Genomic DNA, 115,343 nt, shown 5'->3' on the forward strand with positions numbered 1-115,343 from the left:
AGGCTTTTTGCTGTTCCGTTGCAGCGGAAGTGGGCGCATTATAGGCCCCTCCGCTCACAGGTCAAGCTTTATTTGAATAGGATTCGATAAAATCCTATATATAGCTTCCAGACTGCCTCAAGGTGTTACTACTCGCGTTTCTTATGGATGTACCGAGCTTCTCTTTCAGGACGTCTGATTCATACCACTTTAATAGTATCCCTATTGTGTATCACCAGATCCTTTGGAAAAGCAGCACGCCAACAAGCGAGGAATACATGAGGTTCTACCTATTTGCTTTTGGACTTACCGCTCTTGTTGCCTTTCAACCGGCATTTGCAATGGATGAAGAGGATTACTCGGCTACCTTTAATACGTGCCTTGATGAGTCCAAAGGCACTACCAGAGACATGCTGAGCTGTATATCTGCCGAAACAAAGCTTCAGGATACTCGGCTGAATGAAGCCTATCAGAACACGATGGCTACCTTTAGCGATCCACAGAAAGCCAAGCTCAAAGAGACTCAACGGTTGTGGATCAAATATCGAGACGCCAACTGTAGCCTTTATACCAATGCAACAGGCGGTACGATTGATGCGCTGAATACGGCATCCTGCCTATTGGATATGACCAAAGCTCGTGCTGATGAGCTGAGCCGTTTTACAGAGCAGGACCCCTCTCTTTAAGTTGGCCGCACGTGGTCTCTTGTGTTTGCTTTTATAAAGAGTAAGCACGCTCCACTTTTACGATCTGCACACTGTACCCTTCGTACCACTTGGTGCGTCCCTGCCAGCGCGCCTGCTGGTGCTCAGGCTGATCTTTCCATGCCTTTATGGCCTTTTCATCGGTCCAATAAGAAATGGTGATTCCAGTACCGTTCTCGCCTCTTACGGAAACGACGCCTAGAAACCCTGGCTGCCTTTTGGCCAATTCGAGCATGTGCTCGGCTGTTTCCTCATAGGCATCTTTTTGAGCACTTTGCTTGGAAACAAAAATGACTGCGTAGCATGGCGGAGAGGGAAGGCTCATTATTTGTTCCTCCCTGACGAAACGGCATGAGTGGCAGAGGCTTTTATAAAGGCTTTAACAAGGGGAGGCAGACGTCCCTTCAAGGCCTGACGCTCGGATTGAAAGAGTGTTGCAATAAAGAAGGGATGATCATGCAGTTCGACCGCCCTCACCTCTCCAGCAGCATTGTGTCCGACGGCCTTAAGCTTGCCCGACAAGATCTCTAGCCCGACCGCTGTATTAAGACCATATGCACAGCGGTATTCCTCGTAGCTTTCTATAGCACCATACGCTTCGGATATACGTGAGCTGGAGGTGAACCTTACCTGCTCACCTCTTTCTATCAGTGCACAGGCTAGCGGAGAGACTATCGGGTCATCGCGTTCCGGTGCTGTTTCAGCATGCGTTGCGTTGGCCCGGTTCAGCTCATTGCGTGCATATTCGATCAATGCATACTGAAATCCTGCGCAGCTGCCTAAAAACGGAAGTGCGTAATTTCTGGCGTAGCGAATAGCAGATAGCGCACCTTCTTCATTGTCATACGGGCTTCCAGGCGTGCACCAAACGCCATTAGCTTCTTCGAAAGTCGTTTCTTCTATATTAGCTGTAGCGATCCACTCGAATACCAAGGGAATATTCAGAGCGGCTTGAGCCAAGTGCAACGCCTGGATGATGGCTTGGTGCGCCTTGATCTCAGGGTTGTAGTCACCTACCAGCGCAATCCGAACGCTTTGCCTACCTGGTATAAGGTTTTTCACCGGTGCGCTCATAGACTTCTCCTCTATAGTTTTGCTTCTTGGGCAGGCACTATAAAAAGAGACCCTGTTGACCACTATTGGCGCCTCGGCAGACTGTCCTTGCACATATGCACAATCGACTCGACTATTCTGATCTTGCGCTGATTCTTGCCTTGGTAAGGGGGGGCTCGCTTTCACGTGCTGCCGAGCGGCTTCGCGTAGACGTGTCTACCGTATTTCGCTCTATCAGGCGTCTTGAGGCATCGTTAGGGCTTGAGTTATTTGAGAAGAAACGGACCGGCTACTTACCTACGCCCACCGCCTTGCTGTTAGCGGATCAAGCCGAACGGGCTGAGCATGCCCTGGACAATGCGCGGGCCAGTCTTTTGGAAGCCGACTCCATTGCGGGCACCGTACAACTGACCTGTACCGAATCCGTACTGGCAAATCTTGTGGCCCCGGCGCTTGGAGATGTCTTACCAGACTATCCGCAGCTGATGCTGGAAATATCGACATCCGACGGCTTCGCTGACTTGAGCCGGCGGGATGCCGACATCGCTATACGGCTGACGAAGACACCGCCGGAACACCTAGTAGGTCGCTGCCTGGGAAAAGTGCCGTATGCCTTGTATGGACATACATCTTATCTAAGTCAGATTCAGAATAAGCCGTGGGATGCGCTGACCTGGGTATCACTCGATGACTCTTTCAGCGATCACCCCACCGTCACGTGGCGCACGCTTAACTATCCAACCCTCGTCCCAAGGTATCGCTGCCAGAGCATACATGCCGTTACGCAGCTGGTGCGCTCAGGATTAGGCGTGGCCATCTTGCCCTGCTTTGTATTGCAAACAGCTCCCGAACTCTGCCCGTTAAGCGCTCCCTTGATCAACTGCGAAAGTGAGCTCTGGATTCTCATACGGGCAGGCGGTCGTGTATTGCAGCCAGTGCATACCCTTTACAGGGCCTTAAGCGAGACTATCTCTCTGAATCAGAACGGCAAGCGACCGACTCACTTATGAAGGCCTAGCATCCTTTAACCGGATCACTGTAGCCAAGGTTCCGCGACATAAATGTGAGACGAAACGCTGCGCAAAAGAGGCCTTTAAATGCCATTGGTCGCCGAGGCACACCAAGAGTCAGTCTATATGCTCGCCGCATCAGATTTTATAGTTTGATTAATGTAGGCTGTGCGCCTCTTGGTTAATGGTGCGCTGTAACCCTGCTCGACACCAAGCCAACATACTTTGCTCATTTATGGAAAGCTTGCCGCTATGGCTCAATCAAATTCCTGCTTATCCGCACAGCAAGAAATTGACTCTCTGCTGGATCATTTACAGGCCGCCAATGATTTGATCGAGCACGCACTCGCCATGATTGCTCAGGTTCATCGTGGCGAAAAAAGCCCTGAAGAACTCAAGCCACTGCGCGATGCATTCAGCTCGGTAATCAGTCTGCAAACGCCTGAACGCTTCGCCATTCGGCATTAAAGAGTTGCGGTCAATCTGCTTTATTGAAAGGCGCCTCTGGCGCCTTTCTCTTGCCTGACCATTAAGGTTGCGCCACCAGCCAGGGCAGCACCTCCTGACAGGGTTGCTCAATCTTCAATGTGCATATCGTATCGGCGCGCGTCTTGCCGATATTGATCAGAATAAGAGGCCTGCCAAGCTCTACGATCAACTTGCATAGCCGAAAGCTCGAATAGGCCATCAGGGACGTACCGATTGCAACCAGCGCATCGGCATGCCGAACACCCTCCCATGCTGCCTCCGCCTCATGTGCAGGCACGCCTTCACCAAAGAACACGACATCCGGCTTGAGCCATTCACTGCCGCAACAGGGACAACCCGCCAGGCGAAAGCCTTCAAGATAGGACGCTGCGAGATGGGCATCGCCATCAGGTGCCAAGACAGCATCGATACCCTGTACATTCGGATTAAGCGCCCTCAGCTCGTTCTGGACGTCCTCGCGCCACATGCGGTTGCCGCAATCCATGCACACGACTCGGTGCAGGTTGCCATGCAGCTCCGTAACATGGTGACTGCCAGCCTTCCCGTGCAGCGCATCTACATTCTGCGTAACGATGCCCGAAATTCGCCGCCCCGCCTCCAATTCAGCCAGTGCCTTGTGCGTGGCATTGGGCATGGCATCACGCACGGCGGGCCAACCTACCATGCTACGGGCCCAATATCGTTTTCGAGCCTCAGGGGAATTCATGAACTCCTGAAACATCATGGGTGCCCTGCCCCGGCGCACGCCATTGACGTCGCGGTAATCCGGGATACCCGATGCGGTGCTGATACCCGCGCCTGTCAGTATCAGCGGTTGATAGCGGTAGATAAGCGCTTTCAGATCAGACAGCTCGGTTTCAAAATCAGGCATGACGGCATCTATATCGTCTAGTAATGGATTAGCTTAGGCGATAACTCTGAACGCCAGCCTTGATAGACAGGAGCCGGCCAGCTTCAGTGCGCCTTTAACAAGAATGCCGTTGTCTCGCTGTAAAAGATGACCATTGGTCGCCCTTTGGTTCAAAAAACGTCGATCTCGTATCGTTCAGCTCTTGTTCAGCACGGATTCAGAAAGTATTCAGCCACCCTGGCGTAGTCTGAAACTGTCAGAAGATGCTCCAGTGAGGAGGCCCGATCATGATGTATCCCCAGCTGGCTGTTGCGCTCCCCGCTCCGATCGACGCAGCCAGTTCACATGCATCGGTAACCTTCTCATGTTCTTCGGCGATGTTCCTTGCAGCTCCATTGTGCACAGGCCAGTTCATCCCTGGTGGTGCATAGCCACTTTCCCCAGTGGCAGTTTCTCGATCCCCATGAAGTGCTCCTGACCTCTCCCCATCGGAGAGGTTTTTTTTGCCTGATACAAATGACGCATATCCAGAAACCTTTCCTTTATCCTCCTTTATTGAGTACTTGCCCTGATAGAGGGGCACATCACTCACCGTATTGGTCAGAAGTCGAGGATAATGCCCTATCGATTCGAGTTGACCTTTGTTTGCCGAACATTCAGGAACACCCATGAAAATTCTCGTCGTCGAAGACGAAAACCTGCTCCGTCACCACCTCAAGGTGCGCCTTAGCGAAGCTGGGCATGTGGTCAATGCCGTAGGCAATGCCGAGGAAGCCCTTTATAACGCACGCGAATTCCACCATGACCTGGCGATTGTGGACCTGGGTCTGCCCGGCATGAGCGGTCTTGATCTGATCCGTCAGCTTCGCACTCAGGGCATGGCCCTGCCGATTCTGATCCTTACTGCTCGCGGTAGCTGGCAGGACAAGGTGGAAGGCTTGGGCGCTGGTGCCGACGACTATGTCGTCAAGCCGTTTCAGTTCGAAGAGCTGGAAGCGCGCCTGAATGTATTGCTGCGCCGCTCGGCCGGTTTCATCCAACCCAGCATCAAGGCCGGTAATCTGCGTCTGGACCTTGGTCGCCAGCAGGCCTTCAATGAAGAGCAGCCTTTGCAGCTGACCGCTTATGAATATCGTCTGCTTGAATACCTCATGCGCAACCATCAGCAGGTCATCACGAAAGAGCGCCTCATGGAGCAGCTCTACGACGATGACGGCGAGCATGATAGCAATGTCATCGAGGTACTGGTTGGCCGTCTGCGACGCAAGCTGGAAGCGTCATGCGGTATGCAGCCCATCGAGACCGTCCGCGGACGTGGATATCTGTTTACCGAGCGCTGCCAATGATTCGATCGTTCCGCCTGCGCCTGCTATTGAGTGCGGCGCTTCTGGTCATCATTTGCCTGGGCTTGATGATCCCAGCCATTGGCAAGGCGTTTGACGGGACGGTAGAAAACTTTGTGGCGGCGCGCCTTGAGGCTAACGCCAACACGTTGATTGGTGCGGCCCGGGCCATTGATGGGCGTCTGGCCATGCCGGAAATGATCGCGGAGGAGGTCTTTGACCGCCCGCAATCGCCGATCCTGGGTTATGTATACGACCAGAACGGTCGTCTGCTATGGCGCTCCCGCTCTGCCGTACGCGAGCGTCCCAACTACCGGCCCACCTTCGACGGAACCGGTGTTAAATTGGTCAAGACTACGGATGACGAGGGGCGCGGCTTTTTCGTCTTTGACCGAGAGGTCTTGCTGGGCAACCCGCCCGTAGCAGGCTTCAGTATCGTCACCATGCAGCCGGCCGAGGAATACGATCGCCTGCGCAGCGGCTTTATGCATCAGGTTACGCTCTGGTTAAGCGGCGTCTTGTTTGCCCTGCTGATTCTTCTGGCGGTAGGACTGCACTGGAGCCTACGTCCGCTGCATCGCTTGAGCCGCCAGCTGGATGCCATCGAGACTGACCAGCGTGATCTGCTCGACGAGAAGAATGTACCTAGCGAGATTAGCCGCCTGATCCGCTCCCTCAATCGCCTTCTCGATTTCGAGCGACTGCAACGGGAGCGCTATCGCGACACGCTGGGTGATCTGGCCCATAGCCTAAAGACCCCGCTGGCCGTTCTGCAGGGCGTGACAGAAGACCTGCGCCGAAAACCCAGCCTGGAGCATGAGGTGTCTGCGCTTCAGGTTCAGATTGAGCGCATGAATCAACAGGTTGTTTTCCAGCTGCAACGTGCCACACGGCGCGGTGCGGTATTGAGCCGGCCACTGGAACTGCAGCCGCTCGTGGAGTCCTTGTTCAGTACGTTGGACAAGGTGTACGCCGAGAAGAAAGTCCAGGCGTCACTGCATTTCCCGCCGGGTATGAAAGTTCAGGCGGAGGAAGCCGCCATGCTGGAAGTCTTTGGCAACCTGCTGGAGAACGGTTATCGCCTGTGCCTGACTCAAGTACAGGTCAGCGCTGAGTTCATCGACGACAGCTGGATCATCGATATCGAGGATGATGGCCCCGGTATTCCAGCCGAGCGACGCGAGACCGTCCTGCGGCGAGGCGTACGCATCGACAGCCGCCACCCTGGTCAAGGCATCGGGCTGGCCGTCGTGCAGGATATCCTTGAAGGCTACCGCAGCGCCCTGACAATTGATGATTCTTCGTTAGGTGGTGCTCGTTTTCGCTTCCGTCTGCCGAGTGTCTCCCCTGAACGTCCTCGATTAGGGCACAATGAAGTCCGGACGTGACTTGCAAGTCAATGTTTGCGTCTGCCCTGTTACCCCCGCCATTTGCTCTATAGGACCCCGGCATGGAACGCGATTGCCGCCACCTGGAATCACTGCTGTACCGCGATATCCCGATCACTCAGGCCCTTGGCCTACAGGTGAAGAGTTGGGAAGCGCATTCCCTGCGTCTGCATGCGCCGCTCGATGCTAACGTCAATCACGCCCACACGATGTTTGGTGGAAGCCTCTATTGCATCGCCGTACTGGCGGGCTGGGGCTGGCTCTACCTGCGCCTGCGCGAAGCAGGCCTGGAAGAGGAAGGCCATATCGTGATTCAGGAAGGTCAGATTACCTATCCGCTGCCTGTGACCACAGACGCCATTGCGCTGTGCGATGCGCCGGACGAGCGTGACTGGCAGCGTTTCGAGACCATGTTCCGCCGTCGCGGTCGTGGCCGCTTGACGTTGCACTCACGTATTCTGGCCGCCAACGGTGAAGACGGAGTGCGCTTCACCGGGCAGTACGTGCTGCACAAGTAATATCAGGCCTGGCGGGATGCCAGCTCAACGAGCGTGTCCCGCCAATGTGCCTCGGCCGGCAAGGCCAGGAAGTAGGGATTGAGAAAATCCTCCCTCGCCTCGTATGTCAGTGGCTCACCGTTCAGGTTGAGTACGACGCCACCCGCCCCTTCCAGGACGCCCTGAGCCGCTGCCGTGTCCCATTGAGAAGTTGGCGCTAGTCGGGGATAGCAGTCCGCCGCACCTTCAGCCAGCAGACAGAACTTCAGCGAGCTGCCGACATTGGCCAGCTTGATCTCGCCCATATGCTCACCCAGCCCAGCCAGAAGTCGCTCCTGAGTAGGGCTGCTGTGTCGGCGGCTGGCAACGACGGTGAAGCCCTGTACAGGTGTAGGCCGGACATTGATCTCTTCGCCGTCCTCTCCCCGTATACGCCAGGCGCCCATTTCTGTTCCGCCACAGTAATACAGGTCACGGGTGGGCACACCGACCACACCAAACACAACGCGCCCCTCTTCCACCAAGGCGATGTTGACGGTGAACTCTTCGCTGCCGGAGATGAACTCCTTAGTGCCATCCAGCGGATCGACGACCCACCAGCAGCGCCAGCGGGCACGCTCCTCCAGCGAAATATCACACGCTTCTTCCGAGAGTACCGGAATGTCCGGGGTCAGCGCGGCCAAGCCTTCGCTGATGATGCGGTGGGCAGCTAGATCAGCGGCGGTAACCGGCGAGGCGTCGGCCTTTTCCGTCACGGCCACGTCATTGCGCCAGAAAGGAAGGATCGCGGCACCGGCCTGGCGGACCAGGTCGACAACGTTGAGCACCAGCGGTGCGGTAATGGAGACGGGTACCATCATAAAAACCTCCACAGGCAGATGAGGCCGCCTCAATAACGACCGCACAGTAAATGTCAGGCGACGAACTCGCCACGCTGGATCAACAGATCCCGCACTAAATAGAGCGCAGCCAGTGCGCGTCCTTCGGTAAACCGGGGATTATCCATCAGACTGAATAGCTCGCGTAGGCTGATCTTGTCTACCTCGATCGGTTCGGGCTCATCGCCCTGCAAACGCTCGGGATAAAGATCGCGCGCCAACACGACATGAATTTTCTGATTCATGTAGCCGGGCGACAGAGAGAGCTGCGTCAGATATTCGAGCTGGCGGGCACCGTAACCGGCTTCTTCCTTGAGCTCACGGTTGGCGCCCTCCAGTACGGTCTCGTCCATCTCGACAAGCCCCTTGGGCAGGGACAGCTGATAATCTTCGGTGCCGCCACAGTATTCTTCAATCAACAGGGCATGCTCGTTGTCCAGCATGGCCACGACCATGACCGCGCCCGGGCCGGTCCCCTTGTTGGCCAGTCGTTCATAGGTTCGCTCTTCACCATTGGAAAAACGCAGCTCGACTTCTTCAACCGTGAAAAGACGACTCTTGGCAACGATCTGCCGGGCAAGCACAGCGGGTTTCTGGCGCATAAACGGCTCCTGAGCGAATCGGGTCGGCTATCATAACGCGCCTTGTTTAATAATCCGTGGCCGGGACGATCTGTCTTGGCGTAATCACGAAGAGATGGCTCACCGCGGTTACGGTGGAGTCCAAAAGAGGAAGCCATGCCTACCCTTGCCTGGAATCAGATCGACACCGTCTTGCTGGATATGGACGGCACGCTGCTCGATTTACACTTCGACAATCATTTCTGGCTGGAATATCTCCCGCAGTGCTACGCCAAGCATCATGGCCAGTCCTTTGAGTGGGCCATGGCCGAACTGGAGCCACTGTTCGAGGAGAATGCCGGCAAACTGACCTGGTATTGCCTGGACTACTGGAGCGCTCAACTGGGGCTTTCGATCGCCGCGCTAAAGCGGGATATTGCCCATCTCATTGCCTTGCGCCCCGATGCCGATACGTTTCTGTCTGCCATTCAGGCAGCAGGCAAGCGGGTCGCCCTGATCACTAATGCCCATCGGGACTCGCTCTCCCTGAAGCTTGAACGTATCGAGCTTGCGCCTTATTTTGACCGGATGATCAGTTCCCATGACTATGGTTTCCCCAAGGAAGACCAGCAGTTCTGGTTTGCACTGCAGCAGGACTTCGGCTTTGACCCGGCCCGTACACTGTTCATCGACGACAGCCTACCCGTTCTACGCAGCGCCCAGCGGTATGGCATCGCTCACCTTCTGGCGGTACGTAATCCCGATAGTCGCCAGGGCCCGCGGGACACCGCTGAATTCGAGGCGGTAGACGATTATCGAGAGCTGCTACCACCCCAGGAGACGGTGGCTACGTCACACTCCTGAGCGTGACCTGCGCACAGACGCCTCATGCCTGGGTTGACCCTGCCGGCGAAGCGGCGCAACGTTTCAGCGCGACCCAGTGTGAAGTGATGATGCACTGGGCCGGCGTTTAGTCCCCTGGTTAACCTTTTCAGGACTGCCTCTATGAACGCTTTTCGACGCACCCTGCCGCTTCGCGGCGCTGTCTGGTTGTCTGCCCTTACGCTTGTGTTCTGTGCTTCGGCCGATGCTGCCCAGAACACGAGTGGCTTTACGCCTTTGCTTGATAAGATCAACGCTCGCACCTCAACGGCCGATCAGGTTGCGCTGAGCAAATGGGACAGCGGCAAGCCGGTCCTCGACACCCAACGAGAGGCGGATGTCCTGGCCCGGGTTCGTAATGAAGCCGCCGCTCACGGTTTGCAGCCCGATGATGCGCAGCGCTTCTTTTCCGATCAGATCGAGGCTAACAAGTGGGTCCAGTATGGACTGCTGGATCGCTGGCATGCCATCGATAAGGCACCCAACAAGACGCGCCCGGACCTTGCCGTGGTTCGTAAGCAGCTCGATCAGCTGCAGAGCGAGCTGCTCGATGCACTCCAGGCTGCCGAGCCGCTACGCAAGGCGCCGGACTGCCCACATGTCGCAGCCCGTGCGGTGAGCACCTATGCCACGGCACATGCACTTGATTCTCTGCATCGGCTGGCGTTAGTCCGCGGTATGGCCAATGTCTGCCAGGGGTCGCAGCAGCAGGTGGCTGCCACTGATTAACGTACGGCCTGACGTGCCTGCCATGGGGAACCCGGCAGGCACCCTTCGTCATTCAATTCTGTTCCTTACTCTATCTACAGCGCTATGCTGATAGATTCTGCCTTCATGCTGCCGGAAGCCTGTCCGCCTGATCATGGACATCAAACAGCTTAAATTCCTGATTGCCCTGGATGAAACGCGCCACTTCGGCCAAGCGGCCGAACGGTGCTACGTCACTCAGCCAACCCTTTCCATGCGCCTGCGTAGCCTTGAAGAAGAGCTGGGACTTGAGCTGGTACGTCGGGGTCAGCGCTTCGAAGGCTTTACCGAGGCGGGCCAGCGTATTCTGGCCTGGGCCCGGACCCTTATGGCGGCACATGAGGGGCTCTATGCGGAAGCCGCCGCCTATAAAGGGCAGCTGGTTGGCACCCTGCGCCTGGGGATCGTCCCCCTGGCCAGCTATGACCCTATGCCTCTGCTGCATCACCTGCGCCAGTTGCACAGCAATCTGCGCTTTCAGTTATCAGTGTTGAGTACCGAGCATATTCTCGAACAGCTGGCGAGCAACCAGCTCGACCTGGGAATCTCCTATCTCAGCCATCTCAACGATCAGATGTTTGAAAGCCAGTCACTGACCGAAACCCGAATGGGCTTGTTGTTCGACCAGCGTCATTTTCAGTTCGACGAGCAGGAGCTGAGCTGGGAACGGGTAGCCGATTTGCCCCTGGGTCTGCTCACGGGAGGAATGCACTTTCGCCAATCGGTCGATCACGGTTTTCGCAGTCGTGGCCTCACACCCCGGCCTGTACTGGAAAGCGATGCCGTGCATCTACTCCTGCAAGCAGTCAATGCGGGACTATGTTGCGCCGTGATGCCACTCAAGGGTGGGTTCGACGCGCTGACCGAGCACTCCTGCCTGCTTCCGATTCAGGGTGGGCGAGCCCTGGCACCGCTTGGGCTGATCATCCGACGTACCGCGCCGCGCCTGCCAGTGGCCGAAGCCTGTTTTGCTGAAGCGCGCCTGCTGTACTCAGGTAAATGAAAACGGTCGCTTGATAAGCCCCATCTATCGCCATATCGGTACCAGCGATTAGACGTCGCACCTTAATAGGCTTAGGCTTTGATCTGTGTCAAACAGCCGCAGGCCAATTGCTGCTATGTCCCGCTCGAATCCGCATGCTGATACACCCTCGGAACAGCCCGCCAGTCAAGCGCTGCACGGGTATACCTATGCCGAGCTGAAGAACCCGGAAGTCACTGGCCAGACGCCATTGGCTGAAGAGTGTGCCGTTGCCATTTCCTACAATGGCATCAGCCACACCGTCATGATGGCTACACCTGCCGACATCGAGGATTTCGTTGCGGGCCTGAGTTTAAGCGCTGGAATCATTCATTCCATCGACGACATCTATGGCATGCAGGTACGCCGCGTCGGTGAAGCCCTGAATGTTGAGGTCGAAATTTCCAGCCGGACGTTCTGGGCCTTGAAAAGCCAGCGTCGCCAGATGGCCGGAACCAGCGGATGCGGCCTGTGTGGCGTCGAGGCGCTTGAGCAGGCACTGCCGCAACTGGATCGGCTGCGTAAGGTGCAGCTGCCACCTGCCGAGCATCTGGCCAATCTGCGCCAGCGTATCAACGAGGCTCAGCAGTTGGGTCAGCGTAGTGGCGCCGTCCATGCGGCACTGTTTGCCAATGCCGAAGGTGAGCTAGGCCTTTGCCGTGAAGATATCGGCCGCCATAACGCGTTGGACAAGCTGATCGGCGCCTTGATGCGCCAGAAGATCAATACCCGTGCCGGCTTTGTCGTGGTGACCAGCCGCTGCAGCCTGGAGCTGATCCACAAAGCGGTTCGCGCCAACCTGGCAACGCTTGTCACTCTGTCCGCGCCCACTGGCCTCGCCGTGGAATGGGCCCGTCGGCATCGTCTCAACCTTATTCATTTACCTCATCAGTCTCCGCCTCGCGTGTACAGCCCGGCGCCGCTCATTCCAGAACATCGGGAGTAGTCATGAGCAAGCAAAAATCTTCTTATAAACCCTATCAAGGCCCTGCCGCGGGCTGGGGTGCGCTGAAAAGTGTCGTGCACTTCTGGCTCGACAGCGGCAAGGCCGTCAAGAATATCCGGACCCTGCTCAAGACCAATCAGGACCACGGCTTCGACTGCCCTGGCTGCGCCTGGGGTGAAGCACCGGAAAACGGCCTGGTGAAGTTCTGCGAGAACGGCGCCAAGGCGGTGAACTGGGAAGCGACCAGCCGCCGTGTAGATGCTGCGTTCTTTGCCAAGCACAGCGTCAGCAGCCTGAGCACGCAAAGCGATTACTGGCTCGAATACCAGGGCCGCTTGACCGAGCCGATGCGCTACAACCCGGCGACTGATCACTATGTGCCGATCAGCTGGGATGATGCCTTCCAGACCATCGCCAAACACCTGAAGGCGCTGGAAAACCCTAACCAGGCCGAGTTTTACACTTCCGGTCGTGCCAGCAACGAGGCTGCCTTCCTGTATCAGCTGTTCGTGCGGGCCTATGGCACCAACAATTTCCCGGACTGCTCCAACATGTGCCACGAGGCCAGTGGTGTAGGCCTGGGCCGCAGCATAGGCGTTGGCAAGGGTACAGTGACCTATGAGGACATGGAGCATGCCGATGCGATCTTCGTGGTGGGCCAGAACCCTGGTACTAACCATCCACGGATGATTGAGGTGTTGCGCAACGCTGTGAAGCGCGGTGCTCAGGTAGTCAGTTTCAATCCGCTCAAGGAGCGTGGTCTGGAGCGCTTCCAGCATCCCCAGAGCCCGGTCGAGATGCTGACCAACAACTCGCGCCCGACCAATACGGCCTATTTCCGCCCAGCCCTGGGTGGCGACATGGCGGCCATGCGTGGGATAGCCAAGTTCCTGCTGCAATGGGAGCGTGAGGCGCAGCTGAACGGCACGTCACCGGTGTTCGACCATGACTTCATCCAGAACCATACCTTGGGTGTCGATAGTTACCTGGCCGTGCTGGATACTACGTCCTGGGAACAGATTGTGGAGCAGTCAGGCCTGACCCTGGCGGAGATCGAGCAGGCCGCACGCATGTATGCCAGGGCTGAGCGAGTGATCATCTGCTGGGCCATGGGTGTGACCCAGCATCGCCACTCTGTGCCTACCGTTCAAGAAATCGCCAACCTGCAACTGCTGCGCGGCAATGTGGGCAAGCCGGGCGCTGGCCTGTGCCCGGTTCGCGGTCACAGCAATGTGCAGGGCGACCGTACCATGGGGATCGATGAGAAGGCTCCGGCCTGGCTTAGCGATGCCCTGGAAAAGCGCTTCGACTTCAAGGTACCCCGTGAGCGCGGCCATAACACGGTGGAGGCCATCGCTGCCATGTTGGCGGGCGATGCCAAGGTCTTTATCGGACTGGGCGGCAACTTTGCCCAGGCGACACCGGATACACCGCGGACTCATCAGGCACTGCGCAATTGCGACCTGACCGTACACATCGCGACCAAGCTCAACCGTAGCCATCTGGTGACAGGCAAGCAAGCGCTGATCCTGCCATGCCTTGGCCGTACCGAGCTGGATCTGCAAGCCAGCGGTAAGCAGGCCATTACGGTAGAAGACAGCTTCAGCATGGTCCATGCCTCGGCAGGGGTGCTCAAGCCACTGTCTCGCCAGATGCGCTCCGAGCCGGCCATTGTTGCAGGGATTGCCAAGGCAACACTGGGCAACCACCCTGTGGATTGGGAGTGGTTGATTGAAGACTACGACCGCATCCGCGACCTGATCGCCGATGTGATCCCGGGCTTCAAGAACTTCAACGTGCGCCTGGACAATCCTGGCGGTTTCTACCTGGGCAACAAGGCACGTGATCGCGTCTGGAACACGATGACTGGCAAGGCCAACTTTGCGCCCAGCCAGTTGCCAGAGAATCTGATCCCGGAAGCGGCTCGCCAGAATGGCCAGAAGCCTGACCTGATCCTGCAGACCATGCGTTCGCACGATCAATACAACACAACGGTGTACAGCCTGGATGACCGTTACCGGGGTGTGAAAGGTCAGCGTGACGTGGTCTTTGTCAACGAAGCGGACATCCGCCGCCTGGGTTATGAGCCAGGCCAGAAGGTGGACATGGTCTCGCTGTGGGACGATGGGATCGAGCGTCGTGTCAGTGGCTTTACGCTGCTGCCGTTCGATATTCCTGAAGGTCAGGCGGCGGCCTACTATCCTGAGACCAATCCGCTGGTGCCATTGGAAAGCTACGGTAAGGACAGCTTTACGCCTACCTCCAAATTCGTAGCCATTCGCGTGGAGCCAGCGCAAAGCAACACCATCGCTTCGGTCGCCTGATACCGAGCGAATAGCTTGCCGTCGATACAGGCGGCAGGCTGCTTTTTATGGCCGGGCTCTATACTAAAGGGCCCAAGGCCATCCTCTCTTTCCCATGCATCGCCTCCCTGACTGGATAGCTGAAGACCCGCTGCGCTGCCAAGTGCTGGCCTGTGTTGCCCAGTTGCACTTGCCGGATGCCTGGTAGCCGCCGGATTCGTGCGCAATCTGGTCTGGGATCACCTGCACGGTTACACGGTTCCTACCCCGCTGACGGACATCGACGTCATCTATTTTGACCCTGCCTGCCGTGACCCTGAGAGAGATACTGAGCTTGAGAATCGGCTCAGGGCCTGTGCGGCCCTGCCCTGGTCCGTCAAGAATCAGGCCCGTATGCATAAGCGTAACGGGGATGCGCCCTATCACAGCAGCCTGGATGCCATGAGCTATTGGGTGGAGATGGAAACGGCCTTAGCGGCCCGCCTCCTAACTAGCGGACAGATCGAAATCGCCAGCCCGTTTGTTCAGCATGGTCTCTTCAAGCTGCACGTAACGCCTAACCTAAAGCGTTACAAACCGGAGGTTTTCAGGCAACGACAGCACGAGAAAGGCTGGGCGCGCCGGTGGCCGAAACTTCGGTTTCTACCTGCAGCACCTATACCGCCCCACCTGCCAGACTGATTGCCATACAGGAAAAATTGTTTTTCGAACTCGAACAACCCATGAGACTCCATTGCCTACCGATTACACTCATGGAAGACCGGTCATCATGGATATCAGGCTCAGGGACCCAGGAACCTTATGAACGCTGCATCGCTCCCCCTCGATCATCCCTTCGCTCACCACAATGGGTTTAACCGGGTCTTCGCGCCGGACAGGCTTACCCTGGGCTTTATTCTGCCGGTGGCAAGCTACCCGAACGAGCCGGGACCTTCGCTTGAGCATCACGCCGAGCTGACGCAGCTGGCCGATCAGTTAGGCTTCGCTGCGCTCTGGGCCAGGGACGTACCGTTTTACGATCCAGGTTTTGGCGACATGGGGCAGGTCTTCGAGGCGTTTACCTACCTGGGCTTTCTGGCCGGCACCACCAAACGAATTACGCTGGCGACCGGCAGTGCCGTGATCACCCTGCGCCACCCGCTGCACCTGGCCAAAATGGCCGCCTCGGTTGACCAGCTCTCCAGCGGGCGGCTCGTGCTGGGTATCGCCTCGGGAGATCGACCTGTCGAGTATCCCGCCTTTGGCCTGGAAGATGAGTACGAGCAGCGCGGCGACCGCTTCCGCGAAGCGTTCGAGATGTTCCGCCTGGCCAGCGAAACGCCTTTCCCTAACGGTGACTTCGACCGCTTTGGCGATCTGCAGGGGCTGGCCGATCTGGTCCCCAAACCATTCAACGGCCGCATCCCTGCCTTCGTTACAGGTCGTAGCCGTCAGGCAATGGACTGGATTGCCGCCAATGCCGACGGCTGGTTCTACTATTTCATTGGCGTCGAGCATGTCTCGGCCATTACCACATTGTGGCGCGAAACCATCAAGCGCGTCACGGGCGAAGAGACGTTCAAGCCTTTTGCCCAGGGCATGTTCTTCGATCTGGCTGAAGATCCGGACCAGGCCCCCATGCCTATTCATGCCGGACTCAGGATTGGTCGTCGCTACCTGGTGGATTATCTTGAGCATATGCAACGCCGAGGGGTGAACCACGCCGCTTTGAATCTGAAGTCGTCCCGCCGCCCGGCCAAGGAAGTGGTTCAGGAACTGGCTGAATATGTCTTGCCGCACTTCCCTTCCCATGAACCTCTTGAGCCGTGAGGACTCAAGAGAACTCAGACTTAACAAGGGAGAGTGCTCCATGCCCCGTACCGTACGCTTTCATGAAACCGGTGGCCCAGATGTACTCAAGATTGAAGACGTAGACGTCCGCCCACCTCAGCCAGGTGAAGTACAGATTCGCACCAAAGCGCTGGGCCTGAACCGTGCTGAAGCTATGTATCGCGCTGGCCAATACACGCATCAGCCAGTCTTCCCCGCCATTCTTGGCTACGAGGCCGCGGGTGTTGTCGAGGCAGTCGGCGACCGCGTAACTGAGTTTACCGTGGGCGACACCGTCAGCGTCATACCGGCATTCTCGTTCGAACAGTATGGCTTGTACGGAGAGTTGGTAAATGCGCCTGCCCATGCCGTCGTCAAGCACCCCGACACGCTTTCATTCGAAGAGGCTGCCGCTACCTGGATGATGTTTACCACGGCCTATGGCGCGCTGGTCGATATTGCCGGACTGAAGGCGGGCGATACCGTTCTGGTTCGTGCGGCCTCCAGCAGTGTTGGCCTCGCTGCAATCCAGATCGCCAATTTTGTCGGCGCAACGCCGATTGCCCTCACCCGGACGAGTAACAAGCGACAGGCATTGCTCAAGGCAGGCGCGAAACATGTCATCGCAACGGAAGAACAGGATCTGACGGATGAAGTGCTAAAGCTCACCGATGGCAAGGGCGCGCGTATCGCCTTTGATCCAGTGGGTGGACCAGACGTGCCCAAGATTCTGAAAGCGCTCTCGTTCCTGGGCATTTTCTTCCAATACGGCGCCTTGAGCACTGAAAACCTGTCATTGCCAGTGATGGATGTGCTGGGCAAGGACCTGACCATTCGCGGCTATCAGCTGTTCGAAATCACTCAGGATGCTGATCGATTGGCCAAGGCCAAACACTTCATTCTGGACGGCCTGACCCAGGGCAAGCTGAAGCCACAGATTGCCAAGACATTCCCGCTGGACCAGATCGTTGAGGCGCACCGGTACATGGAGTCCAATCAGCAGGTTGGCAAGATCGTCGTAACGGTTTAACCCAGCGACGAGCCGTCCCGATCATTCGCGCCGGGACGGCTTTCCAGCTCCGGTTTCAGATGCATGACCTTTTCCCACTGGCCCGTCATGTCATCGAAGCGCTCGTCCATAGTCCTGAAACCATGCCGCTCGTAAAAGGCTACCGCACGACTGTTCATGCTATAGACAGACAGTTCGAGGCGCGACTCAAGGGACTTGGCGTGCTCCAGCAGCGCGCTGCCAATGCCTTCGCCCTGGTGGTCCGGGTCGACAAATAAGGCTGCCAGCACATTCTGTTGCAGCGAGAAGAACCCGAGAACCGTATCGTCCCGCACATATACCCAGTTCTCGGCGCTGGGCAGGTACTTTTTCTTCATATCCTGCCGCTGGCTGCACCAGAAGTCGGGCGCGACACCATCATGGGCCAGGATGGAGGCGGCCAGCCAAATCGAAACCATGTGCTCATATTCATCGTCTTTTGCTTTTCGAAGCATGTGTATCCCTACCTTCAGCCAGGCTGAAACAGTACCTTCATGAATGATCTTGATAGTGACCATGAAGCATAGACGCTAGAAATGTTTAGTCTACTGAATGATCATGAGACATATTCATTTAGCTAGTCGCAAGGTAAGTCTATGTCCAGCCACTTCCCTCGTTTTCGTGCCGACTCTGTAGGCAGCCTGTTACGCAGCCCGATTCTGAAGGAGGCCCGTCGCCGCTATCAGACCGGAGAAATGGAGCGAGACGTACTGCGTGCGGTTGAGAATGATGAGATCCGCAAGATTGTCGCCAAGCAGGAAGCCCTCGGGCTTCCTGCAGTGACGGATGGCGAGTTCCGCCGCGCCTGGTGGCATTTCGACTTTCTTGAGCAGCTCGGCGGCGTAGAAGGCTACGAGGCAGACCAGGGTATTCAGTTCCACGGTCAACAGACCAAATCCCGAGGGATCAAGGTCACGGGTAAATTAGACTTTACCCGGCATCCGATGCTGGAAGACTTCAAGTTCCTGGCCAGCGCTACCACTCGCAGTGTGGCCAAGATGACTATTCCAAGCCCTAGCGTGCTGCACTTCCGGGGCGGACGGAAGAACATCAGTGAGAGCGTTTATCCGGATATGGAGGAGTTTTTTGCTGACCTTGCCAACACCTACAAGAAAGCTGTGAATGCTTTTTACGAGGCGGGATGCCGTTATCTCCAACTCGATGACACCGTCTGGGCTTACCTTTGCTCAGAAAAGGAAAAGGCCGCCGCCCGCGAGCGCGGTGATGATCCGGAACGTCTGGCCGAGATCTATTCAAGCGTGCTCAATCAGGCGCTGGCTGGTCGCCCGGATGACTTGCGCATCGGCCTGCATGTCTGCCGGGGCAACTTCCGCTCGACCTGGATCAGCGAAGGTGGCTACGAGCCGGTGGCGGAAGTGCTGTTTGGCAACACGGATATCGATGCTTTCTTCCTGGAATACGATACCGAGCGCGCCGGTGGTTTCGAACCCCTACGCTACCTGCCCAAGGGCAAGCGTCAGGCTGTATTGGGACTGGTCACGACAAAAAGCGGCGAACTGGAAAGTCCGGATGCTCTCAAGCGCCGTATCGAGGAAGCCTCGCGGTATGCCAACCTGGACCAGCTCTGCCTGAGTCCGCAGTGCGGATTTGCCTCGACAGAGGAAGGCAACCTGCTCTCGGAAGGGGAACAGTGGGCCAAGCTGCAACGCGTAGTAGACGTGGCCCGAGAGGTCTGGGGAGGGGCCTGATCAGCGCATGACTGGCTGACTGGAAAGGGGCGCTTTAGAGCGTAAACCTGCCCTTTTCCGCTACATTTCGATCAAGATAAAAAGGTGCAGACTACCGTTCCGTAATAAAGTTTCTGTAATAAATTCATACATTTGCCTTTTGTGGAAGTTATCGCACCCTTAAGCAGATTCCACTTGCCAAGCGAAGCGGTAATCACGAGGATCGGCGCCATCATCCTCACAGTGAGTTTTGATTATGAAGTACTCCTCGATCCTTCTGTTGTCCCTGAGCCTGGTAGGTACTAGCGCGATGGCGGGCGACGATATGCGGGCCGGTATCGGTGGTGCGCTAGGCGGGGTGTTAGGCTCGGTTGTAGGAAATGCCGTAGGCGGAAGCACGGGCTCCACGATCGGTGCAGGTCTGGGTGGTGCTGCGGGCGGTGCGGTAGGCGCCAAGCGTGGCGATAAAACAGAAGCAGCCATTGGCGGCGGTCTTGGCGCCGCGGGTGGCAACGTATTGGGCAAGGCCGTAGGCGGCAGCACAGGCGCTATGGTGGGTGCCGCCCTGGGCGGCGGCGGCGGTGCAGCCCTCGGCAGCAGCATGGGCGATTCGGGCGACCGTCACCACAGTGGCCGTCGCTACGATGACCGCCGTTATGCCCATGACAACGGCTGGCACCGTGGTCACCACAAGAAACACTGGAAGCGCCACGGTCGTTGGGACGATTGATCCCTACCCTAGCGCTAAAAGAAAGGGCCACGTCTGTGGCCCTTTTTCATTTACCGCCACTATTTCTCTTTGCTCAGGTCCACCAGCGGTGTTTCACGTACATCGGTCTGGCGGCCTTGCTGGATCGTATCGACACGCTTGAGTGCCTCGTTTACCGCACCCGCATCACTGAGCAGGCTGTAGGTGATCTCAAAGTCACGAGTCTCTTTTGGCCCGATCTTGGGTACTAGCTTCAAGTCACGCTGGAAGCGTCGGTTATAGGAAAAACTGGTGCCTGGCTCCAGACCGGTCACATAACCCTGCCCCTGGGTGTCCGTGTTTTTCCACAGGGAAAAGGCAGGTAACTGGTTAACGTTGAAGGCGAGGCTGACGCCCTGCTTGCCGGCTTTATCATGTAATACCGCCAAGCTGTTGCCCTGGGCATCTCCATAAGGAAACAGGTTGTACACCATCTCGTCGAAGCCTTTGGTAGGGCCCCGGTAGGTTTGCCACTCTTTCAGGTCACGCTTGGCGTACTCGTTGAATGGCGAGACCTCACGCACTGGCGCGGCGAACTTGGCATCCTCCTCCAGTAGTGGCTTACCGAAATTGCTATGGTAGAGCGCTTGATACTCTTTCTCGTAGTCGCCCTGGTTGGTCAGACGATCATGAAGGGTGAACTGGGTAGCGCCCGGTTGCGTGGTCAGCTGAGTATCGACCAGAAAATCCACCTTCTTGAATGCCTGCTCGCGCAGCTCGCCTTTCAGGTGAATGGCATATGGCGGCTTTTCATCGATGGTCAGCACGACCTTGGACGCTGGAATATTGGCCGCACGACCATGCAGGGTTAGCAGCTCTCCATTATCCATGCCCGGATGGCCAACCCACTCGTAGCCACAACGGGTTACCATCTCGTTGAAACCTTCCAGCCAGCCCAGCCCGCCCCGGCCGTTGAGTTCGATGAAGGCCGGATTAACAACCTCATGCACAGGCGAGTCCCACCCCAGTCGTACTGTACCGGCGGTGGCGTAAAGCACGTTCATGCCGCGGTTTGGTACAACGGTCATTTTCATTGCGCCGGTATCGATTTCGATCAGGCTTACCCCTTCCTGACGACCGCCATGCAACGTCTTGAGAGTAATTGAAAAAGGCTTGTCCGTTTTGACGCCAAGCTGCTCGCTGGTGATGCTCCAGTTTTCAGCAGGCTTGTTCGAGTCGATCAGCGTGTAATCCCAGGCAAACGCTGGAGAGGCAGCTGCCAGCAATCCGAAGCTGGCAAGCAGAGCAGATGCGTTCATGTCCGATTTCCTTTTTGTTTGTTGTTATACCTCGCTGCCCTTTGGCTGAAACGATTTAGCAGCGTGAGAAAAGTGTAGAACAACCCTGCACATTTGCATGTGTCGGATTTCGGATTTACGGGGTTGGAGACAGGAAACGAGAGGTAGGTCAAGGTGCCTGCCCGGCACCCTGACTTGAGGGTTATTACTCTTCGAGGCGCTCGACCTTGCCGACGACGAGCCCGTAACTCAGCGCGCCGACCAATGCCGTGATGCCGATATAGGTGATAGCCGGGGCAAAGTTGTTGCCATCCACCAGCAGGCCAACCACGATCGGCACACTGATGGATGCCAGGTTGCCGATGAAGTTGAACATGCCTCCCGTCAACCCTAACAGGCGTGCAGGTGCCAGGGCCGACACCATTGACCAAGTGATCGAGGCCAGACCGTTACCAAAGAAGGCGATTGCCATACAGGCAATGATCAGCGCCGGCGTATCAACAAAGTTCGCGCCGATGATGCAGGTGGAAATCAAGAGGCCGCTGATGATGGGCAGCTTGCGTGCCATGCCCAGCGAAACACCACGGCGCACCAGCCAGTCGGATAGCAGACCCGAGCAAATAACGCCCAGAAACGCCGCCAGGAACGGCACCGAAGCCAGAAAGCCCGCCTTGATAAAATCCATGCCCCGGTATTTAACGAGGTAGGTCGGGAACCAGGTCAGGAAGAACCACAGCGTAGAGTTCAGGCAGAACTGACCAATGTAGATGCCCCACAGCTTGCGCTTGTTGAGCACGGCCCACAGATCCGCCCAGCGAAACGCAGCGCGGGACTGATTCTTTTTCTCCAGATCTACAAGGCCGCCGCCCTGCTCGATCAGCGCCACTTCGGCATCATTGGCACCTTTGAAGTCTTTTGGCTCACGGTAGATCAGATACCAGATCGCCGCCCAGACGATACCGATCCCGCCTGTTACCACAAAGACCATGTGCCAGCCGAACGTCTGTTGCAGGTAGATGAGTACTGGGGTCAGGAACGCCAGCCCGACGAACTGTCCGGACGTATAAAACCCGATGGCGGTGGCGCGCTCCCCTTCCGGGAACCACGTCGTTACCACCCGGTTGTTGATGGGATACGCCGGCGCTTCCAGCGCACCGACTGCAAGACGCAGGATTACCAGGCCGATAAAACTGCCGACAAAGCCTAGGCCGATGGTTGCCAGGGACCAGAGCGCAATGGCAATCGGGTACAGCACTCGCGGAGACACCTTGTCCACCAGCCAGCCGCCCGGGATCTGCATGGCGGCATAGGTCCAGCCGAACGCCGACAAGATCAGCCCCATGTGCACGGGATCGATGTTCAAGTCCTGAGCCAGGTGGGGGGCGGCGATGGAAAGATTACTGCGGTCCAGGTAGTTGATCACTACCGTGACGAACAGCAAGACCATGATGAAGTAGCGCGAGCGTGACGCAGGCTGGGCTTGCACCTGGGCCTGGGTCTGGCTGTACGCCGTGCGGGTTGAAGAATGTTGCATCACCGTTACACCTGTCTTGGACTTGTTATACACAACGGGGATGACTCACCGGCGACAGCCGCCGGTGGTCTCCTGCAAACGTTACTGCCCGATATCGCGCAGTGGTTTACCGCTCATGAGGTTACGTTCGATCTGCTCCAGCGTTGCACCCTTGGTTTCCGGAACCAGCCAGAACACCAACAGGATGAAGAAGGCATTCAGTGCGCCATACAGCCAGAAAGTTGCGGCGTTGCCGATGACGTTAAGCAGTGTCAGGAAGGTAGCGCCGACGATCATGTTGGCGATCCAGTTGGTGAACGTGGAGCAGCCGATACCGAAATCGCGGCCCTTGAGTGGCTGTACTTCGGAGCACAGTGTCCAGATCAGCGGACCGGCCGACATGGCAAAACCCACGATAAAGATCAGTAGCATGGCAACGGTGAAGATCTGCTGGCCGTGACTCAGCGTACCCATGTTCATCATGGTGCCCACGATGCCCATACCGACCGCCATGACGATGAAACCGGTATAAAGAATCGGCTTGCGGCCCCAACGGTCCACCAGGAAGATAGCAATGAAAGTTGCCAGTACGTTGGTCAGGCCCACCGCAGCGGTAAACCACATCTGCGCATGCGTGTCGTAACCCATGCCTTCGAAAATACGCGGTGCGTAGTACATCACTACGTTCATGCCGGTGAACTGCTGGACGATCTGCAGGAGTACGCCCAAACCAACGGAGCGGCGGAAGTTGGCGTTTTCCTTGAACAGCTGCCAGCCACGCTGCGGGATGCGCAGCTGCTCTTCGATATCACGCACTTCCTGCTGGATCACCTCTTCATTGCCGCGCAGCTTGTGCAGCACATCCAGCGCCTCTTTCTTGCGACCCTTCATGATCAGCCAGCGCGGGCTATCGGGCAGTGCCAGAACACCCAGCAGGAACAGCACACCGGGGATAGCGATGATACCCAGCATCCAGCGCCAGGCACCGCTGTAGCTGAAGGCAGTATCCGACAGGAACGCAGCCAGGATACCGACCGTGATCATCAGCTGATACAACGAGATCATTGAGCCGCGGATCTGCTCAGGCGCCACTTCAGCCAGGTACAGCGGAGCAGTAAAGGAGGCGATGCCGATAGCCAAGCCCAGAATGAAGCGGCCGGCGATCAGTGAGTTCGGCGACCAGGCGAAACCGCACAGTACCGATCCCAACACGAACAGAATGGCACCCAGGATCAGCGAACGCTTGCGACCCAGGGCAGCGGACATCCAGCCGGCACCGAGTGCACCCAGGGCAGCGCCAAGCATCATGCTGCTGACGATCCACTCGATCACGCGGTCGGAAACTTGAAATTCTTGCTGAATGAATTGCGTGGCGCCTGAAATCACGCCAATGTCCAGGCCAAACATCAGCCCGGCCAAAGCCGCCAGAATACAGGTGAACACCGCGGTTCCCTTGGTCTTCTCGGCGGTATGAGTACTACTCGTCATAAACTGGACTCCTGCCTTTTGGGCGTTGTTTTTGTAATGCCGGTCCCTCAGCAAATGCAGGCATGTGAATTTGCTATCAACCTGGCTTTCCAGTGACTCGTCAGGCTCTGCTCAGGTTCGTTACAAGATGTGAAAAATGCCGAGCCAGACGCATTTCTTGCGTCCGGCTCGTCTTCACGACCTGAAGGCCAGGGCTTACCACTCGGCGAAGCTGCCGTCCTTGTGGCGCCAGATCGGATTACGCCAGCGGTGGCCGATGGCGGCACGCTCGATCACGTACTCTTCATTGACTTCGATACCCAGCCCCGGGCCTTGCGGGATCTTCACGTGGCCATCGCCATAGTCGAAGACTTCCGGGTTCTTGATGTAGTCGAGCAGGTCATTGCCCTGGTTATAGTGAATGCCCAGGCTCTGCTCCTGGATGAACGCGTTGTAGCAGTTGGCGTCCAGTTGCAGGTTGACCGCCAGGGCGATCGGGCCGAGCGGGCAATGCAGCGCGATGGCGACATCGTAGGCCTCGGCCATGTTGGCGATCTTCCGCGTTTCGGTGATGCCACCGGCATGGGACGGGTCAGGCTGAAGGATATCCACATAGCCGTCCTGCAGGATGCGTTTGAAGTCCCAACGGGAATACAACCGCTCACCCAGCGCAATGGGCGTATTGCTCATCAGAGCGATTTCCTTGAGCGCCTCATAGTTCTCGCTGAGCACCGGCTCCTCGATAAACATCAGACGGTAGGGCTCAAGCTCCTTGATGAGGACCTTGGCCATCGGCTTGTGAACACGACCGTGGAAGTCTACACCGATGCCAAAATGCGGACCGCAGGCGTCACGGATGGCCGCCACGTTGGCAATGACCTGATCAACCTTGTCGAAGGTATCGACGAACTGCATCTCTTCCGAGGCATTCATCTTGATAGCAGTAAAGCCCTTTTCCTTGCGCTCCAGGGCATGGGCCGCTGTCTCGGCTGGACGGTCGCCGCCGATCCAGGAGTAGACGCGGATGCTTTCGCGAACCTGGCCGCCCAGCAGATCATGCACTGGTACACCCAAGGCCTTGCCTTTGATGTCCCAGAGGGCCTGATCGATGCCAGCCAGGGCGCTCATATGGATACCGCCGCCCCGGTAGAAACCACCGCGATAGAGTACGGTCCAGTGATCCTCGATATTGCGCGGGTCCTTGCCGATCAGGTAGTCGGCCAGCTCTTCCACAGCCGCCGCCACACTATGGGCGCGGCCTTCAAGGACTGGCTCGCCCCAGCCGGTGATGCCTTCATCGGTTTCAATCTTCAGAAAGCACCAGCGCGGAGGAACGATATAGGTAGTCAGTTTGGTGATTTTCATTGTTATGCCTCGATGCGTTCAGGGCCGGCGGACCGACCCAGGTCAAATCCGATGGTTACTGGCCAGTCAGCGCTTTCCAGCCATTGGCAAACGCGTGCGCGCTGCGGCTGACGTCGTCAGGAGTCATGCCCGGCTTGTAAATGGCCGACCCCAGGCCAAAGCCATTGGCGCCCGCCTTGACGTATACGTCCATGTTGTCGGGCGTAATCCCACCGACCGGCAGCAGAGCCGTTTCCTTCGGGAAGACCGCACGCCATGCCTTGACCACCGCCGGACCCAGCTGCTCAGCCGGGAACAGCTTGAGCGAGTCGGCTCCCGCCTCCAGTGCAGCAAAGCCTTCGGATGGCGTTGCCACGCCCGGTGCACTGATCAGCCCGGCCGCCTTGGTCGCGCGGATCACCGCCAGGTTGGCATTGGGCGACACAATCAGTTTGCCACCGGCAAAGGCTACGTCCGCCACCTGGCGCTCGGTCAGTACGGTTCCGGCACCGATCAGGCAGTCGTTGCCCAACTCGGCAGACAGCAGACGGATGCTTTCCAGAGGCTCAGGCGAGTTCAATGGAATCTCGATCAGACGAAAACCGGCCTCGTACAGGGCCTTGCCGACCGGCACGATCTCCGCAGGCGTAATGCCGCGCAGAATGGCAATCAGGGGCAGTTGTTTCATGCAGGCGTCAAACATGGCGGGTATCCTCCTGAGAAGGGGTGGCGGCAGTCACCAGACCGGCTGCACAGGCGATGCGCCATAAGCCGGTACGGGTGGCCTGCTCAAGCAGACGTACATCGGTAATTTCGAAAAAGGCCAGGGCGTCCTGATAGCGGCGACACAGCGCCGGATCGCCAATCAATACCAGCGGTGGGCAGACGGCGCCCTTCAGGCTGGCCACAACACTGCGCAGCTCTTCACCGATCAGCAAGCCCGAGAGGTAGTCCAGGCTGTGGCGCGCGGGCAGATCACCGGCCAGGAATAGGCTGCGGGTGGTGAACAGACGGCCAATAACGCCTTCCGCCCCGCTCTCACGGGCATTGGTGAGGCCACGCATAAAGGCGTCGTTGGACGGCTCGCTGCCCTCTTCCCGCGCAGGACGACCCAGAATCGAATGCTCACGCAGGACGGCAAACAGCTCGCCGGTCATATAGGTGGAAAAATGATCGAGCCGGCTACTGCGGATCGTTGCCCACTTGCTGTGCGTGCCGGGCAGCACCAGCAAGGCATGATCTGCCAGGGCGGGCTCCAGTTCGAGCGCGCCAAAGATCTGGGTCTCCTCGCCTCTCAATACGTTTGGCAATGCGCCGCGCTGCATCACGCCAGGGATCAGGCTCAGCTCACCGCAACCGCTGTCGAACGTCAGCAGGCCTTTTGCCAAGCTATCCACATCGGCCGGGCAGTCCACATAAGGAACCTCACGCCAGCCCTGCCGGCTGCCGATCATGCCGGCGGCAATGGCGGGTACGGATGGCCATTGTGCGCGCCAATCACCGACCAGCTCACGAAAGGCCTTGGCGAAATCACCTTCAGGCGTATGCAGAATGCCCCAAGGCTGCGAGCGGGTATCCACTATCTGGCCGTTATCTCCCAGCAGATACGCGCGTAGTGATGAGGTGCCCCAATCGAGGCCGATCAGACGTGGCGTTGCCGTTTCATTCATGACTGACTCCACCCGAGGTTGTCCATCCAAGGTCAAAGGAAATGGCCCGTGCGCAAGCGATGACATCCGGGCAAAGATCCCGCAGGCGTGCTTCAGGCATATAGGGAATCGCGCTGGCGACACTCAAGGCCGCCACGATGGCGCCGCTGGCATCGCGGATAGGCGCGGCCACGCAGCGAATACCCAACTCGTTTTCTTCCAGATCAAAAGTGTAGCCACCTGCGGCATAGGCCTGCTGCTGGGCCAGATAGTCCGGCCAGGGCGTAAAGTCCTCGCGCAGGCCCGGTTGCCCGGCGCGCCGCCTGAGGCCTTCCTCGTAGAGCAGGTGCCATTCGGATTCGGGCAGATCAAGCATGAGGGCCTTGCCTACCCCGGTCAGGGCCAACGGCATGCGCAGCCCGACGCGCGAGCGCATTTCAAGGCCGCGAGCTCCGGGAAGCTTGTCCAGGTAGAGCACGTCGCCGCCCTCCCGCACGCCCAGATGAACGGTGTCCTGGGTCAACGCCGCGAGCCGCTGCAGGTGGGGCCGCGCCAGGTTGGTCAGCGGCAGCTGGTCACGGGCCTTGAAGCCCAGTTCGATAAGCTTGGCTCCCAATTGATACTGACCGGCAACGCTACGCAGATAGCCAGCCTGTACCAGTGCATTGACCAACCGATGGGTGGTGCTGCGCGTACAGCCGATCACCTCGCCGATGGCAGCCAGCGTACGGGCGCCCTGAGCGATGGCATCGATAACGGCCAGGCCTCGAAACAGTGCCTGAGCGCCAGCAGGCGCGTTGTTGTTTTGATCAGACATGGCGCTCACTCTATTCCTTTAAAACTGCAATCTCAATATGTGAATACTAATCCCATATTATGGGATAAAGAAGTGTTCGACGACTTGTCACATGACTGCAACAATTTGGTTATCTAATGCGCGAGCATCGTGCAGAACAGTGAGGAGAACCATGGCGGGCAAGTCGATTCTTATCGTCGATGACGAGGCGCCCATTCGCGAGATGATCGCGGTTGCGCTCGAAATGGCGGGTTATGAATGCCTGGAAGCAGATAATGCGCAGCAGGCTCATGCCCTAATCGTCGACCGCAAGCCCGATCTGGTCCTGCTCGACTGGATGCTGCCGGGTACGTCCGGCCTTGAGCTGGCGCGCCGCCTGAAGCGTGACGAGCTGACGGATGCGATCCCGATCATCATGCTCACCGCCAAGGACGACGAGGACAACAAGGTCCAGGGTCTGGAAGTAGGAGCCGATGACTACATCACCAAGCCCTTCTCGCCTCGCGAGCTGGTCGCCCGGTTGAAAGCGGTACTGCGCCGTACAGGCACATACGACAGCGAAACGCCGATTGAAGTGAATGGCCTGATTCTCGATCCCATCAGCCACCGCGTGACCATTGATGGCTCACCGGCTGAAATGGGACCGACCGAATACCGTCTGCTGCAGTTCTTCATGACGCACCAGGAACGTGCCTACACCCGCGGTCAGCTGCTGGATCAAGTATGGGGCGGCAACGTCTATGTCGAGGAGCGTACGGTAGACGTGCACATTCGCCGTCTGCGTAAGGCCTTGGGTGAAACCTACGAAAATCTTGTGCAGACCGTACGGGGAACGGGCTATCGTTTCTCGACCAAACTTTAAAAACGGGATGTGCTGCCTTGAACATGGATTGGCGTTCACTGCTGGCCCGCCATATCTGTCTGCTCCTGGCTATTTGCCTTCCCCTGGGCTGGCTGACAGACGCTTATGGCGCCATGCTGGCTGTCGGCCTGTTCATCTATCTGATATGGATGTCTTACCACATCGTCCGTCTTCAGAAGTGGCTGGCCACGGCCGAAGAAGGGGTGGAACCCCCGGAGGCCAATGGCTTCTGGGGCGAGATCTTTGACAGTCTCTATTATGCCCAGCGCCGCGAACGTGAAAAGCGCCACGCCCTGGAAGCCGTGATCGAACGTGCCCAGGCCTCTACTGCGGCGCTGCGAGATGCCATTATCCTCATCGACCGCAACGGCAACCTGGAATGGTGGAACCGTGCCGCCGAACAGCTCCTGGGGCTGCGTCAGCCGCAGGATTATGGTCAGCCCATCGCCAACCTGGTCCGCCATCCCAAATTTTATGAATACTTCAACAAGGGTGACTATCAGGAGCCGCTGGAACTGGCCTCGCCCGTGAATGCTAATCAGCACCTTCACATCCTGATTACGCGCTTCGGTGAAGGTGATCGTCTCCTGCTCGTCCGGGACGTGAGCCGCCTTCATCAACTGGAACAGATGCGCAAGGATTTCGTTGCGAACGTCTCCCACGAGCTGCGTACGCCTTTGACCGTGATCGCCGGCTATCTGGAGACCTTGGTCGATAACGCCGCCGAAGATACTAATCCGCGCTGGCTGCGGGCCCTTGGCCAGATGCAGCAACAGGCCAGCCGCATGCAGCACCTGATTGATGACCTGCTGCTATTGGCCAAACTGGAAGCGACCGACTACCCTGCCGAAAACAAACCCGTCGCCGTAACGCCACTTCTGCAAATCATCCAGCAGGATGCACGTGCGCTCTCAGGCCAGCGCGGCCACAAGATCACCCTGGATGCCGACGCGAGTCTGGCCCTGAAAGGCAGCGAAGCCGAGCTGCGCAGTGCCTTTTCGAATCTCGTTTTCAACGCTGTGAAGTACACGCCGGACGGTGGTCAGATCAGGATTCGCTGGTGGCAGGACGCCCATGGTGCCCAGATGTCGGTTTCCGATAGCGGGCCGGGCATCGAAGCGCGTCACCTACCCCGCCTGACAGAGCGCTTTTATCGGGTGGATGCCAGCAGAGCCTCCAGCACCGGCGGTACCGGCCTGGGGCTGGCCATCGTGAAACATGTCCTGATTCGCCATCATGGACACCTTGAAATCGAGAGCACTCCCGGCAAGGGCAGTGTTTTCACCTGTGTTTTCGAACCCTCCCAGACGGCCTCCATGACGGCCTCTGCAATAGCCGTACACCAACACTGATGAGCGAGACTTGAAAGTCGCTCGTCAGACCCCCATGCTAGGGCCAACTTTTATCACTTTGAACCCCTAATGGACCCTTCCCCTAGTTTCGATACCTCAGTACTTTTCGCTGACTTCGGTCTTGTTCTTTTTGCGCTGCTGCTGGTGCTGCTCAACGGCTTTTTCGTAGCCGCCGAGTTCGCCATGGTCAAGCTGCGCGCCACACGTGTAGAAGGTCTGGCTGAAAGCCATGGCTGGCGCGGCCGTATCCTGCGTACCGTGCATAGCCAGCTCGATGCCTATCTGTCCGCCTGCCAGTTGGGTATTACCCTGGCCTCCCTGGGTCTGGGCTGGGTGGGCGAGCCTGCCTTTGCCGAGCTGCTGGAGCCTCTGCTCCGCATGGCTGGAGTAGATACGCCTGAGCTTGTACATGGCATCGCGTTCTTTACAGCCTTCTTTATCATCTCTTATCTACACATCGTGGTCGGCGAGCTGGCGCCCAAGTCCTGGGCTATCCGCAAGCCGGATCTGCTATCGCTGTGGACAGCCGTCCCGCTATACCTGTTCTACTGGCTGATGTATCCCGCCATCTGGCTGCTCAACGCCAGCGCAAACGCCATTCTGCGTATCGCCGGCCAGGGCTCGTCCAATGGCGATCACGAGCACCATTACAGCCGTGATGAGCTCAAGCTGATCCTGCACTCCAGCCGCGCGCTGGATCCTACTGACCAAGGCATGCGTGTGCTGGCGTCGGCGGTCGAGCTGGAAGAGCTGGAAGTAGTGGACTGGGCGAACTCACGTGAGGACCTCATCTACCTGGACCACACGGCCTCGCTGGAAGAGATCCTGACCATCATCCGTCGTCACAAGTACAGCCGCTACCCGGTTTACAACGAGGAAGAGAACGTATTCATCGGTGTCTTGCATATCAAGGACCTGTTGCTGGCAATCGCCGGACTGGATTCCCAGGCCGAGTCGTTCGAGTTGGACGAGTTGATCCACCCGCTTGAGCGTGTCTCCAAGCACATGCCGCTCAGCCGCCTGCTCGAGCAATTCCGCCAGGGCGGCGCGCATTTCGTGCTGGTCGAAGAGGCTGACCACAAGGTTGTAGGCTTCCTCACCATGGAAGACGTCTTGGAAGTGCTGGTCGGCGATATTCAGGACGAGCACCGCAAAGCCGAGCGTGGCGTATTGGCCTATCAGCCCGGCAAGCTGCTCGTACGTGGCGATACCCCGCTGTTTAAGATCGAGCGCCTGTTGCACATCGACCTGGATCATGTCGAAGCGGACACCATGGCCGGCCTCGTCTATGACAGCTTGAAGCGCGTACCTGAAGAGGACGAGGTTCTGGAAGCCGAAGGCCTGCGCATCATCATCAAGAAGATGAAAGGTCCGAAGATCATTCTGGCCAAAGTCATCAAGCTGGGCGGCGAAGAAGATGCCCCACGGCATCATTGATCGATGCCTATAAAAAAAGGCCGGCATTGATGCCGGCCTTTTTCTTTTCATGCACGCTTAGACTTCGCCAAAGTAGGCGCGGTTGCGGCCTTCCTGTTTAGCATGGCTCAACGCCTTGAGCGCCGTGTTGATCAGACTCTTGTCACTGTCGTCCAGGGTCGGCACGATACTGGCGATGCCGGCGCTAACGCTGAAGCTGACGGTTGCACTGCCGTACTCCAGGCGCAGCATACTTGTTTCGGCGCAGATCCGATTGGCCAGCGCCACTGCATCAGCCTCGCCAGTGGCCGGCAGGACAAGCACGAACGTGTCATCCCGGAAGCGCGCGGCCATGTCGCCTGCGCGCTTAGTGTAGTTCTTCAGCAGACCGGCCAGCGCCCGCAGGCATTCATCGCCGAGCGGGCTGCCAAAGGCATCGTTGATTTCCTTGAAATGGTCGATGTCGATCACGACCAGCGACACAACCACCTGATTGCGCTTGGCGCGGTTGACCTCTTCGGTGAAGTGGCGATCGAAGCATGGACGGCTCAAGGCTCCGGTCAGGGTATCGATCGTACTCAGACGAATGACCTCGTCATTGGCTGCTCGTAATGCCTCATTGGCCCGCTCGAGCACATCCACCTGCGCCTCGATATGCTGTTGCAGCTCCTCGTTACGCTTGTGCTGCCGCTCCAGTGTCTGCTGCTGAGCCTGCAAAGCCTGCTTATGCCGCTGCACCTGCTGATTGCTGGCCAAAAGGGCTTTCTTCTGTATGCTCAAACGCTCGGCGCCCTCATGGTCATGGCGGATATCCAGCGCAACGGACAGCAGCATGAACTCGAAGGCAAAGCCGATGATTTGCGCATCCAGAATAAACGGTGATAGCGTGATCCAGTCCAGGATGGCCATGAGCATCAGTATCGTGCTCACCGCCAGTACGGACCAGGCAATGGCCAGGTACTTGGCCGACGGATTGCCCTTTCGCCACAACGACAGGGTCATGGCAATCCCCAGCAGGCAGCTCACAAGACCTGCCGGCTCGATCATCAGGAAGCGGACCAGCATCGGCTCGATAGCAATCAATGCTGCTGCCAAGGCCCAATAACCGATCAATCCCAGGACGATCAGCCGCCATCCCCGGTAGCGATCCACATTGAGGAAGCGCCGGGCAAACACGATGGCCGTAAGAAAGCTCAAGCAGCCAAAGCCTACATAAGTTCGGATGGAAAACGCAGGCCACTCCGGCCACAGATAGCGCTGGCCGATGCCGGTCAGACTGAGTTCATAGCCCAGGATGCTGACCAGGTAGAGGCAATACCATAAGTGATTGGGGTCGCGCTGCCGCCAGTACCGGCTGCCGTTATAAACCAGCAGGGCCAGCATGAAGCCAAAGAAGAGCGTCAGCAGGGCGAGCGAGGTCTTCTCCTGCGCCTGGTAATGCTCCGGTGTCATCAGCCACATCGGAACCAGCATCGGCTCATAGGAACGCAGGCGCAGGTAGACGAACGCCTTGTCACCTGCCGAAAGGGTTAGATGAAAGACAAACGCCCGCTCCTTGAGGGAGCGTATGCTCATGGGCAAGCCATCCCCAGCGGTTTCGACCGGCCCCCATGACTCGCTGGACTGGGAGCGAACCCGCACATCGACCTGATTAAGAATGGGTGGCTGAATCACCAGGTAGCGCTGCTGAGCTCGATCGGTGGGGTTGTGCACTTCGAAGCGTAGCCAGGCACCGATCTGTTGCCGACCCAGATTGACCGTCTCATCCCCCAGTGACTGCCAGCGGTCCTCGAGTCCTGGCGCCGCTGCCTGCTCGAAGGTCAGGGTAGCGGAAGCCTGCAGGTAGCTCACCGAGTGCAGCGAGACCTTCTCCTGCGCATCGTTCAGGATCACCGCCCGGGGCAATGGATCGAACAAGGTCTCAGCCTGCAGCGACGCGCTGAAGAACACGATCCAGAACAGCATTACCCCATACAGACGCATCAGTCATTCCTCGACCAGACCTGAGAATGCTCGGTTCATACGTTAAGAAATCAAGGCTTTCTATGCAGCATTCCATCACTGCAAACAACCGAAAGCTTGCAATTACTGGGCGTTCCCAACAACCCGCCGCTCTCTAATGAGACAAGTATGGCGAGTCAGAACGACGCTAGAAAGAAATTTGAGAGGTAAACCGCAAAACAATCAAGCGTTACGGCCCACCCACAGCAAAATTAGGCAGGCTGTCGACCGGCTGGGCAAACCGGAATGGAATCGACTCCAACGCCAATCCCGTGTTGCGCTGTACCACAAAATGCAGGTGCGGACCGGTGCTGTGACCCGTGTTGCCGGACAGCGCCAGCGGCGTACCGGTCATCACACGCTGTCCCTCCCGCACCTTGACCGAGCCCTGCATCAGGTGCAGGTACACACTCATGGTGCCGTCATCGTGCAGGACACGCACGAAATTGCCCGAAGGGTTGGCGCTACGGCCCTGTTGCTGATCGTTTTCAACCTTGACCACAGTACCTGGACGCGACGCAATGATAGGCGTGCCCTCTGGCATCGCAATATCGATGGCGTAACGTCCTCTGGGCGTGTTGTGGCTAAATGCACCGTTTGCCCCCTGACTGATCCGGAACGGCCCGCCCACCCATGGCAGCGGATAGGCATAATCCCGCGCGCCCTGCCCTGGGTCGCCCATCGCATAGTTGAAGGTCGGCTTGTAATGAATCGCCACACCCTGCACCTCTTTTTTCAAGCGCATCAGGGTGGTGGTGCTGTTGGGTGGTAGAACGCGGCGGACCGAAGCCGACTCGTTGATACCAGCCACGTTCTTGAGCTGATCCAGACGAAGCTCGACCTGAACCGGCATCAGCAGGTCGTTACGGGCCTCAAAAACGGTCTCGTTGCCTAATTTTTTTGTATTCAGCCGAACCTGACGCTCGATACGCTCGTTGGTATCGTCCTCAAAGACAAGTACCTTGGCGCCCTTGGTAACCTTGTCCGTATAGGTCACCACACCGTTGGCATCCGTGTATTTGTAGATGGGCGAAGCCCACGTCGCTGCCGCCAGCGTGAACGAGCCACATAGCAAAAAGAGACGTTTCAACATGCAGGTGCAGAACCAGGCGCTTTTCAGGGGGCGCAAGCCTATCAGTGGAACACGCTCCCGACGAGGCTTCACTCGTCGGGATGTGATGATCGGCACCGGCATGATGGAAACTTACGCGCCGGGAACGTAATGCTTTTGCGCCGTACCGCGGGCGATCAGGCGGGACAGGTAATCCAGCTTGGCCGGATCATGGTCTACAAAGCGGAAGAATAATTGTAGCCACTCGCTGGAGGGCTTGGGTTCCAGCGCTGCAACGGAATGCAGGTAACCGTTGAGGCGGGCAATTTCCTGCACCTCCTCACCTTGCTCCAGATCCAGCACAGCGTTATCCAGCACCTGAGGGAGGACATCGCCCCGCTTGACGATCAGAACGGCTTCCTTGAGGCTCAGGGCCTTGATTACGCAAGCCATGCTGGTATTGGCCAAGCGCAGTTGCCCTTGCCCAAAATTGACTTTTCCACCCCCGGAAGAAGCACGCGTTGCAGCCTGCCCGGGCTGGCTACCGGTTAATGCGCTCAGCGAGTCGTTGGCAAAAGCCGAGGCTGCACGCTGAGGACCGCGAGCCACGAGTGCTTCCAGCTTGCCGACACGGCTCAGGGCCTTCTTGACCTTGGTGATCAGTTGTTCGTTGGTGAACGGCTTGCCAACAAAGTCGGAAACACCCGCCTGAATGGCCTGCATGACGTTGTCCTTGTCGCCACGGCTAGTCACCATAATGAAAGGTGTTTTCTGATGAGCCAGTTCGCTTCTGCACCACGTCAGCAGCTCAAGACCGGACATCTCCGGCATCTCCCAATCGCACAGGATCAGATCGAAAGACTGCTTGCTCAACATTGCCTGAGCCTTGCGTCCGTCCGCTGCATCCTCCATTTCGATACCCGGAAGTTGGCTACGTAGCCCTTTTTTGATCAAGTCGCGGATAAATGGTGCGTCATCCACGATCAGTACAGATACCTTACCCATCGATTACTCCATGAAGCCCCGAGCGCAGCTTCATGGATCGCTGAACGCCACGTCGGGAAAGCAAGCTTACTCGCAGCCCAAAAGCGTAGCTGAGAACATGGCCGCCTTCCTGTCGGGGGCCATGGCATCAGTCACGCGGTTTGTTGACTTCCTCTGCCATCCGGGTCAGCCCCAGGTGGCGTACATCCGTTCCACGGACCAGGTAGATCACCAGCTCCGCAATGTTGCGGGCGTGATCACCAATGCGCTCCAGCGAACGCAGCGCCCAAATAACGCTGAGTACGCGGGAAATTGCCCGCGGGTCTTCCATCATGTAGGTCGCCAGTTCGCGGATCGCCGTCTTGTATTCACGGTCGACGATCTTGTCGTGCTGGGCGACGGAGAGGGCCAGTTCAGCATCGAAGCGCGCGAACGCATCCAGTGCCTCCTGAACCATCTTGCGTACCTGTTCACCAATATGGCGCACTTCCACATAGCCACGCGGGGCTTCACCGTCTTCACAGAGCTCGATGGCACGACGTGCAATTTTCGAGGACTCATCGCCGATCCGCTCAAGGTCGATCACCGACTTGGAAATGCTGATGATCAGACGCAGGTCCGACGCTGCCGGCTGCCGACGCGCCAGGATGCGCAGGCATTCTTCGTCGATGTTGCGCTCCATCATGTCGATCTGATCATCGATTTCCCGCACCTGCTGCGCCAGACCGGAGTCGGCGTTGATCAGGGCACTTACGGCATCACTGACCTGCTTCTCGACCAACCCACCCATCGCCAGCAGATGGCTACGGACCTCTTCGAGTTCGGTGTTGAACTGCTGCGATATGTGGTGGTTGAGGCTTTCTTTGCTGATCATGGCGTTGTCGTCCTGTAAAGAATGGAGCCAACCCCCTCGGGCGGCGCTCCCTGGAACAGACCGCATCAACTACGTGGCACTGCTTACCTATAAAGCTGTGATTGCCACTGTATCGTCAGACTGCCCGGTTTATTTAGATTCCTTTCTGAAAAGATGCTGAGCGGTAACACCACCTGAAGCCATGCGCAGCGCCCGATTGGGTTATCGGCAAAAACGCGCTTGAGTATAGGGGTAGTGATTGACTTCCTGGTCAGCAACACCTTTCAGTGGGAAACCCGATAGTTAAATAGACATAAGGTAGGCTATAGAGTGTGACGGTTTCATTACCCGTAACGCCCTGTAATGTAATCTTCGGTCTGTTTCTTGGTCGGGTTGGTGAACACGGTGTCGGTATCGCCATACTCGATTAGCTTGCCCATATACATGAAAGCCGTGTAATCGGATACACGAGCGGCCTGCTGCATGTTGTGCGTCACGATGACAATGGTGTATCGCGTCTTCAGCTCATAGATCAGCTCCTCGATCTTGAGCGAAGAGATCGGATCCAGGGCGGAGCTGGGTTCGTCGAGTAGCAGCACTTCCGGCTGCACAGCGATGGTTCGGGCAATCACCAGACGCTGCTGCTGACCGCCGGAGAGGCCCAGTGCCGACTCATGCAGGCGATCCTTGACCTCCTCCCAGAGTGCAGCCCCCTTGAGCGCCCACTCAACGGCCTCGTCAAGCATGCGCTTTTTCTTGATGCCCTGAATGCGCAGGCCATAAACCACATTTTCATAGATGCTTTTGGGAAACGGGTTGGGCTTCTGGAATACCATGCCGACCCGGCGCCGCAGTTCGGCCACGTCGGTCCCCTTGGCAAAGATATTCTGTCCATCCAGGCGAATCTCGCCATTGATCCGGCAGCCATCGACCAGATCGTTCATCCGGTTGAAGCAACGCAGCAGCGTGGACTTGCCGCAGCCCGAAGGCCCGATAAAAGATGTGACACGTTGTTTGGGAATGTTCAGGTTGATGTCGAACAGCGCCTGCTTCTGTCCATAGAACAGGTTCAAGCCGGGTACTTCCAGGGCCACGGGCTCAGCCGCCGGGTCAAGCCCTTGCCGCTCACGCCTGCCAACATTGAGCCCGAACCTCGGCCGTTGCATTTCACGCATGGATGACTCCATTGGGCCTCTCGGCCGCGTTGGGGCGCCACGGTATGCCGAGCGCCCGGATTCGTTTAGTTGTCCATCGCCCGATACTTCTCCCGCAGGCGATTACGGATCGCCACCGCCGAGAGATTGAGCGCAGCAATCACCAGGACCAACAGCAACGCCGTGGCATAAACCAGCGGCCGGGCCGCTTCGACGTTCGGGCTCTGAAAGCCGACATCGAAGATATGAAAGCCCAGGTGCATGATCTTTTGATCCAGGTGCAGATAGGGGTAATTCAGATTCACGGGCAGTGTTGGCGCAAGCTTTACCACGCCCACCAGCATCAGCGGCGCCACTTCGCCCGCTGCGCGCGCAATCGCCAGGATCAGCCCTGTCATCATGGCCGGGCTGGCCATCGGCAGCACGACGCGCCACAGGGTTTCAGCCTGAGTCGCTCCCAGCGCCAACGACCCCTCGCGTACGCTTCTTGGAATTCGGGCCAGTCCTTCTTCGGTCGCTACGATCACCACCGGTACAGCCAGAATAGCCAGGGTCAGGGAGGCCCACAGCAGGCCGGGTGTCCCAAAGGTCGGAGCCGGCAGCGACGCGCGAAAGAACAGTTGATCAATCGAACCGCCCAGCACGTAGACGAAAAAACCCAACCCAAATACGCCATAGACGATGGCTGGAACACCGGCGAGGTTGTTGACGGCGATACGGATCAGGCGCGTCATCAGCCCCTGTTTGGCGTATTCACGTAGATACACAGCGGCAATCACACCAAAGGGCGTCACGATCACAGCCATGATCAGGGTCATCATCACCGTTCCGAAAATAGCTGGGAACACACCGCCTTCGGTATTGGCCTCGCGTGGATCGGAAGACAGAAACTCCCATAATTTCGCGAAATAAAAGCCCAGCTTCTGAAAGCTGCTCATGGCGTTGGGCTGGTAGGCGTGGACGACGTTACCCAGGCGAATCTCGGTTTCCTGTCCGGAGGCATCCCGCACCGTGAGGCTGTCGCGTTCGAATTCCTGGCGCAATGCGTTCAGCTGTGTCTCGAGGTCATGGTAGCGGGCATCCAGCTCGCTGCGCTCGGCGGCCAGATCCGCCTGGGCAGCCGCATCAAGCCGGTCGTCCAGCTCAAGGCTACGCATCTGTAGCCGGAGACGCTCGATATCGTGGTTGACACCACCAATCTCGACCTTCTCGATACGGCTGATCCGGCTAGCCAGCGAATCGATGCGCTTGAGACGTTCACGCATCGCCGGCAGAGCCGCATCCCCTTCCGCAACGACCCTGCCCGCCTCCTTGACGTTGACCAGATAACCGTAAAAGTTGCCCCATTCGCGGCGCTCCAGCGCAATAGCATCCTTGGGAGATTTCTGTTCCTGAAGCCAATCACCTACGACCCAGACGAAATCACTGCCGTACAGCTCCCGGTTGCCCAGTTTGACGAGTTCCCGAGTCATGAGGGTTGATCCTTCCGCCTCGACAGGCAGTCCGGCGCTCTTGAGTCGCTCCCGAGGTACCCCTTCGGTCTGGACAACCTCACCCATGATCATGCGGGGCGTCTCGCCGGGTACGGCATAACGCGCCTCGATCACATCAGACGGCCAGAAATGGGCCAGACCGCGCACAGCGATGATGGCGATCAAACCAATGGTCATGATCACAGCAATGGCCACGGCGCCCCCGCTCAACCAGATGCCCGGCGCACCGCTTTTGAACCACTGCTTCAGGGAGTCCTGCTTCACGGAGTTCTTCACTTATCAGTTCCAGCCCCTTCCAGGGTGCTACAGCCGCCAGGGCAGCGCTTACAACGAGGCATATTTCTTACGCAGTCGATGACGGATCATTTCCGCCAGCGTGTTCATCACGAAGGTAAAGGAAAGCAGCACCAGTGCCGCCAGGAACAGCACGCGGTAATGCGTGCCGCCAACTTCCGACTCCGGCATTTCCACCGCCACGTTGGCCGCCAGGGTCCGCATACCTTCGAAGATATTGGCATCCATGATGGGGGTGTTACCGGTAGCCATCAGTACGATCATGGTCTCGCCTACGGCACGCCCCAGACCGATCATCAAGGCTGAGAAAATGCCTGGGCTGGCCGTCAGGATCACGACCCGGGTCAGGGTCTGCCACGGCGTTGCGCCCAGCGCCAGCGAGCCGTAAGTCAAGCTGCGCGGCACGCTGAAAATGGCGTCTTCGGCAATGGAAAAGATATTCGGGATGATGGCAAACCCCATCGCCAGGCCTACGATCAAGGCGTTGCGCTGGTCATAGGTAATGTGGTGCTCATGCAGCCACAAACGCATATCACCATTGAACCACCAGGTTTCCAGATGAGGGCTCATGCTCAGCGCAAACCAGCCTGTAAGCAGCACCACAGGAATAAGCAGCAGGCTTTCCCAGCCGTCGGGCAGGCGGAAGCGAATGGATTCAGGCAGCCGCGACCACACAAGCCCTGCCAGGACAATACCGATCGGTACCAGCAGGATCAGGCTGAAAATTCCTGGCAGATGACCCTCTACATAAGGAGCCAGGAACAGACCGGCGAAAAAGCCCAGAATTACGGTAGGCAGCGCTTCCATCAGTTCAATGACCGGCTTGACCTTGCGGCGCATGCGCGGCGCCATGAAATACGCGGTGTAGACCGCGGCAGCAATAGCCAGCGGGGCCGCCAGCAGCATGGCGTAGAACGCGGCCTTGAGCGTACCAAAGGTCAGTGGTGCCAAGCTCAGCTTGGGCTCGAAGTCATTGCTTGCCGAAGTGGATTGCCAGACATAGGACGGCTTTTCGTAGTTTTCGTACCAGACCTTGCCCCACAGGGCTGACCAGGAGATCTCCGGGTGTGGATTGTCCAGCGCGAAATTCATGAGCTGGCTGTCACGCTCAAGCAGGACATGGTTGGCCCGCGGCGAGAGCGCCAGCCGGCCGTTGCCGTCAGCGATCTTCTCGGCCAGCACCGTACGCCCGGCGGTGCTGTGGAAAACGCCCAGGTTGCCCTTTTCATCCAGTGCGATAAATCCCTTGCGCCGCTGCTCGGCCACGATCTGCGTGATCGGCGCGTCCTTGAGATGGAAAGTGCGAATGTGCTGAAGCTGGGGTTCGCCGTCCTTGCCACGTGCCATGAACCATTGGCTGATACCTCCCTTGGCATCGCCTACGAGCAGCGAAATCCCGCCAAGCAACTGCGCCGTCACGGTAACCTGGTTATGCGCATCATCGATCAGTCTGTAATGACCATTAAGGGTGCGGTCGCGCAGATCAAAAACATCTGCTGCCGAGCGCCCATTAATCACATACAGCCATTGACCCCGAGGGTCCAGATGCAACGCCTGCACCGTTTGTGAGAGGCGAGGCAAGTCGATTCGCTGCTGCTCAAGGGTGGTTTCGCCCGTCAGCATGTCTTCCGTACGGGTCAGCTTGAACACCAATAGTTCGGATGCATTGGACGCGGCCAGGGTCAACTCGCCTTCGCCTGCCGTCAGGCTCAGATGCTCCAGGGCGCGCCCCTCAGGATCGACCACGACCGGTGCCGGCCCGTAGGGATAATCGACCTGAGGCACGATGACCCGCTTGTTTTCAGGATAAGTCGACTTATAGATGTGTCGGACCAGCAGTGCCCGCCCATTGGAGAGCCCTAATGCCAGCACCGGCTTGACCAAGTCCTGGGCAACCGAAACCACCTGGGTACCCGAGGGAATCGGCAAAGCCTGCCGATTCAGCTCCGTACCATCCTTGACCTTGAAAAAGACCAGATCGCCCGCCGGGGTGACCTGCATGCCGACTTCGTTCTGCTCCTCCACGCTAAGTACAAGTGGCGCTCCGGCCTGTTGTAGCCAGGCAGGTGTCTGTACGGCCTCGGCTGTCAGCGTAGCCCCTTTGAAGAGCGGCAGGACCACATAGGCCAGGTAGAAGAAGATCAGAGTGATCGCCGCCAGCACGGCCAACCCACCGACCAGCACGTACCACCGCGTGAAACGATCCATGCTGGCTCGCCAGCGGCGCTTGCGACGCATCGCAGGCGTATCGAAATCGATGCGTGCAGGGGATCGGGTTTGGTTCATGAATAGGAAGCCTGGTCCTTCGTCGCGCAGAGCCTAAAGACGAGATATGACAATCAGATGACAGTAATAAGACATGCCAATGCCCACCCGTGCAGAACACGGGCGGGCAACTGTAAAAGAAGCCGGGCTCAGAAGCCCAGATCTTTCCTGGCTTTTTCGGCAACCTTGGCTGGAATCGGAATATAACCGTCCTTCACGACTGCCTCTTGCCCTGTCTTGGACAGCACCATCTTCAGGAACTCGCTCTCCATCGGACTTAGGGGCTTGTTGGGTGCCTTGTTCACATAGATATAAAGGAAGCGGGACAGTGGATAACTACCGTTCAGGGCATTCTGCTCAGTGTCTTCCACATACTTATCCGATCCTCTTTTAGCCAACGGTACGGTTCGCACGCTGGATGTCTTGTACCCGATACCAGAATAACCGACGCCGTTGAGCGACTGGCTAATGGATTGCACGACCGAAGCGGAGCCCGGCTGCTCATTCACGTTTGGCTTGAAGTCACCCTTGCACAGCGCTTCTTCCTTGAAATATCCGTACGTGCCGGATACCGAATTTCGGCCAAACAACTGAATAGGCCGGTTGGCCCACTCGCCCGTCATGCCCAGGTCACCCCAGGTTCTGATGTCCTGTTTGCCACCGCAGAGCAGTGTGGATGAAAAGATGGCATCCACCTGCTCAATGGTCAGCCCCTTGATGGGGTTGTCTTTGTGGACAAACAGCGCCAGCGCATCCACTGCCACCGGGACCGCAGTCGGTCGGTAGCCATATTTCTGCTCGAACGCCTGAACCTCAGAATCCTTCATCCTGCGACTCATTGGGCCCAGGTTGGAAGTACCCTCGGTCAGGGCTGGAGGGGCCGTCGAGGAACCGGCCGCCTGCACTTGAATGTTTACACTGGGATAATTGCGCTTGTAGGTCTCGGCCCACAGAGTCATGAGGTTCGCGAGAGTATCCGAACCGACACTGGACAGGTTACCCGATACCCCGCTGGCCTTCTGGTAATCTGGAAGCGCCGGGTCGATGGCCGCTACAGCAGTCGTTGCGCTGAGTCCCACAGCGGCAAACGTCATGGCGGCCATCAGCCTTTTGAATCTCATACCACATTCCTTGCAAGAATGATTGGGTGGCGCCCGTTAGCGATAAGTGGGCATTGAGCCACTATATGACCAAAATATGAACATATTGTGACGCCACCCAAGCCCATGGGCCGTCGCGCCCATCCTATTAGGTGCACAGTGCACCATCGTAGCGCCTGCCTGCTGCGCTCAGGCGCCTGTACAGCACAGATTCTTCCCTCAGTTTCTAGCCGATCAGGCCACTTTCAGCGTGTTGACACCCTCCGGCGCGAACCTTGCTTGCCTAGCTATCGACCTCTGGCCGTCCAAGGAGATACCCCATGGCTCATGCGCTTCCTTCGCACGCCGCCTCCGTTACGCCATCGGCAGTCGCCGCCCCACTCCCCCGCGCCAAACTGATCGCTGCTGCCAGCCTGGGTAATGGGCTGGAGATGTTCGATTTTACCGTCTTCAGTTTTTTCGCCAGTCTCATCGGCCAGTTGTACTTTCCCTCGGATACACCCTACGGTTCGCTGCTCATGGCCGTTGCTGTCTTTGGCGTTGGCTTTGTGATGCGCCCCCTGGGCAGCATGGTCCTGGGTGCCTATGCCGACCGTGCCGGACGCAAGGCGGCCATGCTGCTGACCATTCTGCTCATGGGATTGGGCAGCCTGTTTATCGCCTTGACGCCTACCCATGCCCAGATCGGGATCTTCGCACCCCTGCTTCTAGTGGTGGGGCGTCTGTTACAAGGCTTCTCAGCCGGTGGCGAGATTGGGGCAGCCACCGCGTTACTATTGGAATCAGCCAGCCGGAGTCGGCGCGGCTTTTATGTCAGTTGGCAGGTCATCAGCCAGGGCGGCAGCTCCCTATTGGGCGCCATGCTGGCTGCGATCCTGCACGGCTCGCTCAGCGAAGAGGCGCTGCATAGCTGGGGTTGGCGCGTACCCTTTCTGATCGGTCTACTGATTATTCCGGTTGGCCTCTACATCCGAGCCCACGTTGATGAAACCTACCAGCCACAAAGCGCTGACAAGCCAGAAGCCGCCCCGGTCATGGCTTTTCTGCGTAGCCATACCCGAGGGTTCCTGCTGGGTCTTTTGATCATCATGTCAGCCACGCTGATGACCTACATCATCCTGTTCTACATGCCGACGTACACCACCCGGGTCTCGCACCTTTCAGCCACAACGGCCTATTGGATGGGTACCGCCAGCAGTGCTGTCCTGATGATATCCGCCTTGTTCGCAGGGCTGGCGGCCGACCGCTTCGGCCACCACAAACGTCTGGCCGCTGTCGCCCTGGTGGTTGCCATTCTGGCTATCTACCCTGCCTTTGCCTGGTTGGACTCACCCGATACACAGGGGCTGGCTCTGCTGTGCCGCCTGACCGTCGTTGCCGCTCTTGGCATGAACATGACGGCCGGTCTACTGCTTATCAGCGAGTCCCTGCCCCGCTCGGTCCGGGCGACCGGTCTTGCCATGACCTATGCCATCGGCGTCACCCTGTTCGGTGGCACGGCACAGTTCATCGTGACCTGGCTGCTGCAAGTCACACAAGCTCCACTGGCACCTGCCTGGTACCTGATCAGCATGCTATGCATCGGTTTGGCTGGCCTACTGGCCTTCCAGGAGCGCCACCTCGACTGATCTCGCCACGCGCAAATAAGAGGAATCCAAATGCCTATCGATACACTTCTTCGTGACGACGCTGCCTTGAGAATCGAAGACTTTCTACCCGACATGGTCAACCTCCGGCGGGATATCCACCAGCATCCTGAACTGGGCTATGAGGAGCATCGCACCAGCGACCTGGTAGCCGCCTCGCTAAGCGCCTGGGGGTATGAAGTTCATCGGGGGCTGGGCGGCACGGGCGTGGTCGGCACGCTCAAAGTCGGCTCGGGCAGCAAGCGACTTGGCATCCGCGCGGACATGGACGCCCTGCCCATTGTAGAGGCCACCGGTCTGCCCTATGCCAGTGCCAATGCCGGCCGGATGCACGCCTGCGGGCATGACGGTCACACCACAACCCTGCTGACAGCGGCCCGCTATCTGGCTGAGACACGTGCTTTTGACGGCACCCTTCATTTGATTTTTCAACCGGCCGAGGAAGGACTTGGCGGCGCATTGCGGATGATCGAAGACGGCTTATTCGACCTCTTTCCCTGCGATGCCATGTTTGGCTTCCATAACATGCCGGGTGTACCGGCCGGCCACTTCTGCTTTGTAGAAGGACCGGCCATGGCCTCCGCCGATACTGCCGACCTGCGTATTGTCGGCCAGGGTGGTCATGGCGCCGTACCGCACAAGGCCGTCGACCCTGTTGTCGCCAGTGCGTCGACAATCATGGCGTTGCAAAGCATCGTGTCGCGCAATATCGATCCGCTGGAAACAGCAGTCATCAGCATAGGAAGTATTCATGGCGGCCATGCCAATAACGTCATTCCCGATGCGGTAGACATGAAGCTGACGATTCGCGCCTTCAGCAACAGCGTGCGCGATCAGCTGGAGCAGCGTATCCGCGCGGTTACCCAGGCCCAGGCGGAAAGCTTTGGCGCGACTGCCCAGCTGGATTACCGTCGCGGCTATCCGGTACTGGTCAACCATACCCAGGAAACTGCGTTTGCACGGTCAGTGGCAGAAGAGTGTTTTGGCAGCCAGTCTATTGTGCCGAATTTTGCGCCTATCAGCGCCAGCGAGGATTTCGCCTATATGCTTGAGCGGTGTCCGGGGTGTTATCTGTTCATTGGCAATGGCAACAGCGCCAGCCTGCACAACCCCGCCTACGACTTCAATGACGCCCTGCTGCCCATTGGGGCACGCTACTGGGCCAAGCTTGCCGAACGCTACCTCGTCTGAGGCAGCGTTCGAGTACGCGAAGGATCAGGCCGCAACCGGTACGACACGGCGCTCCTGGCTAAGCAGCCAGGCGCCCACCAGCATGCCCAGAATGGCTAGGCCGACCACGTAATAGGCCGGCCCCAAAGGGTGCTGCTTGAGCATCAGCGTCACGATCATCGGCGTCAGGCCGCCAAAGATGGCATAGGCCAGGTTATAGGAGAACGACAGGCCCGAGAAACGTACCTCGGCCGGGAACGCCAGTACCATGACACGCGGCACGCTCCCGATCACCCCAACTGACAAGCCTGCCAGCGCATACAGCGGGAACAGCCATTCCGGATGCGTCTTGAGGCTGGCGTACATCGTCCAGGATATGATTCCCAGGAGCGCACCGCCGATCAAAAAGATCCGTCCGCTGCCAAAGCGGTCGGACAGCGAGCCCGATATGATGCAACCCACGGTCAGGAACACGATTGCCAGGCTATTGGCTCTGAGCGCTACCGCGGCAGAGAAGCCATATTGAGTCTGCAACAGCGTGGGCGTCATGAGAATAACGACCACGATACCGGCGGTCAGCATCCAGGTCAGCAGCATGGATACGACAACGGCTCCCCGGTGATCACGCAGGACCGCCTTGAGCGGCACTTCACTGGCCAGCGACTTGCGTAGCTGAAGCTCGGCGAAGACCGGGGTCTCATGCAGCCAACGGCGTAAATACACCGAGAATAATCCGAATACGCCACCGATCAAGAAAGGAAAACGCCACGCATAATCGTGCACTTCAACGGGCGTAAACACGGTATTGATCAGGGTTGCCATCAGCGAGCCGAGCAGGATGCCAAAGGTCAACCCGGCCGTCAGCGTACCGCAGGCATAGCCTACGTGGCGGTTCGGGACATGTTCGGCCACAAACACCCACGCACCCGGCACCTCACCGCCAATGGCAGCCCCCTGGATGATGCGCAACAGCAACAGTAGCAGCGGTGCAGCAATGCCGATCTGGGCGTATGTTGGCATCAGGCCCATACCCAGCGTGGGCAGTGCCATCATGAAGATGCTGAGCGTAAACATCTTCTTGCGTCCTAAGAGATCGCCAAAGTGGGCCATGATCACGCCCCCCAGCGGACGTGCCAGATAGCCCGCGGCAAAGATGCCGAAGGTCTGGATCTGGCGCAGCCACTCGGGCATCTCGGCAGGAAAGAACAACTTGCTTACGACGGCGGCGAAAAACACGAAGATCACGAAGTCGTAAAATTCGAGCGCGCCACCCAAGGCGGACAGGGAAAGGGTCTTATAGTCACTGCGCCCTAACGGGCGTGATTCGGGCAAGGCGGAATGGGATTGCGGTCTCATGGCTCAAGTCTCGTTAGAATTATATGCACACGTTCGCGCTAGACCGTGGAACCTGGACAAGCAGGGTTTTCCCGCACACAGGTTCGAGCTACACCGGTGAACGTCTCCCCTAGTTAAGCAGGGAGGCCGTAAATCCGCACGGGGCGGAGACGAGACATTAATACAAGAGCGAGAACCAGGGAAATGAAAAGCCGTGTGAGCACTGGGCCGTGATACGTTCGCTCCGTCATCTTGTGGACAACATTGCGAACCTGGCCCGAACCGGTTGAACGCAAACCATCACCTGTGTAGCCATGACACGGCCCGGTCGGGTCTGTCATGTGCAAACCTGCACGATATCAAATTCAAATACCGACGCCCAAGCCGTTCGGCGAATTTATTTAAACTGTCAACACCCTGTCGTACCTGACCGGCACAGTCTATATACTGCCCAGGATCAGACGACATTCGACACGCCCGGTCAGGTTGGCCATATTCTTGCTTTAAAAGGTCTCCCAGCCATCAAAATTGAAAAGGGCTCCAGGGGCGCCCCGCGCATGATTGAAGAACTCGAACAAGAAGATCCAATACCTCAAGGCGATCTGGCTATGCAGATCACCGCACTCCCACGCGAAACGAACGGGTTTGGCGATATCTATGGCGGCTGGCTCGTCGCCCAGATGGACCTGGCCGGCACGTCCATGGCCAGTCGAATCGCTCAGGGTCGCGTCGCCACGGTTGCCATCGACCGCATGGCATTTCTCGTCCCGGTTCCGGTGGGTGCACAGCTTTCCTTCTATACCCAGGCGCTGGAAGTCGGCCGCAGTTCGATTCGCATGATGGTTGAGGTCTGGAGCGATGACCCTCTCTCCAACGAATGGAGCAAGGTGACCGAAGCCGCTTTCGTTTTTGTCGCCATCGACGGCAGTGGCCGTACCCGCTCCGTTCCTCGCCGCTAGATTCTGCGAAAAAAAAGGTCAGCCAAGGGTGTTTTCGTTAAGCGCCCGATGCAAAGCACGTCACGCTTGGTAGCAAATTGCCTACTCTAGACGCAACGGTTGCTACAGGTAACCGTTCGTCTCGGTAATAAATACCGCTGGGTCATCAATTCTTCTAAATGTTCAAACGGTCACATTTGCCGTATGACACTGAGCCAACACTGGCACCGCAGAAAGGACTAAACATACGCAAGGCTGCTATAGGTTCAGATAAAAACTTGCTTACAGGACTAATACCTGTAGATGTAACCTTTACTTTAGAAACAGACACTGGCCGTTATTGCAAGATCAAAGAATTTATTTCTGGTCAAAACATCCTCCCCCTTAAAGAAGATTGCATAAAAAATATTAGCGGCTATGTATATAAAGAATGTCTACAGGCCAGTAGAACCCCACCTACGCTAAACGATATTCATGTTCTGGATTCGCCCTACCCTATAAGGGCCGGAGAAATCATAGGGCACCTAGGTATCTATCAAAACCACGACGATATTGCCGCTGAACCCATGCTCCATTTGGAAGTGTTTAGCTGCGAAGACGTCCCTGCGTTCATAGAAAAAACCAAAGCTGCAGCAGCGAGCCTTCCTGATGAAAAAAAGAATTTACTTAAGATCCATAATAGGGCTAGTAAATTAATAAGTCATCGCTCTGATATTAGCGCCTCTAATCCCCCCAAGCTTTCGGATGCAGGGACCGTGATTGGAGTAGACATGATCTTTAATCTTGAGGTACTCAATAACTATCCTCAAGATCGAAAGATCACAGTAACCGAAACATCGCAGGGTAATAAAACTAGAACTTGGTGGCGTCTAGATAATATCTTAGCGGACCAGCAGGGAAACAAAATTAGTGGATGGCTTACAGAACAGTCCGAATTTACTACGCGTCATAGTCCTTGGGAATGGGAAGGATTTGATTTCATTAGCGAGACGCCGTGCAACCTGGATCATCTAGCCTGCCACTTTGACAGCTCGGGCCAGCTAGATGAAAGCGAGCGGGCAGACTACGCAGCACGTGTCGATCTTTCGGATAATGGCCCAATCAAAAAGCGCCTATACGATATTATAGACACTAACAATGACAAAAAACTCTCTCCTGAAGAGATCAAGGCTGCTTTAGCTCTCCCTTGGAGTGCTCAGTCAATCTATAAAATAATAGCTTGCTATGAAAGCGAGTGGTTTTGGAACAGCGTTAAATGGAATGATTTAGATACTTTAATGAGTTTCTCTGAAGAAGCCAAACAAAACTGGGAAACAGAAAAAGATAGAATCAAGGTCTTAAGCTGGTGGAAAAATATTATTTCTACTGAAGATGGTACAGAGCAAAAAAAGGTATGGCATATAAATGCAACTGCACTGATAGAACAACACTATACTCCTAATAAGGATTTAATAACCTTTGAACAAATGTTAAAGATTTTCCCACAGTCTAACGAAGCGACCAGAGAAGAAGTAAGAAAGCTTTTTAATTTCTATGCGCGGCGTTTTGAAATAAACAATCGAGAGCGAATTTCACAGTTTTTTGCTCAAGTTAAAACTGAAGTTGGTTCTGAACTAAAAGGAAAAGAGGAAAGTCTTTGGTTTTCAGTTGAGAGCCTTAAAGATACATACAAAAGATACTTTAATACATATCCAGAGGAAGCTGAAAGCTTAGGTTATAAAAGAATTGAAATTCGAGATTTTAATAAGTTACCTGCATCTGAACACGCACGCTACACTGTCCGAAAACAATATGCTTATTCTCAACTACCAAAACCAGACGAAATAGCGAAAAGGGTATAATGTTGCAATAACTCTGTAGGAGATTTTGCTCTTCATCCCGGCGGATGCGATGATGGCTTAAAATATAAAGGAAAAGGCTTTATACAATTAACTTGGAAAATTAACTATAGAAAAGTTAATGATATCCTCAAACAAAAAGTTCCAGAAGAAACTTTTGATATAGTGCAGAATCCTGATCAAGTGTTAGAAACGAAAATGGGAATTTTGTCAGCAATGGGTTTTTGGGAGGTTAATAAATTAAATGAAAAAGTAGCAGCAAATATAGAGAGCACTAATGAAATAACAAAAGTGGTCAACCTAAACACAAAAAGCTATAAAGAGCGAAGAGAAAATTTTGAATCAATATATGAGATACTTAAATAATGATTAATAAAAAACACTTAGTTCTTATTGCTTTCTTATCCTCTTACTCTGCAGCAGAAAATAAACATGCAGCGGAAAGCATTATTATCGATATCGACGGAAACGGAAAAAACGAAAGCGTAGAATTAGAGCTCACCAGAAACAAAGAGTTCCCTTATAAATTAATCATATCGGAAGATGGAAAAATTATTAGCTATGCAGAAAAAGCCTTTCCCAACATAAAAAACAATTACTCACCAAACAGTTATGATGGATTTATTTTTGATAAAATCACAACTGAAAAGGATATAATAAAAAATATAGACTCTCAAAAAGAATCTCATCGATTGATTTTGAAAGGCGAACAACCAACATCTTACCTCACTCTAATAACACGAGAAGAAGATAATGCCAATTATAATTTTAACATATACTTCTCTTACAATAAATCCGAAAACAAAATATTAGCCACCAGATTGCTTTTAAACATAAACAACAGCTCATGCGATAGATCCTTAATAAGCACTTACGACCTGTACAATAAAAGTATAATAGGGCAAGAATTAAATAAATTTAACGGAATGGATGCTTTTCATGAATTAAAGAAAAATTACATTATAAGCACAAACAGCTCTAACTCAAAAAAACTCATTAACGAAGATGTATTGCATTATTTCAAAGCTGCGCTCTCCGCCTATAAACTAAGCAAAGAAGATATTTTTAAAGAACGCATATCCCTACTGCTAGACTACAATGAAGATGAAACCAATTGCAATCCGGAAAGTTATATTTTGGAAAAATTATACTTTCCTGAAAGAGTTCAATTATCCAATGATATAGGTTTTTTACTAGAGGAAGCAGGCTATCTAAAAGAAGCAAAAATACTTTTAGAAAAAATAGTAGATGAACACCCTAATAGAACTGTTGCCTATTTGAACTTAGCTGACTGCGACTGGTTATTGAAAAATAAAGATAGTGCCATATCAAGCTACCAAAAATATTCTTCGCTAATGAAAAAGGAAGGAAAAGAAAACAAAATACCATCAAGAGTCCTAGACAGAATTACAAATATCAATTAAACCTCCATCAACTCCAATCGCTTTTTTAAAAGCCCCGGAAACTTATCAAACCATGCCTGATTCAAGGGCGAGGGATGTGGGAGTGGGTATAGCGTAAACACGTGCCCTTTCTCCTCCTCTGCTGTCAGCGTGACCTCGGTATGGCTTGTAAAGCGATCCTCGCTTTTCCAGAAGGCCTCTAGGCGTTGTTTCTCTTCTTTGGGTTGATCGATGGCAAACCAGAGAAAGGCCTCGCGGCCGAAAGTGATGATGGTGCGGCCATGCCACTGCTCGATTAATAACTGTCGCATGAGTGGATGAAAGCGTTTCTTGATCTTTTCGGACCAGGCTTTATTGCCGATGGGCTTATACGGCACGGTGTTGGCCCAGAAAAATTTCTGGCTTAAAGAGCGACCTGCATCGAAGTCCGGCATGGGTTTACCGTGCAAATGCTCATAAATAACCCTGCGAGCGATCTGTCCGCCAGCACCGATAAAGGGCTCACCGTATTTAACTTCGTCCCGCCCCGGATCCCGACCAAAGAAACCAACAGGCGCATCCTTATGGCCCAAGCCAATAATGGGTTCTAGCGGATCCTTTTGGTACTTCTCATAGACCTCTGTATCAATACCTTCAATGGTGCTAGCGATCTCATGAAAGGCTTGCTGCATCTTCGGGTCGAGGGGCATAGGATTTCCTTCGTAATCAGCTTCTTGTTTATGTGACCGATCAGAAAGGCAAAGAATTCATGGATTCGGGTAGCGCTCCGCCTCATACCCATTTTCTCAATCGCATCGATAGCGGCTCCACGCCGACCAATTGCCGTTCCGTTACGGTGCAATGGGGTAAACTCCCCCGCCTCACATCTATAGGGATAGCCATACATGTTGATCAAGGCGCTGCGAATTGGCCTGGGCCAAACCATTGTTGGGCTGGATCTGCTGACACGCCCGCGTAAGCTCAAGCGAAGCGCCGAGGCGCAGAAGCAGGTAGAAGAGCAAACAGCCGGGCTTGCACTGTATCAGTTTCAGGCATGTCCATTCTGCGTAAAGACGCGCCGAGCCATGCACAAGCTGAACCTGCCTATCACCATCCGCGACGTGAAGAAAGATCCTGAACATCGTGAAGCCTTGCTGGCAGGTGGCGGACGTATCAAGGTGCCTTGCCTTCGGATCGAAGAAGAAGGCCGTACCGCCTGGATGTATGAGTCCAACGATATCATTGCGTATCTGAACAAACGTTTCGCGCCCGCGAGCCGCTAAATGAAAAAGCCCGATCATGTCGGGCTTTTTTATAGCTTTATCGCTTGCACTGATTACAGATCGGCTTCTTCTACTTTACGGACTTTAGTAGCGTCGATGGCATATGAGGCTTCGGCCAGATCGTTATCCACCTTCTCGATCTTCATCGCCCCTATAACCCAATAAGGCTCGTAGATATCCGGTAAGGGAACGCCCTTTGGAAAGCGCACCAGTACGATCTGGTTAGGCGGTGGCGGTGGCACATGGATGCAGGCACCTGGATAGGGCACCAGGAAAAATTCAGTGAAATTGCCTTTGCTGTTGCTTTCCAGCGGAACCGGATAACCGCCCAGGCGAATTGTCTTCCCATTCATGGCAGCCACTGTGCGCGTAGAGTGCATGACGGCCGGCAGGTTGCTATCTTTTTGCTTGAGTCCGCCCTTGCTCTCAAAACCGCCTGGTAATTCGGGCGTGTCATGGGTGATCTCGGGCATGTCTTCCAGTGCCTTGCGATCCGATTCTGGCATGAGGGCCAGCCAATCGGTCTCAGGCGGCTCGCCTTCTCGGGCTACGGCAGTTGTAATCTGGGAAAAAAGAAGCAGTACGGCGAGGATGAGATAGCGCATGGTAGAAGTGTCGGACAGTTGGGTTGCACTAGTGTGAAGCTTCTTGGCGTTGAACCCAACTGCCCGGACGGGAAATCAGCGACGCTTAGTCACCATACCCCAGATAAACAGGACGATGACGGCACCGACGACTGCTCCAATGAAACCGGCGCCCTCGCCTGCACGGTAGATACCGATAGCCTGACCACCATAGGTGGCAACCAGCGAGCCGACGATACCCAGGATGATCGTCATGATCCAACCCATGCTGTCGTCGCCAGGCTTGAGGAAACGTGCGATCAAGCCAACGATGAGGCCGATGATGATGGTTCCAATAATGCCCATGAATCTTTCCCCTTCTGTGGTTTGCTCGATACGGCATGTGCCGCTTGCTTAATCCGACAGCAAGAAAAACGCAGGGGTTCAGCGAATTTTTTATGAAGCGAAGCGGAACTCGGACCCTTTTGAAGAAAGGGTCCGTTTCGGTCACGCTTTAATCAGGGTTTCGACGTCAGCAATACGTGCCCTCAATGTGGCCGCATCGCTGCAGCGCAATGTGGCGTGCCCAACCTTGCGGCCCGCCTTGAACGCCTTGCCATAGTGATGCAGATGGCAATCATCGATCTGCAGAACCTGCTCCACGGCCGGGACCTTGCCGATGAAGTTGAGCATGGCGCTCTCACCAACCTTCGCGGTTGAACCCAGCGGCAGACCTGCTACAGCGCGCAAATGGTTCTCGAATTGGCTGCTCTCGCTACCCTCGATGGTCCAATGACCAGAGTTATGCACACGGGGAGCAATCTCATTGGCCTTCAGCCCACCATCGACCTCAAAGAACTCGAACGCCAGCACGCCGACATAATCGAGCTTGTCGAGTACACGGCCTACATAGTCCTCCGCCAGCGCCTGCAAGGGATGGTCTGTACTGGCAATAGACAGCCGCAGGATTCCGCTTTCGTGGGTGTTGTGTACCAGTGGATAGAAACGCGTCTCGCCGTTACGAGCACGTACGGCAATCAATGACACCTCGCCAGTAAACGGCACAAAGCCTTCAAGAATGCACGGTACACTACCCAGCTCGGCAAAGGCGCCTTCGACATCCGCCTGGCTGCGCAGGACCTTCTGACCCTTGCCGTCATACCCTAGGGTACGTGTCTTCATCACAGCCGGCAGACCGATGCGTGCCGCGGCAGCGTCAAGGTCAGCCTGGGATTGGATGTCGGCAAACTCAGGCGTCGGGATGCCCAGATCCTTGAACATGGTTTTTTCGAACCAGCGATCACGGGCGATACGCAAGGCTTGCGCCGAGGGAAAAACCGGAACGAATTGGGATAGGAACGCAACGGTTTCAGCGGGCACACTCTCGAATTCGAATGTGACCAGATCGACCTCATCCGCCAGCTGACGCAGGTGGTCTTGGTCGCTGTAGTCGGCTCGAATGTGCTCGCCCAATGCGGCAGCGCAGGCATCCGGAGCAGGGTCCAGAAACGCAAAATCCATACCCAGCGGAGTACCCGCCAGCGCCAGCATGCGGCCCAGTTGGCCACCACCGATGACTCCGATTTTCATCAGGCTTCCCTCGGATCCGGATTGTCCAGAACGGTACGCGTCTGCTCCTCACGGAAGCGATTCAGCGCCTCGTGATACTCGGGATACTTGCCGCCCAGAATACTGGCCGACAACAGCGCCGCGTTGATCGCGCCCGCCTTGCCGATGGCCAGGGTGGCGACAGGAACGCCCGCGGGCATCTGTACGATCGACAGGAGTGAGTCGACGCCTGACAGCATGGAAGACTGCACCGGCACGCCCAGTACAGGCAAATGCGTCTTGGCTGCACACATACCTGGCAGGTGTGCTGCACCGCCTGCGCCTGCAATGATGACCTCGATGCCGCGCCCCGCCGCTTCTTCAGCGTACTGGAACAGCAGGTCGGGAGTCCGGTGGGCAGAGACCACCTTCACTTCAAAGGGAATGCCCAGCTTTTCCAGCATGTCGGCGGTGTGGCTCAAGGTAGACCAGTCGGACTTGGAGCCCATGATCACGCCTACGAGTGCGCTCATCGTCGTGCCTCTTGTCAGGCGCCCGCAGGCGCATCAGAAACCAACAAGCCACGTCGGAGGACCGCACGTGGCTTGTATATGCAGACCGGTATGTAGACCGGCCTCAAGGGCCACTGAGTATACCGTAAAGCCAGACCGGACAAAGAGGTTGAACGACCTTTTATAGCGACGGGTTATTTCATGTCTGGCTGCCTGTCCAGAGGCACTTCACGCAGTTGCCCCGGCGCCTGCTTCGAGCTTGCGCCATAACAGCCTCACCGCTGCCTTGCGCACGAGCGAGCAGCGATACAGGCGAATCTCCAATGGAATCTGCCATTGCTCACCGCCACAGGGTACCAGCTCTCCCCGGGCAAGCTCGGCGGTCACACTCAGATGCGGAACCCAGGCAATACCCAGCCCCTGCAAGGCCATGCTCTTAAGGCTATCGGCCATGGCCGTCTCGTAGACAGTGGTATAGCGCAGCTTGCGCTGACGTAGCAGCAAATTGACCGAGCGCCCGAGAAAGGCCCCGGCACTATAGGCAAGCAAGGGAAAGTTCTGCCCACTCTCCAGGTCGTACAACGGCGAGCCGTCTTCCCTGGCTGCGCAAACGGGTAGCATTGAGGTCAGCGCCAGATGAATGGAGGGAAAGATCTCCGGATCCATCTGCAAGGCGGCGTCGGGATCATAAAACGCCATCATGAGATCGCAGCCGCCTTCCCTCAAGGCATGAACCGCTTCGCCGACGTTGGTGGCAATCAGACGACTCGCAATGTTGAGCCCTTCGCTTCGCAGACGAGCAATCCATCCCGGAAAGAACCCCAGCGCCAGGGAGTGTGCCGCCGCAAATTGCAGCACCTCGCCCTGCCCGCCTTCCAAGTGATGAAGGTGGCGGATCACTTCGCCAAGCTGCTCCACCACACTGCGCGCGGTGACCAGAAAGAGCTGTCCGGACTCGGTCAGCGATACTGGTGTACGCGATCGGTCAATCAGGGTCAGCCCCAGGCTTTGCTCCAGGCTGCGAATACGTCGGCTGAACGCAGGTTGAGTCACGAAGCGGCGCTCGGCCGCCTGGGAAAAACTATGGGTGGCAGCCAGGGCAATAAAGTCTTCAAGCCATTTCAGTTCAAGGTTCATGGTCATACTCAAGGGGATGGATACGCCTGCCGATCCTGACGCGTCACATCACATCATATGCAATTTCGGCATAGGGTGCGCCGATACAGCATTGGTCAGCGTCTGGCTGGAAGCCTTATTGTATAACGCATCAGGCTTTTGCCACCCACCGGGAAGTGATCCCCTATCATGTCCGAATCTGCATTATCTCGCCTCGAAAAAGATCTGCTTGGTACCCTCGAAGTCCCCGCTGAAGCCTATTACGGCATTCAGACGCTGCGTGCGGTCAACAACTTCCGCCTCTCCGGCGTTACGCTGTCTCACTACCCCAAGCTGGTCGTTGCGCTGGCGATGGTGAAGCAGGCCGCTGCCGAGGCGAACTATCGCCTGGGCTATCTGCCGGGAGACAAGTACGAAGCCATCGTGATGGCCTGTACCAAGATCGTCAACGGTGAATACCACGACCAGTTCGTGGTGGACATGATTCAGGGTGGCGCGGGTACGTCCACCAATATGAACGCCAACGAGGTTATCGCCAACGTGGCGCTGGAAGTCCTCGGTCATGGCAAGGGTGAGTACAAATACCTGCACCCGAATAATGATGTAAACATGGCGCAGTCCACTAACGATGCCTACCCAACAGCGATCCGCCTGGGTTTGCTGCTGGGCCATGACACCCTGCTTTCCAGCCTGGAGAGCCTGATCGAGTCGCTGTCAGGCAAGGCGGTGGAATTCGCCAATGTTCTGAAGATGGGTCGTACCCAGCTTCAGGACGCTGTACCGATGACCCTCGGCCAGGAGTTCCGTGCCTTCGCTACTACGCTGGGCGAGGATTTGGGCAAATTGAAAACCATTGCGCCGGACCTGCTGACCGAAGTGAACCTGGGTGGTACGGCTATCGGTACCGGCATTAATGCGGACCCTGGCTATCAAACCTTGGCCGTGCGCAGCCTGGCTGAAATCAGTGGCCAACCGCTCAAGCCTGCCGCCGATCTGATCGAGGCCACCTCTGACATGGGTGCCTTCGTACTGTTCTCCGGCATGCTCAAGCGCCTGGCGGTCAAGCTGTCCAAGATCTGCAACGACTTGCGCCTGCTCTCCAGCGGCCCGCGTACCGGCATCAATGAGATCAATCTGCCAGCCCGTCAGCCAGGCAGTTCGATCATGCCGGGTAAAGTGAATCCCGTTATTCCAGAAGCCGTTAATCAGGTCGCCTTCGAGGTGATCGGCAATGATCTGGCGCTGACCCTGGCAGCTGAAGGCGGACAGCTTCAGCTTAACGTGATGGAGCCCTTGATCGCCTATAAGATCTTTGACTCGATCCGCCTGCTCAAGCGTGCCATGGACATGCTGCGCGAGCACTGCATCGATGGCATCACGGCTAACGTCGACCGCTGCCGCGAGCTGGTGGAGCATTCCATTGGCCTGGTCACGGCGCTCAACCCGTACATCGGCTACGAGAACTCGACCCGTATTGCGCGTATGGCGCTGGAAACCGGCCGTGGTGTGCTGGAGCTGGTCCGAGAAGAAAACCTGCTCGACGAGATGACCCTGGCTGACATTCTGCGCCCGGAAAATATGATCGCTCCGCGCCTGGCGCCGAAAAAACTCAACGCTTAACCGGCGCTCCTCACACCCCCTCGTGAGGAGCTTTGAGCGGGTGCCCTCGGGTGCCCGCTTTTTTTTGAAGCTCTCTAAATCAGGCTTATCAGCCACATACGTTATCAAAGGCAGGTGTTTTTACCGCTTGCCCGTTGCAACAAGCAGCACTGTTTCAATAGATCCTTTGAGGCAGTTAGATTTGATCTCTTCTGCTCTCTTCTGGATGATACGCGCGCTAACCTTGCCGCCTGCCGTGTTTCCGGCTCGCACACCTTGCGATTTAGGGGTTCTGTCATACCCTTGGGTTGGCACTGAAGGCAGCGGATATCCCATTGATGGCTTACCGCTCGCCCACATAATGCCTTGGCCAGGAATTATCCGGAGCCCAGGTGCTTCCATTACTACAATTAGGCGAAAGCACTCATGCTTGATCTCCTGAATGACTTCCTTTGGGGCAAACTGCTCATTGTCGGCCTGATTGGTCTGGGTATTGTCTTTACCTTGTTTTCGGGCTTTGTGCAGTTCCGCTATTTAGGCAGCATGTTCGGCATCCTTGGTGAAGCCTTTCAACGAAAACCCGGCCAGCTGAGTTCCTTCCAAGCGTTGATGCTTAGCGTGGCGGGCCGTGTAGGTGCCGGTAACATTGCAGGGGTTGCAGTTGCCGTTACGCTGGGTGGTCCAGGGGCGGTCTTCTGGATGTGGGTAGTAGCCCTGCTGGGTATGGCCACAAGCTATTTCGAATGTGCGTTGGCCCAGCTATACAAGCGTAGCGATGGCAACGGCCTGTACCGGGGCGGTCCCGCCTTCTACATCCTGCATGGTTTGAAACAGCGCTGGCTAGGTGTCCTGTTCTCGATCCTGCTGCTGGTAACGTTTGGTCTGGGCTTCAGCGCACTGCAGTCCTACACGATCGCCTCCTCGCTCTCCGACTCGCTGGGCCTGCCTACGCTGGTTACCGGACTGGTCTTCACGGCAGTAATAACCCTGATCATCTTTGGTGGCGTGGTACGGATCGCCAAGGTAGCCGACATTCTGGTACCGGTAATGGCGCTGTCTTACATAGCCATTGCGCTGGGTGTAATCGTTCTGCACATTGATCGTGTTCCCGAGGCGTTGACCCTGATCGTACGCAGTGCCTTTGGCCTTGAACCTGCGTTTGCCGGTGGCCTGGGTGCAGCGCTGATGATGGGCGTCAAGCGTGGCCTGTTCTCCAACGAGGCGGGTCTGGGTAGTGCTCCAAACGTGGCCGCCGTAGCGGAAGTTTCCCACCCGGCAGCCCAGGGCGTTGTGCAGTCCTTCAGCGTATTCATTGATACCCTGATCATCTGTACCTCCACCGCACTCATCATCCTGCTGTCTGGCGTCTATGAGCCGGGCGCCGATATCCCCGGTGTTGTTCTGACCCAGACGGCACTGGCCGCGACGGTTGGCGAGTGGGGCCGTATCTTCATCAGTATCGCCCTGCTGCTGTTCGCCTTCACAACGATCATCTACAACTATTATCTGGGTGAGAATGCCTTGAGCTTCTTCACCAAGAGCCGCGTGGCGCTGATGATCTATCGGGTTCTGGTGGTGGCGCTGGTGATCTGGGGCTCACAACAAGACCTGACCACCGTGTTCGGCTTTGCCGACCTCACCATGGGCTTGTTGGCAGTGGTCAACCTGATCTCCCTGGCATTCCTGTTCAAGGTGGGTCTGCGCATCATGCGTGACTATGACCGTCAGATCCGGGCAGGAAACAAGGTTCCAACATTCGACCCCAAAGGCTTTGCCGATCTGGATCTTGATCCGGCGGTCTGGAAAGCCTCTGCCTCTGCCTCGGCCAAGGACATGACAAAGCCATGATTCAAACCGGTCACTCACAACGCCTGATGGTGCTTTATACCGGCGGCACCATCGGTATGCAGGCCACCGAAAACGGTTTGGCGCCGGCCTCAGGCTTTGAGGCACGCATGCGTGCCTTTCTGGCCCAGGCGCCTGAGCGGGCGTTACCGGAGTGGCAATTCCGGGAGGTGCTGCCTCTGATGGACAGCGCCAACATGACGCCAACCTACTGGCTGACGCTCAGTGCAGCTATAGTCGAGGCAGCCGAACAGGGCTACACCGGCGTATTGGTGCTGCATGGAACCGATACGCTGGCCTACACCGCGGCGGCAATGAGTTTTCACCTGCTGGGGCTCGATATTCCTGTTGTACTGACAGGCTCGATGCTTCCGGCCGGCGTACCGGACAGCGACGCCTGGGAAAACCTGGACGGTGCCTTGCAGACGCTTGCAGACGGTGCCCCCCAGGGCGTGCACGTTTACTTTCACGGCGAGCTGTTACATGCGGCCCGCTGCAGCAAGATTCGCAGCTTTGGCCGTCATCCATTCAAGACACTCGCGCGCCAGCGACTGGCCCAACCACGTCAGGCTGTACCAGTCGAGCTAAAGGCAGGCCAAGCCAGACAGGTTGCCCAAGTAGCGGTTCTACCGCTGTTTCCGGGAATCTCGGCTCAGCACGTATCTGCCCTTGTAGGTACCGGCGTGCAGGGCCTGGTGCTCGAATGCTATGGCAGCGGAACAGGTCCCAGCGACAATGATGCTTTCCTGACCAGCCTGAGCGAAGCGTCTGCCAAGGGCGTTGTACTGCTTGCCGTCACGCAGTGCCACGAAGGGGGCGTCGAACTCGATGTCTACGAGGCAGGCAGCAGGCTGCGTGCCTGCGGCGTTGTGTCGGGTGGCGGCATGACACGCGAGGCGGCTGTCGCCAAACTGCAGGTGCTGATTGGCTCGGGCTTAGCGCCTGAGCAGGTCAACCACTGGCTGCAGCAGGATCTCTGCGGCGAGCTTGGCGAATAAGCCATACGAAAAAGGGCCCCGAAGGGCCCTTTTTTCACTTACCGCTTAGCAACCGGTCAGCTGAGTAGCAGGACGTTCACCCGGGAAGAACACCGGACGAATACGGACTCCTACGCTGTTGCCGATAAAGGCTGCGACCAGCCACAGCCAGCCATGCAGACTGCCGGAGGCGATACCACTAAAATACGCCCCGATGTTGCAACCGTAGGCCAGACGTGCGCCATAACCCAGGAGCAGGCCCCCTATCATGGCAGCTACCAGCGAGCGCGTCGGAATCTTCAGACTGGGCGCGAAGCGTCCAGCCAGACCCGCGGCAATCAGTGCCCCCAGAATGATGCCGAAATTCATCACACTGGTAACATCGAACCACACAGGCTGGCTTAGGGCCTTGGCGTTAGCCGGCAATTGCCAGAAGTCCCAGCTGGCAACATCGATACCTAGCAACTGAGCGCCTTTGGCACCCCAGACCGCAAAGGCTGACGTGATCCCCCACGGACGACCCGCCAGGGCTAGCGTACAGAAGTTCAAGATCGCCAAGGCAATGGCGCCCCAGACCAGCGGCCACGGCCCGCGCAGAAAACGCGCTGCGCCTTGATGCTCATTGGGTACCGTCGCTTCCAGACTGCCATAGCGACGGCGCTCCAGATGCACAGTCATCCAGGCAATAAAGGCAAACAGCGCCAAGCTGACTGCAATACCCGGCACAACGCCCAGGCTGGTCACCAGGGAGGTCTTGGGCAGTGAGGGCAATGCGAACCACCAGCCCAGATGATGCGTGGCGATAACGGAGCCAATCACGAAGAACAGCAGCGTTACCAGCATGCGTGCGTTACCACCCCCCACCGTAAACAAGGTACCGGAAGCACAACCGCCGCCTAACTGCATACCGATGCCAAAGATAAAGGCACCGATTACAACGGAGGTTCCTGCAGGCGATACCAAGCCGGTAACCGGCTGGCCAAACAGCGTACCGGCACCCAGAGCCGGGAAAAACAGCACAACGGCAATGGCCAGCATGAGCATCTGAGCACGCAGGCCCGCGCCACGCCGGTCACGAATGAACACCCGCCAGGCAGACGTGAATCCGAAAGCGGCATGATAAAGCGTCAGCCCCAGTGCACCGCCCAGAATGAACAGTAAGGCTTGCCGTCCGCTGACAGCCATATCCAAAAACACAGCCCCCAGAACCACCAGCCCCAGCGCCACTACTGGTGTGGTGATCTGGCGAGGCGCCGTGGACGTAATAGAAAGGCTCATTGAGAATCCTCGACATCATTAAGCCTGACTATTTTAGTCAAGAATTAGCGCGATACCAATATCTAAATGTCATATCCACCATTAAGACGGCTATTAGTCCGCTGGTCCGGTGAAGATTACAGGACGTGAACTATTTCGCTAAATTTGGTCTTTTGGTGATGGCAAAACGCTACATCCCTAAAAGGCCAGGTGCTGCTCATTCATGAGCTCTACCGTGAGCTTCGCACTTTCAAACAGGTTCCGGCATGACCTTATCCAGCGATCTTGGCAAGCAAATCGAGATTGATATTGCTTATCCGTCTCGCGTGCTGATGTTTAGCGCCATGGTCGAGAATCAATACCAAGACGATATCCACAGGCGACGCAAGCGACATATCTATCGGTCTCACGTAACGGCCTTCTTTGCCTACAACAGCTTTCTTTTCTGTGAATGGCTAATGTTGAAGGACATCTTCTTTCAAGCCGTTCTCTGGCACCTCTTCTGCGCCTCGCTGCCAACACTGGCCTGTCTTTTTACCCTGAAGAAAACGAATTCTTATCGTCTCAGGGAGGTCTGTGCCTGGCTGCCCTGCCTTGCAGGATTTATCGCCGCGGTAGCTATTATCCTGTCGTCCTCGTCACCGGACAGAGCCTTGTGTCTGTTTTCACTCCCTCTGATCCTGATCTATGCCAATAACACCACCGCATTGCCGTTCCGATACGCTTTGCCTTTTACGATACTGGTGCTTCCGGTCATCGTGGGCTGCGCCTTTACCGTGAACATGACCTTTCCCCAAGGGCTGTTTGCTACCTGCATTGCTCTGGTTACCGGTGCCTTTTCCCTGTTGGCTAATTTCTGGCTGGAGCGCTCGGAGCGGTATTCCTATCTTCTTAATCTCAGGGAAAAACTACGTGTTCAGAATCTTTCCAGCACGAACCGTACCCTGCAGACGCTTTCGGATACCGACTCGCTGACCGGTATCGCCAACCGTCGCTACTTCGTTACGCAACTGGATGATCTTTGGAACCGCTACGAAGCAGGCGGTGCGCCTTTTTCTCTTCTGATCCTGGACGTTGACCACTTCAAGCGCTTCAATGACCTGTATGGGCATCCGGCCGGTGATAACTGCCTGCAGTGCATTGTTTCTGCCTTGCGTGAGCAGCTGCGTGAAGTCGATCTGCTGGCCCGGTATGGAGGTGAGGAATTCGCCGTTCTCCTGCCTAACTGCACCCTGGAACAGGCCCATATCACGGCCGAGCGCCTGCGGGCCGCCATTGAAACACTGGGCATTCCTCATCAGGCCCGGGGCGATGAGCTACTCATCGTCTCCATCAGCATTGGCGCAGCGTGCAGCGATCAGGCAGCACCTCAGCCGGATAATCAGTCGCAACTGATCGAGTTCGCCGACCGCGCGCTTTACCGGGCCAAGCGACTGGGCCGCAATCAGATTGCATTGGCCAGCCGAGCGGACAGCCAACTGTTCGAGACTTCCGATGGCCTGCCCGAATTGAAGCCAGCCGACTTGCGTCGCGCTCTGGATGAGGGTCGGCTGTACATGCAGTACCACTCGATCCATGACTGCTCGAGCACTGAAGTCGTCGGCTATGAAGCCCTGCTCCGCTGGGATGACCCGGCCCGGGGTCTGATATCACCCAACTTTTTCATCCCTCTGGCCGAGCGAAGCGGATTCATCCTAGAGCTGGGCGAGTGGGCCCTGCGTACCGCCTGCCATCAGGCCGTTCAATGGCCAAAGGCCTATTCTCTTTCGGTAAATGTCTCGCCGCTGCAATTCGCCGATCCAAATTTCGCCGCGCGGGTAGCCGAGGTCTTGAGAGAAACCAAGCTGGCGCCTTCACGCCTGATCCTTGAGTTGACCGAAGGTGTTCCCTTGAACATCACCCCACAGGTGCGTGAGACGTTCGCCACCTTGCAAGCGTCCGGTATCCGCCTATCGCTGGATGACTACTGCACTGGACATTCCAATATCGCCTATCTGCTTGCGCTACCGTTCAATACCGTAAAGATCGACTCTTCCATTATCCAGGTGGAAGATGCCGATAAGCGCCGGGCCCTGCTCAAGTCTCTGGTCGACATGAGCAGCGCGTTTGGTGCCAGGATCATTGCCGAGGGTATCGAGACCCAGGAGCACCTGGATCTCTTGTGTGAGCTGGGGTGCGATCTGGCCCAGGGCTTTTTCCTGGCGGAGCCCCTCCTGCCGGAAGCTTTGGCACATCAACACACCCGTTGGACGGCAGAGCGGGCCGCTTTTTAAGCGCTACCAGCTCTACCGCTGGCTCAAGCCTCGATCTCGACCAGAACCTCGCCTGGATTGACGCGATCGCCTTTCGCCACGTGTACAGCCTTGACGGTTCCGTTGATAGAGGCCTGGATCTCGGTCTCCATTTTCATCGCTTCGGTGATGAGTACCGACTGACCCGCCTTGACCACATCACCTTCCTTGACCAATACATCGACGATATTACCCGGCATAGTCGTACTGACATCCCCTGGCGCGCTGGCCTGACGGCGCTTGCCATCACCGCCCGAAACGTAACTGTTAAGCGGCTCGAAGACCACCTCTTCCGGCATACCATCAATGGACAGATAAAAATGCCGCTTGCCCTCGCTCTTCAGGCCGATACCCGTGATATCCACCCGATAGCTTTCACCGTGTACATCAATCACGAACTCAGTCGGCACGCCTTCACGCGCCAGAGGCGTACCGCTTCCATCCGGGATGGGCAGCAGTTCTTCAGGCTGCAAGGTTCCGGCTGCACGCTCCTCCAGAAACTTGCGTCCGATATCCGGAAACATGGCAAACGTCAGGACATCTTCCTCGCACTGGGCAAGCTCTCCTGCCTCTCGGCGCAGGTTATCGAGTTCCGGCTTGAGCAAGTCGGCTGGACGTACCTCGATCACTTCTTCATTACCAATGGCTCGCTTGCGCAGCAGCTCGCAGACCTTGCCGGGTGCCTTGCCGTAACGGCCCTGCAGATACAGTTTCACTTCATTAGTGATGGTCTTGTAGCGCTCTCCCGCCAGAACATTGAAAAAGGCCTGGGTACCAACGATCTGCGATGTCGGCGTCACCAGCGGTGGATAACCCAGATCGGCGCGTACACGGGGAATTTCTGCCAGCACCTCGCCCATGCGATTGAGAGCACCCTGCTCGCGCAGCTGGTTGGCCAGGTTGGAAATCATCCCGCCCGGCACCTGATTGACCTGTACGCGCGTATCCACTCCCGTAAATTCGCTTTCGAACTGGTGATACTTCTTGCGAACGGCATGGAAGTACAGACCGATCTCCTGCAGCAGCTCAAGGTCCAGCCCCGTGTCATAGGGCGTTCCACGCAACGCGGCAACCATGGATTCGGTCCCCGGATGGCTGGTCCCCCACGCCAGGCTGGAAATGGCGGTATCGATATGATCCGCTCCGTTTTCCACCGCCTTGAGCTGGCACATGGCAGCTACACCGGCCGTGTCATGGGAGTGGATAAACACCGGCAGATCCAATGCCTCTTTTAATGCCTTTACCAGCTCCCCCGTGGCATAGGGTGTAAGCAACCCGGCCATGTCCTTGATCGCAATAGAGTCCACGCCCATGCCCGCCATGGTACGCCCTATCTCGACAAACGCCTCAACGGTATGCACCGGGCTGGTTGTATAGGCAATGGTGCCCTGGGCGTGCTTGCCACTTTTCTTGACGGCCTTGATAGCCGTTTCCAGATTGCGCACATCGTTCATGGCATCGAAAATCCGGAAGACGTCGACTCCGTTTTCCGCCGCCTTGGCCACAAAGGCCTCGACCACATCGTCGCTATAGTGGCGATAACCCAACAGGTTCTGGCCCCGCAGCAGCATTTGCAAACGAGTATTGGGCAAGGCAGCCCGCAACGTGCGCAAACGCTCCCACGGGTCTTCTTTCAGAAACCGCACACAGGCATCGAACGTCGCGCCGCCCCAGACTTCCAGTGACCAATACCCGACCCGATCCAGCTTGTCGCAGATGGGCAGCATGTCTTCCGTACGCATGCGCGTTGCCAGCAGGGATTGGTGTGCGTCACGCAACACGGTATCGGTAACAAAGATCTTCTTGGACATTCTTGTTTTCCTCACAGGCCGGCATGGGCGGCAATGGCGGCCGCGATGACCAAGGCCAGTTGCTCGGGGTTACGCTTGATCGAGTACTGCGTCAGCTCTGGATGGCTTTCCACAAAGCTCGTATTGAATTGGCCGCTACGAAATTCCGGGTTGCGCAAAATCGCTTCGTAATAAGGTGCGGTGGTCTTCACACCCTGCACCCGCATGTCATCCAGCGCCCGTAGGCCTCGCTCCAGTGCCTCTTCCCAGGTCAGCGCCCAGACAATCAGCTTCAAGCACATGGAGTCGTAGAACGGTGGGATCACATAGCCGGTATAGATGGCGGTATCCGTGCGCACCCCAGGGCCACCGGGTGCGTAATACCGGGTGATCCTCCCAAAGCTGGGCAGAAAGTTGTTTTTAGGGTCTTCCGCATTGATACGAAACTGCAGGGCAAACCCACGATGGATGATATCCTCCTGCTTGACCGACAGCGGTTGTCCAGCGGCAATCCGGATCTGCTCGCGAACGATATCGATCCCGGTAATTTCCTCGGTGATCGTATGTTCGACTTGAACCCGGGTGTTCATCTCCATGAAATACACTTCGCCTTCTGCGAGCAGGAACTCCACCGTACCGGCATTCTCGTATCCGACCGCCTTGGCAGCGCGTACCGCCAGATCGCCAATATAGGCACGCTGCTCAGGTGTCAGCTGCGGGCTGGGTGCAATCTCGATGAGCTTCTGGTTGCGACGCTGGATCGAGCAGTCCCGTTCGAACAGGTGAACGGTATTGCCCAGGCTGTCCGCCAGAATCTGAGCTTCGATATGCTTGGGATTGACGATGCACTTCTCGAGAAATACTTCAGCACTACCAAACGCCTTGGTTGCCTCGGAAATGACGCGGGGATAGGCCTGCTCCAGTTCTTCACGGCTATTACAGCGTCGGATACCACGGCCGCCGCCACCAGACGTGGCCTTGAGCATTACCGGATAGCCGATGCGCTCTGCTTCGATCAGTGCCTCATTCAGATCGGCTACGTTTCCTTCGGTGCCGGGGGTACAGGGCACGCCTGCTGCAATCATGCTGCGACGCGCCTCGGTCTTGTCTCCCATCCGCCGAATAACTTCAGCACTAGGGCCGACAAATTTGATCCCGCGCTGCGCACAGATCTCTGCCAGCTCAGCATTCTCGGATAAGAAGCCATATCCCGGATGTAACGCATCACACCCAGTCTCAACTGCCAGGTTTACGAGCTTGCGAGGGTTCAGATAGCCTTCGAGCGGATCGCTGCCAATGCTATGTGCTTCATCGGCCCTTTTTACATGCAACGCATGGCGGTCAGCCTCTGAATAGATAGCTACCGAGCGAATACCCATTTCGGCACAGGCACGCACGATACGCACCGCGATTTCGCCACGATTGGCGATGAGGATTTTCTTGATCACACGCCGGCCTCTTGAGCGAGATTAGGAGCCCTTTGGGCATTTGTTGTTGTTCGCTCACAAACCTAGACGGCAATAAGGATTATGGAAAATCAATAATTATTAGCGTATCTATAAGGTATTACTTATATATCAACGATGAGGCCGGCCCAGCCATGCGTAAACCTTTGATGCGTATCACCTTACGTCAGCTGCAAGTGTTTGAGGCCGTATGCGAGACACGCTCCTACAGCCGTGCAGCTGACGTCATGGCCCTAACGCAACCGGCCGTCAGCCTGCAGATTCGCCAGCTGGAAGAGCTGCTCGGACAACCACTGTTTGAATACAGTGGCAGAACCCTTTATCTGACCGAAGCCGCCGATGCCTTGCTGCGCGCCGGGCAGGATATCTTTGGACGCCTTAACAGTCTCGATATGCAGCTCTCCAATCTCCTGGGCTCGCTTCACGGACAACTCCGTCTGGGGGTAGAAACCAGCGCGCAATACCTGGCGCCCCATCTGTTCGCTACCTTCAAGCAGCAGCACCCGGAGGTCAGTGTTCATCTCTGCGTGGGCAACCACGATCACATGCTCAGACGGCTGTCTGAAAACCGTGACGAAATCATGATCATGTCTCTGGTACCGTCAGACCGAGACCTGGAGTTTCTTCCCTTTCTTAACAACGAGATTGTTGCAGTGGCCGCTCCGGAACATCCTGTCAGCCAAACCGGCAGCCTTACCTTGAAGGATCTGAGCGATTGTCCGCTACTGGTACGAGAGTCGGGCTCCGGCACCCGTCAGGCGTGTGACGAGTACTTCAAGCAAAAGCGAGCCCACTTTTTAGACGTACAGGAGCTGACCTCACTGGAAGCCATACGGGAAGGTGTCATTGCCGGATTGGGCATTGCCCTGCTTCCACGACTGGCCGTCCACCGAGAGCTTAAGGCTGGTGTACTGTGCGAGTTATCGGTGCAGGAGCTTCCACTTTGCCGCAGTTGGTGCGTGGTTCATCCGCGCAGCAAACGCCTGTCTCCTGTGGCACAGGCGTTTTTTAACTTCATTCGGGAAGAACGGAGTCGAATCGCCGCGCTAGCCGAACGAATCAGTGGGCTGAGAGCTGAGCGCTCATAGCGACCGAAGCAGAAAATAGTTCGGGATAATCCGTTAACTCCTGCTCCAGACGTAACTGCTCGTTGCGATCTTCAATGGCACGTCGAAAGGCCATTCGGCGTTGATCCGCCAGTTTACGGCGAGTTTTGGCGTCGAGAAAATCGCTGTCCATAGACATGGCCATACCGTATCTCCCAAGCAAAGGTGGAGCCTTTAGCCTGCTCAGGAAAGATGACGGTTTGGCGAAGCCTTGGTGAAGCTTAAGGGACAGCCGAAGAGCTGCACCTGATCATCAATGCGAGTCGCGCTCGTCCTGATGTTTGATGCTCTTGGGTGATAACCGCAGGCTTCGCAGACTGCGCTTGACACCTTTGAGGTGGTTGACCAGCGTCGGTCCTCGGGACATCGCCACCCCCATCGCCAGCACATCGATAATGACCAGGTGTGCAATACGTGATGTCAGCGGCGTATAGATCTCGGTATCTTCCGGCACATCGATCGTCAGGCTGACATTGGCTAACTCTGCCAAAGGCGTCTGGCTTGGGCAGATCGTGATCAGTTTGGCCCCACTGTCCCGGACTAGGTTGGCCGTGATCAACAGATCTTTCGAGCGTCCCGACTGGGAAATACAGATCGCCGCGTCATCCGGCGTCAGGGTTGCCGCCGACATCGCCTGCATGTGGGGATCAGAATAGGCAAACGCACTGAGCAGAAGACGGAAGAACTTGTGCTGGGCATCCGTCGCCACGGCGCCGGAAGCGCCAAAGCCATAGAACATTACCCGCTTGGCCTTGGAAATCTCTTCGATAGCCTGCTCGAGCGCCTGCATATCCAAGCGCTCGCGGATATCCATCAGCGTGTGCAGCGTGGTATCGAAAATCTTCAGGCTGAAATCGACAACCGAGTCGTTCTCATGGATGGCGAACTGTCCAAAGCTCGCCCCTGAAGCCAGACTTTGGGCCAGACGCAGCTTCAAGTCCTGAAAACCATCGCACCCAATAGCACGGCAGAACCGCACGATAGTTGGCTCACTAACCCCTACCTCATGAGCAAGATCCGCCATCGAACTGTGCATGACAGCCGCAGGATCCAGCATGACGTGCTCAGCCACCTTGAGCTCAGACTTGCGCAATAAATGGCGCGACTGGGCGATATGTTGCATCAGGTTCACAAGCGGCACTCGACTAGCAGAGGTGGAAAAGGCATGTAGTGGTACGTCTTTATACTACATCGACGCCAGGTCATTCATTCACTTAGTATTTCGCGTAATAGACATCTTTGCACTGAAGCCATAAGACAACCCGTCTACAGCGCAACTTTTGGCACACCCTCACCCGTCCACATCCTTGAAAAAAGCACAGACAAGGCGAGTTCACTCGCTTCTAGCGTAGTGCGCAAGATTTCTGCCTCAATGCGCAAAAAGCTGCGCACCTTTATGTGACAGCTGTCGCAAAGCTCATGCAGCACACACTTCATTAAATCATAACTGATTGATTAATAAGGAATTTATTTTATTGGCACAGGGTTTGTAATAGGTATGGCTCCCGGGCCAAGGGCCCACTATTCAGGCAAGGAGAGCATCATGCCAACACCCGCGTATCTGTCCCTCGAAGGCACCAAGCAAGGTCTGATCACTGCAGGCACCTTCACGGAAGACTCCGTCGGCAACATCTTCCAGGAAGGCCATGAAGACCAGATTCTGGTTCAGGCTTTCAATCACCAGGTCATCATCCCACGCGATCCGCAGTCCGGTCAGCCGACTGGTCAGCGTGTACACAAGCCGCTGATGATCACCAAGGTCTTCGACAAGTCCTCTCCGCTGATCTTCAACGCACTGACCTCCGGCGAGCGCCTGAGCAAGTGCCGCCTGGAGTGGTACCGCACTTCTGCTACTGGTACTCAGGAACACTACTTCACCATCGAGCTGGAAGACGCCATCATCGTTGACGTGCAGTCCCGCATGCCGAACTGCCAGGACCCGAACATGGCTCATTTCACTCACCTGGAAGACGTGTACTTCACGTACCGCAAGATCGTCTGGACTCACGAAGTATCCGGCACTTCCGGCTCCGACGACTGGCGCTCCCCGATCTCCGCTTAATTTCGCGGCGATCCGTCAGACAGGTGTGAATCGGTGTCGGCTTCTGATCCCCTCCAGAAGCCGATTGGTCAGAAACAGACCCGATTCACTGCCTGCTAACCGATTGAGGTGGCACAATGAGTCAAGCGCCATGATGTCTGGCATTGGCTCATTCCATGCTAGTACGGTTAGCCTTTTCGGCCAGGTTTCCTGGCCGAAATTGTTTTTGCGACGACCATCTGGAGGAACACGGAATGTTCAACCCAGCGAATACGACTCACTTTTCGCTATCCATTCACGGATCGACCTCAGATGGGGTCACGCCTGATTTCCAAGTCCTGAGTTTTACGGGGCAGGAGTCGATCAGCCAGCCCTTTCGCTTTGACATTGAGCTAGTCAGCGAACGCCCCGACCTCGACCTTGAAGCCCTACTGCATCAGCGCGCCTTTCTGGCCTTCTCGCCCAGCGGTAACGGCGTGCATGGTCAGCTCTACCAGATCGGCCAGGGCGATGCCGGCAAGCGCCTCACCCGCTATCACGTCGTGCTGGTGCCGCGTCTGACTTACCTTGCGCACCGTACCAACCAGCGCATCTTCCAAAAGCTCACCGTTCCGCAGATCATCGCCCAGGTGCTCGAAGACCACGGCATCCTGGCGGACGCCTACCGTTTCCAGCTGGGGCCAACGGTCTATCCGCCTCGCGAATATTGCGTCCAGTACGATGAGACCGACCTGCACTTCATTCAGCGGCTCTGCGAAGAGGAAGGCCTGCACTATCACTTCGAGCATACCCAGGATAACCACGTCCTGGTGTTTGGTGATGACCAGACCGGCTTTCCCAGGCTGACCCCACCTACCGCCTATGTGCAGGGCTCCGGTCTGGTAGCAGATGAGCCGGTGGTCAAGCGCTTTGGTGTGCGCCTGGAAACCCGTACCGCCCGTGTCTCCCGCCGCGACTATGACTTCGAGCAGCCACGACTGCGCATGGAGGCCGCCTACAAGAGCGAGGCCAAGCCCGACCTGGAAGACTATGACTACCCGGGCCGCTTTACCGATCGCACCCGCGGCAAGCACCTCGCCCAGCGCGCCCTTGAGCGTCACCGCAGCGACTATCAGCTGGCCGAAGGTGAAAGCGATCAGCCTCAGCTGGTGACCGGTCACTTCCTGGAACTGTCCGAGCATCCCCGCCGCGACTGGAACCAGCTCTGGCTACTGACCGGCATCTGGCATGAGGGCAAGCAGCCCCAGGTGCTGGAAGAGTCGGTTACCAGCGATGTGGACAAGCACGACGGCTTTACCCAGGGCTACCGCAACCGCTTCACAGCTACGCCCTGGGACGTGCCCTTCCGCCCTGCGCTTGAGCATCCCAAGCCCAAGATCCTGGGCAGCCAGACCGCGGTGGTCACCGGACCCAAGGGCGAAGAGATCCATTGCGATGAGTACGGTCGGGTCAAGGTGCAGTTTCATTGGGACCGTGAAGGCCAGGCCAACGAGCAGACCAGCTGCTGGTTACGCGTCTCGTCCAGCTGGGCGGGTGATCGCTACGGCGGTATCGCCATTCCTCGCATCGGCATGGAAGTACTGGTCACCTTCCTGGAAGGCGACCCGGACCAGCCCCTGGTCACGGGCTGCCTGTTCCACATGGAACATCAGGTGCCCTATGACCTGCCGGCCAACAAGACCCGCAGCGTTTTCAAGACCCTGAGCACACCGGGCGGCGGTGGCTATAACGAGCTGCGCATTGAGGATAAGAAAGGCCAGGAGCAGATCTATGTTCATGCTCAGCGGGACTGGGACGAGAACATCGAGCATGATCAGAAGATCCGCGTAGGGCATGAGCGACACGACATTGTCGAGGCCAACAGCTACACGGAATACAAGGCTGAGGAACATCGCACCACGGATGCGGACCGCAAGGTTGAGGTCAAGACCAACGACCACCTCACCGTAGGGCAAAACCAGCATATCAAGATCGGTACGGGTCAATTCGTCAATGCGGGGCAGGAAATCCATTTATCCAGCGGTTTGAAGGTTGTTTTGGAGGCTGGCAGCGAGCTTACGTTCAAGGCCGGCGGTAGCTTCATCAAGCTGGACGCCAGCGGCATCACTATCGTCGGCCCAACGGTCCGCATCAACTCTGGAGGCAACGCAGGCAGTGGAACCGGTGCATCCCCTCTGCTGCCGGGACCGGTAAGGCCAGCCGACGCAGACAAGGCAGGTGCCCTGCTAACACCTGCACAGATCAATACCTTCAAGCGTAACGCACCCTTCTGTGAAGAATGCGAAAAGTGCAAGGAGGGGTTCTGTGCACTCTGATAATTTGCTTACCCCTCAAGAGTGGTTGGCTCAACAGTCAACTGATAACTCATCCCTTTATGTCGTGATGAGTAACACCAGCGATGCCAATCCACTGAAGGCCTATTACGAAGCTCGTGAAGCTTTTGTCCCTTTGCCCATTTGGGAAGGTACCCCCTACGCTGACTGGCAGCCGGTGATGCCCTACCTAGGTAGGCTCAGTCTAAACAGTACATTTCTGGATTGGGCCGCTCAGGAAAAATATAAAGACTGGGGATGGCTAGCCCTAGCCACGCACGAGCCAGCAGCTATCGTCGAGCACCTCAAGAGTCTGACCAAAGTCTTTATGCCAGACGGTAGCGAAGTGTTTTTCCGCTTTTGGGATGGCCGGCATCTGATCCCTGTGATTCAGACCCTGAATCAGCAGTTCTCTACCGTATTACCTTGCTTCGATCAGTACTGGGTTAATCAATTCAACGCCAGCATAACCCCAAGTACTTACCAAACCGCTCGAACATACCCTTGGTGGAACGTGCCCCAGACGGTACTTGATGCATTGCATGAAAACGATGCCTCAACGCTGATCGATAACCTGATGCAGCACATTCAAGAAAATCACCCAGACATTTACTTTAAATTCCCAGAAATCAATCTTTTACAAAAGATCAAACGCTTTGTTCAGCGCCAGGAAACAGACATGGACGATACGGCGCAACTTATCGCTCAACTTGAAAAGGATGCTTCGCTATGATTCCTCGGCTCGGCTCGTTCTCGTTTATTGGTTTGGGTGCCGAGTCACCTGACGCAAGCAAAGTAATCTCTGAATTCAAAAGCTGCCTAGGCACCTATAAAGAGCTAGCAGAAAGCCTCTGGACCGGTTGGGCATTGGATGCCGATCAAACGTTCAAGATTGGCGATGAGTTAAGCATTAGCAAAGACAAGGATTACACCTCCCCTGTTACGAACTACGCAACGTGCCCGCTGAATGGAGAGTTCACGTTAGTTCATGCTTTTGAAGCCGCCCGCTTTGTTCCCATTGGCAATACACCCGTACGGCTGGAACCTGTCACGAGAGCCTGGAACGGAGATGAAGTTACAGGACCCGTCATTAATGATGAAATCGACCCAAGCGGCATAAAAGTCATTTCTGGCTGCAAGCGTGGGCAGCTCTATCGCATTACGTTTTTCCCGAATGTAACGAAGGCTCAGGTAGAAGCCCTATATAGCTCTTATCAAGGCGTTATTCAAAAGCTTGCTGCATGGCTTCAAAGCGAATGGACCAATCAATTCCAACCTTTATGGAGCACCTATCAAAGCGCTAACTCGGGACAACGTTTAAAATTCCAACTGGAGGCTGCCCTAGAGGGCTTTGAGCATGCACTACTCTCGCTCTGGGACGACATAAAGTCACTTTTTCAATTGATTGCTCATCCTTATGAGAATGCTAAAAAGCTCGCTAAATACTTGAGTCCAGACGAGCTGAAAAAGCTCTATACCGCCTCCAAGGAATCGCTAAGTACAGCCTTACTGATCGCTAGTGATGAGCCACTAATGTTTATTTACGTGGCGGCAATTGTTAGCTGGGTCAAGCTGTTACCGCCTCAGACATGTGTTGAAGTACTGGCTCAATTTACCGGCGAGCTTTTAATCAATATTGTCGTCGGGATTATTTTGAGCGGCGGTGCGGGGCTTGCAATCCGCGTTGGCACCAAAGCTTTGGAAACACTCAAGTCTGGTCAAGCGACGGCTTTAATCAGCAAGCTTGCCGATACGTTAATCAACGCAAGTCAATCCCATGCCCTGTCTGTACATGCAGACACCTTAAAGCCTTTAGCGGCCCATGGTGAAATCAGCGAGGCGAATACAGCCCGTAAAATCAACGCCAAGGTGGCGCCTGCAAGCAAACGCCCTACCCCAGCCGACACGCTGAGCCAAACGATTGAAAATGCCTCGACAACAAGCCGAAATAAAACGCGGCGTCAAACGCGTCTGTCTCGCGAAGAAAAGGTTGATGACGTCTCCAAGCCGGCTAAGGATCCTAACGACAAACCTTCGCAGGAATGCGCCAAAACCTGCACTAACGGCTGTCCGGTTTCCATGGTTACAGGTGAGGAGTTGCTTACCCTGACCGATGGAGAGCTGGATGGGGTGCTCGCCTTTCCCTGGTCTCGCCTCTATCGCACCAGTGCTGTCGAGCACAATGTTGGCTTGGGCTATGGATGGAGCCATAGTCTGGCCCACCGGCTAGACATTCAGGGCGACACGGTTATCTGGACAGACCATGAGAATCGCCGCACCGAGCTTCCGCTACCAAGCCAGCAACGTCCTGCCATTACGAACCGGCTTTCCGCTGCAGCGATCTATCTTGGTGAGGACCCAAGCGAGCTGGTTCTTGCGCAAGCGGGTGCCACGTCTCGCTTTTACCATTTCCGCCGAATAGGCCAAAGCGCGCGTCTTATTTCGATAAGCGACACATACAACAACGTCTTACGTATTTCTCGCGATGCGAGAGACCGTATTGTTCGCCTAACGAACACTGCAGGTCGCGCGCTGCGCTTCACGTATGAGCACGCTAATATCGTAGCGGTTGATTATCAAGTCTACCGCCCTGCCGATAATGAAGAAGCGAGTTGGCATACCGTCCAAACCCTGGCCACCTATGGGTATAACGCCCAAGACCAGCTCCTGTCTGCTACCAATGCGGCAGGTGAAAGTGAGCATTATCGCTACAACGACCAGCACGTTATCCAGGAGCGTCAACTAGCGGGCGGAGCAACGTTTTTCTGGGAATGGGAAGGCGAAGGAAAACAGTCCCGTTGCGTTCATCACTGGGCCAATTTTTCCCAGATGGATACACGTTACGTCTGGCAGGACAACGGTACCGTTACCGTTCATCACTCAGACGGCAGCCAGCAGGTCTACCAACATGATGAAAATGCTCGCCTCGTCCAGCAGATCGACCCGGACGGCGCCAAGCATCACAAGGTATACGATGAAAAAGGCCAGCTGATTGCCGAGAAAGATCCGCTAGGCGCTATCACTGAATACCAGCATGACGAGGCGGGTCATCTCATTGCTGTCATTCCGCCTGAAGATGAGCCTACCTATTACGAATACCATAAAGGCTTCGTACGCACGGTCAGCCGAGGCAAGGCTGTCTGGAAATATCGGCGTAATGCCCAAGGTGATATTACCGCTCAGACGGATCCGGACGGCAACACCACTCACTACCACTATGACAGCCGGGGCAACCTGCTCAGTATTCAACATCCTGATGGTAGCCGTCATGAACTCACCTGGAATCCCCAAGGCCAGTTGATAGAAGAGTTGCTGCCTGACGGTGGCCAGCGCCGTTATCGGTATGATGCTCTTGGCCGCCAAATCACTCGACAGGACGAATCAGGCGCTGTTACCCAGTATCAATGGGACGCCGTTGGCCGACTCAGTCAGGTTACGCTGCCGGGCGGTGGGACGCGCGCGTTTACCTACAATGCATACGGCAAAATAACAGCCGAGCGGGATGAGTTGGGACGCGTTACCCGCTACGAATACGCGGACAACCTGCACCTCGTCAGTCGCCGGATCAACCCTGATGGCAGCCAGTTGCGTTACCGCTACGACAACGCTCGCCTGTTATTGACAGAGATAGAGAACGAACGTGGTGAGCACTACCAGCTCGACTACTACCCCAACGGCCTGATTCGAGAAGAGACAGGCTTTGATGGCCGTACAACAGCCTATGCCTACGACCTTAACGGCCATCTGACAAAAAAACGGAATTCGGCGAAGACGGCAGCCAGCGGGTTACCTGCTACCAGCGTGACGCGGCTGGGCGGTTGCTCGTTAAAACCCTTCCTGACGATCAGAAAATTCATTACGTCTATGATGCGCTTGGCCGGTTGGTCAGTGTAGATGACGGCCAATGGCCGCTCGCCTATGAGTACGATCTTCAGGATCGCCTTATTACCGAGCATCAAGGTTGGGCAACATTCCGTTATCAATATGATGCCCTTGGGCAGCTCAGCCATTGCCGCCTGCCGGATGGCAGCCTGCTTGACTACCGCTATCGTAATGGCGGCCTGCTAAGCGCCATTGACCTGAATGGTCAGCCACTAACGGCCCACCAATACCTACCGGGCGGACGTGAACAATACCGCCAGCAAGGCGCACTGCTCAGTCATTATCACTATGACGAGCAAGGGCGCCTCCAAGCCCATCGTATCAGCCAACAGGAGCGCAGCGCTTATCAACGTCGCTATGCCTACGATGCCAACGGCAATCTCGCTGCGATCGAAGACTCCCGCAAGGGTAACAAGCAGTTCCATTACGATCCGTTGGATCGACTGATAGCGGTTCGGGGCGATTTGCCCGAGAGCTTTGCCCACGATCCCGCTGGTAACCTGCTTAGCCAGACGGGACAGGAAGGCGCACGCCTCGCCAATGTCAAAGGCAACCGTCTGTTGATGCAAGGCGATAGCCACTACGATTACGACGCCTATGGCAATCTGACTCGTGAACGACGCGGCGCAGGCCAGCGCCTGGTCACTGAATACCGCTATGACAGCCAGCACCGCCTGATTGCCGTAACACTCCCTGACGGGCAAATCGCCGAGTACCGTTACGACGCCTTCGGCCGACGCATCGCCAAAACTGTTGATGGCCAAACTACCGAGTTTCTCTGGCAAGGCGAACGGCTCATCGCCGAAAGCGGACAAGACCATTACCGTAGCTATATCTACGAGCCCGGCACGTTCCGCCCCTTGGCAATGCTGCACGGTGAAGGGCAAGCAGCCGAACCTTATTACTACCAGCTCGACCACCTCGGCACACCACAGGAGCTGACCAGCGCAGCGGGTTCTATCGTCTGGTCTGCCAAGTATCGCGCCTACGGTAATGTGGCAAAACTGGAAGTCGCCGAACTGGAAAACCCTCTGCGCTTCCAGGGGCAATATTTTGACCAGGAAACCGGCCTGCACTACAACCGGCACCGCTACTACAATCCTAATACGGGCTGCTTTCTGACGCCTGACCCGATCAAGCTAGCGGGTGGGTTGAATAACTACCAGTATGTGCCTAACCCAACGGGGTGGGTGGATCCGCTGGGACTAGCTTGTGAGGGTAATGGAAATTGTTCTGGCTTAGGAGAATCTATTCTAAAAAACGAGTACTCAAAAGATTGGGGAACGCTACCTGATGGTACTAACCAAGGAGTTAAACATTTTGCAGATTATTGGGAAAAATATCCCGAGAGAATTCCTTCCTTAGAACAAAGACTTGGGCTAGCCGAAGGTAATTTCTCTCCTACAGTAGAGGGCTTTGAAAATTTTACTAAGGCTGCTTTAAGGGTTCAGAAAGAAGGTTTTCCAAAATCACTTCCTGAAAATAAGGATATCTATTTTTTACCAGGGTCTCAAAATCCTAAAAAAGGAGTTATCATTATTCTTAAAAATTCAAAGCTACAATCGATGATGCCTGGCGACCCTAAGTCTTTTGAAAAGATGAAATAATAATGGAAATAGTAAACTGCATTTCTACAGGTTATGAAAGATTAGTCTCCATCTTTCTGAAAGGAAAGTTAGTAGTATGTACAGTGGAAAGCTATGACAAATATCTTAAGGAAGGATGTATCGATAGCAGCCTAATAGGAGTATTCAAGGAACCAGTAAATTTTAGATTAAAGTATGCTTTTATAAACGATAAGGAATTTTCCAATGGTTTTTTTCAACCTATAGAAAACTCTCCAAGTACAATTTTAACAGGGAAAGTAAAATTTTCAGAAAACAATGAAAAAGTAGTTATCTCAAATGATTTTTTAGGAGAGTTAATAATAGAATTTGAGAATAGCGTCTGCGTAAAAGATAATTCTTTAATAAGTATAAGAGGAGAGCTTCAGCTAGAAATTCAATAAACCTATCTATATTTTATTAAAATAGCTAGAATTTATATATGATTAAATTAAAATATGCGCACCATGCATTCTCTATGGACTAGACTTTAAAAAAATATACGCCCCTTGCTTGTTATAAAGATATAATCTTCGATTATGAAGAATTTTTCTCAAAAATCTATGCAATTCTCGAATAGCATGGAGGGAAGATTTTATGAAGGCAGAATTTTAAGATCTCTCCACATGGTAGTTAATGTGTAACAACCCAATCAAGGAAGATAAAATATGCTCTTAATATGGCAAGGTTTTGGTTTTTTAGTCGTCATTATTCCTCTTTTTGTAGCCTTTATCGGCTCGTTACTAGGTGGCTTTTTGGGCGCGAGTAATCTCATCGTTTTTCCGCTAACGCTACTTGCATCTGCTATGGCCGTTTTCTATTTCGGTAAGCAACTTAATAGCCGTCCGGGAAAGATCCTGATTGACCCAGAAACCCAACAAACCGTTGAGCTGCGTAAGCGCCACACCCTGTTCTGGATTCCGATGCAATATTGGGCATTCCCGTTGGGGGTACTGGGATTTGCAATGCTGCTGGGCAATCTAGTCGCTTAATTGCATTCAAGTAAGGGTTCGCCAAGCGTTAGCGAATCCTTACTGCGAGCAGCATCAATAGGTTTATAGACTTGGATCAATACAGTCCACAGCCTGCTCTCATAAGCTCATGGCTTTGAAGTCGCTATTCCATGAGCATCACACCTTTCTTCAAACCCGAACTCCTCTCCCCTGCCGGTACGCTCAAATCCATGCGTTACGCCTTCGCTTATGGAGCGGATGCCGTCTACGCGGGGCAACCACGGTATAGCCTTCGGGTCAGAAATAATGAATTCGACCATAAGCACCTCGCGCTGGGTATTAATGAGGCACATGCGCAAGGCAAACGATTTTATGTGGTAGTGAACATTGCGCCGCATAACGCCAAACTGAAGACGTTTCTGAAGGATATCGAGCCCGTCATTGCGATGGGCCCGGATGCGTTGATCATGTCAGATCCTGGCTTGATCATGCTGGTGCGTCAGGCATTTCCCCAGATGCCGATTCATCTGTCAGTACAAGCCAATGCGGTGAATTGGGCGAGCGTGAAGTTTTGGGAGAGCCAAGGTCTGTCCCGTGTGATTCTGTCCCGAGAACTGTCGTTGGAGGAGATTGAAGAGATCCGCCAACAGGTGCCGGGAATGGAGCTGGAAGTGTTCGTTCACGGCGCGCTGTGCATGGCTTATTCCGGACGCTGCCTGCTGTCCGGCTATATCAACCGGCGTGACCCTAATCAGGGCACCTGCACCAATGCCTGTCGTTGGGAGTACAAGGCTCATCCAGGGAAAGAGGATGCATTAGGCGCTATCGTGCAGCACCATGACCCTATTGCACCCAACGTACCGGAACCAACGCTAGGCTCTGGTGCGCCTACAGATAAGATCTTTTTGCTGGAAGAGGCGGGTCGGCCCGGCGAGTTGATGGAGGCCTATGAGGATGAGCATGGCACCTACATCATGAATTCCAAGGACTTGCGAGCCGTGCACCATGTTGAGCGGTTGGCGAAGATGGGAGTGCACTCACTCAAGATCGAAGGCCGGACCAAGTCTCATTACTACGTGGCACGTACGGCGCAGGTCTATCGCAAGGCTATCGATGATGCAGCGGCGGGTCGCCCTTTCGATAAATCCTTGATGGATACCCTGGAGTCATTGGCTCATCGCGGTTACACCGAGGGTTTTTTGCGCCGCCATGTGCACGACGAATATCAGAACTATAACCAGGGCTATTCGGTATCCGAGCGCCAGCAGTTCGTGGGTGAGTTGACCGGTGAACGTCGCAACGGACTGGCTGAAGTAATCGTAAAGAATCGCTTCGACTTGGGCGACTCCATCGAGGTCATGACGCCTAACGGCAATCTGAATCTTTCAGTCGAGGCGATGGAAAATGCCCGCGGTATTCGCCTGGAAACCGCTCCGGGCAGTGGCCATACCGTCTACCTGGCAGTTCCGGAAGGTATTGATCTCCGTTATGGATTGTTGATGCGCAACCTGGAAGCAGGTACGACCACGCGAAACCCGCAATTTCAATAAAAAAGCGGCCGGTTCGCGCATGAAGCTGACCAGCCGCCCATGCAGTTCAGCGCGCGAGTAGTTACAATGTGCTCATGCATGATGACCTCTCTCTCCTCCTGAATTCCCTGAATGCCGCCCAGCGTGAAGCGGTGGCGGCGCCTCTTGGCCGACAGTTAGTGCTTGCGGGTGCCGGTTCCGGCAAAACCCGGGTGCTGGTGCACCGCATCGCCTGGTTGATCCAGGTCGAGCATGCGTCGCCACACTCGCTCCTGGCGGTGACCTTTACTAACAAAGCCGCTGCCGAAATGCGCCACCGGATCGAGCAGCTCCTGAACATGAATCCGCAAGGCATGTGGGTCGGCACGTTCCACGGGCTTGCCCATCGTCTGCTCAGAGCTCATTGGCAGGAAGCCAAGTTGTCCCAGAACTTTCAGATTCTGGACAGCGACGATCAGCAGCGCCTGGTCAAGCGGGTCATTCGGGATCTGGGGCTGGATGAGCAGCGCTGGCCGGCACGGCAGGCGCAGTGGTTCATCAACGGTCAGAAAGACGAAGGCCTACGTCCACAGCATATCCAGGCCAGTGGCGATCTGTTCCTGGCCACCATGCGCAGCATCTACGAGGCGTATGAAGCGGCGTGTGCTCGTGCCGGCGTCATCGACTTTTCCGAGTTGCTGCTCCGTGCCTTGGAGCTGTGGCGCGATAATCCGGACTTGCTTGCCCATTACCAGCGCCGTTTCCGCCATGTGCTGGTAGATGAATTCCAGGATACCAATGCCGTGCAGTACGCATGGCTCAAGCTGCTCGCCCAGGGCGGAGAGAGCCTGATGGTAGTGGGTGATGACGACCAGTCCATCTACGGCTGGCGTGGCGCGCGTATCGAGAATATCCAGCAGTTCAACCAGGACTTCTCTGCCGCCATTATTCGTCTGGAGCAGAATTACCGTTCCACCAGCACGATTTTGCAGGCAGCCAATGGCCTGATCGCCAATAACAGCGATCGGCTCGGTAAAGAGCTGTGGACAGATACGGGTGAAGGCGAAGCCATTACCCTTTACGCGGGCTTCAACGAGCACGATGAAGCCCGCTATATCGTCGAAACTATCGAAAGCGAATCGAAGAAGGGTCTCTCGCTAAGCGAAATGGCCATTCTGTATCGCTCCAACGCCCAGTCACGGGTATTGGAAGAAGCGTTGCTGAGGGAAAAAATTCCCTATCGCATCTATGGCGGCCAACGCTTCTTTGAACGCGCCGAAATCAAGAATGCGATGGCGTATCTACGCTTGATCTGTCATCGCCATGACGATGCGGCGCTGGAGCGTGTCATCAATGTCCCGCCCCGCGGCATTGGTGAAAAGACGGTCGAGATCCTGCGTAACACTGCACGCACAAACGGCTACTCCATGTGGCAAGCACTGCATGATGCGGTCGGCACCAAGTCGGTATCCGGTCGGGCGGCATCCAGTCTGAATGCTTTTGTCGAGTTGATCGATGAACTGGGGCTCAAGTCTGAAGATGTCCCGCTGCATACGCTGACTCAGATCGTGATCGAGCAGACAGGGCTGGTGGCCTATCACAAGGCTGAAAAGGGCGAAAAAGGGCAGGCACGGGTCGAAAACCTTGAGGAGTTGATCAGCGCCGCGAAGTCCTTTGATTTCAGTGGTGACGATGATCGTTCTCCCCTGGCTAACTTCCTTGACCATGCGGCCTTGGAATCTGGGGATAATCAGGCAGACAGCCATGAAGACTGTGTACAGCTCATGACACTGCACAGTGCGAAGGGTCTGGAGTTTCCGCTGGTCTTCCTGGCTGGTATGGAAGAAGGCCTGTTCCCTCACAAGATGAGCCTGGAAGAGTCCGGCCGCTTGGAGGAGGAACGCCGCTTGGCCTATGTGGGAATTACCCGGGCCATGAAACGTCTGGTGATGACCTATGCGGAAACGCGCCGGCTTCATGGAACCGAGACTTACAACAAGCTCTCGCGCTTTATCCGCGAGGTGCCACCAAACCTGATTCAGGAAGTCCGCCTGTCTAATTCGGTCAAGCAGCCGTTCGGTGCGGGTCGGCCTAATCCGTTTGCGGGTGCCGCCATTCCGGATACAACGTTTGCGTTGGGCCAGCGGGTCAATCACGCCTTGTTTGGCGAAGGGGTCATTCTGAATTACGAGGGCTCAGGTCCACATGCGCGTGTTCAGGTGAATTTCGACGCCGAAGGCAGCAAATGGTTAATGGTGAGCTACGCCAAGCTGGAACCGGTTTAACGTATACTTCAGGGCGGCCAAGGTCGCCCTGACTGTTTAAAGAAGGACATTGCGTGGCGTCTTCCTGGCTCTTCTGGGCATTGCTGTCAGCCGTTTTCGCGGCGCTCACAGCCATTTTTGGCAAAATTGGCGTTGCCCAGGTCAATTCGGACTTTGCTACCTTGTTGCGGACTGGAGTAGTGCTCCTGTCGCTTGTGCTGATCGTTTATGCGACCCGCCAGTATCAGCCCTTAAGCTCGATCTCGCCAAAGAGCTATCTCTTCCTTGTGTTATCTGGATTGGCTACCGGTGCCTCCTGGATCTGTTATTTCCGAGCCTTGAAGATGGGTAACGCTTCGCTGGTAGCGCCAGTAGACAAGCTGAGCGTAGTGCTCGTTGCCCTATTCGGTGTACTGCTGCTAGGCGAAAAGCTGACGCTGCGCCAATGGTGCGGCATTGGCGCAATCGGTTTTGGCGTGGTGCTATTGGCGCTGAAACCCTAGGGTTGAAGGCGCAAGGAAAAGGCTTGTCAAACGGTGGGAGATTGCCGAAGCATGCAAGACAAGCCTATTCCCTGCATAGAGGTGCTCAGGTGCCCTACTCACCGAGCCCCGCCACGACTGCTTCTGTCAGGCATTTACAGGCCGGTATCCTTGTAAAGCGATAGCTACCATCCCTTGCATCACAACACTCCACTCCCGTAGCCCAAGATGCAAATGGTTTGGACAGCATACCGTCTCAAGGTAGTAATGAAATGATAGCGCTCAGCCATCAATTTCAGATCTGTGCTTTTAGCCACAGCCGATGTTTAGAAAACACCCTAATTGAGTACGCGCTAACGCTTTTTTGGAGCTGACCAGTGGTTTGAAATATTGCGCATAAAGCAATAGTCCAACAGCAAACGATAAGGCTTGAGTAAACCATGCAAAAAGCCGAAACAATTAGCGCTAGCCCTTACGCAATGTCCGGCGCAAGATGGACATCAACGTAGTTCACGATAAGAGATCTTACGATGCAACGCATAATGAGTTTTTTCATGATCATCTGCCTGGGCCTGACCCTGAGCCTTGATGCCAATGCCAAGCGCATGGGTGGAGGCAAGTCGGCTGGTGCAGCTCCCATTCACCAGACACGCCAGGCGGCACCGCCTCAACAGCAACCAGGCGCAGCGGCAGCCGCACCGGGTCGTCAGGCGCCAGCCGCTAGCGGTGCTTCTCGCTGGCTGGGTCCGTTAGCGGGTCTTGCCGCTGGTGGCTTATTGGCTTCCATGTTCATGGGCGACGGTTTCGAAGGCTTCCAGTTCTTCGACTTCCTGATCATGGCCCTGATAGCGTTTGTTCTGTTCAAGCTATTCACGCGCCGCCGTCAGCAGCAACATCAGCAGCATCAGCCCGCTCCAGCAGGCCACGCACCGATGTACCGTGAAGCGCCTGTACAGCAGCCTGGCGGATTCGGCCAGGGTGGTGCCGCGCCAGTCATGAATGCGCCTGCCTGGTTTGATGCAGAGCGTTTCGTTGCAGCTGGCCGTGAGCACTTCATGTCTCTGCAGCAGCACTGGGATGCCAACGAGATGGACAAGATCGCCGAGTTCGTGACGCCTCAGATGCTCCAGTGGCTGAAAGATGAGCGTGCCAGCTTGGGTGAAGGCTTCCAGTCCACCTACATCGAGAACTTGCAGGCCGAGCTGGATGGCGTGGAAGAGCTGGAAGGTAAGACCATCGCTACCATCACGTTCTCTGGCTTGTCGAAAGAGTCTCGCTTCGACCAGGGTCAGAATTTCAGCGAAAGCTGGCGTATGGAGCGCCTGGCAGGTAGCAACCAGCCCTGGCTGCTGGCCGGTATCCGTCAGAACGCTTGATCGCTCTGTGTTTCAGAAAAGCCCGGTCATGCCGGGCTTTTTCATTTCTACCGTTTGTCGCGCTGTTCGTACAGGTAGCGCATTCTCGATGGCACCTTTTCCATCTTTTATATTCTTGACTAGGGTATAACACGCACCCCTGCATTAGAGGATGTATTGATGGAAGACGTGATTGAAAGGCTGCGCGAAGAGAACGAACCTGTTCCGGTACCGCTCGAGCTGCCCGATGAGGACCTGTTGGTCGAAATCGAAGAAGAACTGTTGATCAGCCTTCCGCCCGAGTTTCGCGAGTTTCTTCTCACCGTCAGCGATGTGGTATACGGCAAGCTCGAGCCCGTAACGGTGACCGATCCGCAGTCCCATACCTACCTTCCTGAAGTGGCCGCTACAGCCTGGTCGGAAGGTCTACCTCGCGATCTGATACCCATTTGTGAGGACGGTGACGGCTACTACGCCGTCAGTCAGGAAGGCGAGGTTCTGCTCTGGACGGATGGTGAGCTGGACGATGACACCTGGGATTCCGTCTGGATCTGGGCACGGGATGTCTGGCTGGAAAGCTGATCATTGATCAGCTCTATAGCGTTAGCCTGCCGCTATTGGCAGGCTTTACGAGACGCTTGTAGCGGATTGCACAAGAATGGCAGGCCAGACGCTGAACGTAAGCGGCTGCGCAAGGTCTGGATATAGCTATCTTTTCCGCTAGAAGGTAATCCCTGGATGAGCACTCCTGTCGTTCTGATCACTGGTGCCGCTGGCGGGCTCGGTCGAGCACTGGCCCAGCGTTTTTCACAGAGTCACTGGCGCGTTGCAGCGGCAGATCTGGACAAGGATGGCCTGCATGATCTCAATGGCAATGTTCCCCTGGATTCGAGCGTCGTAGCTGATCTACGGACGGCCGAAGGCTGTCGTAACCTCATCAGCAAGGTCATGGCGCGTACCGGCCGCCTCGATGCTCTGATCAATGCGGCAGGTGTCTGGCGCGAAGGCCCTGTCGAGACGTTCAGCGAAGAGGATTATGACCTCGTCATGTCGGTCAACCTCAAGTCAACCTTCTTCATGTGCTCCGCTGCCATCCCGTTTCTCAAGGAAACCCGCGGAACGATCATCAATATTTCGAGCGGTGCGGGTCGCCAACCCGTCTCGGGTGCTGCCGCCTATGGCGCTGCTAAAGCCGCTATTCGTTTCTTCAGCCAGAACCTCGCCATTGAGCTGGCCAAGGACGGTGTGCGGGTCAATGCTGTCTCCCCAGGCGATATCGATACGCCCATGCTGGATTTTCAGGCGGCCCATTATGGCCAGGGCGATCCTACCGGCTACCGGCGCAACTTGCTCAATCGGTATCCGCAAGGTGATCAGGCCCGTTTTATCCAGCCTGAAGAAGTCGCTGAACTGGTGTACTTCCTATGCCAGCCGCAGGCCTCTGCTATCTCGGGGGCAGACATGCCTATCGATAGGGGGTTGTCGGCGGGTCGCTCATAAGACGGATATAGCTAACGCACGAATCCTATGGCAAATCGCCATAACATTGCATACTGACGCCGCCGGAATTACCGGTGATTTGAGGATATGACGAGGCCTATATGGAAGCCGGTAATCACCAGCTCAGTATGACCATTCTGATGACGCCCGATTTGGCGAACTTCTCTGGCAAGGTGCATGGTGGCGCCTTGCTTAAACACCTGGATGAAGTGGCCTATGCCTGCGCCAGCCGTTATGCAGGCCGTTATGTGGTAACACTGTCGGTCGATCAGGTGATCTTTCGCGAACCGGTCAACGTAGGTGAATTGGTTACGTTTTTGGCATCGGTGAACTACACCGGAACGACGTCTATGGAGGTCGGTGTAAAGGTCATTACGGAAAACATTCAACAGCGCTCGGTACGCCATACCAACAGCTGCTTCTTCACGATGGTTGCATTGGGTGATGACGGCAAGCCCTGCCCCGTTCCTCAACTGGAACCCAAGACGTTCGACGAGAAACGCCGCTGCATACAGGCACAGCAACGCCGGCAAATTCGCCGAGAGTTGCAAGAGCGGTATCAGGCGATCAAGGAAGACGTACTTCCTTCATCTGGCTGATCAGGGCCTAAACAAAAACGCCGCGATTATCCGCGGCGTTTTTATTGGAGCCTGTCGGCCGTTAGCGGCGTTGCAGCTTGAAGATAAATACCTTGGTAGCCTTGCGCGGTACGATTTGTCCACCTGATACGCGAGGAGCAAAGCGCCAGCTGCTCAACGCATCGAGCACGGAGCGCTCGAACATCTTGTTGGACGACTCCAGCACTTCCACATCAGTAATACGGCCATCTGCGGTTACGGTAAATAGCACTTTGACCTCCCCGCTTAATCCGCGACGACGCAGCACATCAGGATATTTGGGTTGATCCATCTTCAAAGGACGGATATCGCTGTCGTCGATGCTCCCAGTAGGGAGGCCTGCGGGACCTGCAGAAGCGGCGGTCTTGGCGCCAGGCGTGGCCACGGGTGCCTGAACAGGTGCGCTTGGTGCAGCCGCAGGCGTAGGAGCACTTGCTGCCGGTGCAGCAGGCGCAGGGGCTGGCTCAGGCTCTGCTTTGGGCTCAGGCTTCTTTTTGACCGGTAGCGGTTTTTGCTGGGTGTGCTCAACCGGCTTGGGTTTCGGCTTTGGCTTGGGCTTTTCGACTACCGGTTTGGGTGGTTCGACGGGCTTGGGCGGTTCAACCGGCTTAGGAGGCTCCGGCTTAGGCGGTTCGGGCTCTGGTGGGGCCGGAGGTGTAGGCGCTGCTGCCGGAGGCTCCGGGGCAGGCTCCTTTTTGGGCAGCTGGATAAAGCTGACCTTTAGCTCGCTTGGGCTATCACCCTTGCTGATTTTGAGTTCGGGCGGAGTCTGTACGACAAAAAACAATGCAGCCGCCAGCGCCGCGTGCATAACAAAGGAAGTCCCCGAGGCCAGCCACCAACGACGAGGAGGCGTTGTTTCGGTTGTCGGCTCGGCATTGCCGACGTTCTCCTCCAGCGGAGGCACCTCATCGCTTCGTGAATACCCTTGCAGCGAAATGATCTCTGCGCCTGGATCCGTACGGCTGGCATTTACACCATCAACAGGCTCAACCTCACTGCGCACGACATACAGACGTACTCCTTCAGCCGATTCAGCAGGGTGCTCAGGCTGCAGCGAAGGGTCTTGCTCAGGCGATTTTGATCTCGCCGGCAACGTCAACGACATAGGAATGATCCACAAAGGCGGTCAGATTTAATAATCATTATCATTAAGATAACGAATTTATCAACTTTTAGCGACAACAGGATTCCTATTGCATGTAATTCATCAAATCTGACTCTAGGGCGGCTGCATCTACGACCGTTTCGAAGATCAATTCTACCCGGCTATCCTTGCGCCACTCACTGATCCGCCATTCACCCTGTCCACTGGCTTGATTGAAGCTCCACCACTGCCCATCTGCATGCAGAATGGCTTTTGCCCTGAGCAGTGCAGGTAATGCGCCCAGCCATGTCTGAACTGCTTGGCGGTTAAATTGGCTGCTATGGTGAAACCGCCACCCTATGGCGAAGCGCCCTTCAGCCTCATGAATTTGCCTTAAGGGCTGTCCAGGTAACAGCAGCGAAGGTAATGGTCCCTGCTGACCAGGGGGAGGCACTGGGAGTGAATCGGGAGCACGTTGGCCAGCTATACAAGCGCTTCCGGGCAAAAGATTAAAAGGCAGCCTTCCCTGCTGGGTCCATTGCCACTGGATGTCGGGCAAGGAAGCTAGAAGCGCCTGTCGGCTTCTGTCATTCAACAACTCAGACTTGTTGAGTACCAGCAGCCCAACCCCGGGTAACGCCTCACGTTGAGCATCAGGCAGCTGTTCCCCGCTCGCCAAGCGGTGAGCATCAACCACCATGACTGCCGGTTGAATCGCCAGTACGCCCTGCCAGGTGCCTTCGGCGAGCTGCTTGAGCAATGTAGCCGGATGCCCCAGCCCTGACGGCTCAATGAAAAGGCGCTGGGGCTGAGCCCTGCGCAACAACTGCACCAGGGCTATCTGCAATGGCGCGCCGTTGACGCAGCACAGGCACCCTCCCGGCAATTCAGTCAATGAGATACCGGCATCCGTGGTATGCAATAACGCAGCATCAAGCCCTATCTGACCGAACTCGTTGACCAGCACTGCCCACCGCTCGTGTTGAGGACGCTGCGTCAGCAAATGCCGGATGAGGCTGGTCTTGCCTGCCCCCAAAGGTCCTGTTATCACGTGGGTAGGTATATGCTTGAGCATGTTTATGTCTCGATTCGGTCAGTGGTAGAGTCGCCGATTTAAGCCGGTTACCTCTATGTATCGCCTACTTGCCTGTCTAGCCTTCCTCGTTCCGCTCTATGTGCAGGCCGAAGCGTGCCTGGTCCACAGCAAGGGTAAAGGCGTCGATGTGAAAGTCTGCCAGCAGAATCGCTCAATTCCAGCGAATCTATTTCATGATGGATTTTGTAAGCCTCAACTGGCAGAGCAGAACGTTGAGGTTACCTTTGCTGAACAATGCCCTACCGGCGGATTCGGTATCTGCCAGAACGCCCAAGTACAAGGCATGCCGTACAGACAGGACATCCATTATTACGGTATTGCTACGGATGCACGCTTCTTGAAGCCGTTCTGTGAACAGCAGAGCCAGGGCACGTGGCTGGATACATCCAAGCGGACTGAATGATGACAGGCTCTGATGCCTTTATGGATCATCCTGCTGATGGCAAAGGCTACTGGCACAAGGCAAATAGGTTATAAGATAACAACCTAATCTGTTTGACGGTTTTCTATCTTATGAAAAGACCGCCTGCCTGGTCTCTGCTACTTGCCCCTTCCTTGCTGTGCTCATCTTTTGCATTTGCCGATGGCTTACCTGTGAATTGTATGAGTACGGGGCAAATAGTCAGCTGCGAAGACCTTGCAGGCAGTCACTATCATGTATCGGTTGTGGATAAACATATTTTTATCCAAGGATACGATGCTGCAACCCAGCGCACCTGGACGCAAACCCAGGCACACTATGGTCGAATCAGTTTCTTGATGGGTTACGCCTCGGATGGCGAAATCTGGTCCGGCTTTACACGGGCCATTGGTTGGACTTCACGTGGACGCGTGTCCAGCTCGTCTGCAGGTCGACAAACACTTTTATGCGGCCGTATTGGTGGCTGCACGTCCAACCCATAAAAAAGCCCCGTTTAACGGGGCTTTGCTGAATACATTATTCAACCGTTACCGACTTGGCTAGATTGCGAGGCTGATCCACATCAGTCCCTTTCAATATAGCGACGTGATAAGACAGCAATTGCAGCGGTATGGTGTAGAGGATTGGCGCCAGCACATCATGAATGCTGGGCATACCGATTAGGTGGGTGCCTTCCCCGTTGGTAAGACCAGCTTCTGCATCCGCGAAGACAACCAGCTGACCGCCTCGAGCGCGTACTTCCTGAAGGTTGGATTTCAGCTTTTCCAACAACTCATTATTGGGCGCTACCGTAACCACAGGCATGTCGGTGTCCACCAGCGCCAGCGGGCCGTGCTTGAGCTCACCCGCCGGATAAGCCTCGGCATGAATATAGGAAATCTCCTTGAGCTTGAGCGCGCCTTCCATTGCCACTGGATACTGAGCACCTCGGCCGAGGAACAAGGTATGGTGCTTCTCTGCAAATAGCTCGGAAATCTTCTCTACATGCTTATCCATGGCAAGCGCTTCATCAAGACGCGCGGGTAAACGGCGAAGCTCTTCCACCAATTCAGCCTCAACGCCAGCCTCAAGACGGTTCTGAACACGGCCCAACGACAGCGTAAGCAGCAGCAGCGCAACCAGCTGAGTCGTGAACGCCTTGGTAGAAGCAACCCCGATCTCAGGGCCAGCCTGTGTCAGTAAGGTCAGGTCCGACTCACGTACCAGCGAGCTGGTCGCGACGTTACAAATTGCAAGACTGCCCAAATAGCCCAGCGGCTTGGCATTTCTAAGCGCAGCCAAGGTATCCGCTGTCTCCCCTGATTGGGAAATGGTCACAAACAGCGTGTCAGCCTGTACCGCTACACGCCGATAGCGGAACTCACTTGCCACTTCGACTTGGCAAGGGATACCCGTAAGACCTTCCAGCCAATAGCGCGCCACCATACCGGCATGAAAACTTGTGCCGCAGGCAACGATCTGAATATTCCTGACACGCCTAAACAGGTCTGTTGCCTGAGGACCGAATGCCTCGGTCACCACATGATCAAGACCCAACCGCCCTTCCAGGGTGCGCTGAACCACAGCAGGCTGCTCGTGAATTTCCTTGAGCATGAAGTGGCGGAACGAGCCTTTGTCAGCGGCTTCGGCCCCCTCGGTAAACTGAACAACTTCACGTGTTACCGGTTCACCGTCCACCGACCACAGCGAGACGCCATTCAGACGAATCTCTGCAATGTCGCCTTCTTCCAAGTAGATAAAGCGATCCGTTACCTGCCGGAGCGCCAACTGGTCCGACGCCAGGTAGTTTTCCCCAATACCTAGGCCGATCACCAGAGGGCTGCCGCTTCTGGCAGCGACCAGACGATCAGGCTGGTCGATATTCATGACCGCTACACCGTAGGCACCATGCAGCTCTTTCACCGCTGCCTTCAGCGCATGAGTGATATCACCGGTTTCCTTCAGCTTGTGATGCAGAAGATGAACGATGACTTCGGTATCGGTCTGGGAGGTAAAGACATAACCGAGCCCCTTTAACCACTCGCGCAGGGGTTCATGGTTTTCAATGATCCCATTGTGGACCACTGCAATCTGACCATGGGAGAAATGAGGATGGGCATTCGCTTCAGTTGGCGCACCATGCGTGGCCCAGCGGGTATGGGCAATACCGAGGCGACCTGTCAGGCCTTCACTGTTAAGCGCGCTAGCCAGCTCGCTGACCTTGCCGGGGCGACGAATGCGCTCAAGGGTCTGCTGCGCCGTCAGTACGGCAAGACCTGCGCTGTCATACCCTCGGTATTCAAGGCGCTTGAGCCCTTCAACGAGGATAGCGGTGATATTACGCTCAGCAATGGCGCCTACGATGCCACACATGGAAAACTCCTAAACAAGCGATGCATATGAATGCTTCGTTCAAATTTTAAAGAGTGGCTGTGGATATTTGATGGAGATCATTTATCCACAGCCACACAAATGACAGTAATGCCCCGTTGTTCCAATTGGTGTCTGGCTTCATCAGGGAAACGCTCATCAGTCACAAGCGTGTGAATGTTCGACCAGGGCAGTTCCAGGTTGGGAATACGTCGACCAACCTTGTCCCCTTCTGCCATAACGATGACTTCTCGGGCCACTTCAGCCATTACACGCGACAAGCCCAGTAATTCATTGAACGTCGTCGTGCCCCGTTCAAAATCCAATCCGTCAGCACCAATGAATAGCTGATCGAAGTCGTAAGAGCGCAAGACTTGCTCAGCCACTTGCCCTTGAAAGGATTCCGAATGAGGGTCCCAGGTCCCGCCAGTCATTAACAAAACCGGTTCATGCTCAAGTTCACGCAAGGCATTGGCAATATGAAGCGAGTTGGTCATCACAACCAGACCTGCTTTGTTTTCCAATTCGGGAATAAGCGCAGCGGTCGTGCTGCCACTGTCAATAATGACCCGGGCATGTTCGCGGATACGTGAAGAGGCAGCCCGTGCAATGGCCTGCTTATACGGTGATGGCGCTTGAGCAAGATCGCTCAGAAGCTCATGGGGGATCGAAACGGCGCCACCGTATCGGCGTAGTAAGAGACCATTCTTTTCGAGCGCAGCCAAATCCTTTCGAATCGTAACTTCTGAGGTGGCAAACAGTTTGGTCAACTCATCAACTGTCACCTCGCCCTGATCATTCAAGCGGGCAAGGATGTCGTGGCGACGTTGTGGAGTGTTGCGCTTGGCCATAAGTTTCGATTCGAAATTTATATACTTCGAATCAAAACCTTTAACGGATAAAAAGTCAACCCAGAATGAAAAAGGCTGTGAGCATTTCACAGCCTTTTGGGTTACTTCTTCTTGAGAGGACGTTGCCAATCAGGCTTGTTAACCTGTCTTGCCCTACCCAGTGCCAGCGTCTGCGCAGGCACGTTTTCCGTAATGGTAGAACCTGCAGCCGTGGTTGCTCCATCGCCTAACGTGACTGGTGCGACCAACGAACTGTTGGAGCCAATGAAGACGTCATCGCCAATCTCGGTTCTATACTTGTTGGCACCATCATAGTTGCAGGTAATGGTGCCGGCGCCTACGTTACAGTTCTTTCCTAGGACAGCATCACCCAGATAAGACAGATGCCCCGCCTTGCTGCCTTCATTAAGATGAGCGTTTTTCAACTCGACGAAATTGCCCACATGAACCCTGGCTTCCAGAACAGAACCGGGACGTAGCCGAGCAAAGGGACCTACATCGGCACCCTCACCCACTACTGCGCCATCCAGATGACTGTTGGCCTTGATAACCGCCCCGCGTTTCAACGTGCTGTTGTGGATAACACAGTTGGGCCCAATTTCGACGTTGTCTTCGATAACCACCGTGCCACTCAGAATAACATTGATATCAATAGTGACATCACGGCCAGTCTGGACCTGCCCACGCAGATCAAAGCGTGTCGGATCCAGTAGTGTTACACCTTGCGTCATGAGCGCTTGCGCAGCGCGCCATTGATAGTGTCGCTCAAGATCAGCCAACTGCTTTCTGTCATTGGCTCCCTGAACCTCCATGGCATCGTCTGGCTGAGCCGTTGCAACGCGCAAGCCATCGGATACGGCCATTGCGATGACATCCGTCAGGTAATACTCCCCTTGTGCATTGCTGTTGGAAAGTCTACCGAGCCACTCTCCCAATCGCTCGCCCGGAACGGCCAGAATACCGGTATTACCTTCGCGGATTGCCTTTTGCGTTGCATCGGCATCCTTATGCTCAACAATTGCATACACCTCACCGTGGTTATCCCGAAGGATACGTCCATAACCCGTGGGATCTGCCAGTTCTACAGTCAACAATGCCAGCTGCTGAGCGCTAACCTGCTCTAGCAGACGCTCAAGCGTAGACGTCTCAATCAGCGGAACATCGCCATATAGGATCAGTACCCGCTCCGCCGACAGATGGGGAAGCGCCTGGGCGACAGCATGGCCTGTACCCAACTGCTCCTGCTGGACGACGAAGTTGAGGTCATCTGCTGCCAGACGCTGCTTGACGGTTTCGGCTCCATGGCCGATCACCACATGGATCTTTTGCGGAGTCAGTTCGCGGGCGCGATTGATCACGTGTCCCAGCATGGCCTTCCCGGCAATCGGATGAAGAACCTTGGGCAGAGCGGAGCGCATACGGGTGCCTTGCCCCGCAGCAAGAATGACAATTTCAAGGGACATGTTTACGCCTCGATAGGGCCGTTAAGCCGTTAGACACGGATAAAGAGTCTCAGAAGAGAAACGGGCTCAGCAAGTGCTCACGGCCAGAAATGAAAAGGGGTAGCCGAAGCTACCCCTTTCATATACCCGAAGCGTATTGCTTCAGCGCTTGGCCTTGTTGCGTAGCTGCTGAATGGTACGCAGCTGAGCTGCGGCTTCAGCCAACTGTGCAGAGGCAGCGCTGTAATCGAAGTTCGAGCCTTTCTCGCTCAGCGTCTTCTCAGCCAGCTTCATGGCTTCCTGAGCAGCCGCTTCATCAAGATCGCTCGCCCGGCTGGCAATATCTGCCAACACTTCGACGACATTCGGCTGGACTTCGAGGAAACCACCAGAGATATAAAACACCTCTTCCTCGCCGCCCTGCTTGATCAGGCGAATCGGGCCAGGCATGAGATCAGTCAACAGCGGAGCATGGCCGGGAGAAATACCCAGATCCCCCAGGTTACCGTGGGCGATAACCATCTCCACCGCTCCGGAGAAGATGGCTCCTTCCGCGCTGACGATATCGCATTGGACTGTCTTGGCCATATGCATGCCTCGTAAGGCGCCCGTTCCCGGGCGCACGGATTACAGTTTCTTCGCTTTTTCGATAGCTTCGTCGATGCTGCCAACCATGTAGAATGCCTGCTCAGGCAAATGGTCGTAGTCACCTTTCAGAATGCCGCCGAAACCAGCAATGGTGTCCTTGAGCGAAACGTATTTACCTGGCGCACCGGTAAATACTTCTGCCACGAAGAACGGCTGGGACAGGAAGCGCTGGATCTTACGAGCACGGGATACCAACTGCTTGTCCGCTTCGGACAGTTCGTCCATACCCAGAATCGCAATGATGTCCTTCAACTCCTTGTAGCGCTGCAGAACATACTGAACGCCGCGAGCAACGTCATAGTGCTCCTGACCGATCACCAGCGGATCAAGCTGGCGAGAAGTAGAGTCCAGCGGATCCACAGCTGGGTAGATACCCAGGGAAGCGATGTCACGGGACAGTACGACGGTTGCGTCCAAGTGAGCGAACGTGGTCGCAGGGGACGGGTCAGTCAAGTCATCCGCAGGTACGTATACAGCCTGGATGGATGTAATCGAACCGGTTCTGGTGGAGGTAATACGCTCCTGAAGAACGCCCATCTCCTCAGCCAGCGTCGGCTGATAACCTACTGCGGAAGGCATACGGCCCAGCAGAGCGGATACTTCCGTACCGGCCAGGGTGTAACGATAGATGTTGTCGATGAACAACAGCACGTCACGTCCTTCGTCACGGAACTTTTCGGCCATGGTCAGGCCAGTCAGGGCCACGCGCAGACGGTTGCCCGGCGGCTCGTTCATCTGACCGTAAACCAGGGCTACCTTGTCCAGAACGTTGGAATCCTTCATCTCGTGGTAGAAGTCGTTACCCTCACGAGTACGCTCACCCACGCCTGCGAACACGGAATAACCGCTGTGCTCGATGGCGATGTTACGGATCAGTTCCATCATGTTAACGGTCTTGCCTACACCGGCACCACCGAACAGACCAACCTTACCACCCTTCGCGAACGGGCAAACCAGGTCAATAACCTTGATGCCTGTCTCCAGCAGCTCGTTGCTACCGGACTGATCAGCGTAGGACGGTGCCTTGCGGTGGATTTCCCAACGCTCTTCTTCACCGATGGGGCCCGCCTCGTCGATCGGGTTACCCAGAACGTCCATGATACGGCCCAGCGTCTTCACGCCTACCGGTACCTTGATCGCTTCACCAGTGTTGTTAACGTCCAGACCACGCTTCAGACCCTCGGTAGAGCCCATCGCGATGGAACGAACAATGCCGTCGCCCAGCTGCTGCTGAACTTCCAGCGTAGTTTCCACGCCCTGCACTTTCAGAGCGTCATAAACTTTCGGTACGGAATCGCGTGGGAATTCCACGTCGATTACGGCGCCGATGATTTGTACGATACGTCCGCTACTCATTTCGCGTTCCTCGAAGAATTAGAACCAGTCCGTCAAACCGCAGCGGCGCCGCCGACGATTTCCGAAATTTCCTGCGTAATCGCTGCCTGGCGTGCCTTGTTGTAGATCAGCTGCAGTTCGCTGATGATCTCGCCCGCGTTATCCGTAGCGTTCTTCATCGCGATCATCCGCGCTGCTTGTTCACAAGCGCTGTTTTCTACAACTGCCTGATACACCTGGGATTCCACGTAACGCACCAAGAGGCCGTCCAGCAACGTCTTGGCATCTGGTTCGTAGAGGTAGTCCCAATGCTTTTGCAGGCTGGTGTTCTGCTCAGCCACCAACGGAACCAGCTGCTCGATTGTCGGCTTCTGGACCATGGTGTTGACGAACTTGTTGGACACTACGTACAGGCGATCAATACGGCCATTCAGGTAAGCGTCGAGCATGACCTTGATACTACCGATCAGGTCGTTGATCGAAGGCTCTTCACCCAAATGGCTGATGGCTGCGACTACATTACCGCCGTAGCTGCGGAAGAAGGACGCACCCTTGCTGCCAATCACACCGAGATCGACTTCAGCATTGCGATCGCGTTGCTCTGCCATGTCGCGAATCAGCGTCTTGAACAAGTTGATGTTCAAGCCGCCCGCCAGACCACGGTCGGAGCTGACCACGATATAGCCCACGCGCTTTACCGGACGCTCCACCATAAACGGATGGCGATATTCCGGGTTCGCATTGGCCAAGTGGCCGATCACAGCACGAATACGCTCAGCGTAAGGCTTGCTGGCAGCCATGCGCGTCTGAGCTTTGCGCATCTTGCTGACAGCTACCTTTTCCATGGCGCTGGTGATCTTCTGTGTGCTTTTGATGCTCGCGATTTTGCCGCGAATCTCTTTTGCGCCTGCCATGTAACACCTATCGGGTTAGCAAGCGGGAGCGCTTGACGCTCCCGCCTGGGCTTACCAGGTTTGAGTGGCCTTGAACTTCTCGAGACCGGCCTTGATGCCAGAATCGATTTCGTCGTTGAAGTCGCCCTTCTCGTTGATCTTGGCCATCAGTGCGGCGTGATCACGGTTGAAGTACGAAATCAGGGCCTGCTCGAAGCTGCCAATCTTGTCCAGCGGGATATCCGACAGGAAGCCACGCTCGGCGGCGTACAGCGACAGAGCCATCTCGGCGATGGACATCGGTGCATACTGCTTCTGCTTCATCAGCTCGGTAACACGCTGACCATGCTCAAGCTGCTTACGTGTTGCTTCGTCCAGGTCAGAAGCAAACTGGGCAAATGCTGCCAGTTCACGGTACTGAGCCAGTGCGGTACGGATACCACCGGACAGCTTCTTGATAATCTTGGTCTGAGCGGCACCACCCACACGGGATACGGAAATACCCGCGTTAACCGCAGGACGAATACCCGAGTTGAACAGACTGGTTTCCAGGAAGATCTGGCCGTCGGTAATCGAAATTACGTTGGTCGGAACGAACGCGGAAACGTCACCTGCCTGAGTCTCGATCAGCGGCAGAGCAGTCAAGGAACCTGTCTTACCGGTAACGGCGCCCTTGGTGAACTGTTCTACATACTCCTCGGATACGCGAGAAGCACGCTCCAGCAAACGGCTGTGTAGATAGAACACGTCGCCTGGGTACGCTTCACGGCCCGGCGGACGACGCAGCAGCAGGGAAATCTGGCGGTAAGCCACAGCCTGCTTGGACAGATCGTCATAAACGATCAGTGCATCTTCACCGCGGTCACGGAAGTATTCACCCATGGTGCAGCCGGCATAGGGAGCCAGGAACTGCAGGGCTGCGGACTCAGAGGCACTGGCAGCTACCACGATGGTGTTCTGCAGTGCGCCGTGCTCTTCCAGCTTGCGTACGACGTTGGCAATGGTCGACTGCTTCTGACCGATAGCAACATAGACGCAACGAATGCCACTGTTGCGCTGGTTGATGATCGCATCCACCGCCATGGCAGTTTTACCTACCTGACGGTCACCGATGATCAGCTCACGCTGGCCACGGCCAACGGGGATCATGGCGTCAACAGCCTTGTAACCAGTCTGTACAGGCTGGTCTACCGACTTACGCCAGATTACGCCCGGAGCGACTTTTTCAACCGCGTCGGTTTCTTTGGCGTTGATCGGGCCTTTGCCATCGATCGGATTACCCAGGGCATCAACAACGCGACCCAGAAGCTCCGGACCAACCGGTACTTCAAGGATACGGCCGGTGCACTTGGCACTCATGCCTTCAGCCAGGCCCAGGTAATTACCCAGAACCACAGCACCTACGGAGTCCTGCTCCAGGTTCAGTGCCATGCCGTAGACGCCGCCCGGGAACTCAATCATTTCCCCGTACATAACGTCGGCCAGACCAAAGATGCGCACGATACCGTCAGAAACACTGACGATAGTACCTTCGTTGCGCGGTTGCGAAGAGACATCGAGTTTCTCGATGCGGCTCTTGATGATTTCACTAATTTCGGAAGGATTGAGTTGCTGCATGCTACTGCCCCTTCAAACTCAAGGTTTCAACGCTTCGGCCAGTTGCGCGAGCTTGCCGCGAACGGAGCCATCGATTACCAAGTCGCCGGCGCGAATTACCACACCACCGATCAGGCTTGCATCCTCGGATGCATGAAGTCGCACATCGCGACCGAGCCTTGCGCTGAGAGCCTTGGCGAGTTTGTCTTGCTGTTCGTCGCTCAAAGCGAAAGCACTGGTGACTTCCGCCTCGATGGATCTTTCCTGCTCGGCCTTGAACTCTTCGTAGAGTTCAGCAATGGTCGGCATCAGGTCGATCCGGTTGTTTTCTGCCACGGTCCGAACAAAGTTCTGGGCCTGCACATCCAGCTGATCGCCGCACACGTCAATGAGCAGCTTGGCCTTGGCGTCCGCGGTCAACTGCGGTTGCTGAAGCAGCTGGCGCACGGTCCCATCCAGAGTTACCGCGGCGAGCAGTCTCAGCTCCTCGGACCATTTGGCCAGATTCTGCTGAGACTGTGCGAACTCGAAAGCTGCCTTGGCATATGGCCGGGCCAGCGTGTTCAGTTCTGCCATGATGGCCTCGCTTAGATTTCCGCAGCCAGTCGGTCGACCAACTGTGCGTGGGCTTGGGGATCAATCGTTTTGCCCAGGATCTTCTCTGCACCAGCGACAGCCAGAAGGCCGACCTGTGCACGCAGAGCTTCCTTGGCGCTATTGATTTCCCGGTCGATTTCAGCCTGAGCCTGCTCTTTCAGACGATCGCCTTCAGCACGGGCCTTGACCTGCGCTTCTTCGATGATCTGAGTAGCACGCTTGTTAGCTTGCTCGATGATTTCAGCTGCCTGGCCTTTCGCTTCGCTCAGTTTCTGGGTGGCTTGTTCCTGAGCCAATTCCAGGTCACGAGCCGCGCGGTTGGCAGCGTCCAGGCCGTCAGCAATCTTCTTTTCACGCTCACGCAAAGCCGCGATGACCGGAGGCCACACGAACTTCATGCAGAACAGCACGAAGATAAAGAAGGCAACGGACTGGCCAATCAGGGTTGCATTAATGTTCACGCCAACACCTCGCTCGTTCGTTGTCTGTCAATCATACGAATCATCGATTCGGATGATTAACCAGCGATCTGACCAACGAAGGGGTTAGCGAAGGTGAAGAACAGGGCGATACCAACACCGATCATGGTTACGGCGTCGAGCAGACCCGCTACGATGAACATTTTCACCTGCAGCATCGGAACAAGTTCCGGCTGACGGGCAGCGCCTTCCAGGAACTTGCCGCCCAACAGGCCGAAGCCAATGGCAGTACCCAGTGCGCCCAGACCAATCAGCAGTGCTACGGCGATAGCGGTCAGTCCAACTACAGTTTCCATTTTTCCTCCCGACTTTTAAGTCGTCTTGGTTAAGGTTGAAGCAAAAAATTGTTATTCCCCATTGCCCTCGCGGGCATCCTCCCCTTTCGGAGAGGATCATCAAGTGCTCTAGCTCTTAATGACTTTCTTCATGCGCCATCGACATATAGACGATGGTCAGCATCATGAAGATGAAGGCCTGCAAGGTAATGATCAGGATGTGGAAGACCGCCCACGCCCACTGCAGGACAATACCTAGACCACCCAGCGCCAGACCGTTGGCGAACATCATGGCGATCAGGATAAAGATCAGCTCACCGGCATACATGTTGCCGAAGAGTCGCAAGGCCAAGGAAACGGGACGCGCCACCAGCGTTACGAACTCGAGCAGGAAGTTGATCGGAATCAGGATGATCTGAACCAGCATGTTCTTGCTATGGAACGGATGCAGAGTCAGCTCGCCCAGGAAACCACCAATTCCTTTTACCTTGATGCTATAGAAGATCAACAGGGCAAATACGGACAAGGCCATACCAATAGTGGCATTCGGGTCGGTAGTCGGAACCACACGGAAATATGTGTGCTCACCACCTATCAGGCCAGCCAGGGACGGCAACCAGTCAACCGGCACCAAGTCCATGAGGTTCATCAGGAAGATCCAGACGAAAATCGTCAGTGCCAGAGGCGCGATCAGCGGATTACGGCCATGGAAGGTGTCACGGACACTGCTGTCGACGAACTCGATAATGACTTCGACGAAATTTTGCAATTTACCGGGCTGGCCACTGGTGGCCTTGACCGCTACGGCACGGAAAATGCAAATAAAAATCAGGCCTAGAACGACCGACCAACCCAGAGTATCCAGGTGGAAGGCCCAAAAGCCCATTTCTTTCGCTTCTTGAGGGGTGTGGGCGAAACTCCAACCATTTGCCGGATGCAGACCATAGGTCAGATTCTGCAAGTGGTGCTGGATGTAACCCGAAGCGGATTCTGCTGCCATGTTTGCCTCGAACGCTTTAAGGTCTAGAAGATCGTTTGACAAGTAGGGGAGCGCATCCATTGACAAAAAGCGTCAATAGATAGACACCAAACAACGCCAGTGGCATGAGTGGCTTTATCCCCGCAAACGCCACTGTAAAAAGCAGTGCCGTCAAAATTAGTTTTCCTGCCTCCCCCGCATAGAATGATCGAACTATGTCGCGAGCAGCTCGGGCGCCCGAATAACGGAACGCTTTATAAGAGAAATATGTATTAGGCAACCAGGCGATTAAACCACCCATCAAACCAGAATAAGCAGCGACCCTACCAACGAAGCAAAACAAAAATAACGCTGCACATATCGTGACGGCCAGTTGGACGAGCAGCAGGTTAAATGCTGGCTGACGGTGAAAAGGCAGGCGTTTGGGCGTGCGATCAACCATCGCGCTCGAAGTCCTCTGGCGTCGGCTTATTATTTAAGCCTTGGCATACTTTGTGCCGACGTAAAGCGCGCAGAGTATAGGAGTCTGCACGCGCCCATTCAAGCCATGCGGTAGTCTTTACGACTATTCGCTACCATTAGAATATTAGCGAATGTGAGCAAGAACGCCCTGCAGCTCATCAAGTGAGCTGTAACGAATCACCAGCTGCCCCTTTCCCTTCTGCCCATGGCGGATCTGTACGGGAGCCCCCAGACGCTCAGCCAGCCGTTGCTCCAGGCGCATAATATCAGGATCAGCCTTCTCTGGAGGCTCAACCGCTTCTTTCTTATTCAACCACTGCCTTACTAAGGCTTCTGTCTGACGCACGGTCAATCCACGTGCGACAACATGACGCGCCCCCTCGACCTGTTTTGAGGCTGGCAAGCCCAACAATGCCCTGGCATGGCCCATTTCCAGATCGCCATGCGCCAGCATGGTCTTGATCTCTTCTGGCAACGCTATCAGTCGAAGCAGGTTAGCCACACTGACGCGTGATTTGCCCACTGCATCGGCCACCTGCTGCTGCGTCAGCTGAAATTCCTGCTGCAGCCGCTGAAGAGCCATGGCCTCTTCTATCGGACTTAGGTTTTCACGCTGGATATTCTCGATCAGCGCCATCGCAATGGCGGCTTCGTCAGGAATGTTTCTGACCAATGCTGGGATACGCTCAAGCCCTGCCTGCTGGCTGGCACGCCAGCGACGCTCCCCGGCAATGATCTCATAGCGGTTGTCAGCAATGGGACGTACCACGATCGGCTGCATCAAGCCTTGGGCGCGAATCGACCTGGCAAGCTCTTCGAGCGCGACCGGGTCCATGTCACGGCGTGGTTGGTACTTGCCGCGCTGGATAATGTCCAACGGCAGATGCTGCAACTCACGCTGGTCGGCCTTGACTGCTTCTTCCTGCAGTACGCTAGCCGTAGCCCCGCTCAGCAGCGCATCCAGACCGCGGCCCAGTCCCCTTTTCTTGACAGCCATGTGTATTCCTTAAGCGATTGCTTTTGCAGCCTTGCGCTGCCGACGAGCCAGTTCGTTTGCCAAGGCCAGATAGGCTGCAGCCCCTGTTGATGCCTTGTCGTAAGTCAACGCGGGCATACCATGACTGGGCGCCTCGGCAAGACGCACGTTACGCGGGATAACCGTATCGTACAGCGTATCGCCAAAATGCGCCTTGAGCTGGGCCGCTACGTCGTTCGCCAGATTGATACGCGGGTCATACATCGTGCGCAGCACACCTTCGATCTTCAGGCCTGGATTCAGAGCCTGTCCGATGCGCTGGATGCTACCGATCAGGTCAGTCAGCCCTTCAAGTGCGAAATATTCACACTGCATGGGAATGATGACCCCATCTGAAGCGACAAGCCCATTGATGGTCAACATCGATAATGACGGTGGGCAGTCAATCAGTACGTAATCGTAATTTTCCCGAATCGGCGCCAGCGCTTCACGCAAGCGGCTCTCGCGCTTGCTCATGTCCAGAAGCTCAATTTCGGCAGCCGTCACATCACGGTTCGACGGTAGCAACTGGTAACCACCATGCTCGGAAAACTGCATGGCTTCGATGAGATCACACTGTCCGATCAGCACATCCAGAACCGAATGTTCCAGATTGTGCTTATCCACACCGCTTCCCATGGTCGCGTTGCCTTGTGGATCGAGATCGATCAACAGTACCCGACGTCGGGTAGCAACGAGCGAAGCAGCCAGATTGATGCAGGTCGTAGTTTTCCCCACCCCGCCTTTCTGGTTGGCTATCGCAAAAACCTTGGCCATGAGCCGCTTTACCCCTCTTCAACAATGCGGCGCAGTATCAATAGATGCCGCTGCCCTTGGCAACCTGGAACCTGCAAGGCGTGTTCTGCTTCAACCTTAAAATCGATTGGCAACGCTGCAAGCTCATCCTCAGGATGCAATCCTTTCATGGCGAACCATTGTGTCAATGAATCGCCCAGATGTCGTGTCCAGTTTGTGAAATCAGCGAGCGAGCTGAACGCTCGCGACACAATCCCGGTGAAACGATAGTCAGGCGTAAATTCCTCTACACGACTGTGGATAACCTTAAGGTTATCCAAGCCGAGCTCAATTTTTGCCTGTGTGAGAAAGCGTGTTTTCTTACCGTTGCTGTCCAGAACGGTAAAGGTGCTTTCCGGGAACAGGATGGCTAGCGGGACTCCCGGCATACCCCCACCACTGCCCACATCCAGCCATCGACCAGCCCTGATATGGGGGACAACGCTCAAACTATCAAGCAGGTGACGTGAAACCATTTCATCTGGATCACGGACTGCCGTCAGGTTATAGGCTTTATTCCACTTTTGCAGCAGGCCCATGTAGGCCAGCAATTTCTCAACCTGTTCATCAGACAGCTCGACACCTAGAGACTTAGCTCCTGAGCGAAGCTCCTCGCTGTAACGAATCATTCCTTCCAACATCAAGCCATCTGCTCCAACTGGCGTCCGGCCGAACGCTTTTTCAGGTGAATCATCAACAGGGAAATGGCTGCAGGCGTTACACCGGGAATCCGCGAAGCCTGCCCAAGTGTTTCCGGGCGGCCCTGGCTCAGCTTGTGCTGAATTTCCTTCGACAAACCGGATATGGCGGTGTAATCCAGATCCGCCGGTAGACGAATGCTTTCACTGCTGCGCAGCCGCTCGATTTCGTCCTGCTGACGCTCGATGTAACCTGCGTATTTAGTCTTGATCTCTACCTGCTCGGCAACCTGCGCGTCTTCGATGACACCGCCGGTTACCTCCATCAAGCCGACATAGTCGATTTCCGGACGGCTCAGAAGACTTTGCAGATTGTACTCATGGGTCAGCGGTGTACCAAAGCGCTCAGCAATGGCATCACCTTGTACAGTCCCAGGACGCACCCACGTACTCTTCAAGCGCTGCTCCTCAAGGGTAATGCGCTCACGCTTCAGGCAGAACGCCTCCCAACGAGCATCGTCTACCAGACCGAGCTGCCGACCTTGTTCGGTCAGTCGCAGATCCGCATTGTCTTCACGCAGAATCAGTCGATATTCCGCACGGGAGGTAAACATCCGATACGGTTCCTGCGTACCCAGCGTGATCAAATCATCGACCAATACACCCAAGTAAGCTTCGTCACGACGTGGACACCAGCTGTCCTTGCCCTGTGCACGCAAGGCTGCATTGGCACCTGCCAGTAGCCCCTGGGCGCCAGCTTCCTCGTATCCTGTCGTTCCGTTGATCTGACCTGCAAAGAAGAGTCCACTAATGACCTTGGTTTCCAGGCTGTATTTCAGATCACGCGGGTCGAAAAAGTCATATTCGATGGCATAACCGGGACGCAGGATGTGGGCATTTTCCATACCCCGCATCGACCGCACCAACTCCAGCTGAACATCAAAGGGCAAGGATGTGGAAATCCCGTTGGGATACAACTCGTGAGTTGTCAGTCCCTCGGGCTCCAGGAAAACCTGATGGCTGTCCTTGTCCGCGAAACGGTGGATCTTGTCTTCGATCGATGGACAGTAGCGTGGGCCAATCCCTTCGATAACGCCTGAATACATCGGCGAGCGATCAAGATTGTTGCGGATGATGTCATGGGTCCGACTGTTGGTATGAGTTATCCAACAGCTAACCTGCTGAGGATGCTCATCCACTGATCCCATGAATGACATTACGGGCAGAGGTTTATCCCCAGGCTGCTCCGTCATGACAGAGAAATCCACTGTACGACCGTCAATGCGTGGAGGTGTACCGGTTTTCAACCGTGATACACGCAGTGGCTGCTCACGAAGCCGTGTGGACAAGGCATTGGCAGGTGGATCCCCTGCCCGACCGCCTGAGTAATTCTGCAGGCCTATGTGGATAAGCCCCCCCAGAAAGGTGCCTGTGGTCAACACAACGTTATCCCCAAGGAAACGTAGACCCATCTGGGTAACGACGCCTCTGACCTGATCCTGTTCAACAATCAAGTCGTCACAGGCCTGCTGAAATATCCACAGGTTGGGCTGATTTTCCAGCATATAGCGGATTGCAGCCTTATAGAGGACACGATCGGCTTGAGCGCGCGTTGCACGCACCGCAGGGCCTTTACGGCTATTGAGTATCCGGAACTGGATGCCTGCTTTGTCGGTAGCCGAAGCCATCGCACCGCCCAAGGCATCGATCTCCTTGACTAGATGGCTCTTGCCGATACCACCAATAGCCGGGTTGCAGCTCATCTGCCCCAATGTTTCAACATTGTGGGTCAGCAACAAAGTTTTGACACCCATGCGTGCAGCAGCAAGTGCAGCTTCGGTGCCGGCATGGCCGCCGCCGACCACTATGACGTCAAAACGGGAAGGGAAATCCACCACGCACCTCGTGCCTGTTTGGTTAGGGGATTAGGGAAGGCGCAGAAGTATAAGGGCTCCTCTGCTCTCTATGAAGTCCTTTTGAACAAAAAATGATCAACTGCAGACTTGGTGGCATCAGGTAATAGAAATAATAAGGAAGAAATATATAAAAGCTTGTTAATGCGATTATGTATGGTGAGCCTCTTTTCTGTGGATAACATGCGCTTGCCTTTACCCACAGGGCATTACAGCCAATGATAAGTCAGAGGAGAACCTGTCACTCTCCTTATCGAAAGCTCGTGAGTAGCTGTGGATAATTAGGAAGGTTACCAACAGACCCTTTTTAGAACAGCTTAAGCCCTGACTTCTGCCCAGACCTCAGCTAGGGTTATCAACAGGCAAAAAAAAGCCCCAGCGGGTAATCCCGTGGGGCTTCCTGAATCGATGAAACGCGGCTATTTGCCGATGCAAAAGCTGGAGAAGATCCTGCCCAGCAGATCATCGGAACTGAACGCTCCTGTAATCTCGCCCAATGCCTGCTGCGCCACTCTCAGGTCTTCCGCCAAGAGCTCCCCAGAGCCATTCACTACGAGTTGCTGATGCCCGTGCTCCAGATAATGACGGGCTGTGTGTAACGCTTCGAGATGACGTTGGCGTGCGCTAAAACTGCTTTCGGCAGTCTGCTCAAAGCCAACGCAGGCTTTGAGGTGCTCTCGAAGATGCTCGATGCCCTCACCCGTCATTGCACTAAGGCTTAAGGTATGAATACCTTCTGAGGTTTCCTGAAGCGCGATAGGTTCACCCGACAGATCAGCTTTGTTTCGGATGACTGTTACTTTGTTTTGATCAGGTCGCTGTGACAGAAACTCTGGCCAAAGTGCATCGGGATTCCGAGCCTCAGGCGCCGTAGAATCTACCACCAGCAGTATCCGGTCGGCGCTCTCAATAGCACTCAGGGCGCGCTGTACGCCGATCTGCTCAACCCGATCGGTAGTGTCCCGTAATCCCGCCGTGTCAATGACATGTAATGGCATACCGTCGATATGGATGTGCTCGCGTAAGACATCGCGGGTCGTGCCTGCAATGTCCGTCACGATGGCAGCTTCATGGCCTGCCAGCGCGTTGAGAAGACTCGATTTTCCTGCGTTGGGTCGCCCAGCAATCACCACCGTCATGCCATCGCGTAACAGTGCGCCACGACCGGCTTCTTTTTCCACCTGCGCCAGTTCCTGGCGCACACCGTTGAGCAGGCCCAGCACATGGCCATCCGCCAGGAAGTCGATTTCCTCTTCGGGAAAGTCGATGGCTGCCTCCACGTAAATCCGCAACTGGATCAGTTGTTCCGTCAGGCTTTCTATTCGTTTGGAGAATGCCCCTTGCAATGAACGTAGCGCATTACGGGCAGCTTGCTCGGAACTCGCCTCGATGAGGTCGGCGATAGCTTCTGCCTGGGCAAGGTCCAGCTTATCGTTGAGAAAGGCACGTTCGCTGAACTCTCCTGGACGGGCTGAACGCGCACCTACCGCAATGACAGCCTTGAGCAGTAAATCCAGAACGACAGGACCGCCATGGCCTTGGAGCTCGAGAACGTCCTCGCCTGTAAAAGAGTGAGGTCCTGGGAAGAACAAGGCGATTCCCTCATCAAGGGTAAGACCAGCGCTATCCTTGAAGGGACCATAATGAGCATGGCGAGGTATTAAAGAGCCACCACAGATTGTTTCTGCGATGGTTCTTACCGCAGGCCCGGAAACCCTGACGATACCTACCCCACCTCGGCCTGTGGCTGTAGCGATAGCAGCAATGGTGTCTTGAATTGGATTCATTCTTCATTCTCCAGAATGCACAACGCCCCTCGAAAGGGGCGCTGTGTAAAGCGTAGGGCTATCAGGCCGGTTTGGCAGTGCCATTGATCCGACGATTGATATACCACTGCTGCGCGATCGACAGGCAGTTGTTCACGATCCAGTACAGCACCAGGCCAGACGGGAACCACAGGAAGAAGAAGGTAAAGATAATGGGCATCATCTTCATCATCTTGGCTTGCATGGGGTCCGGAGGCGTGGGGTTCAACATTTGCTGAACCAGCATGGTACCGCCCATAAGGATCGGCAGGATGAAGAAAGGATCCTTGGACGAAAGGTCAGTGATCCAGAACATCCAGGGAGACTGGCGCATTTCCACGCTCTCCAGCAGAACCCAGTACAAGGCCAGGAATACCGGCATCTGTACGAGGATCGGCAGGCAGCCACCCAGCGGATTGATCTTCTCCTTGCGGTACAGCTCCATCATCGCCTGGGACATCTTCTGGCGATCATCACCATACTGTTCCTTCAACGCCTGAAGACGCGGAGAAACTGCACGCATGCGAGCCATGGAACGGTAGCTGGCTGCAGAAAGCGGGAAGAAAATAGCCTTGATGATGATAGTCAACACGATGATCGACCATCCCCAGTTTCCAAGGATGCTGTGGATATGTTGCAGCAGCCAGAAGATCGGCTGAGCAATGAACCACAGGAAACCATAGTCGACGGTCAATTCAAGACCTGGGGACAACTCTTTCAGATATTCCTGCAGCTTCGGACCGGCATAAAGGGTTGCCGATGTTTCTGCCTGGGTACCCGGTGCTACGCTAAGCTGCGGACCGGTAAAGCCCACCAGATAATTGCCCTGGCTGTCCTTGCGACCCTGGATCTGGTGCTGCTCGTCCTTGTTGGGCACCCAAGCCGTCACGAAGTAATGCTGCAACCAGGCGACCCAACCGCCCTTGGCCGTTTCCTGCAGAGCCTGCTTGTCGATATCTTTCATCGACACCTTGCGATATTGCTCCTCCGGCGTTCCGACAGCAGCGCCCAGGTAAGTCGAAACCCCTGTGGCTGTTGTGGAAGATGGATCACCACTGGAGTCACGCTTCAGCTGTGCATAGAAAATACCATTCCAGTTCTGGCTGCTCTGGTTGTCGATGACATAGCTGACCTGCACCTGATAGGCATTGGGGTTGATGCAGGAAATTTTCTTCTGTGCCTTTTCGGTATCCGAGCAATCAAGCTTCAGGCCGCGATGGAAGGTAAAGCGCTTGACATAGTTGACGCCGTTTTCAGCAAAGTTCAGATCGACAGTCAGTTGATCCTGACCGTCTGCCAATACGTAGTTCTGCTGTGCACTCTGATAAACAGGGCGGCCTGTCTGACGTGCGTCCGGACCGTTGGATCCAGTTAAACCACTTTGCGCCAGATACAAACGTTCGTTGCCATTATCAAACAGGGTGAAGGGTACATCCGGATGATCCTGGCGACGTGGATACTGGACAAGCCCCAATTTGACGATGTCACCACCACGGGGATCAATCGTGACATCCATGACATCCGTACGGACATGGATGGGTTGACCATTGCCACTTACAGTCTGTGGAGCCGTTCCGTTCGTCGAGCTTTCGCCTGCAACGGTTGGAACATCGGCCGCAGCAGTATTGCCTGTTGGCGTGTCAGTCGGCAGCGCCGCAGCGGAGGATTGTGCTGAAGAAGGCGTTTCGGGCTGGCCGTAATCCTTATTCCATTGCAACACCGCTGTGTAAGACACAATCGCTAGAGCGGCGATGAGAAACGTGCGCTTTATATCCATGATTACTCGGCCATCTAAGAGGTCGGTGCTTGGGATGGGTCTGCTGGTACCGGATCATATCCATCAGCGAGCCTGAAATGGCAAAGACGCCATTGGCGCATTGCCATCCAGCCATCGTGCAAGAAATTGCACAGCGCAATCACTTGGGACGTATGGTTTGAACAACTGGGATAGAAACGGCAATGAGATGCCATCATCGGTGTGATGACATAACGGTAGAAGCGGATAAGCAGCAGAGCCGGCTTACGCATAAGAACCGTTTGCCTGTTTCGAATGTTCGGAAGGATCGGTCTTTTGTAGCTGTTTACGTGCCAGACGATTCCAGAGTTTGCCCAAGTGCTGATGCAAGTCGGGATTCTCAATATCACCGAAGCCCTTACGTGCAATCACAACGATATCCAGACCTTCAAGCATGTGCTGATGGTGGCGAAAGGAATCTCGAAGGACACGCTTGAGCCGGTTACGCTCGACTGACAGCTTGACGCTCTTCTTACCTATCACCAGCCCGAGGCGGGCATGCGACAAGCCATTCTGACGTACAAGCAGAAGAACACTATTACCAGGAACCTTGATAGTGGGAGAGTCGAAGACATTTTGAAACTGTCTTGAAGTCAGAAGCCGTTTTTCGCGGCTGAAGTCTCGACTCACCACCTGTACCGGGACTATCAGACTGCCAGACGCTTACGGCCTTTGGCACGGCGACGGGATAGAACCTGACGGCCATTCTTGGTAGCCATACGAGCACGGAAACCGTGAGTACGGGCGCGCTTCAGAGTACTGGGTTGGAAAGTGCGTTTCATGGTCATTTACCTAGGTGTGAACGAAGCGAGGCGAAATCACCCCGTTTAAATAGACCGGCGATTCTAGAGAAAGCCAGTGAATAGGTCAATTTCCATACAGCACCGGTTGTCAATAAAAATTCAGCAAAAAACAACAAAAGAACGAATTAAAAAGAAGATAGATGCAGTGTTAATGTATGTAGGAGCCCTTTTCTGTGGATAAGAGCGTGAAGGCTCCATTCCTGCTCACGTCTGTCATTGTATAACTATGCGGTAAAGCCGTCGAACTGCTGTGCTGCGCCTGGATACTGGCTGTGGATATCTAAGGCACTTAGCCACAGCTGAGTTATCAACAAGCAGTTACCCTACGAACAAACCGCTTTCGATCTGCGCTTATCCACAGCAAAGATTTTTTGATTTTTCGCTCTCTATTTAACTGATTGAATGGTTGATGTGGATAAGTGACAGGGGCGACGGTACAATGTCGTGCTGCATTCACCTTTGCCTGAACACGTTGCTTCTTTATATACAGAGGCAATAACAGGGTGACTTTCTTTCTGGAGTGACTGTGTCAGTTGAACTTTGGCAGCGCTGTGTCGATGTACTGCGCGATGAGCTGCCTTCTCAGCAATTCAATACTTGGATCCGCCCTCTGCAAATAGAAGCAGAAGGAGCCGAGCTACGCGTTTATGCGCCGAATCGGTTCGTACTGGATTGGGTAAATGAAAAGTACGTTAGCCGGTTGCTCGAGCTGCTTGAGGAGCAATCCGATGATGGGTTGGTACCCGAGCTGACTCTGCTGATTGGAAGTCGCAAGAGCAGCAAACCTACGCGAGCGCCTTCCATGACGTCGCCGCCTGCTCCTCTCGCATCCACTACACCTTCATTACCTGAGTCTACGGGTCGAGATCCGGTTGCCGAGCCTGAAACATCAGTGCAGCAGATCGAGATGCCGATCGCTGATGATGCCGATCCGCAGCCAGCGCCTCTGGTCGCCAACAAGACCGAGCGCAACGTTCAGGTAGAAGGGGCGCTCAAGCATACGAGCTACCTCAATCGTACTTTTACTTTCGAGAACTTTGTCGAGGGTAAGTCCAACCAGCTGGCTCGTGCTGCAGCCTGGCAGGTTGCGGACAACCCCAAGCATGGATACAACCCTCTCTTCCTTTATGGAGGGGTTGGCTTGGGCAAGACGCACCTCATGCATGCAGTGGGCAACCATCTGCTCAAGCGTAATCCCAATGCCAAGATTGTGTATCTGCATTCGGAGCGTTTCGTGGCTGACATGGTGAAAGCCCTGCAGCTGAACGCCATCAATGAATTCAAGCGTTTTTATCGCTCCGTTGATGCCCTGCTGATCGACGATATCCAGTTCTTCGCACGCAAGGAGCGTTCACAGGAAGAATTCTTCCATACGTTCAACGCCCTGCTTGAAGGCGGACAGCAGGTCATTCTGACAAGTGATCGTTACCCCAAGGAAATCGATGGGCTTGAAGAACGCCTCAAGTCCCGTTTCGGCTGGGGGCTGACAGTGGCTGTCGAACCGCCTGAGCTGGAAACGCGAGTGGCCATTCTCATGAAGAAGGCAGACCAGGCGAAGGTAGACCTTCCCCATGACGCTGCCTTCTTTATCGCCCAGCGGATTCGCTCGAATGTTCGAGAGCTTGAGGGTGCACTCAAGCGTGTCATCGCCCATGCTCATTTCATGGGGCGAGAAATTACGATCGAGCTGATTCGCGAGTCGCTCAAGGATCTGCTGGCGCTTCAGGACAAACTGGTTAGCATTGAAAATATCCAGCGAACGGCTGCTGAATATTACAAGATCAAGATTGCCGATCTGTTGTCGAAGCGACGTTCCCGTTCCGTCGCTCGTCCTCGCCAGGTGGCGATGGCCCTGTCGAAGGAATTGACCAATCACAGCCTGCCAGAAATAGGTGATGCCTTTGGCGGGCGCGATCACACGACAGTGCTGCACGCTTGTCGTAAGATTGCCGAACTCAGAGAGTCCGACGCTGATATTCGCGAGGACTACAAAAATCTATTGCGCACACTGACGACCTGATCAGAAGCACTTGGCAAGGGACAAGACCATGCATTTCACTATTCAACGCGAAGCCTTGTTGAAACCATTGCAGCTCGTGGCTGGTGTCGTGGAGCGTCGGCAGACATTACCGGTGCTGTCCAACGTGCTGCTGGTGGTCCAAGGCCAGGAACTGTCCTTGACAGGTACTGACCTTGAGGTTGAGCTGATCGGCCGTGTAACGCTCGAAGACAAAGCTGAGCCTGGCGAGATTACCGTACCGGCTCGCAAACTCATGGATATTTGCAAGAGTTTGCCAAGCGATGCCCTGATCGATATCCGGACCGATGAGCAGAAGCTGCTCGTCAAAGCTGGCCGCAGTCGCTTTACATTATCTACATTGCCGGCCAATGACTTCCCTACCGTTGAGGAAGGTCCCGGATCAATGAGCTTCAGCCTGCCGCAAAGCAAGTTGCGCCGTCTTATCGACCGCACTGGATTTGCCATGGCTCAGCAGGATGTCCGTTACTATCTGAACGGTATGCTGCTTGAGGTCAGCGAAGGTCATTTGCGCGCAGTTGCGACCGATGGGCACCGTCTTGCCATGTGCGTACAGGAAGCGGGAATCCAGTACGAAGGTCGTCATCAGGTAATTGTGCCGCGTAAAGGTATCCTAGAGTTGTCACGGTTGCTGCTCGAGCCTGAGGAGCCGGTCAATGTTACGTTGGGCCAGCACCACATTCGAGCGACGACCGCTGACTTTACCTTTACTTCAAAGCTGGTCGACGGGAAATTCCCTGACTACGAGCGTGTACTGCCGCGCAACGGTGACAAGGTTCTGACTGGTGAGCGTCAGCTGTTACGGGAGGCGTTCAGCCGTACGGCTATCCTTTCTAATGAAAAATACCGTGGTATTCGCCTCCAGTTGGTAACCGATCAGCTGAAGATCCAGGCTAACAACCCTGAACAGGAAGAAGCTGAAGAAGAGTTGCAGGTGGATTATGCTGGTGCCGATCTGGAAATCGGATTCAACGTAAGCTATTTGCTCGACGTCCTGGGCGTCATGACGACAGACCAGGTACGCATCACCCTTTCCGATTCCAATAGCAGTGCGTTGGTTCAGGAAGCCGGCAATGACGAGTCCTCTTACGTCATCATGCCGATGCGTCTGTAATCTCGAGGCGCGATGTCCCTTATCCGCCTGACCGTCACCGCTGTGCGTAACCTGCACACGGTGACGCTGACGCCCTCCCCGCGGATCAATATCCTCTACGGTGACAACGGTAGCGGCAAGACCAGTGTATTGGAGAGTATCCATCTGCTAGGACTTGCTCGCTCGTTTCGTAGCACCCGACTATCACCCGTTATCCAGAACGAGCAAGCCGCCTGTACGGTCTTTGGCCAGGTCAGCTTGCCTAGTGATGGCATCAGTAGTCTGGGCGTCCAGCGTGAGCGTAATGGTGATTTCACTATTCGTATCGATGGGCAGAATGCTCGAAGTACAGCCCAACTTGCTGAAACTCTGCCGATTCAGTTGATCAATCCCGACAGTTTTCGATTGCTTGAAGGAAGCCCAAAGATCAGGCGGCAGTTTATAGATTGGGGTGTGTTCCACGTGGAACCGCGTTTTCTACAAGTGTGGCAAAGGCTTCAGAAAGCGCTAAGACAGCGGAACTCATGGCTGCGACATGGTAAAATGGATCCTGCCTCGCAACAGGCGTGGGACAGAGAACTGACGCAAGCCAGCAACGAAATCGATGCGTTTCGGCGAGCCTATATTACAGAGCTCAAACCTGAGTTTCAGGCTGCTCTGGAAGAGCTGGTCGATATTGAAAACCTGACGTTCAGTTATTACCGCGGCTGGGACAAAGACCGCGAGCTGCAGGATGTGTTGAAGGCGTCCTTGACCCGAGACATGCAGCTTGGACATACGCAGGCCGGTCCGCAGAGAGCCGATCTACGAATTAGGCTAGGTAGCCACAACGCGGCAGATATCCTGTCGCGTGGCCAGCAAAAACTGGTGGTCTGTGCATTGAGAATTGCACAGGGAAGATTAATCAATCGAGTCAAGCGCGGCCAGTGTGTCTATCTGGTAGATGATTTGCCTTCCGAATTGGATGAACAGCACCGCAAGGCATTATGCCGTTTGCTGGAAGGCCTTAACTGCCAGATCTTCATCACGTGTGTCGAGAAAGAATCATTGGAATCCAACTGGCAAGACGACACGCCAGTGGCCCTGTTCCATGTTGAACAGGGATCCATTACGCAGACCCCAAGCGTTGGGAGTAAAGCATGAGCGAGAACCAGACTTACGATTCCTCCAGTATTAAGGTACTGAAGGGACTGGATGCAGTTCGCAAGCGTCCGGGAATGTACATCGGCGATACCGATGACGGTACCGGCTTGCATCACATGGTATTCGAAGTTGTCGATAACTCTATCGACGAGGCCCTGGCGGGGCATTGTGATGAAATCACCATTACGATCCACACGGATGAGTCCATAACCGTCCGCGACAATGGACGTGGGATTCCGGTGGATATCCACAAGGAAGAAGGCGTTTCGGCAGCAGAAGTCATCATGACGGTGCTGCACGCAGGCGGTAAGTTCGACGATAACACTTACAAAGTATCCGGCGGCTTGCACGGTGTAGGTGTGTCCGTTGTAAACGCTTTGTCTGAAGAGCTGCGCCTGACGATCCGTCGACTCGGCCAGGTTTGGGAACAGGTCTATGTCCACGGCGTTCCGCAGGAGCCTCTCAAGGCGATTGGTGAAACGGACGGGACCGGCACTCAAATTCATTTCAAGCCGTCAGCCGAGACCTTCAGTAACATCCATTTCAGCTGGGATATTCTGGCCAAGCGTTTGCGCGAACTGTCCTTTCTGAACTCGGGCGTGGGCATTCTGCTGCGAGACGAGCGCTCGGGCAAGGAGGAGATGTTCAAGTACGAAGGCGGACTGCGTGCATTCGTTGATTATCTCAACACTAACAAAACGCCTGTCAATCAGGTGTTCCACTTCAACGTAGGTGACCGCGAAGACGGTATCGGCGTGGAAGTGGCGTTGCAGTGGAATGACAGTTTCAACGAAAACATTCTCTGCTTTACCAACAATATTCCTCAGCGTGATGGCGGTA

107 protein-coding genes and 1 pseudogene (1 of these 108 running past the window's edge) are annotated in these 115,343 nt (G+C 55.5%); 51 read left to right on the top strand and 57 right to left on the bottom strand.

What is annotated here, in order from left to right:
• Window positions 1-257: 257 nt before the first annotated feature.
• Entirely contained in the window at window positions 258-665 is a 408-nt protein-coding gene (locus tag GM154_RS05165; protein ID WP_010796225.1) for a lysozyme inhibitor LprI family protein, read from the top strand.
• Window positions 666-696: 31 nt separating this feature from the next.
• Here the strand turns inward: GM154_RS05165 and GM154_RS05170 are convergent, their stop codons facing one another.
• Window positions 697-1,008, bottom strand: a complete 312-nt coding sequence (locus tag GM154_RS05170; protein ID WP_219651222.1) for an antibiotic biosynthesis monooxygenase — start codon at window positions 1,006-1,008, stop codon at window positions 697-699.
• On the bottom strand, window positions 1,008-1,757 hold the full coding sequence (locus GM154_RS05175) for a hypothetical protein (protein ID WP_219651224.1): 750 nt from the start codon (window positions 1,755-1,757) through the stop codon (window positions 1,008-1,010). Before GM154_RS05175 ends, GM154_RS05170 begins: the two co-directional genes overlap by 1 nt.
• Before the next feature lie 95 nt (window positions 1,758-1,852).
• Here GM154_RS05175 and GM154_RS05180 point away from each other — a divergent pair, with 95 nt between their 5' ends.
• Together GM154_RS05180 and GM154_RS05185 are read left to right on the top strand one after the other, a co-directional pair.
• Window positions 1,853-2,746 (top strand): LysR family transcriptional regulator, encoded by an 894-nt coding sequence (locus GM154_RS05180; protein WP_219651226.1) that lies wholly within the window; start codon window positions 1,853-1,855, stop codon window positions 2,744-2,746.
• Between the two features lie 252 nt (window positions 2,747-2,998).
• Entirely contained in the window at window positions 2,999-3,214 is a 216-nt protein-coding gene (locus GM154_RS05185) for a hypothetical protein (RefSeq protein WP_010796229.1), read from the top strand.
• A 61-nt stretch (window positions 3,215-3,275) separates the two neighbouring features.
• Here the strand turns inward: GM154_RS05185 and GM154_RS05190 are convergent, their stop codons facing one another.
• Together GM154_RS05190 and GM154_RS05195 are read right to left on the bottom strand one after the other, a co-directional pair.
• Window positions 3,276-4,106: an NAD-dependent protein deacetylase gene (locus tag GM154_RS05190; protein ID WP_219651228.1), complete on the bottom strand. Its 831-nt coding sequence runs from the start codon at window positions 4,104-4,106 to the stop codon at window positions 3,276-3,278.
• A gap of 235 nt (window positions 4,107-4,341) precedes the next feature.
• Window positions 4,342-4,755 carry a hypothetical protein gene (locus tag GM154_RS05195; RefSeq protein ID WP_219651230.1) on the bottom strand — a complete coding sequence of 138 codons (414 nt, stop codon included), beginning with the start codon at window positions 4,753-4,755 and terminating at the stop codon, window positions 4,342-4,344.
• Here GM154_RS05195 and GM154_RS05200 point away from each other — a divergent pair.
• The 3 genes from GM154_RS05200 to GM154_RS05210 all read left to right on the top strand — a co-directional run bounded on the left by GM154_RS05200 (window position 4,754) and on the right by GM154_RS05210 (window position 7,334).
• The gene (locus GM154_RS05200) at window positions 4,754-5,431 is read left to right on the top strand and encodes a response regulator transcription factor (protein ID WP_010796231.1); all 678 of its coding nucleotides are present in this window, start codon (window positions 4,754-4,756) and stop codon (window positions 5,429-5,431) included. The two genes, GM154_RS05195 and GM154_RS05200, sit on opposite strands and share 2 nt — an antisense overlap.
• Entirely contained in the window at window positions 5,428-6,816 is a 1,389-nt protein-coding gene (locus GM154_RS05205; protein ID WP_219651232.1) for an ATP-binding protein, read from the top strand. Before GM154_RS05200 ends, GM154_RS05205 begins: the two co-directional genes overlap by 4 nt.
• A gap of 62 nt (window positions 6,817-6,878) precedes the next feature.
• Window positions 6,879-7,334: a YiiD C-terminal domain-containing protein gene (locus GM154_RS05210; RefSeq protein WP_074820788.1), complete on the top strand. Its 456-nt coding sequence runs from the start codon at window positions 6,879-6,881 to the stop codon at window positions 7,332-7,334.
• Between the two features lie 2 nt (window positions 7,335-7,336).
• Here the strand turns inward: GM154_RS05210 and cysQ are convergent, their stop codons facing one another.
• Together cysQ and nudE are read right to left on the bottom strand one after the other, a co-directional pair.
• Window positions 7,337-8,173, bottom strand: a complete 837-nt coding sequence (gene cysQ, locus GM154_RS05215) for a 3'(2'),5'-bisphosphate nucleotidase CysQ (protein ID WP_010796234.1) — start codon at window positions 8,171-8,173, stop codon at window positions 7,337-7,339.
• A 53-nt stretch (window positions 8,174-8,226) separates the two neighbouring features.
• Window positions 8,227-8,793, bottom strand: coding sequence for an ADP compounds hydrolase NudE (gene nudE, locus GM154_RS05220; protein ID WP_010796235.1), 567 nt, complete (start codon window positions 8,791-8,793; stop codon window positions 8,227-8,229).
• 135 nt (window positions 8,794-8,928) lie between these two features.
• Here nudE and yrfG point away from each other — a divergent pair, with 135 nt between their 5' ends.
• The 8 genes from yrfG (at window position 8,929) to GM154_RS05260 (ending at window position 17,489) form a co-directional block, all read left to right on the top strand.
• Window positions 8,929-9,615, top strand: a complete 687-nt coding sequence (yrfG, locus tag GM154_RS05225; RefSeq protein ID WP_074820791.1) for a GMP/IMP nucleotidase — start codon at window positions 8,929-8,931, stop codon at window positions 9,613-9,615.
• A gap of 141 nt (window positions 9,616-9,756) precedes the next feature.
• A complete protein-coding gene (locus GM154_RS05230; protein ID WP_074820793.1) occupies window positions 9,757-10,362 on the top strand; it encodes a chorismate mutase in 606 nt (201 codons plus the stop codon).
• A gap of 133 nt (window positions 10,363-10,495) precedes the next feature.
• Complete coding sequence (locus GM154_RS05235) at window positions 10,496-11,383, top strand: LysR family transcriptional regulator (RefSeq protein WP_074820796.1); 888 nt, start codon at window positions 10,496-10,498, stop codon at window positions 11,381-11,383.
• Window positions 11,384-11,498: 115 nt separating this feature from the next.
• Window positions 11,499-12,347, top strand: coding sequence for a formate dehydrogenase accessory sulfurtransferase FdhD (gene fdhD / locus GM154_RS05240; protein WP_122041285.1), 849 nt, complete (start codon window positions 11,499-11,501; stop codon window positions 12,345-12,347).
• Between the two features lie 2 nt (window positions 12,348-12,349).
• On the top strand, window positions 12,350-14,671 hold the full coding sequence (locus tag GM154_RS05245; RefSeq protein ID WP_219651235.1) for an FdhF/YdeP family oxidoreductase: 2,322 nt from the start codon (window positions 12,350-12,352) through the stop codon (window positions 14,669-14,671).
• Window positions 14,672-14,869: 198 nt separating this feature from the next.
• Window positions 14,870-15,331 (top strand): nucleotidyltransferase family protein, encoded by a 462-nt coding sequence (locus GM154_RS05250; protein ID WP_308460590.1) that lies wholly within the window; start codon window positions 14,870-14,872, stop codon window positions 15,329-15,331.
• A gap of 120 nt (window positions 15,332-15,451) precedes the next feature.
• Entirely contained in the window at window positions 15,452-16,459 is a 1,008-nt protein-coding gene (locus tag GM154_RS05255; RefSeq protein ID WP_010796242.1) for an LLM class oxidoreductase, read from the top strand.
• A gap of 40 nt (window positions 16,460-16,499) precedes the next feature.
• Window positions 16,500-17,489: a zinc-dependent alcohol dehydrogenase family protein gene (locus tag GM154_RS05260; RefSeq protein WP_074820804.1), complete on the top strand. Its 990-nt coding sequence runs from the start codon at window positions 16,500-16,502 to the stop codon at window positions 17,487-17,489.
• On the opposite strand, the gene GM154_RS05265 is transcribed toward GM154_RS05260, so the two are convergent.
• A complete protein-coding gene (locus GM154_RS05265; protein WP_074821655.1) occupies window positions 17,486-17,962 on the bottom strand; it encodes a GNAT family N-acetyltransferase in 477 nt (158 codons plus the stop codon). The genes GM154_RS05260 and GM154_RS05265 overlap by 4 nt on opposite strands.
• A 141-nt stretch (window positions 17,963-18,103) precedes the next feature.
• Between GM154_RS05265 and GM154_RS05270 the strand changes: the two genes are divergently transcribed.
• Both GM154_RS05270 and GM154_RS05275 read left to right on the top strand, forming a co-directional pair.
• Window positions 18,104-19,216 carry a cobalamin-independent methionine synthase II family protein gene (locus GM154_RS05270; protein ID WP_219651238.1) on the top strand — a complete coding sequence of 371 codons (1,113 nt, stop codon included), beginning with the start codon at window positions 18,104-18,106 and terminating at the stop codon, window positions 19,214-19,216.
• A gap of 235 nt (window positions 19,217-19,451) precedes the next feature.
• On the top strand, window positions 19,452-19,925 hold the full coding sequence (locus GM154_RS05275) for a glycine zipper domain-containing protein (protein ID WP_074820813.1): 474 nt from the start codon (window positions 19,452-19,454) through the stop codon (window positions 19,923-19,925).
• Between the two features lie 59 nt (window positions 19,926-19,984).
• Here the strand turns inward: GM154_RS05275 and GM154_RS05280 are convergent, their stop codons facing one another.
• The 7 genes from GM154_RS05280 to GM154_RS05310 all read right to left on the bottom strand — a co-directional run bounded on the left by GM154_RS05280 (window position 19,985) and on the right by GM154_RS05310 (window position 27,971).
• Window positions 19,985-21,202: an aldose 1-epimerase family protein gene (locus GM154_RS05280; protein ID WP_219651240.1), complete on the bottom strand. Its 1,218-nt coding sequence runs from the start codon at window positions 21,200-21,202 to the stop codon at window positions 19,985-19,987.
• A 184-nt stretch (window positions 21,203-21,386) separates the two neighbouring features.
• Entirely contained in the window at window positions 21,387-22,715 is a 1,329-nt protein-coding gene (locus tag GM154_RS05285; RefSeq protein ID WP_074820820.1) for an MFS transporter, read from the bottom strand.
• An 81-nt stretch (window positions 22,716-22,796) separates the two neighbouring features.
• Window positions 22,797-24,182 carry a sugar porter family MFS transporter gene (locus GM154_RS05290; protein WP_122041277.1) on the bottom strand — a complete coding sequence of 462 codons (1,386 nt, stop codon included), beginning with the start codon at window positions 24,180-24,182 and terminating at the stop codon, window positions 22,797-22,799.
• Window positions 24,183-24,377: 195 nt separating this feature from the next.
• The gene (gene dgoD / locus GM154_RS05295; protein ID WP_010796250.1) at window positions 24,378-25,526 is read right to left on the bottom strand and encodes a galactonate dehydratase; all 1,149 of its coding nucleotides are present in this window, start codon (window positions 25,524-25,526) and stop codon (window positions 24,378-24,380) included.
• Between the two features lie 55 nt (window positions 25,527-25,581).
• Window positions 25,582-26,208, bottom strand: coding sequence for a 2-dehydro-3-deoxy-6-phosphogalactonate aldolase (locus GM154_RS05300; RefSeq protein WP_010796251.1), 627 nt, complete (start codon window positions 26,206-26,208; stop codon window positions 25,582-25,584).
• Entirely contained in the window at window positions 26,201-27,175 is a 975-nt protein-coding gene (locus tag GM154_RS05305; protein WP_219651243.1) for a 2-dehydro-3-deoxygalactonokinase, read from the bottom strand. Before GM154_RS05305 ends, GM154_RS05300 begins: the two co-directional genes overlap by 8 nt.
• On the bottom strand, window positions 27,168-27,971 hold the full coding sequence (locus tag GM154_RS05310) for an IclR family transcriptional regulator (RefSeq protein ID WP_010796253.1): 804 nt from the start codon (window positions 27,969-27,971) through the stop codon (window positions 27,168-27,170). Before GM154_RS05310 ends, GM154_RS05305 begins: the two co-directional genes overlap by 8 nt.
• A 151-nt stretch (window positions 27,972-28,122) precedes the next feature.
• On the opposite strand from GM154_RS05310, the gene phoB reads away from it, so the two are divergent.
• The 3 genes from phoB to GM154_RS05325 all read left to right on the top strand — a co-directional run bounded on the left by phoB (window position 28,123) and on the right by GM154_RS05325 (window position 31,601).
• Window positions 28,123-28,812 carry a phosphate regulon transcriptional regulator PhoB gene (gene phoB, locus GM154_RS05315; protein WP_010796254.1) on the top strand — a complete coding sequence of 230 codons (690 nt, stop codon included), beginning with the start codon at window positions 28,123-28,125 and terminating at the stop codon, window positions 28,810-28,812.
• A 17-nt stretch (window positions 28,813-28,829) separates the two neighbouring features.
• Window positions 28,830-30,164 (top strand): phosphate regulon sensor histidine kinase PhoR, encoded by a 1,335-nt coding sequence (gene phoR, locus GM154_RS05320; RefSeq protein ID WP_219651245.1) that lies wholly within the window; start codon window positions 28,830-28,832, stop codon window positions 30,162-30,164.
• 69 nt (window positions 30,165-30,233) lie between these two features.
• The gene (locus GM154_RS05325) at window positions 30,234-31,601 is read left to right on the top strand and encodes a hemolysin family protein (protein ID WP_122041271.1); all 1,368 of its coding nucleotides are present in this window, start codon (window positions 30,234-30,236) and stop codon (window positions 31,599-31,601) included.
• 57 nt (window positions 31,602-31,658) lie between these two features.
• Here GM154_RS05325 and GM154_RS05330 read toward each other — a convergent pair whose 3' ends face one another.
• Window positions 31,659-33,563, bottom strand: a complete 1,905-nt coding sequence (locus GM154_RS05330; RefSeq protein ID WP_219651246.1) for a diguanylate cyclase — start codon at window positions 33,561-33,563, stop codon at window positions 31,659-31,661.
• Window positions 33,564-33,771: 208 nt separating this feature from the next.
• Window positions 33,772-34,674 carry a M23 family metallopeptidase gene (locus GM154_RS05335; protein WP_219651248.1) on the bottom strand — a complete coding sequence of 301 codons (903 nt, stop codon included), beginning with the start codon at window positions 34,672-34,674 and terminating at the stop codon, window positions 33,772-33,774.
• Between GM154_RS05335 and GM154_RS25580 the strand changes: the two genes are divergently transcribed.
• Window positions 34,673-34,804: a hypothetical protein gene (locus tag GM154_RS25580; RefSeq protein ID WP_258019730.1), complete on the top strand. Its 132-nt coding sequence runs from the start codon at window positions 34,673-34,675 to the stop codon at window positions 34,802-34,804. The genes GM154_RS05335 and GM154_RS25580 overlap by 2 nt on opposite strands.
• Here the strand turns inward: GM154_RS25580 and GM154_RS05340 are convergent.
• The 6 genes from GM154_RS05340 to GM154_RS05365 all read right to left on the bottom strand — a co-directional run bounded on the left by GM154_RS05340 (window position 34,786) and on the right by GM154_RS05365 (window position 42,796).
• A complete protein-coding gene (locus tag GM154_RS05340; protein ID WP_219651250.1) occupies window positions 34,786-35,637 on the bottom strand; it encodes a response regulator in 852 nt (283 codons plus the stop codon). The two genes, GM154_RS25580 and GM154_RS05340, sit on opposite strands and share 19 nt — an antisense overlap.
• A gap of 127 nt (window positions 35,638-35,764) precedes the next feature.
• The gene (phoU, locus tag GM154_RS05345; protein WP_010796260.1) at window positions 35,765-36,490 is read right to left on the bottom strand and encodes a phosphate signaling complex protein PhoU; all 726 of its coding nucleotides are present in this window, start codon (window positions 36,488-36,490) and stop codon (window positions 35,765-35,767) included.
• Between the two features lie 323 nt (window positions 36,491-36,813).
• Window positions 36,814-37,635 (bottom strand): phosphate ABC transporter ATP-binding protein PstB, encoded by an 822-nt coding sequence (gene pstB / locus GM154_RS05350; protein ID WP_037030598.1) that lies wholly within the window; start codon window positions 37,633-37,635, stop codon window positions 36,814-36,816.
• A 74-nt stretch (window positions 37,636-37,709) separates the two neighbouring features.
• Window positions 37,710-39,380 (bottom strand): phosphate ABC transporter permease PstA, encoded by a 1,671-nt coding sequence (pstA, locus tag GM154_RS05355; protein WP_308460598.1) that lies wholly within the window; start codon window positions 39,378-39,380, stop codon window positions 37,710-37,712.
• A gap of 60 nt (window positions 39,381-39,440) precedes the next feature.
• Window positions 39,441-41,696 carry an ABC transporter permease subunit gene (locus GM154_RS05360; RefSeq protein ID WP_219651252.1) on the bottom strand — a complete coding sequence of 752 codons (2,256 nt, stop codon included), beginning with the start codon at window positions 41,694-41,696 and terminating at the stop codon, window positions 39,441-39,443.
• Window positions 41,697-41,824: 128 nt separating this feature from the next.
• Complete coding sequence (locus GM154_RS05365; protein ID WP_074820842.1) at window positions 41,825-42,796, bottom strand: phosphate ABC transporter substrate-binding protein PstS; 972 nt, start codon at window positions 42,794-42,796, stop codon at window positions 41,825-41,827.
• Between the two features lie 299 nt (window positions 42,797-43,095).
• On the opposite strand from GM154_RS05365, the gene GM154_RS05370 reads away from it, so the two are divergent.
• Window positions 43,096-44,403, top strand: a complete 1,308-nt coding sequence (locus GM154_RS05370; RefSeq protein WP_219651254.1) for an MFS transporter — start codon at window positions 43,096-43,098, stop codon at window positions 44,401-44,403.
• Between the two features lie 30 nt (window positions 44,404-44,433).
• Entirely contained in the window at window positions 44,434-45,612 is a 1,179-nt protein-coding gene (locus tag GM154_RS05375) for a M20 aminoacylase family protein (protein WP_219651256.1), read from the top strand.
• A gap of 24 nt (window positions 45,613-45,636) precedes the next feature.
• On the opposite strand, the gene GM154_RS05380 is transcribed toward GM154_RS05375, so the two are convergent.
• The gene (locus GM154_RS05380; RefSeq protein ID WP_010796267.1) at window positions 45,637-46,947 is read right to left on the bottom strand and encodes an MFS transporter; all 1,311 of its coding nucleotides are present in this window, start codon (window positions 46,945-46,947) and stop codon (window positions 45,637-45,639) included.
• A 539-nt stretch (window positions 46,948-47,486) separates the two neighbouring features.
• Here GM154_RS05380 and GM154_RS05385 point away from each other — a divergent pair.
• The 4 genes from GM154_RS05385 (at window position 47,487) to GM154_RS05400 (ending at window position 51,126) form a co-directional block, all read left to right on the top strand.
• Window positions 47,487-47,885 carry an acyl-CoA thioesterase gene (locus GM154_RS05385; RefSeq protein ID WP_037030601.1) on the top strand — a complete coding sequence of 133 codons (399 nt, stop codon included), beginning with the start codon at window positions 47,487-47,489 and terminating at the stop codon, window positions 47,883-47,885.
• A gap of 176 nt (window positions 47,886-48,061) precedes the next feature.
• Entirely contained in the window at window positions 48,062-49,705 is a 1,644-nt protein-coding gene (locus tag GM154_RS05390; protein WP_219651258.1) for a hypothetical protein, read from the top strand.
• Window positions 49,706-49,867: 162 nt separating this feature from the next.
• On the top strand, window positions 49,868-50,068 hold the full coding sequence (locus tag GM154_RS05395; RefSeq protein WP_219651260.1) for a hypothetical protein: 201 nt from the start codon (window positions 49,868-49,870) through the stop codon (window positions 50,066-50,068).
• Window positions 50,068-51,126: a M48 family metallopeptidase gene (locus GM154_RS05400; RefSeq protein ID WP_197872488.1), complete on the top strand. Its 1,059-nt coding sequence runs from the start codon at window positions 50,068-50,070 to the stop codon at window positions 51,124-51,126. Before GM154_RS05395 ends, GM154_RS05400 begins: the two co-directional genes overlap by 1 nt.
• Here GM154_RS05400 and GM154_RS05405 read toward each other — a convergent pair.
• Complete coding sequence (locus GM154_RS05405; protein ID WP_219651262.1) at window positions 51,123-51,794, bottom strand: uracil-DNA glycosylase family protein; 672 nt, start codon at window positions 51,792-51,794, stop codon at window positions 51,123-51,125. The two genes, GM154_RS05400 and GM154_RS05405, sit on opposite strands and share 4 nt — an antisense overlap.
• Window positions 51,795-51,989: 195 nt before the next feature.
• On the opposite strand from GM154_RS05405, the gene GM154_RS05410 reads away from it, so the two are divergent.
• Window positions 51,990-52,367, top strand: coding sequence for a glutaredoxin (locus GM154_RS05410; RefSeq protein ID WP_219651264.1), 378 nt, complete (start codon window positions 51,990-51,992; stop codon window positions 52,365-52,367).
• 53 nt (window positions 52,368-52,420) lie between these two features.
• On the opposite strand, the gene GM154_RS05415 is transcribed toward GM154_RS05410, so the two are convergent.
• The 5 genes from GM154_RS05415 to GM154_RS05435 form a co-directional block, all read right to left on the bottom strand.
• The gene (locus GM154_RS05415; RefSeq protein ID WP_019367492.1) at window positions 52,421-52,972 is read right to left on the bottom strand and encodes a DUF3299 domain-containing protein; all 552 of its coding nucleotides are present in this window, start codon (window positions 52,970-52,972) and stop codon (window positions 52,421-52,423) included.
• A gap of 75 nt (window positions 52,973-53,047) precedes the next feature.
• Complete coding sequence (locus GM154_RS05420) at window positions 53,048-53,296, bottom strand: GlsB/YeaQ/YmgE family stress response membrane protein (RefSeq protein WP_019367491.1); 249 nt, start codon at window positions 53,294-53,296, stop codon at window positions 53,048-53,050.
• A gap of 141 nt (window positions 53,297-53,437) precedes the next feature.
• Window positions 53,438-54,520, bottom strand: coding sequence for a 5-(carboxyamino)imidazole ribonucleotide synthase (locus GM154_RS05425; RefSeq protein WP_122041247.1), 1,083 nt, complete (start codon window positions 54,518-54,520; stop codon window positions 53,438-53,440).
• Window positions 54,520-55,011: a 5-(carboxyamino)imidazole ribonucleotide mutase gene (gene purE, locus GM154_RS05430; protein ID WP_019367489.1), complete on the bottom strand. Its 492-nt coding sequence runs from the start codon at window positions 55,009-55,011 to the stop codon at window positions 54,520-54,522. Before purE ends, GM154_RS05425 begins: the two co-directional genes overlap by 1 nt.
• A 207-nt stretch (window positions 55,012-55,218) precedes the next feature.
• Complete coding sequence (locus GM154_RS05435; RefSeq protein ID WP_219651266.1) at window positions 55,219-56,127, bottom strand: LysR substrate-binding domain-containing protein; 909 nt, start codon at window positions 56,125-56,127, stop codon at window positions 55,219-55,221.
• Between the two features lie 168 nt (window positions 56,128-56,295).
• On the opposite strand from GM154_RS05435, the gene aspA reads away from it, so the two are divergent.
• The 3 genes from aspA to GM154_RS05450 all read left to right on the top strand — a co-directional run bounded on the left by aspA (window position 56,296) and on the right by GM154_RS05450 (window position 60,548).
• Complete coding sequence (gene aspA, locus GM154_RS05440) at window positions 56,296-57,726, top strand: aspartate ammonia-lyase (RefSeq protein ID WP_219651268.1); 1,431 nt, start codon at window positions 56,296-56,298, stop codon at window positions 57,724-57,726.
• Between the two features lie 405 nt (window positions 57,727-58,131).
• Entirely contained in the window at window positions 58,132-59,553 is a 1,422-nt protein-coding gene (locus GM154_RS05445; RefSeq protein WP_219651270.1) for a sodium:alanine symporter family protein, read from the top strand.
• A complete protein-coding gene (locus tag GM154_RS05450) occupies window positions 59,550-60,548 on the top strand; it encodes an asparaginase (protein WP_219651272.1) in 999 nt (332 codons plus the stop codon). Before GM154_RS05445 ends, GM154_RS05450 begins: the two co-directional genes overlap by 4 nt.
• Window positions 60,549-60,593: 45 nt before the next feature.
• On the opposite strand, the gene GM154_RS05455 is transcribed toward GM154_RS05450, so the two are convergent.
• Window positions 60,594-61,805 carry a YeeE/YedE family protein gene (locus GM154_RS05455; RefSeq protein WP_219651274.1) on the bottom strand — a complete coding sequence of 404 codons (1,212 nt, stop codon included), beginning with the start codon at window positions 61,803-61,805 and terminating at the stop codon, window positions 60,594-60,596.
• Between the two features lie 245 nt (window positions 61,806-62,050).
• Here GM154_RS05455 and GM154_RS05460 point away from each other — a divergent pair, with 245 nt between their 5' ends.
• A complete protein-coding gene (locus GM154_RS05460) occupies window positions 62,051-64,057 on the top strand; it encodes a bifunctional diguanylate cyclase/phosphodiesterase (protein ID WP_219651276.1) in 2,007 nt (668 codons plus the stop codon).
• A 23-nt stretch (window positions 64,058-64,080) separates the two neighbouring features.
• On the opposite strand, the gene oadA is transcribed toward GM154_RS05460, so the two are convergent.
• A complete protein-coding gene (gene oadA, locus GM154_RS05465) occupies window positions 64,081-65,886 on the bottom strand; it encodes a sodium-extruding oxaloacetate decarboxylase subunit alpha (protein WP_219651278.1) in 1,806 nt (601 codons plus the stop codon).
• Window positions 65,887-65,897: 11 nt separating this feature from the next.
• Complete coding sequence (locus tag GM154_RS05470) at window positions 65,898-67,313, bottom strand: acetyl-CoA carboxylase biotin carboxylase subunit (RefSeq protein WP_219651280.1); 1,416 nt, start codon at window positions 67,311-67,313, stop codon at window positions 65,898-65,900.
• Between the two features lie 152 nt (window positions 67,314-67,465).
• Here GM154_RS05470 and GM154_RS05475 point away from each other — a divergent pair, with 152 nt between their 5' ends.
• The gene (locus GM154_RS05475; protein WP_308460591.1) at window positions 67,466-68,419 is read left to right on the top strand and encodes a LysR family transcriptional regulator; all 954 of its coding nucleotides are present in this window, start codon (window positions 67,466-67,468) and stop codon (window positions 68,417-68,419) included.
• On the opposite strand, the gene GM154_RS05480 is transcribed toward GM154_RS05475, so the two are convergent.
• Both GM154_RS05480 and hexR read right to left on the bottom strand, forming a co-directional pair.
• Entirely contained in the window at window positions 68,391-68,582 is a 192-nt protein-coding gene (locus GM154_RS05480) for a PA3496 family putative envelope integrity protein (RefSeq protein WP_010796306.1), read from the bottom strand. The two genes, GM154_RS05475 and GM154_RS05480, sit on opposite strands and share 29 nt — an antisense overlap.
• 108 nt (window positions 68,583-68,690) lie before the next feature.
• Entirely contained in the window at window positions 68,691-69,569 is an 879-nt protein-coding gene (hexR, locus tag GM154_RS05485; RefSeq protein WP_026004183.1) for a transcriptional regulator HexR, read from the bottom strand.
• 411 nt (window positions 69,570-69,980) lie between these two features.
• On the opposite strand from hexR, the gene GM154_RS05490 reads away from it, so the two are divergent.
• The 13 genes and pseudogenes from GM154_RS05490 to GM154_RS05550 all read left to right on the top strand — a co-directional run bounded on the left by GM154_RS05490 (window position 69,981) and on the right by GM154_RS05550 (window position 86,937).
• Window positions 69,981-70,499: an Hcp family type VI secretion system effector gene (locus GM154_RS05490; protein WP_010796308.1), complete on the top strand. Its 519-nt coding sequence runs from the start codon at window positions 69,981-69,983 to the stop codon at window positions 70,497-70,499.
• A gap of 233 nt (window positions 70,500-70,732) precedes the next feature.
• Window positions 70,733-72,793, top strand: coding sequence for a type VI secretion system tip protein TssI/VgrG (tssI, locus tag GM154_RS05495; protein ID WP_219651282.1), 2,061 nt, complete (start codon window positions 70,733-70,735; stop codon window positions 72,791-72,793).
• Window positions 72,783-73,523, top strand: coding sequence for a DUF4123 domain-containing protein (locus tag GM154_RS05500; RefSeq protein WP_219651283.1), 741 nt, complete (start codon window positions 72,783-72,785; stop codon window positions 73,521-73,523). The genes tssI and GM154_RS05500 overlap by 11 nt, the downstream gene beginning before the upstream one ends.
• Window positions 73,520-78,279: pseudogene (locus GM154_RS05505) on the top strand (RHS repeat-associated core domain-containing protein). The gene GM154_RS05500 and the pseudogene GM154_RS05505 overlap by 4 nt, the downstream one beginning before the upstream one ends.
• A gap of 2 nt (window positions 78,280-78,281) precedes the next feature.
• On the top strand, window positions 78,282-78,680 hold the full coding sequence (locus GM154_RS05510) for a hypothetical protein (protein WP_219651284.1): 399 nt from the start codon (window positions 78,282-78,284) through the stop codon (window positions 78,678-78,680).
• 264 nt (window positions 78,681-78,944) lie between these two features.
• Window positions 78,945-79,268 (top strand): hypothetical protein, encoded by a 324-nt coding sequence (locus GM154_RS05515; protein WP_219651285.1) that lies wholly within the window; start codon window positions 78,945-78,947, stop codon window positions 79,266-79,268.
• 131 nt (window positions 79,269-79,399) lie between these two features.
• Window positions 79,400-80,779, top strand: a complete 1,380-nt coding sequence (yegQ, locus tag GM154_RS05520; RefSeq protein WP_219651287.1) for a tRNA 5-hydroxyuridine modification protein YegQ — start codon at window positions 79,400-79,402, stop codon at window positions 80,777-80,779.
• A gap of 74 nt (window positions 80,780-80,853) precedes the next feature.
• A complete protein-coding gene (gene uvrD / locus GM154_RS05525) occupies window positions 80,854-83,022 on the top strand; it encodes a DNA helicase II (RefSeq protein ID WP_219651535.1) in 2,169 nt (722 codons plus the stop codon).
• A gap of 53 nt (window positions 83,023-83,075) precedes the next feature.
• Window positions 83,076-83,504: an EamA family transporter gene (locus GM154_RS05530; RefSeq protein ID WP_122041228.1), complete on the top strand. Its 429-nt coding sequence runs from the start codon at window positions 83,076-83,078 to the stop codon at window positions 83,502-83,504.
• Window positions 83,505-84,013: 509 nt separating this feature from the next.
• The gene (locus GM154_RS05535) at window positions 84,014-84,859 is read left to right on the top strand and encodes a Tim44 domain-containing protein (protein WP_010796317.1); all 846 of its coding nucleotides are present in this window, start codon (window positions 84,014-84,016) and stop codon (window positions 84,857-84,859) included.
• Window positions 84,860-85,018: 159 nt separating this feature from the next.
• Window positions 85,019-85,420, top strand: coding sequence for an SMI1/KNR4 family protein (locus tag GM154_RS05540; protein ID WP_010796318.1), 402 nt, complete (start codon window positions 85,019-85,021; stop codon window positions 85,418-85,420).
• 156 nt (window positions 85,421-85,576) lie between these two features.
• Window positions 85,577-86,338, top strand: coding sequence for an SDR family NAD(P)-dependent oxidoreductase (locus GM154_RS05545; RefSeq protein ID WP_010796319.1), 762 nt, complete (start codon window positions 85,577-85,579; stop codon window positions 86,336-86,338).
• 101 nt (window positions 86,339-86,439) lie between these two features.
• Window positions 86,440-86,937 (top strand): acyl-CoA thioesterase, encoded by a 498-nt coding sequence (locus GM154_RS05550; protein ID WP_010796320.1) that lies wholly within the window; start codon window positions 86,440-86,442, stop codon window positions 86,935-86,937.
• 61 nt (window positions 86,938-86,998) lie between these two features.
• On the opposite strand, the gene GM154_RS05555 is transcribed toward GM154_RS05550, so the two are convergent.
• Window positions 86,999-88,063, bottom strand: a complete 1,065-nt coding sequence (locus tag GM154_RS05555) for an energy transducer TonB (protein ID WP_010796321.1) — start codon at window positions 88,061-88,063, stop codon at window positions 86,999-87,001.
• An 85-nt stretch (window positions 88,064-88,148) separates the two neighbouring features.
• The gene (locus tag GM154_RS05560) at window positions 88,149-89,117 is read right to left on the bottom strand and encodes a GTP-binding protein (protein WP_219651289.1); all 969 of its coding nucleotides are present in this window, start codon (window positions 89,115-89,117) and stop codon (window positions 88,149-88,151) included.
• A 55-nt stretch (window positions 89,118-89,172) separates the two neighbouring features.
• On the opposite strand from GM154_RS05560, the gene GM154_RS05565 reads away from it, so the two are divergent.
• Window positions 89,173-89,541, top strand: coding sequence for an NADH:ubiquinone oxidoreductase (locus GM154_RS05565; protein ID WP_074820912.1), 369 nt, complete (start codon window positions 89,173-89,175; stop codon window positions 89,539-89,541).
• A 200-nt stretch (window positions 89,542-89,741) separates the two neighbouring features.
• The gene (locus GM154_RS05570) at window positions 89,742-90,041 is read left to right on the top strand and encodes a glutamine synthetase (RefSeq protein ID WP_125912912.1); all 300 of its coding nucleotides are present in this window, start codon (window positions 89,742-89,744) and stop codon (window positions 90,039-90,041) included.
• A gap of 34 nt (window positions 90,042-90,075) precedes the next feature.
• Here GM154_RS05570 and glmS read toward each other — a convergent pair whose 3' ends face one another.
• From glmS to rpmH, 21 genes are all read right to left on the bottom strand, one after another.
• A complete protein-coding gene (gene glmS / locus GM154_RS05575; RefSeq protein ID WP_219651291.1) occupies window positions 90,076-91,911 on the bottom strand; it encodes a glutamine--fructose-6-phosphate transaminase (isomerizing) in 1,836 nt (611 codons plus the stop codon).
• Window positions 91,912-91,988: 77 nt separating this feature from the next.
• A complete protein-coding gene (locus GM154_RS05580; protein ID WP_219651293.1) occupies window positions 91,989-92,759 on the bottom strand; it encodes a DeoR/GlpR family DNA-binding transcription regulator in 771 nt (256 codons plus the stop codon).
• A 101-nt stretch (window positions 92,760-92,860) separates the two neighbouring features.
• Window positions 92,861-94,222, bottom strand: a complete 1,362-nt coding sequence (gene glmU / locus GM154_RS05585) for a bifunctional UDP-N-acetylglucosamine diphosphorylase/glucosamine-1-phosphate N-acetyltransferase GlmU (protein WP_219651295.1) — start codon at window positions 94,220-94,222, stop codon at window positions 92,861-92,863.
• Window positions 94,223-94,363: 141 nt separating this feature from the next.
• Window positions 94,364-94,789 carry a F0F1 ATP synthase subunit epsilon gene (locus tag GM154_RS05590; RefSeq protein WP_010796327.1) on the bottom strand — a complete coding sequence of 142 codons (426 nt, stop codon included), beginning with the start codon at window positions 94,787-94,789 and terminating at the stop codon, window positions 94,364-94,366.
• Window positions 94,790-94,828: 39 nt separating this feature from the next.
• Window positions 94,829-96,205, bottom strand: a complete 1,377-nt coding sequence (gene atpD / locus GM154_RS05595) for a F0F1 ATP synthase subunit beta (protein WP_010796328.1) — start codon at window positions 96,203-96,205, stop codon at window positions 94,829-94,831.
• Window positions 96,206-96,237: 32 nt separating this feature from the next.
• Window positions 96,238-97,098: a F0F1 ATP synthase subunit gamma gene (atpG, locus tag GM154_RS05600; RefSeq protein ID WP_010796329.1), complete on the bottom strand. Its 861-nt coding sequence runs from the start codon at window positions 97,096-97,098 to the stop codon at window positions 96,238-96,240.
• 51 nt (window positions 97,099-97,149) lie between these two features.
• A complete protein-coding gene (atpA, locus tag GM154_RS05605; protein WP_010796330.1) occupies window positions 97,150-98,694 on the bottom strand; it encodes a F0F1 ATP synthase subunit alpha in 1,545 nt (514 codons plus the stop codon).
• Window positions 98,695-98,712: 18 nt separating this feature from the next.
• Window positions 98,713-99,249, bottom strand: coding sequence for a F0F1 ATP synthase subunit delta (locus GM154_RS05610; protein WP_010796331.1), 537 nt, complete (start codon window positions 99,247-99,249; stop codon window positions 98,713-98,715).
• Between the two features lie 11 nt (window positions 99,250-99,260).
• On the bottom strand, window positions 99,261-99,731 hold the full coding sequence (locus GM154_RS05615; protein ID WP_010796332.1) for a F0F1 ATP synthase subunit B: 471 nt from the start codon (window positions 99,729-99,731) through the stop codon (window positions 99,261-99,263).
• Between the two features lie 56 nt (window positions 99,732-99,787).
• Entirely contained in the window at window positions 99,788-100,045 is a 258-nt protein-coding gene (gene atpE / locus GM154_RS05620) for a F0F1 ATP synthase subunit C (RefSeq protein WP_010796333.1), read from the bottom strand.
• A 115-nt stretch (window positions 100,046-100,160) separates the two neighbouring features.
• A complete protein-coding gene (gene atpB, locus GM154_RS05625) occupies window positions 100,161-101,024 on the bottom strand; it encodes a F0F1 ATP synthase subunit A (RefSeq protein ID WP_010796334.1) in 864 nt (287 codons plus the stop codon).
• A 16-nt stretch (window positions 101,025-101,040) separates the two neighbouring features.
• On the bottom strand, window positions 101,041-101,445 hold the full coding sequence (locus GM154_RS05630) for a F0F1 ATP synthase subunit I (RefSeq protein ID WP_010796335.1): 405 nt from the start codon (window positions 101,443-101,445) through the stop codon (window positions 101,041-101,043).
• Between the two features lie 144 nt (window positions 101,446-101,589).
• Window positions 101,590-102,462: a ParB/RepB/Spo0J family partition protein gene (locus GM154_RS05635; protein ID WP_010796336.1), complete on the bottom strand. Its 873-nt coding sequence runs from the start codon at window positions 102,460-102,462 to the stop codon at window positions 101,590-101,592.
• A gap of 9 nt (window positions 102,463-102,471) precedes the next feature.
• Window positions 102,472-103,257 carry a ParA family protein gene (locus GM154_RS05640; protein WP_010796337.1) on the bottom strand — a complete coding sequence of 262 codons (786 nt, stop codon included), beginning with the start codon at window positions 103,255-103,257 and terminating at the stop codon, window positions 102,472-102,474.
• A gap of 8 nt (window positions 103,258-103,265) precedes the next feature.
• Window positions 103,266-103,916 carry a 16S rRNA (guanine(527)-N(7))-methyltransferase RsmG gene (rsmG, locus tag GM154_RS05645; protein ID WP_374940302.1) on the bottom strand — a complete coding sequence of 217 codons (651 nt, stop codon included), beginning with the start codon at window positions 103,914-103,916 and terminating at the stop codon, window positions 103,266-103,268.
• Window positions 103,916-105,808 carry a tRNA uridine-5-carboxymethylaminomethyl(34) synthesis enzyme MnmG gene (gene mnmG, locus GM154_RS05650; protein WP_219651297.1) on the bottom strand — a complete coding sequence of 631 codons (1,893 nt, stop codon included), beginning with the start codon at window positions 105,806-105,808 and terminating at the stop codon, window positions 103,916-103,918. The genes rsmG and mnmG overlap by 1 nt, the downstream gene beginning before the upstream one ends.
• Before the next feature lie 437 nt (window positions 105,809-106,245).
• Window positions 106,246-107,613 (bottom strand): tRNA uridine-5-carboxymethylaminomethyl(34) synthesis GTPase MnmE, encoded by a 1,368-nt coding sequence (mnmE, locus tag GM154_RS05655; protein ID WP_219651299.1) that lies wholly within the window; start codon window positions 107,611-107,613, stop codon window positions 106,246-106,248.
• A 61-nt stretch (window positions 107,614-107,674) separates the two neighbouring features.
• Window positions 107,675-109,408, bottom strand: a complete 1,734-nt coding sequence (gene yidC / locus GM154_RS05660) for a membrane protein insertase YidC (protein ID WP_074820931.1) — start codon at window positions 109,406-109,408, stop codon at window positions 107,675-107,677.
• Window positions 109,409-109,422: 14 nt separating this feature from the next.
• Window positions 109,423-109,659, bottom strand: coding sequence for a membrane protein insertion efficiency factor YidD (gene yidD, locus GM154_RS05665; RefSeq protein ID WP_073450114.1), 237 nt, complete (start codon window positions 109,657-109,659; stop codon window positions 109,423-109,425).
• Entirely contained in the window at window positions 109,652-110,059 is a 408-nt protein-coding gene (rnpA, locus tag GM154_RS05670; protein WP_010796342.1) for a ribonuclease P protein component, read from the bottom strand. Before rnpA ends, yidD begins: the two co-directional genes overlap by 8 nt.
• Before the next feature lie 14 nt (window positions 110,060-110,073).
• On the bottom strand, window positions 110,074-110,208 hold the full coding sequence (gene rpmH, locus GM154_RS05675; protein ID WP_010796343.1) for a 50S ribosomal protein L34: 135 nt from the start codon (window positions 110,206-110,208) through the stop codon (window positions 110,074-110,076).
• A 547-nt stretch (window positions 110,209-110,755) separates the two neighbouring features.
• On the opposite strand from rpmH, the gene dnaA reads away from it, so the two are divergent.
• The 4 genes in view from dnaA to gyrB are tightly spaced (at most 28 nt apart) and all read left to right on the top strand, a layout consistent with a single transcriptional unit that may run on beyond the window.
• A complete protein-coding gene (dnaA, locus tag GM154_RS05680) occupies window positions 110,756-112,249 on the top strand; it encodes a chromosomal replication initiator protein DnaA (RefSeq protein WP_219651301.1) in 1,494 nt (497 codons plus the stop codon).
• A gap of 28 nt (window positions 112,250-112,277) precedes the next feature.
• Window positions 112,278-113,381, top strand: coding sequence for a DNA polymerase III subunit beta (gene dnaN / locus GM154_RS05685; protein ID WP_010796345.1), 1,104 nt, complete (start codon window positions 112,278-112,280; stop codon window positions 113,379-113,381).
• Between the two features lie 12 nt (window positions 113,382-113,393).
• Entirely contained in the window at window positions 113,394-114,503 is a 1,110-nt protein-coding gene (gene recF, locus GM154_RS05690; RefSeq protein ID WP_122041211.1) for a DNA replication/repair protein RecF, read from the top strand.
• A protein-coding gene (gyrB, locus tag GM154_RS05695; RefSeq protein WP_219651303.1) for a DNA topoisomerase (ATP-hydrolyzing) subunit B crosses the window boundary here: on the top strand, window positions 114,500-115,343 show its beginning. Its footprint extends 1,577 nt past the window's final position; the window shows 844 of its 2,421 coding nt (coding positions 1-844); its start codon is at window positions 114,500-114,502; the stop codon falls past the right edge of the window. Before recF ends, gyrB begins: the two co-directional genes overlap by 4 nt.

This window comes from Pseudomonas sp. MAG002Y (assembly GCF_019400845.1).
Taxonomy (GTDB): Bacteria; Pseudomonadota; Gammaproteobacteria; order Pseudomonadales; family Pseudomonadaceae; genus Chryseomonas; species Chryseomonas luteola.

Excerpts from the sequence above, each read along its gene's own strand:
- mnmE (WP_219651299.1), bottom strand. The coding sequence starts at position 107,613 with ATGAATCCAATTCAAGACACCATTGCTGCTATCGCTACAGCCACAGGC.
- GM154_RS05210 (WP_074820788.1), top strand. The coding sequence starts at position 6,879 with ATGGAACGCGATTGCCGCCACCTGGAATCACTGCTGTACCGCGATATC.
- atpB (WP_010796334.1), bottom strand. The coding sequence starts at position 101,024 with ATGGCAGCAGAATCCGCTTCGGGTTACATCCAGCACCACTTGCAGAAT.
- GM154_RS05235 (WP_074820796.1), top strand. The coding sequence starts at position 10,496 with ATGGACATCAAACAGCTTAAATTCCTGATTGCCCTGGATGAAACGCGC.
- GM154_RS05535 (WP_010796317.1), top strand. The coding sequence starts at position 84,014 with ATGCAACGCATAATGAGTTTTTTCATGATCATCTGCCTGGGCCTGACC.
- GM154_RS05410 (WP_219651264.1), top strand. The coding sequence starts at position 51,990 with ATGTTGATCAAGGCGCTGCGAATTGGCCTGGGCCAAACCATTGTTGGG.
- GM154_RS05475 (WP_308460591.1), top strand. The coding sequence starts at position 67,466 with ATGCGTAAACCTTTGATGCGTATCACCTTACGTCAGCTGCAAGTGTTT.
- GM154_RS05640 (WP_010796337.1), bottom strand. The coding sequence starts at position 103,257 with ATGGCCAAGGTTTTTGCGATAGCCAACCAGAAAGGCGGGGTGGGGAAA.
- GM154_RS05405 (WP_219651262.1), bottom strand. The coding sequence starts at position 51,794 with ATGCCCCTCGACCCGAAGATGCAGCAAGCCTTTCATGAGATCGCTAGC.
- GM154_RS05205 (WP_219651232.1), top strand. The coding sequence starts at position 5,428 with ATGATTCGATCGTTCCGCCTGCGCCTGCTATTGAGTGCGGCGCTTCTG.
- GM154_RS05190 (WP_219651228.1), bottom strand. The coding sequence starts at position 4,106 with ATGCCTGATTTTGAAACCGAGCTGTCTGATCTGAAAGCGCTTATCTAC.
- phoB (WP_010796254.1), top strand. The coding sequence starts at position 28,123 with ATGGCGGGCAAGTCGATTCTTATCGTCGATGACGAGGCGCCCATTCGC.
- GM154_RS05275 (WP_074820813.1), top strand. The coding sequence starts at position 19,452 with ATGAAGTACTCCTCGATCCTTCTGTTGTCCCTGAGCCTGGTAGGTACT.
- GM154_RS05340 (WP_219651250.1), bottom strand. The coding sequence starts at position 35,637 with ATGGGTAAGGTATCTGTACTGATCGTGGATGACGCACCATTTATCCGC.
- GM154_RS05165 (WP_010796225.1), top strand. The coding sequence starts at position 258 with ATGAGGTTCTACCTATTTGCTTTTGGACTTACCGCTCTTGTTGCCTTT.
- tssI (WP_219651282.1), top strand. The coding sequence starts at position 70,733 with ATGTTCAACCCAGCGAATACGACTCACTTTTCGCTATCCATTCACGGA.
- GM154_RS05200 (WP_010796231.1), top strand. The coding sequence starts at position 4,754 with ATGAAAATTCTCGTCGTCGAAGACGAAAACCTGCTCCGTCACCACCTC.
- cysQ (WP_010796234.1), bottom strand. The coding sequence starts at position 8,173 with ATGATGGTACCCGTCTCCATTACCGCACCGCTGGTGCTCAACGTTGTC.
- atpA (WP_010796330.1), bottom strand. The coding sequence starts at position 98,694 with ATGCAGCAACTCAATCCTTCCGAAATTAGTGAAATCATCAAGAGCCGC.
- GM154_RS05325 (WP_122041271.1), top strand. The coding sequence starts at position 30,234 with ATGGACCCTTCCCCTAGTTTCGATACCTCAGTACTTTTCGCTGACTTC.
- glmU (WP_219651295.1), bottom strand. The coding sequence starts at position 94,222 with ATGTCCCTTGAAATTGTCATTCTTGCTGCGGGGCAAGGCACCCGTATG.
- GM154_RS05400 (WP_197872488.1), top strand. The coding sequence starts at position 50,068 with ATGATTAATAAAAAACACTTAGTTCTTATTGCTTTCTTATCCTCTTAC.
- GM154_RS05230 (WP_074820793.1), top strand. The coding sequence starts at position 9,757 with ATGAACGCTTTTCGACGCACCCTGCCGCTTCGCGGCGCTGTCTGGTTG.
- GM154_RS05245 (WP_219651235.1), top strand. The coding sequence starts at position 12,350 with ATGAGCAAGCAAAAATCTTCTTATAAACCCTATCAAGGCCCTGCCGCG.
- dnaN (WP_010796345.1), top strand. The coding sequence starts at position 112,278 with ATGCATTTCACTATTCAACGCGAAGCCTTGTTGAAACCATTGCAGCTC.
- atpD (WP_010796328.1), bottom strand. The coding sequence starts at position 96,205 with ATGAGTAGCGGACGTATCGTACAAATCATCGGCGCCGTAATCGACGTG.
- GM154_RS05280 (WP_219651240.1), bottom strand. The coding sequence starts at position 21,202 with ATGAACGCATCTGCTCTGCTTGCCAGCTTCGGATTGCTGGCAGCTGCC.
- GM154_RS05270 (WP_219651238.1), top strand. The coding sequence starts at position 18,104 with ATGTCCAGCCACTTCCCTCGTTTTCGTGCCGACTCTGTAGGCAGCCTG.
- GM154_RS05185 (WP_010796229.1), top strand. The coding sequence starts at position 2,999 with ATGGCTCAATCAAATTCCTGCTTATCCGCACAGCAAGAAATTGACTCT.
- GM154_RS05515 (WP_219651285.1), top strand. The coding sequence starts at position 78,945 with ATGCTCTTAATATGGCAAGGTTTTGGTTTTTTAGTCGTCATTATTCCT.
- recF (WP_122041211.1), top strand. The coding sequence starts at position 113,394 with ATGTCCCTTATCCGCCTGACCGTCACCGCTGTGCGTAACCTGCACACG.
- GM154_RS05565 (WP_074820912.1), top strand. The coding sequence starts at position 89,173 with ATGTATCGCCTACTTGCCTGTCTAGCCTTCCTCGTTCCGCTCTATGTG.
- GM154_RS05195 (WP_219651230.1), bottom strand. The coding sequence starts at position 4,755 with ATGGGTGTTCCTGAATGTTCGGCAAACAAAGGTCAACTCGAATCGATA.
- atpE (WP_010796333.1), bottom strand. The coding sequence starts at position 100,045 with ATGGAAACTGTAGTTGGACTGACCGCTATCGCCGTAGCACTGCTGATT.
- atpG (WP_010796329.1), bottom strand. The coding sequence starts at position 97,098 with ATGGCAGGCGCAAAAGAGATTCGCGGCAAAATCGCGAGCATCAAAAGC.
- yidC (WP_074820931.1), bottom strand. The coding sequence starts at position 109,408 with ATGGATATAAAGCGCACGTTTCTCATCGCCGCTCTAGCGATTGTGTCT.
- GM154_RS05285 (WP_074820820.1), bottom strand. The coding sequence starts at position 22,715 with ATGCAACATTCTTCAACCCGCACGGCGTACAGCCAGACCCAGGCCCAG.
- GM154_RS25580 (WP_258019730.1), top strand. The coding sequence starts at position 34,673 with ATGCAGGTGCAGAACCAGGCGCTTTTCAGGGGGCGCAAGCCTATCAGT.
- rsmG (WP_374940302.1), bottom strand. The coding sequence starts at position 103,916 with ATGTTGGAAGGAATGATTCGTTACAGCGAGGAGCTTCGCTCAGGAGCT.
- GM154_RS05580 (WP_219651293.1), bottom strand. The coding sequence starts at position 92,759 with ATGGCCAAGCGCAACACTCCACAACGTCGCCACGACATCCTTGCCCGC.
- GM154_RS05290 (WP_122041277.1), bottom strand. The coding sequence starts at position 24,182 with ATGACGAGTAGTACTCATACCGCCGAGAAGACCAAGGGAACCGCGGTG.
- GM154_RS05180 (WP_219651226.1), top strand. The coding sequence starts at position 1,853 with ATGCACAATCGACTCGACTATTCTGATCTTGCGCTGATTCTTGCCTTG.
- oadA (WP_219651278.1), bottom strand. The coding sequence starts at position 65,886 with ATGTCCAAGAAGATCTTTGTTACCGATACCGTGTTGCGTGACGCACAC.
- GM154_RS05370 (WP_219651254.1), top strand. The coding sequence starts at position 43,096 with ATGGCTCATGCGCTTCCTTCGCACGCCGCCTCCGTTACGCCATCGGCA.
- purE (WP_019367489.1), bottom strand. The coding sequence starts at position 55,011 with ATGAGCGCACTCGTAGGCGTGATCATGGGCTCCAAGTCCGACTGGTCT.
- GM154_RS05330 (WP_219651246.1), bottom strand. The coding sequence starts at position 33,563 with ATGCGTCTGTATGGGGTAATGCTGTTCTGGATCGTGTTCTTCAGCGCG.
- GM154_RS05305 (WP_219651243.1), bottom strand. The coding sequence starts at position 27,175 with ATGAATGAAACGGCAACGCCACGTCTGATCGGCCTCGATTGGGGCACC.
- GM154_RS05540 (WP_010796318.1), top strand. The coding sequence starts at position 85,019 with ATGGAAGACGTGATTGAAAGGCTGCGCGAAGAGAACGAACCTGTTCCG.
- GM154_RS05435 (WP_219651266.1), bottom strand. The coding sequence starts at position 56,127 with ATGAACCTTGAACTGAAATGGCTTGAAGACTTTATTGCCCTGGCTGCC.
- GM154_RS05170 (WP_219651222.1), bottom strand. The coding sequence starts at position 1,008 with ATGAGCCTTCCCTCTCCGCCATGCTACGCAGTCATTTTTGTTTCCAAG.
- GM154_RS05380 (WP_010796267.1), bottom strand. The coding sequence starts at position 46,947 with ATGAGACCGCAATCCCATTCCGCCTTGCCCGAATCACGCCCGTTAGGG.
- GM154_RS05265 (WP_074821655.1), bottom strand. The coding sequence starts at position 17,962 with ATGCTTCGAAAAGCAAAAGACGATGAATATGAGCACATGGTTTCGATT.
- GM154_RS05510 (WP_219651284.1), top strand. The coding sequence starts at position 78,282 with ATGGAAATAGTAAACTGCATTTCTACAGGTTATGAAAGATTAGTCTCC.
- GM154_RS05490 (WP_010796308.1), top strand. The coding sequence starts at position 69,981 with ATGCCAACACCCGCGTATCTGTCCCTCGAAGGCACCAAGCAAGGTCTG.
- rpmH (WP_010796343.1), bottom strand. The coding sequence starts at position 110,208 with ATGAAACGCACTTTCCAACCCAGTACTCTGAAGCGCGCCCGTACTCAC.
- GM154_RS05455 (WP_219651274.1), bottom strand. The coding sequence starts at position 61,805 with ATGAGCCTTTCTATTACGTCCACGGCGCCTCGCCAGATCACCACACCA.
- GM154_RS05365 (WP_074820842.1), bottom strand. The coding sequence starts at position 42,796 with ATGAGATTCAAAAGGCTGATGGCCGCCATGACGTTTGCCGCTGTGGGA.
- uvrD (WP_219651535.1), top strand. The coding sequence starts at position 80,854 with ATGCATGATGACCTCTCTCTCCTCCTGAATTCCCTGAATGCCGCCCAG.
- GM154_RS05360 (WP_219651252.1), bottom strand. The coding sequence starts at position 41,696 with ATGAACCAAACCCGATCCCCTGCACGCATCGATTTCGATACGCCTGCG.
- GM154_RS05545 (WP_010796319.1), top strand. The coding sequence starts at position 85,577 with ATGAGCACTCCTGTCGTTCTGATCACTGGTGCCGCTGGCGGGCTCGGT.
- GM154_RS05425 (WP_122041247.1), bottom strand. The coding sequence starts at position 54,520 with ATGAAAATCGGAGTCATCGGTGGTGGCCAACTGGGCCGCATGCTGGCG.
- GM154_RS05335 (WP_219651248.1), bottom strand. The coding sequence starts at position 34,674 with ATGTTGAAACGTCTCTTTTTGCTATGTGGCTCGTTCACGCTGGCGGCA.
- yidD (WP_073450114.1), bottom strand. The coding sequence starts at position 109,659 with ATGCGTAAGCCGGCTCTGCTGCTTATCCGCTTCTACCGTTATGTCATC.
- fdhD (WP_122041285.1), top strand. The coding sequence starts at position 11,499 with ATGTCCCGCTCGAATCCGCATGCTGATACACCCTCGGAACAGCCCGCC.
- pstB (WP_037030598.1), bottom strand. The coding sequence starts at position 37,635 with ATGCAACGGCCGAGGTTCGGGCTCAATGTTGGCAGGCGTGAGCGGCAA.
- phoU (WP_010796260.1), bottom strand. The coding sequence starts at position 36,490 with ATGATCAGCAAAGAAAGCCTCAACCACCACATATCGCAGCAGTTCAAC.
- GM154_RS05560 (WP_219651289.1), bottom strand. The coding sequence starts at position 89,117 with ATGCTCAAGCATATACCTACCCACGTGATAACAGGACCTTTGGGGGCA.
- GM154_RS05175 (WP_219651224.1), bottom strand. The coding sequence starts at position 1,757 with ATGAGCGCACCGGTGAAAAACCTTATACCAGGTAGGCAAAGCGTTCGG.
- GM154_RS05630 (WP_010796335.1), bottom strand. The coding sequence starts at position 101,445 with ATGGTTGATCGCACGCCCAAACGCCTGCCTTTTCACCGTCAGCCAGCA.
- GM154_RS05635 (WP_010796336.1), bottom strand. The coding sequence starts at position 102,462 with ATGGCTGTCAAGAAAAGGGGACTGGGCCGCGGTCTGGATGCGCTGCTG.
- GM154_RS05610 (WP_010796331.1), bottom strand. The coding sequence starts at position 99,249 with ATGGCAGAACTGAACACGCTGGCCCGGCCATATGCCAAGGCAGCTTTC.
- yrfG (WP_074820791.1), top strand. The coding sequence starts at position 8,929 with ATGCCTACCCTTGCCTGGAATCAGATCGACACCGTCTTGCTGGATATG.
- glmS (WP_219651291.1), bottom strand. The coding sequence starts at position 91,911 with ATGTGTGGCATCGTAGGCGCCATTGCTGAGCGTAATATCACCGCTATC.
- GM154_RS05460 (WP_219651276.1), top strand. The coding sequence starts at position 62,051 with ATGACCTTATCCAGCGATCTTGGCAAGCAAATCGAGATTGATATTGCT.
- GM154_RS05415 (WP_019367492.1), bottom strand. The coding sequence starts at position 52,972 with ATGCGCTATCTCATCCTCGCCGTACTGCTTCTTTTTTCCCAGATTACA.
- GM154_RS05570 (WP_125912912.1), top strand. The coding sequence starts at position 89,742 with ATGAGTACGGGGCAAATAGTCAGCTGCGAAGACCTTGCAGGCAGTCAC.
- GM154_RS05255 (WP_010796242.1), top strand. The coding sequence starts at position 15,452 with ATGAACGCTGCATCGCTCCCCCTCGATCATCCCTTCGCTCACCACAAT.
- GM154_RS05480 (WP_010796306.1), bottom strand. The coding sequence starts at position 68,582 with ATGGCCATGTCTATGGACAGCGATTTTCTCGACGCCAAAACTCGCCGT.
- GM154_RS05445 (WP_219651270.1), top strand. The coding sequence starts at position 58,132 with ATGCTTGATCTCCTGAATGACTTCCTTTGGGGCAAACTGCTCATTGTC.
- GM154_RS05450 (WP_219651272.1), top strand. The coding sequence starts at position 59,550 with ATGATTCAAACCGGTCACTCACAACGCCTGATGGTGCTTTATACCGGC.
- GM154_RS05590 (WP_010796327.1), bottom strand. The coding sequence starts at position 94,789 with ATGGCCAAGACAGTCCAATGCGATATCGTCAGCGCGGAAGGAGCCATC.
- GM154_RS05420 (WP_019367491.1), bottom strand. The coding sequence starts at position 53,296 with ATGGGCATTATTGGAACCATCATCATCGGCCTCATCGTTGGCTTGATC.
- GM154_RS05555 (WP_010796321.1), bottom strand. The coding sequence starts at position 88,063 with ATGTCGTTGACGTTGCCGGCGAGATCAAAATCGCCTGAGCAAGACCCT.
- nudE (WP_010796235.1), bottom strand. The coding sequence starts at position 8,793 with ATGCGCCAGAAACCCGCTGTGCTTGCCCGGCAGATCGTTGCCAAGAGT.
- GM154_RS05310 (WP_010796253.1), bottom strand. The coding sequence starts at position 27,971 with ATGTCTGATCAAAACAACAACGCGCCTGCTGGCGCTCAGGCACTGTTT.
- GM154_RS05375 (WP_219651256.1), top strand. The coding sequence starts at position 44,434 with ATGCCTATCGATACACTTCTTCGTGACGACGCTGCCTTGAGAATCGAA.
- dgoD (WP_010796250.1), bottom strand. The coding sequence starts at position 25,526 with ATGAAAATCACCAAACTGACTACCTATATCGTTCCTCCGCGCTGGTGC.
- GM154_RS05300 (WP_010796251.1), bottom strand. The coding sequence starts at position 26,208 with ATGTTTGACGCCTGCATGAAACAACTGCCCCTGATTGCCATTCTGCGC.
- aspA (WP_219651268.1), top strand. The coding sequence starts at position 56,296 with ATGTCCGAATCTGCATTATCTCGCCTCGAAAAAGATCTGCTTGGTACC.
- yegQ (WP_219651287.1), top strand. The coding sequence starts at position 79,400 with ATGAGCATCACACCTTTCTTCAAACCCGAACTCCTCTCCCCTGCCGGT.
- GM154_RS05260 (WP_074820804.1), top strand. The coding sequence starts at position 16,500 with ATGCCCCGTACCGTACGCTTTCATGAAACCGGTGGCCCAGATGTACTC.
- GM154_RS05550 (WP_010796320.1), top strand. The coding sequence starts at position 86,440 with ATGGAAGCCGGTAATCACCAGCTCAGTATGACCATTCTGATGACGCCC.